Annotated in this window: 94 protein-coding genes, 8 tRNA genes and 1 other RNA gene (1 of these 103 cut by a window edge); 51 read left to right on the plus strand and 52 right to left on the minus strand. The window is 54.1% G+C overall.

The features are described 5' to 3' along the window. From HMPREF0576_RS09460 to HMPREF0576_RS07945, 4 genes are all read left to right on the plus strand, one after another. On the plus strand, positions 1–322 hold a 322-nt coding region (locus tag HMPREF0576_RS09460), incomplete at its 5' end, for a hypothetical protein (protein WP_211204620.1). Positions 323–695: 373 nt separating this feature from the next. Then, entirely contained in the window at positions 696–1,700 is a 1,005-nt protein-coding gene (locus HMPREF0576_RS07935) for a sensor histidine kinase (RefSeq protein ID WP_245527412.1), read from the plus strand. After that, positions 1,700–2,371, plus strand: a complete 672-nt coding sequence (locus HMPREF0576_RS07940; RefSeq protein WP_004007828.1) for a response regulator transcription factor — start codon at positions 1,700–1,702, stop codon at positions 2,369–2,371. Before HMPREF0576_RS07935 ends, HMPREF0576_RS07940 begins: the two co-directional genes overlap by 1 nt. 64 nt (positions 2,372–2,435) lie before the next feature. Beyond that, positions 2,436–3,815, plus strand: coding sequence for an IS3 family transposase (locus tag HMPREF0576_RS07945; protein ID WP_081456834.1), 1,380 nt, complete (start codon positions 2,436–2,438; stop codon positions 3,813–3,815). A 256-nt stretch (positions 3,816–4,071) separates the two neighbouring features. Here HMPREF0576_RS07945 and HMPREF0576_RS07950 read toward each other — a convergent pair. The 3 genes from HMPREF0576_RS07950 to HMPREF0576_RS07960 all read right to left on the minus strand — a co-directional run bounded on the left by HMPREF0576_RS07950 (position 4,072) and on the right by HMPREF0576_RS07960 (position 4,731). Beyond that, positions 4,072–4,147: transfer RNA gene (locus HMPREF0576_RS07950), tRNA-Ala, on the minus strand. 33 nt (positions 4,148–4,180) lie between these two features. After that, positions 4,181–4,257: transfer RNA gene (locus HMPREF0576_RS07955), tRNA-Ile, on the minus strand. A 294-nt stretch (positions 4,258–4,551) separates the two neighbouring features. Then, the gene (locus tag HMPREF0576_RS07960) at positions 4,552–4,731 is read right to left on the minus strand and encodes a DUF3551 domain-containing protein (protein ID WP_245527383.1); all 180 of its coding nucleotides are present in this window, start codon (positions 4,729–4,731) and stop codon (positions 4,552–4,554) included. 726 nt (positions 4,732–5,457) lie between these two features. Between HMPREF0576_RS07960 and HMPREF0576_RS07965 the strand changes: the two genes are divergently transcribed. Continuing rightward, positions 5,458–20,568 carry a VaFE repeat-containing surface-anchored protein gene (locus HMPREF0576_RS07965; RefSeq protein ID WP_036324598.1) on the plus strand — a complete coding sequence of 5,037 codons (15,111 nt, stop codon included), beginning with the start codon at positions 5,458–5,460 and terminating at the stop codon, positions 20,566–20,568. A gap of 190 nt (positions 20,569–20,758) precedes the next feature. Here the strand turns inward: HMPREF0576_RS07965 and HMPREF0576_RS07970 are convergent, their stop codons facing one another. Together HMPREF0576_RS07970 and HMPREF0576_RS07975 are read right to left on the minus strand one after the other, a co-directional pair. Next, positions 20,759–21,700, minus strand: coding sequence for a rhomboid family intramembrane serine protease (locus HMPREF0576_RS07970; RefSeq protein WP_004011423.1), 942 nt, complete (start codon positions 21,698–21,700; stop codon positions 20,759–20,761). Between the two features lie 50 nt (positions 21,701–21,750). After that, positions 21,751–22,272, minus strand: coding sequence for a peptidylprolyl isomerase (locus tag HMPREF0576_RS07975; RefSeq protein ID WP_004011424.1), 522 nt, complete (start codon positions 22,270–22,272; stop codon positions 21,751–21,753). Between the two features lie 188 nt (positions 22,273–22,460). Between HMPREF0576_RS07975 and HMPREF0576_RS07980 the strand changes: the two genes are divergently transcribed. After that, positions 22,461–22,889 carry a hypothetical protein gene (locus HMPREF0576_RS07980; protein ID WP_004007837.1) on the plus strand — a complete coding sequence of 143 codons (429 nt, stop codon included), beginning with the start codon at positions 22,461–22,463 and terminating at the stop codon, positions 22,887–22,889. Positions 22,890–22,943: 54 nt separating this feature from the next. Here the strand turns inward: HMPREF0576_RS07980 and HMPREF0576_RS07985 are convergent, their stop codons facing one another. Beyond that, positions 22,944–23,216, minus strand: coding sequence for a cell division protein CrgA (locus HMPREF0576_RS07985; RefSeq protein WP_004007838.1), 273 nt, complete (start codon positions 23,214–23,216; stop codon positions 22,944–22,946). Positions 23,217–23,328: 112 nt separating this feature from the next. Between HMPREF0576_RS07985 and HMPREF0576_RS07995 the strand changes: the two genes are divergently transcribed. The 10 genes from HMPREF0576_RS07995 to HMPREF0576_RS08035 all read left to right on the plus strand — a co-directional run bounded on the left by HMPREF0576_RS07995 (position 23,329) and on the right by HMPREF0576_RS08035 (position 33,220). Next, positions 23,329–24,801: a class E sortase gene (locus HMPREF0576_RS07995; RefSeq protein WP_245527385.1), complete on the plus strand. Its 1,473-nt coding sequence runs from the start codon at positions 23,329–23,331 to the stop codon at positions 24,799–24,801. A gap of 17 nt (positions 24,802–24,818) precedes the next feature. Further along, on the plus strand, positions 24,819–24,974 hold the full coding sequence (locus HMPREF0576_RS09410; RefSeq protein ID WP_004007840.1) for a hypothetical protein: 156 nt from the start codon (positions 24,819–24,821) through the stop codon (positions 24,972–24,974). Between the two features lie 53 nt (positions 24,975–25,027). Then, complete coding sequence (gene galE / locus HMPREF0576_RS08005) at positions 25,028–26,053, plus strand: UDP-glucose 4-epimerase GalE (RefSeq protein WP_004011429.1); 1,026 nt, start codon at positions 25,028–25,030, stop codon at positions 26,051–26,053. Positions 26,054–26,242: 189 nt separating this feature from the next. After that, positions 26,243–27,055, plus strand: a complete 813-nt coding sequence (locus tag HMPREF0576_RS08010) for a hypothetical protein (RefSeq protein ID WP_004011430.1) — start codon at positions 26,243–26,245, stop codon at positions 27,053–27,055. A gap of 6 nt (positions 27,056–27,061) precedes the next feature. Continuing rightward, positions 27,062–27,155: signal recognition particle sRNA small type (ffs, locus tag HMPREF0576_RS09250), an RNA gene on the plus strand. A 52-nt stretch (positions 27,156–27,207) separates the two neighbouring features. Further along, complete coding sequence (locus HMPREF0576_RS08015) at positions 27,208–29,604, plus strand: DNA polymerase III subunit gamma and tau (RefSeq protein ID WP_004011431.1); 2,397 nt, start codon at positions 27,208–27,210, stop codon at positions 29,602–29,604. Then, complete coding sequence (gene recR / locus HMPREF0576_RS08020) at positions 29,604–30,206, plus strand: recombination mediator RecR (RefSeq protein ID WP_004007845.1); 603 nt, start codon at positions 29,604–29,606, stop codon at positions 30,204–30,206. The genes HMPREF0576_RS08015 and recR overlap by 1 nt, the downstream gene beginning before the upstream one ends. 193 nt (positions 30,207–30,399) lie before the next feature. Then, positions 30,400–31,734 carry an aspartate kinase gene (locus tag HMPREF0576_RS08025; RefSeq protein WP_004007846.1) on the plus strand — a complete coding sequence of 445 codons (1,335 nt, stop codon included), beginning with the start codon at positions 30,400–30,402 and terminating at the stop codon, positions 31,732–31,734. Further along, the gene (locus tag HMPREF0576_RS08030; RefSeq protein WP_004008640.1) at positions 31,731–32,780 is read left to right on the plus strand and encodes an aspartate-semialdehyde dehydrogenase; all 1,050 of its coding nucleotides are present in this window, start codon (positions 31,731–31,733) and stop codon (positions 32,778–32,780) included. Before HMPREF0576_RS08025 ends, HMPREF0576_RS08030 begins: the two co-directional genes overlap by 4 nt. 80 nt (positions 32,781–32,860) lie before the next feature. Further along, positions 32,861–33,220 carry a thioredoxin domain-containing protein gene (locus tag HMPREF0576_RS08035; RefSeq protein ID WP_004011432.1) on the plus strand — a complete coding sequence of 120 codons (360 nt, stop codon included), beginning with the start codon at positions 32,861–32,863 and terminating at the stop codon, positions 33,218–33,220. 95 nt (positions 33,221–33,315) lie between these two features. Here HMPREF0576_RS08035 and HMPREF0576_RS08040 read toward each other — a convergent pair whose 3' ends face one another. Further along, positions 33,316–34,632 (minus strand): variant leucine-rich repeat-containing protein, encoded by a 1,317-nt coding sequence (locus HMPREF0576_RS08040; RefSeq protein WP_004011433.1) that lies wholly within the window; start codon positions 34,630–34,632, stop codon positions 33,316–33,318. A gap of 399 nt (positions 34,633–35,031) precedes the next feature. Between HMPREF0576_RS08040 and HMPREF0576_RS08045 the strand changes: the two genes are divergently transcribed. Further along, positions 35,032–36,045 (plus strand): hypothetical protein, encoded by a 1,014-nt coding sequence (locus tag HMPREF0576_RS08045; protein ID WP_004011434.1) that lies wholly within the window; start codon positions 35,032–35,034, stop codon positions 36,043–36,045. A gap of 34 nt (positions 36,046–36,079) precedes the next feature. Here the strand turns inward: HMPREF0576_RS08045 and pknB are convergent, their stop codons facing one another. From pknB to HMPREF0576_RS08115, 14 genes are all read right to left on the minus strand, one after another. Then, positions 36,080–37,933: a Stk1 family PASTA domain-containing Ser/Thr kinase gene (pknB, locus tag HMPREF0576_RS08050; protein ID WP_004008636.1), complete on the minus strand. Its 1,854-nt coding sequence runs from the start codon at positions 37,931–37,933 to the stop codon at positions 36,080–36,082. Then, positions 37,920–39,431, minus strand: coding sequence for a serine/threonine protein kinase (locus tag HMPREF0576_RS08055; protein ID WP_004011435.1), 1,512 nt, complete (start codon positions 39,429–39,431; stop codon positions 37,920–37,922). Before HMPREF0576_RS08055 ends, pknB begins: the two co-directional genes overlap by 14 nt. Next, entirely contained in the window at positions 39,428–40,888 is a 1,461-nt protein-coding gene (locus tag HMPREF0576_RS08060; RefSeq protein WP_004011436.1) for a peptidoglycan D,D-transpeptidase FtsI family protein, read from the minus strand. Before HMPREF0576_RS08060 ends, HMPREF0576_RS08055 begins: the two co-directional genes overlap by 4 nt. Further along, a complete protein-coding gene (locus HMPREF0576_RS08065) occupies positions 40,885–42,363 on the minus strand; it encodes an FtsW/RodA/SpoVE family cell cycle protein (protein ID WP_004008633.1) in 1,479 nt (492 codons plus the stop codon). Before HMPREF0576_RS08065 ends, HMPREF0576_RS08060 begins: the two co-directional genes overlap by 4 nt. Then, a complete protein-coding gene (locus tag HMPREF0576_RS08070; protein WP_004011437.1) occupies positions 42,363–43,691 on the minus strand; it encodes a PP2C family protein-serine/threonine phosphatase in 1,329 nt (442 codons plus the stop codon). Before HMPREF0576_RS08070 ends, HMPREF0576_RS08065 begins: the two co-directional genes overlap by 1 nt. Then, positions 43,691–44,155, minus strand: coding sequence for an FHA domain-containing protein FhaB/FipA (locus tag HMPREF0576_RS08075; protein ID WP_004008631.1), 465 nt, complete (start codon positions 44,153–44,155; stop codon positions 43,691–43,693). The genes HMPREF0576_RS08070 and HMPREF0576_RS08075 overlap by 1 nt, the downstream gene beginning before the upstream one ends. Before the next feature lie 16 nt (positions 44,156–44,171). Beyond that, complete coding sequence (locus HMPREF0576_RS08080) at positions 44,172–45,023, minus strand: FhaA domain-containing protein (protein WP_036324414.1); 852 nt, start codon at positions 45,021–45,023, stop codon at positions 44,172–44,174. 102 nt (positions 45,024–45,125) lie between these two features. Then, positions 45,126–45,899, minus strand: a complete 774-nt coding sequence (locus HMPREF0576_RS08085; protein WP_004008629.1) for a methionine ABC transporter permease — start codon at positions 45,897–45,899, stop codon at positions 45,126–45,128. Between the two features lies 1 nt (position 45,900). Next, complete coding sequence (locus HMPREF0576_RS08090; protein ID WP_004008628.1) at positions 45,901–46,950, minus strand: methionine ABC transporter ATP-binding protein; 1,050 nt, start codon at positions 46,948–46,950, stop codon at positions 45,901–45,903. A gap of 162 nt (positions 46,951–47,112) precedes the next feature. Then, positions 47,113–47,185: transfer RNA gene (locus HMPREF0576_RS08095), tRNA-Arg, on the minus strand. A gap of 81 nt (positions 47,186–47,266) precedes the next feature. Then, the gene (locus tag HMPREF0576_RS08100) at positions 47,267–47,866 is read right to left on the minus strand and encodes a sugar O-acetyltransferase (RefSeq protein ID WP_004011439.1); all 600 of its coding nucleotides are present in this window, start codon (positions 47,864–47,866) and stop codon (positions 47,267–47,269) included. Between the two features lie 115 nt (positions 47,867–47,981). Further along, positions 47,982–48,728, minus strand: a complete 747-nt coding sequence (locus tag HMPREF0576_RS08105; protein WP_004007861.1) for a sulfite exporter TauE/SafE family protein — start codon at positions 48,726–48,728, stop codon at positions 47,982–47,984. Positions 48,729–48,870: 142 nt separating this feature from the next. Further along, complete coding sequence (locus HMPREF0576_RS08110) at positions 48,871–50,292, minus strand: gluconokinase (RefSeq protein ID WP_004011440.1); 1,422 nt, start codon at positions 50,290–50,292, stop codon at positions 48,871–48,873. A gap of 64 nt (positions 50,293–50,356) precedes the next feature. Next, on the minus strand, positions 50,357–51,331 hold the full coding sequence (locus HMPREF0576_RS08115; RefSeq protein WP_004011441.1) for a phosphoglycerate dehydrogenase: 975 nt from the start codon (positions 51,329–51,331) through the stop codon (positions 50,357–50,359). A 293-nt stretch (positions 51,332–51,624) separates the two neighbouring features. Between HMPREF0576_RS08115 and HMPREF0576_RS08120 the strand changes: the two genes are divergently transcribed. Genes HMPREF0576_RS08120 through gndA form a run of 4 tightly spaced genes read left to right on the plus strand, consistent with a single transcriptional unit; the run spans position 51,625 to position 56,336 of the window. Beyond that, entirely contained in the window at positions 51,625–53,031 is a 1,407-nt protein-coding gene (locus HMPREF0576_RS08120; protein ID WP_004007864.1) for a GntP family permease, read from the plus strand. Between the two features lie 20 nt (positions 53,032–53,051). Next, positions 53,052–53,819: an SDR family oxidoreductase gene (locus tag HMPREF0576_RS08125; protein WP_004007865.1), complete on the plus strand. Its 768-nt coding sequence runs from the start codon at positions 53,052–53,054 to the stop codon at positions 53,817–53,819. A 30-nt stretch (positions 53,820–53,849) separates the two neighbouring features. Then, complete coding sequence (locus tag HMPREF0576_RS08130) at positions 53,850–54,890, plus strand: zinc-binding dehydrogenase (RefSeq protein ID WP_004011443.1); 1,041 nt, start codon at positions 53,850–53,852, stop codon at positions 54,888–54,890. Between the two features lie 6 nt (positions 54,891–54,896). Beyond that, on the plus strand, positions 54,897–56,336 hold the full coding sequence (gndA, locus tag HMPREF0576_RS08135; RefSeq protein ID WP_004011444.1) for an NADP-dependent phosphogluconate dehydrogenase: 1,440 nt from the start codon (positions 54,897–54,899) through the stop codon (positions 56,334–56,336). A 64-nt stretch (positions 56,337–56,400) separates the two neighbouring features. Here gndA and HMPREF0576_RS08140 read toward each other — a convergent pair whose 3' ends face one another. Next, positions 56,401–57,027, minus strand: coding sequence for a bifunctional 4-hydroxy-2-oxoglutarate aldolase/2-dehydro-3-deoxy-phosphogluconate aldolase (locus HMPREF0576_RS08140; RefSeq protein ID WP_004011445.1), 627 nt, complete (start codon positions 57,025–57,027; stop codon positions 56,401–56,403). Between the two features lie 301 nt (positions 57,028–57,328). Beyond that, positions 57,329–57,413: transfer RNA gene (locus HMPREF0576_RS08145), tRNA-Ser, on the minus strand. Positions 57,414–57,507: 94 nt separating this feature from the next. Between HMPREF0576_RS08145 and HMPREF0576_RS08150 the strand changes: the two genes are divergently transcribed. Next, positions 57,508–57,596 (plus strand) — tRNA-Ser (locus tag HMPREF0576_RS08150). 144 nt (positions 57,597–57,740) lie between these two features. Further along, positions 57,741–59,162, plus strand: coding sequence for a pyruvate kinase (gene pyk, locus HMPREF0576_RS08155; protein ID WP_004011446.1), 1,422 nt, complete (start codon positions 57,741–57,743; stop codon positions 59,160–59,162). A gap of 121 nt (positions 59,163–59,283) precedes the next feature. Here pyk and HMPREF0576_RS08160 read toward each other — a convergent pair whose 3' ends face one another. From HMPREF0576_RS08160 to serS, 3 genes are all read right to left on the minus strand, one after another. Then, a complete protein-coding gene (locus tag HMPREF0576_RS08160; RefSeq protein WP_245527386.1) occupies positions 59,284–60,612 on the minus strand; it encodes an AGE family epimerase/isomerase in 1,329 nt (442 codons plus the stop codon). A gap of 177 nt (positions 60,613–60,789) precedes the next feature. Continuing rightward, positions 60,790–61,659, minus strand: a complete 870-nt coding sequence (locus tag HMPREF0576_RS08165) for an HAD hydrolase family protein (protein WP_004011448.1) — start codon at positions 61,657–61,659, stop codon at positions 60,790–60,792. Between the two features lie 46 nt (positions 61,660–61,705). Continuing rightward, positions 61,706–62,995: a serine--tRNA ligase gene (serS, locus tag HMPREF0576_RS08170; protein WP_036324599.1), complete on the minus strand. Its 1,290-nt coding sequence runs from the start codon at positions 62,993–62,995 to the stop codon at positions 61,706–61,708. Between the two features lie 351 nt (positions 62,996–63,346). Between serS and HMPREF0576_RS08175 the strand changes: the two genes are divergently transcribed. Both HMPREF0576_RS08175 and HMPREF0576_RS08180 read left to right on the plus strand, forming a co-directional pair. Then, the gene (locus tag HMPREF0576_RS08175; RefSeq protein ID WP_245527387.1) at positions 63,347–63,955 is read left to right on the plus strand and encodes a hypothetical protein; all 609 of its coding nucleotides are present in this window, start codon (positions 63,347–63,349) and stop codon (positions 63,953–63,955) included. A 68-nt stretch (positions 63,956–64,023) separates the two neighbouring features. After that, on the plus strand, positions 64,024–66,090 hold the full coding sequence (locus HMPREF0576_RS08180; protein WP_245527388.1) for a hypothetical protein: 2,067 nt from the start codon (positions 64,024–64,026) through the stop codon (positions 66,088–66,090). A gap of 16 nt (positions 66,091–66,106) precedes the next feature. Here the strand turns inward: HMPREF0576_RS08180 and HMPREF0576_RS08185 are convergent, their stop codons facing one another. Continuing rightward, complete coding sequence (locus tag HMPREF0576_RS08185) at positions 66,107–66,916, minus strand: glycosyltransferase family 2 protein (protein ID WP_004007876.1); 810 nt, start codon at positions 66,914–66,916, stop codon at positions 66,107–66,109. A 128-nt stretch (positions 66,917–67,044) separates the two neighbouring features. Here HMPREF0576_RS08185 and pgm point away from each other — a divergent pair, with 128 nt between their 5' ends. Next, positions 67,045–68,709 carry a phosphoglucomutase (alpha-D-glucose-1,6-bisphosphate-dependent) gene (gene pgm, locus HMPREF0576_RS08190; protein ID WP_004011453.1) on the plus strand — a complete coding sequence of 555 codons (1,665 nt, stop codon included), beginning with the start codon at positions 67,045–67,047 and terminating at the stop codon, positions 68,707–68,709. A gap of 21 nt (positions 68,710–68,730) precedes the next feature. Here the strand turns inward: pgm and HMPREF0576_RS08195 are convergent, their stop codons facing one another. The 5 genes from HMPREF0576_RS08195 to HMPREF0576_RS08215 form a co-directional block, all read right to left on the minus strand. Continuing rightward, positions 68,731–69,462 carry an HNH endonuclease family protein gene (locus tag HMPREF0576_RS08195; protein WP_231294079.1) on the minus strand — a complete coding sequence of 244 codons (732 nt, stop codon included), beginning with the start codon at positions 69,460–69,462 and terminating at the stop codon, positions 68,731–68,733. Beyond that, on the minus strand, positions 69,459–70,280 hold the full coding sequence (locus HMPREF0576_RS08200; protein WP_004008611.1) for a trimeric intracellular cation channel family protein: 822 nt from the start codon (positions 70,278–70,280) through the stop codon (positions 69,459–69,461). Before HMPREF0576_RS08200 ends, HMPREF0576_RS08195 begins: the two co-directional genes overlap by 4 nt. Before the next feature lie 174 nt (positions 70,281–70,454). Then, a complete protein-coding gene (locus HMPREF0576_RS08205) occupies positions 70,455–71,708 on the minus strand; it encodes a VIT1/CCC1 transporter family protein (protein ID WP_004011454.1) in 1,254 nt (417 codons plus the stop codon). Positions 71,709–71,738: 30 nt separating this feature from the next. Then, positions 71,739–72,122 carry a hypothetical protein gene (locus HMPREF0576_RS08210; RefSeq protein ID WP_004008609.1) on the minus strand — a complete coding sequence of 128 codons (384 nt, stop codon included), beginning with the start codon at positions 72,120–72,122 and terminating at the stop codon, positions 71,739–71,741. Positions 72,123–72,185: 63 nt separating this feature from the next. Further along, positions 72,186–73,151 carry a hypothetical protein gene (locus HMPREF0576_RS08215; RefSeq protein WP_245527389.1) on the minus strand — a complete coding sequence of 322 codons (966 nt, stop codon included), beginning with the start codon at positions 73,149–73,151 and terminating at the stop codon, positions 72,186–72,188. A gap of 101 nt (positions 73,152–73,252) precedes the next feature. On the opposite strand from HMPREF0576_RS08215, the gene hrpA reads away from it, so the two are divergent. Further along, positions 73,253–77,080, plus strand: coding sequence for an ATP-dependent RNA helicase HrpA (hrpA, locus tag HMPREF0576_RS08220; protein WP_004011456.1), 3,828 nt, complete (start codon positions 73,253–73,255; stop codon positions 77,078–77,080). A gap of 83 nt (positions 77,081–77,163) precedes the next feature. On the opposite strand, the gene HMPREF0576_RS08225 is transcribed toward hrpA, so the two are convergent. Then, positions 77,164–78,090: a hemagglutinin gene (locus HMPREF0576_RS08225; RefSeq protein WP_245527390.1), complete on the minus strand. Its 927-nt coding sequence runs from the start codon at positions 78,088–78,090 to the stop codon at positions 77,164–77,166. Positions 78,091–78,189: 99 nt separating this feature from the next. Between HMPREF0576_RS08225 and HMPREF0576_RS08230 the strand changes: the two genes are divergently transcribed. Further along, positions 78,190–78,858: a nucleoside/nucleotide kinase family protein gene (locus HMPREF0576_RS08230; protein WP_004011458.1), complete on the plus strand. Its 669-nt coding sequence runs from the start codon at positions 78,190–78,192 to the stop codon at positions 78,856–78,858. 33 nt (positions 78,859–78,891) lie between these two features. Here the strand turns inward: HMPREF0576_RS08230 and HMPREF0576_RS08235 are convergent, their stop codons facing one another. The 3 genes from HMPREF0576_RS08235 to nrdF all read right to left on the minus strand — a co-directional run bounded on the left by HMPREF0576_RS08235 (position 78,892) and on the right by nrdF (position 82,758). After that, entirely contained in the window at positions 78,892–80,853 is a 1,962-nt protein-coding gene (locus HMPREF0576_RS08235) for a cell wall-binding repeat-containing protein (RefSeq protein ID WP_004011459.1), read from the minus strand. Further along, positions 80,850–81,599, minus strand: coding sequence for a hypothetical protein (locus tag HMPREF0576_RS08240; RefSeq protein ID WP_004008603.1), 750 nt, complete (start codon positions 81,597–81,599; stop codon positions 80,850–80,852). The genes HMPREF0576_RS08235 and HMPREF0576_RS08240 overlap by 4 nt, the downstream gene beginning before the upstream one ends. A 190-nt stretch (positions 81,600–81,789) precedes the next feature. Then, positions 81,790–82,758, minus strand: a complete 969-nt coding sequence (nrdF, locus tag HMPREF0576_RS08245; protein ID WP_004008602.1) for a class 1b ribonucleoside-diphosphate reductase subunit beta — start codon at positions 82,756–82,758, stop codon at positions 81,790–81,792. A gap of 207 nt (positions 82,759–82,965) precedes the next feature. On the opposite strand from nrdF, the gene HMPREF0576_RS08250 reads away from it, so the two are divergent. Beyond that, entirely contained in the window at positions 82,966–83,871 is a 906-nt protein-coding gene (locus tag HMPREF0576_RS08250) for a hypothetical protein (protein WP_004008601.1), read from the plus strand. Between the two features lie 94 nt (positions 83,872–83,965). On the opposite strand, the gene nrdE is transcribed toward HMPREF0576_RS08250, so the two are convergent. From nrdE to nrdH, 3 genes are all read right to left on the minus strand, one after another. Beyond that, positions 83,966–86,110: a class 1b ribonucleoside-diphosphate reductase subunit alpha gene (gene nrdE / locus HMPREF0576_RS08255; protein WP_036324420.1), complete on the minus strand. Its 2,145-nt coding sequence runs from the start codon at positions 86,108–86,110 to the stop codon at positions 83,966–83,968. Beyond that, positions 86,107–86,553 carry a class Ib ribonucleoside-diphosphate reductase assembly flavoprotein NrdI gene (gene nrdI / locus HMPREF0576_RS08260; protein WP_004007891.1) on the minus strand — a complete coding sequence of 149 codons (447 nt, stop codon included), beginning with the start codon at positions 86,551–86,553 and terminating at the stop codon, positions 86,107–86,109. Before nrdI ends, nrdE begins: the two co-directional genes overlap by 4 nt. Before the next feature lie 131 nt (positions 86,554–86,684). Further along, positions 86,685–86,930: a glutaredoxin-like protein NrdH gene (nrdH, locus tag HMPREF0576_RS08265; RefSeq protein WP_004007892.1), complete on the minus strand. Its 246-nt coding sequence runs from the start codon at positions 86,928–86,930 to the stop codon at positions 86,685–86,687. Positions 86,931–87,297: 367 nt separating this feature from the next. Here nrdH and HMPREF0576_RS08270 point away from each other — a divergent pair, with 367 nt between their 5' ends. Then, positions 87,298–87,765: an S-ribosylhomocysteine lyase gene (locus HMPREF0576_RS08270; protein WP_004007893.1), complete on the plus strand. Its 468-nt coding sequence runs from the start codon at positions 87,298–87,300 to the stop codon at positions 87,763–87,765. Between the two features lie 34 nt (positions 87,766–87,799). Here HMPREF0576_RS08270 and mtnN read toward each other — a convergent pair whose 3' ends face one another. Continuing rightward, a complete protein-coding gene (gene mtnN, locus HMPREF0576_RS08275; protein WP_004011461.1) occupies positions 87,800–88,564 on the minus strand; it encodes a 5'-methylthioadenosine/S-adenosylhomocysteine nucleosidase in 765 nt (254 codons plus the stop codon). 302 nt (positions 88,565–88,866) lie between these two features. On the opposite strand from mtnN, the gene HMPREF0576_RS08280 reads away from it, so the two are divergent. Continuing rightward, positions 88,867–88,954: transfer RNA gene (locus HMPREF0576_RS08280), tRNA-Ser, on the plus strand. 85 nt (positions 88,955–89,039) lie between these two features. On the opposite strand, the gene HMPREF0576_RS08285 is transcribed toward HMPREF0576_RS08280, so the two are convergent. Then, positions 89,040–89,582 carry a nucleoside deaminase gene (locus tag HMPREF0576_RS08285; RefSeq protein WP_004011463.1) on the minus strand — a complete coding sequence of 181 codons (543 nt, stop codon included), beginning with the start codon at positions 89,580–89,582 and terminating at the stop codon, positions 89,040–89,042. A 67-nt stretch (positions 89,583–89,649) separates the two neighbouring features. Here HMPREF0576_RS08285 and upp point away from each other — a divergent pair, with 67 nt between their 5' ends. Further along, positions 89,650–90,285 carry a uracil phosphoribosyltransferase gene (upp, locus tag HMPREF0576_RS08290; RefSeq protein ID WP_004007896.1) on the plus strand — a complete coding sequence of 212 codons (636 nt, stop codon included), beginning with the start codon at positions 89,650–89,652 and terminating at the stop codon, positions 90,283–90,285. 73 nt (positions 90,286–90,358) lie between these two features. Here upp and HMPREF0576_RS08295 read toward each other — a convergent pair whose 3' ends face one another. After that, on the minus strand, positions 90,359–91,189 hold the full coding sequence (locus tag HMPREF0576_RS08295; RefSeq protein WP_004011464.1) for a MetQ/NlpA family ABC transporter substrate-binding protein: 831 nt from the start codon (positions 91,187–91,189) through the stop codon (positions 90,359–90,361). Between the two features lie 125 nt (positions 91,190–91,314). Next, a tRNA-Leu gene (locus tag HMPREF0576_RS08300) sits at positions 91,315–91,398 on the minus strand. A gap of 332 nt (positions 91,399–91,730) precedes the next feature. On the opposite strand from HMPREF0576_RS08300, the gene HMPREF0576_RS08305 reads away from it, so the two are divergent. Then, complete coding sequence (locus HMPREF0576_RS08305) at positions 91,731–93,203, plus strand: hypothetical protein (protein WP_245527392.1); 1,473 nt, start codon at positions 91,731–91,733, stop codon at positions 93,201–93,203. Between the two features lie 64 nt (positions 93,204–93,267). On the opposite strand, the gene HMPREF0576_RS08310 is transcribed toward HMPREF0576_RS08305, so the two are convergent. Then, positions 93,268–93,624 carry a hypothetical protein gene (locus HMPREF0576_RS08310; RefSeq protein ID WP_004011466.1) on the minus strand — a complete coding sequence of 119 codons (357 nt, stop codon included), beginning with the start codon at positions 93,622–93,624 and terminating at the stop codon, positions 93,268–93,270. Positions 93,625–93,719: 95 nt separating this feature from the next. Here HMPREF0576_RS08310 and HMPREF0576_RS08315 point away from each other — a divergent pair, with 95 nt between their 5' ends. From HMPREF0576_RS08315 to HMPREF0576_RS08375, 13 genes are all read left to right on the plus strand, one after another. Beyond that, a complete protein-coding gene (locus HMPREF0576_RS08315) occupies positions 93,720–95,144 on the plus strand; it encodes a uracil-xanthine permease family protein (protein ID WP_004007900.1) in 1,425 nt (474 codons plus the stop codon). After that, entirely contained in the window at positions 95,092–95,736 is a 645-nt protein-coding gene (locus HMPREF0576_RS08320; RefSeq protein WP_245527393.1) for a LytR C-terminal domain-containing protein, read from the plus strand. The genes HMPREF0576_RS08315 and HMPREF0576_RS08320 overlap by 53 nt, the downstream gene beginning before the upstream one ends. Before the next feature lie 160 nt (positions 95,737–95,896). Beyond that, on the plus strand, positions 95,897–96,709 hold the full coding sequence (locus HMPREF0576_RS08325; RefSeq protein ID WP_004011469.1) for a hypothetical protein: 813 nt from the start codon (positions 95,897–95,899) through the stop codon (positions 96,707–96,709). A 309-nt stretch (positions 96,710–97,018) separates the two neighbouring features. After that, positions 97,019–97,774 (plus strand): GntR family transcriptional regulator, encoded by a 756-nt coding sequence (locus HMPREF0576_RS08330; RefSeq protein WP_004007903.1) that lies wholly within the window; start codon positions 97,019–97,021, stop codon positions 97,772–97,774. Next, positions 97,761–98,375: a hypothetical protein gene (locus HMPREF0576_RS08335; RefSeq protein ID WP_004007904.1), complete on the plus strand. Its 615-nt coding sequence runs from the start codon at positions 97,761–97,763 to the stop codon at positions 98,373–98,375. Before HMPREF0576_RS08330 ends, HMPREF0576_RS08335 begins: the two co-directional genes overlap by 14 nt. Positions 98,376–98,383: 8 nt before the next feature. Beyond that, entirely contained in the window at positions 98,384–99,190 is an 807-nt protein-coding gene (locus HMPREF0576_RS08340; protein WP_004007905.1) for an energy-coupling factor transporter transmembrane component T family protein, read from the plus strand. A 56-nt stretch (positions 99,191–99,246) separates the two neighbouring features. Continuing rightward, positions 99,247–100,026 carry an energy-coupling factor ABC transporter ATP-binding protein gene (locus HMPREF0576_RS08345; protein WP_244855368.1) on the plus strand — a complete coding sequence of 260 codons (780 nt, stop codon included), beginning with the start codon at positions 99,247–99,249 and terminating at the stop codon, positions 100,024–100,026. Further along, positions 100,023–100,835: an energy-coupling factor ABC transporter ATP-binding protein gene (locus HMPREF0576_RS08350; protein ID WP_236585954.1), complete on the plus strand. Its 813-nt coding sequence runs from the start codon at positions 100,023–100,025 to the stop codon at positions 100,833–100,835. The genes HMPREF0576_RS08345 and HMPREF0576_RS08350 overlap by 4 nt, the downstream gene beginning before the upstream one ends. A 29-nt stretch (positions 100,836–100,864) precedes the next feature. Beyond that, a complete protein-coding gene (locus HMPREF0576_RS08355) occupies positions 100,865–101,623 on the plus strand; it encodes a BtpA/SgcQ family protein (protein WP_004007908.1) in 759 nt (252 codons plus the stop codon). Between the two features lies 1 nt (position 101,624). Continuing rightward, complete coding sequence (locus tag HMPREF0576_RS09630; RefSeq protein ID WP_004007909.1) at positions 101,625–102,128, plus strand: ureidoglycolate lyase; 504 nt, start codon at positions 101,625–101,627, stop codon at positions 102,126–102,128. Then, positions 102,118–103,062 (plus strand): carbohydrate kinase family protein, encoded by a 945-nt coding sequence (locus HMPREF0576_RS08365; RefSeq protein WP_004007910.1) that lies wholly within the window; start codon positions 102,118–102,120, stop codon positions 103,060–103,062. The genes HMPREF0576_RS09630 and HMPREF0576_RS08365 overlap by 11 nt, the downstream gene beginning before the upstream one ends. Before the next feature lie 204 nt (positions 103,063–103,266). After that, positions 103,267–104,679: an MFS transporter gene (locus HMPREF0576_RS08370; RefSeq protein ID WP_004007911.1), complete on the plus strand. Its 1,413-nt coding sequence runs from the start codon at positions 103,267–103,269 to the stop codon at positions 104,677–104,679. 53 nt (positions 104,680–104,732) lie between these two features. Further along, on the plus strand, positions 104,733–105,710 hold the full coding sequence (locus HMPREF0576_RS08375; RefSeq protein WP_004011470.1) for an SPFH domain-containing protein: 978 nt from the start codon (positions 104,733–104,735) through the stop codon (positions 105,708–105,710). Positions 105,711–105,765: 55 nt separating this feature from the next. Here the strand turns inward: HMPREF0576_RS08375 and HMPREF0576_RS08380 are convergent, their stop codons facing one another. From HMPREF0576_RS08380 to HMPREF0576_RS08405, 6 genes are all read right to left on the minus strand, one after another. Further along, on the minus strand, positions 105,766–106,116 hold the full coding sequence (locus HMPREF0576_RS08380; RefSeq protein ID WP_004007913.1) for a cupin domain-containing protein: 351 nt from the start codon (positions 106,114–106,116) through the stop codon (positions 105,766–105,768). Between the two features lie 25 nt (positions 106,117–106,141). Continuing rightward, a complete protein-coding gene (locus HMPREF0576_RS08385; RefSeq protein WP_036324424.1) occupies positions 106,142–106,945 on the minus strand; it encodes a class I SAM-dependent methyltransferase in 804 nt (267 codons plus the stop codon). A gap of 81 nt (positions 106,946–107,026) precedes the next feature. Next, positions 107,027–107,632, minus strand: coding sequence for a response regulator transcription factor (locus HMPREF0576_RS08390; protein WP_004007915.1), 606 nt, complete (start codon positions 107,630–107,632; stop codon positions 107,027–107,029). After that, positions 107,629–108,753, minus strand: a complete 1,125-nt coding sequence (locus HMPREF0576_RS08395; protein WP_245527394.1) for a sensor histidine kinase — start codon at positions 108,751–108,753, stop codon at positions 107,629–107,631. The genes HMPREF0576_RS08390 and HMPREF0576_RS08395 overlap by 4 nt, the downstream gene beginning before the upstream one ends. 86 nt (positions 108,754–108,839) lie before the next feature. After that, a complete protein-coding gene (locus HMPREF0576_RS08400; RefSeq protein WP_004011472.1) occupies positions 108,840–109,604 on the minus strand; it encodes an ABC transporter permease in 765 nt (254 codons plus the stop codon). A 12-nt stretch (positions 109,605–109,616) separates the two neighbouring features. After that, on the minus strand, positions 109,617–110,528 hold the full coding sequence (locus tag HMPREF0576_RS08405; RefSeq protein ID WP_036324427.1) for an ABC transporter ATP-binding protein: 912 nt from the start codon (positions 110,526–110,528) through the stop codon (positions 109,617–109,619). A 112-nt stretch (positions 110,529–110,640) separates the two neighbouring features. Here HMPREF0576_RS08405 and HMPREF0576_RS08410 point away from each other — a divergent pair, with 112 nt between their 5' ends. The 3 genes from HMPREF0576_RS08410 to HMPREF0576_RS08420 are packed head-to-tail and all read left to right on the plus strand — an operon-like array spanning position 110,641 to position 112,746. After that, positions 110,641–111,435 (plus strand): thiamine diphosphokinase, encoded by a 795-nt coding sequence (locus HMPREF0576_RS08410; RefSeq protein WP_004011474.1) that lies wholly within the window; start codon positions 110,641–110,643, stop codon positions 111,433–111,435. A 19-nt stretch (positions 111,436–111,454) separates the two neighbouring features. Beyond that, a complete protein-coding gene (locus tag HMPREF0576_RS08415; protein ID WP_004011475.1) occupies positions 111,455–112,096 on the plus strand; it encodes an endonuclease III domain-containing protein in 642 nt (213 codons plus the stop codon). Beyond that, entirely contained in the window at positions 112,093–112,746 is a 654-nt protein-coding gene (locus HMPREF0576_RS08420; protein WP_004011476.1) for an HAD family hydrolase, read from the plus strand. The genes HMPREF0576_RS08415 and HMPREF0576_RS08420 overlap by 4 nt, the downstream gene beginning before the upstream one ends. Before the next feature lie 26 nt (positions 112,747–112,772). On the opposite strand, the gene HMPREF0576_RS08425 is transcribed toward HMPREF0576_RS08420, so the two are convergent. Continuing rightward, a complete protein-coding gene (locus HMPREF0576_RS08425) occupies positions 112,773–113,420 on the minus strand; it encodes a DUF4126 domain-containing protein (protein WP_004011477.1) in 648 nt (215 codons plus the stop codon). 117 nt (positions 113,421–113,537) lie between these two features. Between HMPREF0576_RS08425 and HMPREF0576_RS08430 the strand changes: the two genes are divergently transcribed. Beyond that, positions 113,538–113,611: transfer RNA gene (locus tag HMPREF0576_RS08430), tRNA-Gly, on the plus strand. Positions 113,612–113,750: 139 nt separating this feature from the next. Continuing rightward, complete coding sequence (locus HMPREF0576_RS08435; protein ID WP_245527395.1) at positions 113,751–115,028, plus strand: YodL domain-containing protein; 1,278 nt, start codon at positions 113,751–113,753, stop codon at positions 115,026–115,028. Between the two features lie 235 nt (positions 115,029–115,263). On the opposite strand, the gene HMPREF0576_RS08440 is transcribed toward HMPREF0576_RS08435, so the two are convergent. After that, positions 115,264–115,343, minus strand: the final stretch of a protein-coding gene (locus HMPREF0576_RS08440; RefSeq protein WP_004011480.1) for an RNA-directed DNA polymerase. Its footprint extends 1,441 nt past the window's final position; the window shows 80 of its 1,521 coding nt (coding positions 1,442–1,521); the start codon falls outside the window, past its right edge — the gene reads right to left on this strand; it ends in the stop codon at positions 115,264–115,266.

Genomic DNA, 115,343 nt, shown 5'->3' on the forward strand with positions numbered 1-115,343 from the left:
TGGGACACTTCAGTTACGACAGCTCACTGAGTGGATTACAACGATCAATGCACAAACAAATGCTACGACGAAACATATACCGCTAAACATTGTCAGCCCCGGAACCCATAATGCTACACCACTAAGCAACGCCACGATCATCACCAGCGAAGTAGCCCGTGAGCTTCCTCGGAACATCCATGAACCAGACCCACGATCGGATCCACCATTGCGCGAGCCGTCAAATGACGAAATTTCCTCTTCCATAATCCACCTCTTCCTCACCGAATGCCCAAGTCATCCGTTGGTGTCAGCAACGATTTTTCGCCGTTATTCTCAGTGAATCACACGCGCAACCGTCGGCGCTATCGTCAGGTGTCGGTATTTTTATACCGACACCTGACGATACCCAGCATCACTTCGCTCCACTAGAATGCAGGCAAAACTCGATTTTTAGGCGGAAGGACTGGGTATCATGAAAATTGCTGCGTGCTTTTTACCCCATCACTAACATGCACAAGAACGTAACCAGAATGAAACGACATCAACTCAAAAGCCTTCTCCGCTGGGTTTTCCCTATTTTTAAACCCCACCCAGCTATTTTGACAGCGATTTTCACCTTTACGGCAGCGTTCTCATTTATGGCCGAAACCATCATGGGGACATTTTCTGACCGTGTCATGGAACCAAGTTCTCCAATTATCCTGCTTGTGTTGATGGTATCACTCGCCCTGTGCGGGATTTTCCCACCGTACTTCGAGTCACTTTTCATTCTTCTGTCTTGTATTTATTTCGGTCTATTCGGGTCACTGACAACACCCACCCTCGGCATATACGTGCTGGTCGGGGTGTGGTTGGTGCGGTCTTGGATAATACCGGGGCTACTGCTGCTCCTCGCGACCGAAGTGAGTCTAATCGCGGTTTCTCCATACCCGAGCCTCCAGGTCATCGGAGCAATATTCGGCTCCGGCGTGACCATAGCCTTAGGGCTCGCTATCCGCTACTTGCGACTAAAAACCGCTAAAGCCAACACGCTAGCAGAGCACAACCGCAAGCAAGCCGAGCAAGCACGCCTAGAGGCAGAGCAGGCAAGGCGGGAAGCACGTCAGGCCAGTAGTCTGATACGTAAACAGTTGGCGGTTCAGCTGCACGACACGATAGCCAAAGACCTCGCCCATATTGCGATTAAGGCACAGGAACTCAGCCAGCAAGCCGCCCCCACCCCAGATGAACTCACGGCACTGGCGAACCAGGCTATCGCCACCTCGAAACGTATCAAACCCACTATTCTGCAACTCGACACCGAATCCGGGAGAACCAACATCACCGAAACCGTATCCCTAGTAACCAAAATGCTCTCCACCAGGAACATCACCCTACAAAACGACGTGAGTGAAAACCTCGATGAGCAAACCACCCGCCAGCAAGCCCTCCTGACCTGCCTAGTCATCCGCGAGGCCGCCACGAATATCCTGAAATACGCCCCCACCGACACTACCGCCAGCCTAGAAGTAGCCCGAGAACCAGACGGAGCCATCACCATCACCACCAGCAACCCCATCAGCGACACCCCCGCCAACACTGGAATCACCGGAGGCTTCGGCCTAGCCAACCTCGAACACCAAATCACTCTGCACGGAGGCGAATTAGAATACAGTCGTAATGCTACCCGCTGGATACTCTGGGCGCTCATCCCCACCGATGGAAGGACACAAACATAATGAGCGAGGGCATCCGCGTACTCATAGCCGACGATGACCTGGTCATCCAAGAAAGCTTCGCTAGGCTACTTGATGGCGAGGACGGTATCGAGGTCGTTGCTACTGCCCCCAACGGCGCCGAAGCCCTGACCAAGATGACCCGGGGTATCGACGTGGCGCTCATAGACGTGGACATGCCCATCTTAGACGGAATCGAAACAGCAAAACTAATCCGCAAAAACTACCCCCAAACCACCATCATCATGCTCACCGCGTTCGAACACGAAGACGCCCTCGCCCAATCCCTCGCGGTTGGTGTCCAAGGATTCCTCACCAAAAACACCACCCCAGCTGAGGTGGCTGTATATATCAAAAAGGCACTATCCGGACAGGCCGTCTATGACTCGCGACCCACGGATATCCTCACCCAGTCTTACACCGAGAAATCACTGACCCAAGCCCAATATCAAGACTTCATCGACGCGGTGGACACCCTACCTGGACGCTTCAAATCGGTATTCGCCCAGTTACTCGACGCCAAAACCAACAAGGAAATCGCCAAGGAGCTCTATATGTCTCCCGCCACTGTCCGTTCCTATGTTTCCGAAATACTTGCCCACACTGGATGCAAAAGCCGGGGGCAACTGGCCATTATCGCGGCGCGCGCCGGCATCAACACCACAACTCCATGAGACACCAGCAGTATGGGGGTTAAAGGACAAATGGGGGTGCGGACGGATTGTTGGAGAGTGTTTTATGAATGTTTCGTATTCTCGGGAGCAGCGTCGTGAGGCGTTGAAGGTGTATAGGCGTACGGGGTCGGTAACTAAAACGATTTTGTTGCTGGGTTATCCTGGGCGTTGGACCTTGCATAAATGGATTCGGGAGGCGGGAAAGCCGGTTTCTAAGCCTAAGCGGGCTCAAAGACTTACTCATTATCCTTTTAAGACAAAGCTTAGCGCGGTTGAGATGTTTAACAAGGGTGCGCGTCCTGGGCAAATCGCTTCGCAGCTGGGTTTGCGTAGCCCGATGAGTGTATACAGTTGGGTGGAGCGATACCGGCAGGAAGGAGAGTGGGGATTAATGAGTAGAAAGGAACGAGGGCAAGCAGCTAAGTTACCTACCGTTAAATCACTAGAGGCGTCTTTGCCTGATGATCCGCAAGAGTTGAAACGCTTAGCAGCCAAGCTAATCGTGGAAAAGGCGGTGATGGATCAGGAACTGGAGTTAATAAAAAAAGACGTCAGCGTCCTGCCCGGAGCTTTGACGAATCGTCACAAAGCGCAGGTAGTGGACGCTCTTAGAGGTACATATCCGTTGGGAATGCTCCTTGATGTTGTGGGGTTGTCGTCCTCGAGTTTTTACTACCAGCTTCACGCAATGGCTCGCCGGGATAAGTATTGTCAGTTACGTAAAGATATTGCCGCTATTGCTGCTGAGTCTTTCTACACCTATGGGTATCGTCGTAACTGGTGTGTATTGCGTGCTCGTGGAATACGAGTCAGCGAGAAAGTGGTGCGCAAGATTATTAGCGAAGATAAAATCCTTGTGCGTTATCCGCGTCGGAAACGGCGTTACTCTAGCTATAACGGTGAGATAGCGCCTGCTCCTGAAAATCTTGTAAAGCGTAACTTTCACGCCAATGCCCCTGGCAAGCTATGGCTTACAGATATAACCGAGTTCATCACGGCGGAATCGAAACTGTATCTATCGGCTATTATCGACTGTTTTGACGGCAAAGTAGTCGGGTGGGCTACCGGGCGCCATCCCAGTAATGAGATAGTAATGGCTTCAATGAACATGGCTCTTGAAGAACCCATTAGCGATAATTTGTTGATAATTCACTCTGATCGCGGATCACACTACCGGGGCGGAGATTTTGCAGCGTTTTTACGATGTCACCACATCACCCAGTCAATGTCTAAAAAAGGATGCTCACCCGATAATGCTGCATGTGAGGGCTTTTTCGGGCGAATGAAAAACGAAATGTACTACGGATACAAATGGAAAAGCACCAACGAGCTTGAAACAGCCATTACACGCTACATTCACTTCTACAACAACCACCGCATCAAACTCACCCTCGGCGGAATAACCATAAAACAATACAGAAACCACTACCAGCCGGTAGTCTAAAACTGTCCAAAAAACAATCCGCACCCCCATTTTTGTCCTTTACCCCAACCTTTTAGCGTCAGCGAGACCTTTTAGTGCCTCAGGCCAAGTGTGCGCCCGACCGCTAGGAATAGCGTTAAGTGCGCCGCGTTAGCGGTTCCTGTATAGGCAAGCAAGTGAGTGAGCGGAATCTAGAAACTTGCACTGGCAAGCGAATACCCCGCGCCCAGTAGTATAAAAATAGGACGCTCACTTTGTATCGAAATGAGCGTCCTAATGGTGGAGCTAGGGGGACTCGAACCCCCGACCCTCTGCTTGCAAAGCAGATGCGCTACCAGCTGCGCTATAGCCCCGTTTTGTATGAAAAAACCCCGAAATTTCGGGGCTGGTGGGCCTAGCTGGGCTCGAACCAGCGACCTCAGTCTTATCAGGACTGCGCTCTAACCAACTGAGCTATAGGCCCTTTGGGCACCAAAAGATACTACCTGAACCGGTTATCGTGCGCAAATTCGCGGGGTCACGAGGGTGGCAAGTATCCACTGGCGTGAGCAACGGCGTGATTGAAAGGACTCTCTATAGCGGCGTTTGCTTTGCGGGTCAACACAATCTGCAAGCTCCCAACTTGGTTACAGACGAGCCGACAGCGCCAAAATGCCGTTTAAACCCATGAAATGCCCTTTAACCCTGAAATACAAAAGCGGAGTAAAAGAATAGACCCACCGCATTGCGGCGGGTCAAGAGGCTTTCGCGTACCGTGTTAGTCGGCGCTGACCTCAACCAGAACCTGTTCGTAGCTACCGTAAGAAATCTCTACGGGCTGCACTTGCGTACTTCCGTTCAGGTTGGCTTCTCGGTCGGCAGCCTGCGCAGGCAACAGGGTGCTCAAAGCCACCAGCATGGCGAGCGCTACCGCGGTCATCACGCCTTTCTTTTGCATCTGCATGGTTCCTCCCAGTTTTTTTAGTTTACGGGTTCTCATCACGGAAAATTCCAGCGTCGACCCGCGTTACACTGGTAACTATACCTCATCTTCAGGAAATCACAAGTTCTTTTTATAAATTCTTTCACCAAGTTTTTTCGCGATTTATCTGAGTTCTGGTTCATATCTCGCGTCTTGTGCGATTTCTAATCTAAAACTGTAACGGTCTGAGACTGAAGAAACCCTGGAAATGTCAGCTTGCGTTTCGCGTACTGCTAGGGCAGGCATTATGTGTGCGATTGCGCAGGTGTTTTGACCAGGGATTAACCACGCGTCGGTAGTTTGACGCGGTATAGAGGGCAAAAGGGTGGGAATCGGCACTCGCTCCCAGGTTCAGGTGCCCTTTTTAAGGTTTCTTTCAGGTTTGCGAAAATTACTGGGCAGATTTGCAGAAAACCGCGGTTTTTACCGTTTATTTGCCGTTTTTCTACCTGCGCTCGAGGTGACAAACTCAGCTTGACATTCTTAAAAGGGGCTGAAAACTGTCGTCAATTTTCGCGAAATTTGCGCTATTAAGCTGAGTTTTCCTAAAGCAAAACGGGGGTTTACCGAACGGCTTTGGAGCAATAGTGAGATTGTCAGCACAATCCTGGAAGTACTCTTGGAGATAGCTGGGAAAGCTGGTAGTCTTAATTACTGTATATAAGCATGTTTAGTGTCCCCAAAAGGGCTCAGACCGAAAAAATGGCTAATTATATGGAGGTATTTAGCATGAGTGCTATAGCCAAGGACCCGCGGCAAAACCAGCCGGGAAAGCCCACCTTAGTGAGCTTTAAGCAAAAAGGTAAAAAGGGTCGGAACTGGACCGCGGGGGTGATAGCCTCGGCTATTGCCGTGGCGTGGGCAGTTGGCGGTTTGGTCATGCCCTCCCTGGCGGCGACACCGACCGCCCAGGCTTCGGTGCATCCGACGGTGAACGTTTCGCCCGATGCGAACTTTGATGTGGGCACGAACGGCGACGTACGCTACCGGTTGGCATATACCGGACAGCTCTTCTCAACTAAAGACCCTGATGATGCCGCGGCACATTATGGTGATACCGCCCAGGTTGGGGATTTCACAGCTCACTACCTGCCCAAAGAATGTATTACAAAGGCTACGAAGGTAGATGGATCAGGGAACCCATATTGGGATGGTTACGACGCCCTAGACCAGGTAGCCCCAGATCGCGGCATTATTGCGAACAAGCGAATTTCTAACAACATCCAAAAAGGTTTTGGTGCGTGGGTTATCTTCCCCGGAAGTTCCTCCGCCACGTTACCGTTTAACCCTTCCGGTTCTGCCAGCCGCGCGGCTACCTCCGACCGTTCCGCTGCTGAGCCTGAGGAAGAAGACGCAGATACTCTCACCTTGAGCTTAGAGCCTATCGAAGGCGAAGCTACGGAAACGGGTGCGACTCAGGCACGTATCTTTGGCAAGACTGCAGACCCCGCCGGTGACTCGGGTACCTCCACCGAGCCCAGCGGTGCTGCCAACGCTCCGCAGCTGCCTGCCAACCCGGAAGAACCCTCCTCAGCTCCGGAGCTGTCTCCCGAATCTCCTGCCCCGGCAGCTGTGGGCGAGGATCGCGCGGCGAACCCTGCCCCCACCAAGACGATTTTGTCTGGCGCGGTCCCATTTGGCTACAAGTTTGAGCCGACGATGAAAGAAATCAAGCTCAAGTTTGATCCCAGCGTCAATAAAGACACCGCGATTGCCAACTTCAACAAGCAGGTTGATGAAGCCCAAGCTGATGTGATGAATCAGCTGGAACAGTTTATGAATGGTAAGCCTTTCGACCAGCGCACCAAGAAAGCTATGGTAGATAACCTCAATCTGCAGTTTGATAACCTGCGTAAGCAAGGGTTGGCATGGTTTGAGGAACAGTACAGCAAACATCCCAGTGCCTCTAAGTTCCCCGGTATTGCGGCTTGTGAAGATAACGGACCTATCGTTCCCGTAGGTTCATTTATCTTGGTTAAGAACTGGACTGCCGACGCAAAAGGTGAACACAATGTCTGGCAATGGGCGCGGAAGCATCGGAATGAAAACACGGCATATCATGCCGCGATTGATTTCCTGGCTTTGTACCCCAGTGACACCGAGAACTCTTTTAAGGTAGATGGACAGGCAAGCTTCTGTGTGGAGCCTTTCTATGGTTACCGAATTGGCAACCACAAGGTTTACACTGACCCATCTAAGTCCACGATTTACTGGGCGAAAGATAATCCGGAAAAGGCGGAAACCGTTAAGGCCCTGGCGTGGCATTACGCCAAGTACAGTAGGGGCGCGAACTGGGGTCATTATCAAAACGCCATCTGGATGGTGATTTTCGGCATTACCGATAATGCGGGTGCCTGGAACTATGCTGACAAGAAATGGGGCGATACGGGAGTCACCGATGTGAAAAACCTCATCCAGGAAGCCCTCACTGCGTACCAACATCGCCAGGATGGAAACGTAGTTAAGGCTCTGGAGACCATGCACCTCGATCAGGTGTCGCTGCAGCCGGCCAATGATGGCGGTACTCTGTTGACTGTCCAGTTGAACGATTACAATCCGAACTCGACCGAAGGCCGGATAATTGGCGACCAGGTGTACCTCACGGTGCAGGGCGCTACCTATGCTGATGGTAAGCCCATTCCCAATAATCACATTAGCTTGCGGGAAGCATTAAACGGTGTAACCCTCAAGATTGCTAACCAAAACGCGTTTAAGATTTCCTTCGCGGGTTCAGTTAAGAACGTTGAGGATCCTTACTTTATTGATAATCCAAATGGACCTACGCAGGCTCAGGTCGTGGTGTTAAGGAAGGACCTCGATTTGTCCGGTTCGCTGGAAGTGAAGTGGACCTACGTTCCGCAGCCGAAGCCCGCTATTTCCACCACCGCAAAGGTGAACGGTGCCGAGTCGGTGCCCGGTGGTGCGGAAACTGCGACGTTCTCTCGTGCTGACGAGGTCATCACCCTGACCGATGATGTGAAGTATGAAAACATTCCTGCTGACACGGCTTCAAATCGTAAGTACCTGATTGGTACCCTCACGAAGGTCAGCGAGGGAATCGCTAAAAAGGTGTTCACCCAGGTTGCTGATGCCAACATTAGCGGTCAGGGCACTGTGACCGGGCTGTTCCCCTATGAGGTGAAAGCCTCCGAGGTTAAGAAGGGCGATAGGTTCTATTATGAGGAAATCCTCGTCACTTCTGACCCGAAGTATGCCGGTGGGGAAACAGCTTTCACAAAGGGTTACGGTAATCTCAACGTCATTGCCAAGCACACTGGCGAAAACCCTGATCAGACCGTGCTCATCGCAAAGAACAAAGCCGAACTGACCCTGTCAAAGGAAGCAATCGGTGCAGCCGATAAGGCTGACGGCAATGTGACCTTCCGCGTCAGCTGTGACGACGGCACTGCAGCGACCCTCTACGCCCCGGCTCGAGGCGGCGTGGCTAACACAAACCCCGCTTGGGCAGGATACCAAGCCAGCTCGATTGAAGTGACCCCCGGCGCTATCTGCACCGTGGAGGAAACCTACTCTCCAGCTCCGGTCGATTTGGCAACTGCCCCACGCTGGGTCGGTGGCAATGCTGAGATGGTCTCTGACCCCACGCCGGTCAACGTGAACGGCAAGACTATTGGTTCGAAAGCCAAGTTTAAGATGGGCGACGCTGGTGACATCAACCTGGCGGTGACCAACACCTATCGGGAACCCACCGGTGGCTTTAAAGTCTTTAAGTACGTCAACAGTGATGGCAAGTTCGACGCCTACACGGCAGCGAACGCTAACGGTGGCAAGTTCAACTTCTATTACCGTTGTGACAAGGGAATTGCCGGAAGTTTCGCGCTTCCCGAGGATCCTTCGACTGACGCGGATGGCGATCCGTGGAGCTATGAAGTAAAGGATTTGCCGATTGGCGCCCGGTGCAGCGTGACCGAAATGAAGCCGACGGCTCCCAGTGGCTATGACGTCACGATTTCCGCTGCGGACGCTTTGGTTAAACCCGTTCAGTCCAACACGGTGTCGCTCCGTCCAATTCGTGCCGACTTTGCCAACCAGGTGTCGTTCATGAACCAGTACCTGCCCGCCGATGCGTCCTTCAGCCTGCGAAAGATTGCCCGGTTTACCGATGGTCAGCTCATCAACGATAACTTTGCGTTGCATTACTCATGCTCGGATAGGTCTGGCAAGACAGTATCCGGTGACGTGACGGTGGCAGGTAACGGAGAAGCAGTCTCGGTCAAGGGTGTTAAAGCCGGTATGACCTGTACCATCACCGAGCCGCGGAAACCCGCTATCGCAAAAGCCAATTTCAAGGATTTGTCCTTTGACCTGAGCGGTACGCAATACAATGTCAGCAACTCTGAACGCCTGGAATTTGATGTTCCGCGCAACCCGAACGCCGTCGTGCTGGTGACAGCGACGAACGTTTACGAACAGGAGGCTGGTTCGTTCACGTTGCAAAAGACCGTCAAGGCGGGCGAGTCGAACCCGCTCAAGGGTACGGCGTTCACCTTCCGCATCAGCTGCGGTGAGGAAGATCCATTTACCGTCAGCCTGAAGGCAGGTCAGACCTGGACATCGAAGTCCTACCCGGTGGGCACCGAATGTTTGATTCACGAGTATGACCCGTCCACCCAGGCGGCTACCAGCACGGTTTCCTACCAAGGCGCCATGTCGATGGGTGCGAGCGACGCCGTGCTGACCGTCAAAGAAGGTAAGGCCGCAGTAAAGGTTGAGGCCGTAAACACGGTAAAGGCAAACTACGGTAAGTTCGCCCTCACCAAGAAGGTCGAAGGCGACGCCAAGGCTGCCGCAACCACCTTCGCTTTTGATTACAAGTGTAACGACGCGGCTCACACCAACGGCACCCTAGAAGTCCGCGGTGGACAGACCAAGACGGTTGGCGACAACATTTTGGTCGGCACCACCTGCTACATCAAGGAAAAGCCGGTGCAGATTGACGGCGTCACCGTCACCCCCTCCTGGGTGACGAACCTGCCCAACGGCACTGGGGCGTACGCTAGCTACAAGCAGTTCACCATCCCGCTGCCCCAGAATGGCAAGGCGCAGGTGCTGCAACTGGAAGCCAAGAACACTTTGGAATACGACAAGGCGAGCTTCACCATTAAAAAGGTCATCCAGGGCGGAGCAGTCTTTACCCCCGATGCCACCTTTAAGTTCACCTACAGCTGTAAAGCCCCGGACGGAAAGACCTACACCCAGGCGACTCCGTTTGGCTCTCAAGCCAAGGCTAAATTCATTGAAGTAGCCGCCGGTCAAGAATCAGCAGCTATCGTGGTGCCCCAGGGCTCCAAGTGTTCTGTGTCAGAGCCTCAGGCGCAACTGTACGTCACCAACCAAAAGCTGGTGAACAACCCGAACGCGAACCCGTTGAAGTACGTGTCCACTTCGTTCGTTCCGGAGGGCAAGGGTCTGACTTCCGGTGAACAGACCGTGACTGACAGCCAGACTTTCCAGTTTGCTGCCACCAACGTCTACACCGAAAAGATGACCGGCTTTAAGTTCTACAAGGCTGCCGTCACGGGTAACAACGCTGGCAACCACGCCGAACAGTTCTATTTCAACTACTCCTGCCAGACTCCGGCAGGAGAGGTTAAGAACGGTGTCGGATACGACCTGGGAGCCGGCAGCGACCCGGTCACGGTAGAGAATCTGCCCGTCGGCACCAAGTGTGTCGTGTGGGAGAAACCTGCGGTTGCACAGGCTAACGAAAAGGTCACGACCAAGTGGACCCTGGGCACTGCTGAACCGGTGGAAGGCAAGGACGTAAAGCCTTTCGACAACAATGCCCGTACCCAGGCTAACGGTGTTGCGTTCACTGTAGATCAGGAAAACCAAGCACTTATGGTCGGCGCCACCAACGACTTCACGGTGCCCGACACCAAGCTGGTGGTCAGCAAGACCATCGTGGCTGGAGAAAACACCACCGTAGGCAATAAGTCGGTCAAGCTCTCGGCTACCTGTAAGTACCCGACTGATAACGCCGAACACGTCATCATGGAAGGCAAGACCTTTAAGAATGGTGATAGCGCCGAGTTCACCACCGATGTGAATGGTGTGAAGATTCCGGTCGGGGCGACCTGTACCATCTCCGAATCTGAACCCAGTGCAAAGGTGGCTGGACACCTCTGGACTGTGCAGATGAAGGAAGGCAAGCGCGTCCTGTCCGACAAGGCGACCGCTACCGTCACTTTGAGCGCAGAAAAGGGTCGGACCGTAGAAGTAATCAACACTTACGAGCGCGAGCTGGGCAAGTTTAAGATTATGAAGTCGGTCAGCGCTGCCAAGAACATCACGGTGAAGGAGTCTTACAGCTTCAGTTACACCTGTGCAGACCCGCAGGACGCCACCCAAAAGGTAGCCGGCAAGGTGACCGGAGTCACCGATAAGGGCTACAAGTTCGTGGATGGTATTCCGCTGGGTTACAAGTGTCACATCACCGAAGATCAGGCTGGTGCCAAGACCGAGGAAGGCTCGACCCTCTCGGCTACCCTGTCCGCGAATGACTTCGTGGTCGAAAAGGATAACGTGGTCGACGTCTCCGTGACCAACACCTACTCCACGGCAAACGGCAAGTTCAGTGTGAAGAAGGTGATCGCTAAGGATTCCACCGCCGCGATTGCTGACGGCACCTACAACTTCGAATACTGGTGTGTCACCCCGGACGGATCCGAGGTCGGGACGGCTGCTGCTCCTAACAAGTTCAGCATCAAAGCAGGTCAGACCTGGACTTCCGGCAATATCGCCACCGGTTCCAAGTGTGCTATCCGCGAGGTCACACCGAGCGGTACCACCACTGGCGTAGCTGCTGAAGTGTCCTGGTCGCTGCAAGAATCTACGACCATGCAGGGCGTAGAACCCACCCCCTACCAGGCGGTTGGTGCTGAAAACAACTTTGTGTTCGGGGCAGAAGGTTCTACCGCCGGCAAGTTCACCATCGGCAAGAACGGTACCACTACCGGTCTGACCGCTACGAACAAGCTGTCCTACGAAGAAGTCAAGCTGAAGCTGCAAAAGATTGCGGAAGCCACCTCGGCACACGGCAGGACCGACTACTCGCAGGCTAACTTCGAGAATATGAAGCAGTACGGCGCGTACTACCGTTACATGAACCGCGACTACGTGAATATGCACGTCACCTGCAAGAATGGTGCAAAGACTGTCGTTGATAAGACTGTCCAGGTGAATGTAAACGGCGATGCCCTCGACTTTGGCATGGTGCCTTACAACTCGAAGTGTACGGTCGCTGAGCTTGACGATGAGAGCTTTAACGACTGGAATGCTATGCAGTACGGCGGCTGGCGTCACAAGGCTGTGATTACAGCTACTGATGCCAGTGGTAAGGCTCTGGCGAGTGAGGTTAACTACGCCTTTGACATGATGTCTTCCGACGGAGAACAGGCTGCCATCACGTTTGACGTAACTTCTGAGGCTGATGTCTCCGTGTTGATGCGTAACCGGTGGGATTGCTTCGCCAGCATTGAATCCGTCCTGGACGCACCTGACCACGAAGCAGTAGCCGACGGCAAGCGCGTTCTGAAGAACGGCATTAAGGTGATTAATGTCGACTCCGAAACCGGTCGGATTAAACTGACCGATACCGTGACTCTCAAGAACGTCACCGCGAACCGGACCTATACCGTTGTGGAACGCTTGTACTCCACCAGCAAGGCAGGGGACAGGAACCGCTTCGATCAGGGTTACCTCTCCTGGGAGAGCGAAAATGGCGAAACCTGGGATTACTACGCTGAGGAAGTCACGGTCCCCGGAGGTGCGAATGACTTCACCACGGATATTTCCTTCACCATTCCGGTTGAATTACTGAAGAAGCATCCTGAAGGTATTGCTGCCGGCATCATGGTGTTCAACGGTGGTAACCCGATGAACAAGAGCCAGGCATGTGCACGTTGTTTGGCGTACGGTTCTGAGCTGAAGCTGCCCGCTGGGCAATCCATTGTTCCGCAGTGGGCACCGACGATGAGCACAGTTGCCTACGACCGGACCACCGACTCGCGAGTCTTGTCTACGAACGAAAAGGAAGTTCCGACACAGAAACTGACTGATAATCTCACCTACACTAAGGTTCCTGCAGGGGATTACTACCTGTACGGTCGCCTGGTGCAGACGGATGACACCAGCAAGTCTGTAGTGGACAATGCCAAGAAGATTACCGTTCCCGCGGGACAGAATTTCTTTGGCAAGAATCGTGTCGACAACGAGTTCAACCTGCAGACTTCACAGCTCACTCCCGGTGCCGAATATGTGATGTTCGAGTACATGCTGCCGGCTAATGTGGATGTGAACAGTCTCGCGGGCAAGACTCCGGCTGAGTTGCAGGATATGTCTAAGGCAGTAAACCTGCCCTTCCACGCGGAGGTAAAGGATATCTGCCAGAAGCTGTACACGCCGAAGTTAAAGACCAACGCGGCAATCGACAAGCCTGTGACACCAGCGGCGACCGGTACCGTGAAGGTCAAGGATAAAGTCGACTACTTCAACCTCGTGGCAGGAAAGCAGTACACCTTGACCGGTACCTTGCACGTCAAGGCTGCTGATGGAAGTGACGCTGGGGTGCTCAACGATCCAGGTGCGACCAAGACCGAGACGTTCACTGTTCCCGGTGAAGCCGGCACCCTGGTAAGTGGCAGCCACACGTTGACCTTCACCGTCAAGGCAGCTTCCCTAAAGACCCAAACAGTTGTGGCTTTTGAGGAAGTCAAGGATCGCGGAGTGGTTGTCGCGACCCACGCCGAGATTACCGATGAGGATCAGACGGTTTACAATCCGTCCATCGGCACGACTGCGAGCGTTAAGGACGGTGTCTCCGATGCTGCCGATACGCGCGCCGCGACTGTGGACATGACGAAGGCGGAGCTGGTAAAGGATTCCAAGACCAAGAAGGAACTCTCCGGCGTCGTAGTGACCGATAAGGTTGCCTACAACTCCATCGCTCCGGGCGAGTACGTCATGTACGGTCAGCTCATGACGGTTGGCGCCAATGGCAAGCTGCTTTCGCAGACCCCGGTCCAGACCGTGTTCCAGACGTTGAGCATCGCCAAGGGTGCATCCGCCAGTGGCACGATGGAACTCACCTTCCCCGGTGTGAAGGTCGTGAGTGGCGAGTCTTATGTAGTGTTCGAGAAACTCTACAAGACCTCCGACTTCGACCAGGCAGCAGGGAAGCCGAGCAACCCCAAGGCTACGGTGGCTGAGCACGCCGATCCGAAGGATAGCGCGCAGACCGTTTACGTCCCCGGTGTCACCACTGACGCCAAGGACGGCGATGGCGACAAGTACGTCGACCCGACTCAACCCATCAAGATTGTTGATACCGTCACCGGTTCTGGCTTGATTCCGGGCAAGGAATACACCATCGACGGTGAGTTGATGATGGCTGGTCAGAACGGCGAGCCGGTACACACCGGTGTGTTCAACAATGGCGGAGACGTCAAGGTTGTTGCCGACGCGAACGGTAAGTTCCAAAAGGACCTTACCTTTGAGATGAGCGTGGAAAAGGCTAAGGAGCTGGGTTTGTGGGTTGACGAAAACGGTCAGCCTACCCCGACTGGCAAGGACCTGGTGGTCTTTGAAAACCTGAAGCAGGGCGGCAAGCCCGTGGCTATCCACCACGACATCACCGATGAGGCGCAGACGGTTCACTCCGGCTCAATGGGTACTTCCGCGAAGGACTCCGACGGGAACCAGACCATGATTCCTGGTCAGGAGAATGCGGTCATCACCGATACCGTGAAGTTCACTGGTAAGTTCGAGCCGAAGCACAACTACACCCTGGTGGGCGAACTGCACTACGTCACCACCAACCCGGACGGCTCCAAGACCGACGCCGGCAAGGTGCCGGGTGTAACCGTGCAGCCGGTACAGGTGACCTCTGACGCGAAGGGCATCATTGGCAAGCAGACTATGAAGTTCACGGTTGCTGCTAAGAGCATCGTCGAAGGCAAGGACCTGGTGGTCTTTGAAACCCTGCACGATGGCACCGCCACCGGCAAGGTTGTGGTCAAGCACGCCAACCCGAACGATCCGGCACAGACCATCAACGTGGTAAAGAACTCCATTACCACCACCGCTTATGACGGCGGTAAGGACGGTAAGGGCGCGGATCCGAAGGATAAGAACCTCGACAATTCGCACGCCAAGGTCGCGATTTACGACTTGGTCGATTACGAAGGTCTGCAGGTCGGTAAGGAATACACCGTGACCGGTACCCTGCACTACCAGGCCGACGCCACTCTGGCAGATGGCACTCAGGTTCACACCGGGGATCCGATTGACGCCAAGTACGTCACGGTTACGCCCGCGAAGTTCACCGCCAAGACTCCGTCCTCAAAGGATCAGGGCGCAGTAAAGGCAATCGTGAAGTTCGAGGTGGATAAGGCTGCTTTGGCTACCGCTCCGGTGGTTGTGTTCGAAGACCTCCAAGATGGCACGGTAACCGTTGCTACCCACCATGACATCAACGATGACTCGCAGGTCGTTTACAACCCGTCTCTCGCCACTGTGGCGACTGTGAACGATGGCAAGCTGGTTCAACTCAAGAAGGACCAAAAGGCCGTTACGGTTGACGACGAGGTGACGATTACGAACGCCGCACCGGGCACCTACACGCTGAAAGGCGAGCTGATGTCCGCCGACGGTAAGACCGTCATCTCCACCAGCGAAGTCAAGAACGTCAAAGTCACGAAGGGCGAAGCTACTGTCCAAAAGGTGACTTTCCAGGTTCCGGCTAACCAGGTAAAGGCGGGCGCGAAGTTCGTTGTCTTTGAGGAACTGGTCGACGCTAAGGGCGTGGTGGTTGCAGACCACAAGGATTTTGCATCTGAAGCGCAGACCGTACGAGTTGGCTCTCTGGAGACTACCGCTACCGATAAGGCAGACGGCGATCACGTCGCAGATAACACCAAGACCGTCACCATCGTTGACAAGGTTGACTACTCTGGTTTGAATCTGGACGCCAAGTACGCCGACGGTACCCCCCAGGCCTACCTGCTCTCCGGTCAGCTGATGGATAAGCAAACCAAGCAGGCCGTGCCGGGGCTGGCTCCGGTCGAACGGGTCATTGGTCCGGCAGGCTCGGTCTACCGTGCTGAAGGTCAGCCCGACCGCCCGGTCGAGAAGGTTATTACCTCCGGTACTGGCTTTGAACTGCTCGAGTTCGAGGTTCCGGCTAACTTGATTCTGGGCAAGCCGGTCGTGGTCTTTGAGACTGTGTACCAAGAGGGCAAGGAATACCTGATTCACCACGACATCAACGATGACTCGCAGACTGTCTGGTCTCCGAAGCTTGCCACCAAGGCTAGCGTCGAGAATGAACGCGGTCTGGTGATTGCCGACGCCAAGTCGACGGTCAAGGACACCGTGACCTTCACCGGTATGAAGGTTGGGGAAACCTACGTAGTCGCTGGTGAACTGTGGAACAAGACTCAAAACAAGTCGACCGGTATCAAGGTAACCTCTAAGCCGTTCAAGGCTGACAAGGCTAGCTGGACCGCGACAGACTTCATGACCTTCGAAGTTCCGGCCGGTACTGTGGCAGAGAATGACGAGCTAGTCGTGTTTGAGACTCTGTACCGCGGTGACAAGGTAACCAATAACCCGGCGTCTACTCACAAAGACCCGAATGACCCGGCACAGACGGTTGGTTCTGGCGTGAAGCCCGCCATTAAGACGGTGCTGAGCACGGACGGTAACCGTGTGGCTGGTGCGGACATCCCGACCATCCCGGTCGACACGACCCAGCTGGTTGATACGGTCAGCTACGTTGGTTTGACTCCGGGTGTCAAGTACACCTTGAACGCGACCCTGATGGAAATCGGTCTGGACGGCAAGGTCAGCGATACCGGTATCACCGGCACCGCCACCTTCACCCCGACTGCTGCCAACGGCACGCAAAAGGTCGGTTACAACTCGTTCGACAAGGGTATCTTGAAGCCTGGATACAAGTACGTGGCTTACGAGATCCTGATTCGCAACGATAAGCCGAACGAACCTCCGTTGAAGCACGAGGATCCGAAGGATTCCGACCAGACGGTAAAGACCGACTATCATCCGAGTGTGGTGACCGACCTGACTCAGGACGGCTCCCAGGTCATCGCGACCGATGCGGCTCTGGATCTGCAGGATAAGGTGCAGATGAAGGGTCTCGTCAAGGGTGAGAAGTACGTGCTGGTTTCCCGCCTGGTGTACAACGCGGGTCAGCCTAACGAAACGGTCGTAACTGACGGACTGGAGAAATTCACCGCTGACAGCGTGAACATGACCAAGGTCATCAAGTTCAACGTGACGACCGACCAGTTGAAGGCTCCGATGGCAGCCGCTAAGGCTGCTGGCAGCGAACTGAAGCTGGTGGCTTACGAATACCTGACCCGAGCCTCCCTTGTGACCGGTGACGATGCCACCATCAAGGCCAGCGTTACCGACGCTAGCAAGTGGGACGCTACGCACGCACAGGCTAACGACACGCGCCAGACCGTAACTGTCGTGGACGTGCCTCGGATTGGCACCAAGCTGCAATACGCTCAAGGTCAAAAGGTCGTTTGGGAAGGCGATAACGTCAAGCTGACGGACTTCGTTGAGTACTACAACCTGCTGCCTGCGACCGAGTACACCCTCAACGGTAAGCTCATGGGTATTGCCGCCGACGGTAAGGTCAGCGACACCGGAGTGGTGGGAACTGCTAAGTTCACCACGCCGAAGGCTACCAATGGTGCTACCCGCGTGAGCGGAACTATTGCGGACAAGACTGCCGCGAAGGTCGAGTTCACCGTACCGTTGAGCGTCCTGAAGGCTAACGACAAGTTGGTTGCTTACGAAGCGTTGCTGCTGAAGGGTCAGCCCGTGGCGGATCACGAGGATCCGAACGATGAAAACCAGACTGTAAAGGTCAAGCATCCTGGCGTGGGCACCATCGCTCATGTTGGTGACGACACGAACCTGGAGGTTTGGGAAGGCGTCAACCAGGAAGGCAAGAAGGCTCCCGATACATACACGGTCCACGACGTAATCCGCATGGTGAACGTCGAGGAGGGCAAGACCTACGCTCTGGGCGGTCAGGTCTATAGCAAGAATGCCTACGATGCGAACGCGCAGACCCCTGCCTTGGCGGCGAACGCCAAGACCGTAAAGGTCACTGCGGATATGGCTAAGCCGGCAACTGACGCCGAAAAGGCTCAGTACGGCGCGGATGTCAAGGTTTACGAAACCAGCATGGACATCCCGGTCAAGGCTGCAGACATTAAGACGCATGGCGACAAGCTGGTCGTATTCGAGCAGCTGTGGGCGGAAGGCACGTACGAGAGCGCTGACGGCGGTAAGGTGACCCCGAAGGGTAACCACAAGCCGGTGGCTGCGCACAACGAGATTACTGCCGATTCCCAGTCCATCAACGTGAACCGTCCTGAGTTCGGGTCCTTGACCCTGACCAAGGCTGTCACCGGTTGGGATGAGAACACCGCGAATGTCGAACGCGCCAAGGCGACCTACGTGTTCACTGTCAAGTGCGCCCAAAAGGGTTCGGTTGACACGATTACCTTGCACGAAGGTGGATCGCACACCATCGACGGTATCCCCGTTGGCGACAAGTGCACCATCACCGAGGATGTCCAACATGCTGAGCTGCAAGCCGGCTTGAAGGACACCGTGAAGTTCACCGAGACCAACGGCGTCACCGTTGAGTCCGTCAAGAACGGCGAGGGTACCGTGATGGTCGGTGGCACCTCTAACGGTACCGACCGTGTGCCGAACGTGACTGTGGTAGCGGACAACAAGTTCACCAACGAAGTCACCATCGGCACCAACACCACCGGTCAATTCGGCAAGAAGTCCAGCAACGGCGATAAGATTACCGACCTGGTGAAGTACCAGAACCTGCAGGCAGGCAAGTACCTGTTGCACACCTACTTCGTTGAATACGACAAGGCGGGTCAGGCTCACAAGATTGACTACGTTCCTTCTGAGGTACGCGAAGTCACCGTTGAAGGCGGCTACGTACCGGGTGGTCACAGCGGTACTTGGAGCGTTGACATGACGGTTCCGACCGAGCTGACGCAGGCACACAAGACGGTTGTCGTCTGGGAAGACCTGTACAAGCTGCCGCAGAATGTGGACACCTTCACGACGGAGCTGTCTAAGCTGCCGACCGGTCGGACTGGTGCGGGCTTGATTGCCTCCCACCATGAAGACAATCTCGGTGCGGGTGCTGGTACCCAGTGGCTCGAGGTATCCACTCACTTCGGTGGATTCCAGGTCAACAAGGTGGTCAAGCCGGCTCCAGATTTGCCTGCGGACGTAATCAGTAAGATTCCGGCAACTTGGAACTTTAGTTACGTGGCTAAACTGCCTGATGGCAAGAAGGCAAAGGAAGGCACCGCCCTGGAGGGTAAATTTAACCTGACGGTGGACCCGAAGGATCCGAGTAAGGCGGTCAGCCAGAAGTTCGACGGCTTCCCGATGGGCACGGAGATAACCATTACGGAAACCGACGCCAAGGCGCAGATTCCGACCCAAGCCAAGTTGAAGGTTTCGTGGAAGTCTGAAGGCTGGACTGATGCTGCTGAAGGTCCCACCAAGACCTTCACCATTACCCCGGCTGCCACCGTGAGCGTCACCGCTCTCAACGAGTTCAGCTTGGTCAAGCCGACCTTGGCGACCGTGGCTCGCACCGCGGACGATGGCAAGATGCTCAAGCCGAGTGAGGATACGGCTGTGGTCGATACCGTCACCTACACCAACCTGGTGCAGGGTCGCGACTACTGGCTCAAGACCGAACTGGTCTACGTCGACGGCACGCCTGACCCGAACGACAACCAACCGGTGCTGGGTGCTGACGGCAACCCGCTGGTGAAGTGGACGAAGGTCACTGCGGAAGGCGATAACAGCGAGTGGGTCGTTGACAAGGACAACCCGATGGTGGTTCCCGCCAACGCTAACCCGAATGCTGACGTGGTATTCTTCGAATCCCTCTACGAGATGACGAAGGATGGCGGACAGCCCAAGGTCGGGGACAAGCCGATTGTGGAACACCGCGACAACGCTGATCCGAAACAGATCATCACGCGTCGTCCGGCTCTGTCCCTCCAGACCACGGCGGAGCTGTCCGGTGCCAAGTCAATCACCGCTGGTGAAGGCGTGACCGTGAACGATAAGGTGACCTACAGTGGCTTGAAGGCTGGTGCTGACTACACCTTGGTCGGTACTTTGGTCAAGAAGTCCGATGGTTCCATCGTTGGTTCGCCGGTGACCGCGGCTGGTTTGAAGGCTGAGGCTGACGGCTCCGGCAGCTGGAAGATGTCGATTCCGTTGACTCCGCAGGATACGGCAGGCTTGACCGATGGCGAGAAGCTGGTGGTCTTTGAAAAGGCTTACGCCGGTAAGCTGCCCGAGGCTGGTACCGCTGCACCTGGCGTTTACACCCCGGTTCTGACTCACGAAGACCTTGAGGATGCTTCGCAGACCGTGAACGTGGTGAAGCCGAGCACTCCGCCGCCGTACACGCCTCCGGTTGAGTCTAAGACAACGACTCCTCCGCCTCCTCCGGTGAAGTCTGAGACGACGAAACCGCCGTCGACTACGCCGAGTACTCCTCCGGATACTCCGCCAAGCATCCCGGTGGCTCCGGCTACCACCGTGCCGCCGATGCATCCGAAGGTGCCGCCGACATTGGCTCGGACCGGTGCGCAGGCAGCAATCTTTGGTGGCTTGTCTATCCTGATGATTGCCGCGGGTGCAGGGCTTGGGTTGCTGGCAGCACGGCGCAAGCGCGAGTCTGAAGCGAAGTAGGCGACATAAGCCCTAGGCTGTAATACTGAAACGGCGAGGTCTCACGACCTCGCCGTTTCAGCTTGGGTGCGTCTTTAAATCAGCGCTATACCTGCTGGAGTTGTAGATAAAGGGTGAATATAGCGCCGTAGCTGCCAATAATGGCAGCTACGGCGCTATATTCACCCTATAAACAGGTTTACCCAGGGGATTATTTTAAGAAACTGTAGATAGCCTCGTAGTTGAAGTGGTAGAAAGTCCAGTTGCTGGCTACCAGCACCGCAAAAACTCCGCCGTAAACCGCGAAGTCACGTAACCGTGTGCGCGTGCTGGTGACTCGGCGCAGGATGGGTGTGGTAGAAGCAGCGGGAGTGTCCGACTCGTCTGGTACCTCGGTATCTGAGTGATTCGATACCTCGGTAGCATCGGTATTTTCAGGCTCATTTGCCGTACCTGGCGTATCTGGAGCGTGGAGAGCATCTGGGGTGTCCGAGACACCGGAATCAGGATGTTTCGAAAACTCTGGCGCATTGGCAATAAAACGGTAGACATCCCCGCCCTCGACCGGAATCGGTACATAGGTCGCGTGACGCAGTACCCAGCCCGTGTAGGCTCCCAGCACCAGACCCACCAGTAAACCCCCTAGATGCGCCACCCACGCCACGTTAGGAACCAAGAAACCGATGACAAAGTTAAGCCCGATTAAAGTCCCCATTTCCGTCCAAGGCAGGCGTAGCACCTTTTGAATGGCCAGGACCATACCAAAGAAGCCAAACACCGCCCCAGATGCGCCCACCGTCGGGGTAATCCAGGCGTGGGGGTCGATAAATACAGTCAAGCACTGTGCCATGAGCGCCCCGAAGGCACTGATAGCAAAGGCTAGCGCCAGTTTCGCGTGACCTATCACGGGCTCTAGTGCCCTGCCGACTACCAGCAAAGCCCAGGTGTTAAACGCCAGGTGGAATGGAGTGGGTACGGAGTGCAGGAACGCAGCGGTGATGAATCGCCACGGTTCAAACAAACCCAGGAGTGGCATAAACGCGAAATGCTGGATGACTCCGGGTATAAACAGTTCGGCGACCCAGACGATGATTAAGGCAATACAAAGCCCCCAAGTCACGTAGGGCTTAGGGGCTCTTGCGGTGTGTTTCATGACTTAACAGTACCTGTAAAACCACCGACGGGGTGAGGGACTGAGAGGCTTTACTCTGTAATGTCGATGGACTCAATCATGATGTCGTCCACGGGACGATCCGCGCGATCCGTTTGGGTGGCGGCAATCTGATCCACGACTGCACGAGACGCATCATCCAGGACGCGACCAAAAATCGTGTGCTTGCCGTTCAGCCAAGTGGTCGGCGCGACCGTAATGAAGAATTGGGAACCGTTGGTGCCCTGACCGCCGCGGGTGCCGGCGTTCGCCATCGCCAACAGGTAAGGTTCGGTGAAGCCCAAAGCCGGGTCGATTTCGTCGTCAAAAACGTAGCCGGGACCGCCGGTGCCGGTGCCGATGGGATCTCCGCCCTGAATCATGAAACCAGAGATGACCCGATGAAACACCGTGCCGTTATAAAGCGGCTCAGTGGAAGCTTCCCCGGTAATCGGGTGGGTCCATTGACGCGCACCGGTAGCCAGGTCGGTGAAGTTCTTAACCGTGACCGGTGCGGATTCGGGATAAAGTTCCAGGCTGATATCGCCTGCAGAAGTGTGAATCGTTGCTTGCATGGTTCCATCTTTTCATGCGTACGGCGCGCGCGCAAAGCAATTTGAGGCAAACCTGGCACTATCAATGCCACCACAAACTGAGGTGAACCGGAAAAAGAACCGGCTTATTTCCTGCAAAAATTCAAAATAAGGGGCAAAATAGAACCAACCGTGTCCAATCGGCTCGGTGTGAGTGAAAGAAGGATCCAATGCTGGATAACTTGTCGAAATGCATCGATATGGAATGCATGAAGCGAGCCGGGGGAGACATGGCACTGAATGCTGCTGAGGTTGCTGGCAAGGCTCGTGGAGCCGTCGGGGACTTCGGTACTAAGGTGAAGACGGACCTCCTGCCGCGAGCGCAAGCCGTAAACGAGGCAGTGTCGAGGGCGGTTGCCGGCGACGGCACTATTGCCGAAAAAGTTTCCAAAGCGAGTGAAGGAGTTAAGTCAGCTATGAACCCTAAAAAGAAGTGCCCGATTCGTCATCCCTGGTTGGCGACCATTCTGTTGACCGGAGCCGCCGCGGTGGTCGGGTTTATTTTGTACAGTCGCACCCGTCCGGTCGAGGACCCTTGGGCGGAGGAATCCTGGGAAGATATTGACGATGACGACCTGGTGGTCGTTACCGATAAGTAAAACCTTGGTTTTTGAAAACCGGTCGGGGAAACACCCGACCGGTTAATTTTTGTCTCACTTCCACCACATCAGCATGATGAAACCGACCATAATCACGCCAAATCCCACCGCGATGTTCCAGTTGCCCAGTCCTAACAGGTTGATCCCCGCGGTTTGCGCCAGGATGTAGTGCAGCACAATCCATAGCAGACCCAGACCCATGATAATCATGGCAGTTGGGGCGTACCAACGGGGGGAGCGTTTCATATCCTCAGTCCACGAGGGACGCAACTCGCTGTCAGACTTAACCACTTTCGAGGCGCGCTTGCGCTTTTTGGATTCGGGCACAACAACTCCTTGTACAAAAGAATGCTTAACAGGTTAATGATAACTGTAAGCTAAATCCTTTGGAAATTGGTAAAATTTTGAAGTTAGTTTAACCGCGTGTCAAGGGGTTGGAATGAGTGAACAGCGTCCCGTACCGCAGCAGTTCCCGTCGCGCCGGCAGCGTCGCGCGCAGCAGGAATCGCCGGTCGCACCCCGGTCGACCCCTGCGGCATCGCGGCAGTCTCGGGGGACGCAGCCAAAACCGCCACAAGGTCCCGTAGCGTCGGCCCCTGTGTCAGGTCCTTGGGCAGCGCATCCCCCGGCGGCGTCCCCGTCTGTGGTACCGCCCCAGGTTGTTTCACAAGTGCCCACAAGTGGGGTTTCACCTGTTGGTAGCCAATCTCACGCCGAGACTTCCGGGACGGCTCGTCCCGCATCGTCTCACCCCACACGTCCGGTACCTCCCGGTGCAGCGGGGCACACCGCCATGAATCCACCGGTTCCCGGTATGGCAAAGCCCGCTGTGCCTGGTGCGGTGAACCTGCCCGTTTCTGGGGCGACAACCCCAGCGGTTCTAAGTGGGGCAAATCCCACGGCTTTTGCCTCCGCCCCCTCCCGACCTCCTGCTGGCTCCACACGACCTGCGACGCCCTCGCTCACCCCTGGTGAGCCCCCGGCGCAGCCCCAAACTTCCCCGCAGCTTCTGACCCGCCCTTCTGAAAGACCGACCGCCCCGATTGAGGACGAGGCGATAGCCCCGACAAAACGCCGGCGCACCCCCGTATCGGTCCTGGTCATGAGCGGGATTGGGCAAACCATGCTGACGGTGGGCGTGGTCCTGGGGCTGTTCGTCGTGTGGCAGCTGTATGTAACGACTTGGCAGGTGCAAGGTGCGACCGCGGTGGCGGTGGAATCTTTCCAAAACTCTACCGCTCACGATGCCACCGCCACGACAGAAGAACAGCGCACCGACCCGCCCCCCGACGTAACCATGCCGGCAGTGGGTCAGACATTTGCTACCCTGCACGTGCCCCGCTGGGACTCGATGGTCATCCCCATCATGCAAGGCACGAACGAAGCGGTGCTGGATACGGGCTATGCCGGGCATTACACCGAAACGCAAGGTCCGGGTGAGCTAGGTAACTTCGCTCTGGCTGCCCACCGGCGCTCGTATGGTAATTCATTCCGTCGTGTCCACGAGCTGCAGACGGGCGACCCGCTGGTGGTCGAGACTTCCCAAGCCTGGCTAGTTTATCAGGTCACGTCAACTGAAATAGTCCTGCCATCTCAGGGAGATGTGATTTACCCAGTACCGCATAAATCGAAAGAAACCGTCCCTCATGAACGGCTCATGACCCTGACCACCTGCCACCCGGAATACGGCAATACACAGCGGTTCATCGTGTATTCCAAGTTTTCCTACTGGGTACCACGCACGCAAGGGCGACCATTGGCCCTCAAAGGTTTGGATGCCATGAAACAGGCAGGTCAGGGCGCTGTCCCGGAGGGTTCACAAGATGGAACCGAGGCTCCGGCGAGCGACCCGAACGCGATTGCCCCATCCGGTGATGCCAGCTCCGCACCCGGTGCTGGCTTGGTCGGGTAGACAGAGAGGAAACCAGGATGTACAAATGGCTGTTTGCCGTGATGCCCGGTCCGAAGTGGCTGCGCTGCATCGAGATGGCGATTCTGCTGCTGGCAGTGGTGGCAGCGTTGTTCCAGTGGGGATTCCCCTGGGCAGTCGAGACTTTTAACCTGAACCCAAACACCGTGAACTAGCGTCGCAGTCCCGGTGAGTAAACCATGACAACTTGTGAGGGAAGGAAACAGAAATGACTGACAAGACAATTTTGGTGGCAGGTGGAGCCGGATACATCGGCACGCACACGCTGATTTGCCTCTATGAGGCGGGATACCGCGCCGTCTGTGTAGACAATCTGTATAACTCCAGCGCGGAAGCGATGACGCGCGTCTCGGAAATCGTGGGCGAGACCATCCCGTTCTATCAGCAAGACGTGCGTGACCTTGACGCTCTACAGCGGGTTTTTGAGGTTCACCAGATTGACGCTGTGATTAATTTTGCGGGGCTTAAAGCCGTGGGGGAATCGGTAGCCAAGCCGGTGGAATACTACGACAATAACCTCAACGCGACCCTCTCTCTGGTGCGCGCCATGCGGGACCACGATTGTCACCTGATGATTTTTTCCTCCTCCGCAACTGTGTACGGAGCCGACGGGGTGTCCCCACTGAAAGAAACCATGCCGACCGGCACTGCCACCAACCCTTATGGCTGGTCCAAGCTGATGAACGAAATCATGCTGCGCGACGTGTGTTCCGCCGACCCCGAGTTTTCTGCCGTGCTGCTGCGCTACTTTAACCCCATTGGGGCGCATCCCTCCGGGCGGATTGGCGAGGATCCCAAGGGCATTCCGAACAATGTTATGCCCTATATCACCCAGGTGGCTGTCGGTAAGCTTGAAAAACTGCACGTGTTCGGTGACGACTACAACACTCCGGACGGAACCGGGGTGCGCGACTACATTCACGTCATGGACCTGGGGCGCGGGCATGTGGCTGCCATCGATTACGGGCTGAAACATCGGGGGGCGAAAGCGATTAATCTGGGGACTTCCCAGGGGTATTCCGTGTTGGAATTGCTGCACGCGATGGAGCGAGCCTGCGGTAAACCTATCCCTTACGTTATTGACGGACGCCGCCCAGGAGACATTGACACGGTTTACGCCGACGCGAGTTTGGCGCGGGAACTGCTGGGCTGGGAAGCCCGCTTGAGCCTGGACGACATGTGCCGGGATTCGTGGAACTGGCAGTCACAAAATCCGAACGGTTATGCCGGTTGAGTCCGGAGTTGACGATAAACGTCTGCTGGAATCGAAGTCAGCGCCCTGCGCCCCGTGCAACAGGCTTACTATAGCTCGTAAATCTGGGGTGTAGTTACCGACTTTGCACCCGCTTGTGGTTTAGACTTGAAATTTAGAGAATCCCGAGGATAAACCGGGGAATCGTGAGCGGCTGATGAGGAGCGAACCATGACTGTGGCGGGCGAAAACCCCTTGGGCAGGTCTAACGGTGAGGACGGCACGACAGTCTTTACCATCGGACCGACCTGGCGGGCGGTGGGCTTTGAAATGACCACTGAACAGCGAGCCGATGAAATTCTGGCTCAGGCGGCTGACCAGTGCACCCCGGTAGCCGGAGATATGGAAAACGGGACTTTCCAGTACGCAGACCGTTCTGGAGCGGTTGCCGTCTTTGACGTGGTCGCGGAAAAAATCGCGGATATTCACCAGGATTTCAATGCTAGCGCCGCGGTTGACGCACGATGGGTCGAGATGGCAGACCGTTTCGCGTTAGTTGACATAGTTGACGCACAAGACGGGGTGGAGCGTTCCGTGGGCAAGGCTTGCGTGGCGATGCGGGACGGGTTGGGGCATGAGCCCGGACGCGCCGGAGCTGGCAAACTGGGGATTTCCGCCCTGGCACAGCGAGTCGAACTGTATGAAAATGTGGTAAGTTACGCGGCTAGCCAGACCGCAAAAATTTTCGGCGCGGCTTTGGACGCTCCACAACGAGCCCCGGAGGATACCCTGCCGACCTTTATCTCGACGGGAGCGGTGTCTGTCCTCCAACAGCAGGGTGCGCACGCTGGAGCGGTACTGTCGGGAAAAATTACCGCCGCCGAGATGCACTCCAACACCTTGACGGGACAAAATTTCTGGGTTTTGGAAGTTACCACAGGTTTCCCTGTGAGCGTGTGCGTGGCGGAAAGTGACATTCCCGGACGTCCTCGCCCCGGAATGATTGTGGCAGGAGAATTCCTAATTCTGGCTGCGGGCAAGTAGAATAGTTTCGTTCCCCGCGTGACGACATAGTCTGAACCTCCCCAGGGTCGGAAGACAGCAAGGATAAGGGCTCCCTGTCGGGTGCGCGGGGAACTTTTAATTCCGGAGGAACTCAAAATTTTTCACCACCGGGGCTCGGGTAGAGTAGAGATATGATGACTGCCCTGTACCGCCGCTACCGTCCCGACACTTTTGAAGACGTAATCGGTCAAGAACACGTAACCAAGGCGCTCCAGGCAGCTTTAGCGAATGGGCGGGTCAACCATGCTTACCTGTTCTCCGGACCGCGGGGCTGCGGCAAAACGACCAGCGCCCGGATTCTAGCCCGCTGCTTAAACTGCGCCCAAGGACCAACCGCTACCCCGTGCGGGACTTGCGATTCCTGTCGGGATTTAGCGACGGGCGGGTCGGGTTCCCTCGATGTCATCGAGATTGACGCCGCTTCGCACGGCGGGGTGGATGACACGCGGGAACTGCGTGATCGGGCGGCTTATGCCCCGGCGCGTGACCGGTTTAAGATTTTCATCATTGATGAGGCACACAATGTGTCCAAGGAAGGCTTCAACGCTCTGTTAAAGCTGGTAGAGGAGCCGCCGGATCACATTAAATTCATTTTTGCCACCACGAATCCCGAAAAAGTCATTTCCACAATCCGGTCTCGCACACATCACTATCCATTCCGGCTGGTTGCTCCGGAGGTGTTGCGGGACTATATGGCGGGTTTGTGCCGTTCCGAGGGGGTCACTGCCGAGGACGGGGTGCTGGGGCTGGTGGTGCGAGCCGGCGGCGGATCCGTACGAGATTCTTTGTCCATCCTCGATCAGCTCATTGCTGGGGAAGCGGAACCGAAGCTGCACTATGACCGGGCGGTGTCCCTGCTGGGCTACACCGATTCCGGGCTGTTGGGTGGAATGGTGGACGCTTTGGTGTCCGGTTCCGGGGCTGATGCCTACACAGTGGTAGACCGAATGATTCAGACTGGGCACGAACCCAGGCGTTTCGTGGAGGACCTGCTGCAATATCTGCGCGACCTGGTGGTGATGAAGTTGGCTGGGGCGGGTGCCGGGGCAGTGTTGGGGGATTTGCCCGAGTCCGAGCTAGCGGCGATGCGTCCCCAAGTTGCGGCGCTTACCCCGCGCACTCTGACGCGCTGCGCCGAACTCGTGGATAACGGGCTTACTGAGATGGTGGGGGCTGCTTCTCCGCGTCTAGCTTTGGAACTGTTGGTGGCAAAACTGCTGTTGGCGACCTCAGATGACGCAGCGTCTACCGCTGCCGAGGGTGCGACATCGACCGTGAGGGTGGCAGCGAAGGCTACCGAGTCGGGCACTCGGGACAGCGAGCCGGTTCTTCCTCCGGCGGCGCCCATGTACGCTCAGACCCCCCCACAGGGGGCTCCCACCAGTGCCGTTGCGGGCTCGGCTGGTCCTGTCGCACGTCCAGACCGTTCTGCACCTCCAGACCGTTCTGTGCCCCAACCAGCGCCAGTTTCTACAACACAGCGCGAGGCGGGATCGGTTTCGCAAGCCGCGCAAACTAAGGCACCCCGTGAGGAAAAGTGGGAGTTTAAGCCGACCCCGTGGGACATTCCCGGTGAAAACTCGAATCGGACGGAAAGCCTAACCTCGAGCGTTCAGTCGGTCCAAAAGTCTGTCCCGCGTGATACCCAGACGGAGCCGCCCACCGCGGCTTCTGCCCCCGCAGGGGTCCCTGCCGCCCCTGCCCAGACTTCTGCACCTGTTCATGTCGCTGCCTCTGCCCAGAGTGAGCGATCTGCCCAGCCCGGCACAGGCAGAGACGGAGACTATGAAAAAATCCGTTCCAACTGGGGCAAAATCATGGCTCGTTTGAAACAAAATCACGCCGCGACCGGGAACCTGTTGGAAACTCACGGTCAGTTGCAGGGAATGCGCGGGTCGACAGTAGAAATCGCTTTCCCGAACCCTGGATTGGTACGGGCGTTTGGGGAACGCCACACTTCTGCCCTGGCTGCGGTCATTCAGGGATTTACTGGACTTCATGTAGAAGTGCGCGGTGTAGTGGCCGGTTTCGGGGCGCCCGCTGCTGCGCCGGTAGCTCCATCAGAGTCGCATGCAGCCCCACCGGAACATTCTGCCCCACCAGAGGATTTTCCCCTGACACCTGATCCGGCAGATTTTGAGCCAGAAATGTCGCCGGACTGGCACGAACCTCCTGCCCAGCCGCAGTCTCGACCTGCTGAACCCACGACTGCGCCCACAGCCTCACCGGAACCGCTCGCTTCTGCCGTGCTCGATGAGCCGGCTCCTGCTGCGCCAGAGACTCCTGCCCCGGTTCTGTCAGAACCGCCTGCCCCGGTTGTTCCCTCAGAGGAACCCACAGAACCCACACCTGTAACTGCGCCGTACGCCCCGGACTCACCCGAATCTAGTGAACCGCGTCAACAGGATGACCCGCAGGATTCCAAGGAAATGAAACCAGGTATCCAGACTGCCCAAGCCATGCTGGGCGGTACCATCATCAATCCGAAGCTGGTGCCGGGTTCCTCGTCTGCAAAGGCAGGCTGGTAATGAACCAAATTTTCACAGAGGCTCTGCAAGACCTCATTGATGCGTTGGGGAAAATGCCCGGTGTGGGACCAAAATCTGCCCAACGCATCGCATTTTGGGTCCTCAGTGCCGATGAAGCCGACATCAAGAGACTGACCGAGGCGCTGACCAGCGTTAAGGAAAAGGTTCACTTTTGCGAGGTTTGCGGCAATATCACCGAACATCCGGTATGCGCGATTTGCCAGGATTCACGCCGGGATCAGTCGCTCATCTGCGTGGTCGAACAAGCCACTGACATTGTTTCCTTGGAGCGTACCCGGATGTATCGCGGTCTGTATCACGTCCTGGGCGGTGCCCTGGATCCCATCAATGGAATCGGACCTGATCAACTGCGAATTGCCGGGTTGATGACGCGTCTGCAGGACTCTGCCATTAAGGAAGTCATCATCGCCACTGACCCCAATACGGAAGGCGAAGCGACCGCGGCTTACTTGGCACGAATGCTCGCTACCATCGGAATCCCCGCTTCGCGCCTGGCTTCTGGGTTACCGGTGGGTGGCGACCTGGAATATGCCGATGAAGTGACGCTGGGACGTGCCCTGGAAGGTCGGCGCCGTTTGTAAAGTGCCCAGCGCATCCGAACTGTTGGCGAAACTTCTTTGTCGGATTGATTTCCCAAACCACGTGTGGGCAGGACTCCGGAATTATGGCTGGTCAGCAATTTCACCAGTTTCAAGCAAATCGCTATAATCTAACAGTTAGCAGTAAAGGTGCCGCGGCCCTCAACTGCCGCGCGTCGGCTTAAGAGAGGTGTTCATGGCCCTGGTTGTGCAGAAGTACGGTGGCTCCTCCGTATCGGATGCGGAGGCCATGCGGCGTGTTGCCAAGCGTATTGTTGCCACCAAACGGGCAGGTCACAAGGTTGTGGTAGTAGTTTCCGCAATGGGAGACACCACCGATGACCTGCTGGATTTGGCTGCATCCATCACTGATAAAGCTCCCCAGCGGGAGATGGATATGCTGCTGTCCGCCGGAGAACGAATTTCCATGTCCCTCTTAGCGATGGCGGTGAATGAACTCGGTGAAACTGCCATCTCCTACACAGGTCAGCAAGCCGGGGTGCAAACCGACAATCACTATGGCAAGGCTCATATCGTCTCGATGGTGCCGGAACGGGTAGCTCGCTCTATTCAAGATGGCTACATTGCGATTGTGGCAGGTTTCCAAGGCGTAAACGAACGTAAAGACGTGACCACTCTGGGTCGTGGCGGTTCAGATACGACAGCGGTGGCGTTAGCCGCGTCCCTTCATGCTGACGTGTGTGAAATCTATACCGATGTGGATGGTATGTTCACGGCGGATCCGCGTCTCGTCCCCAAGGCGAAGCAAATTGCAGCAACAACTTTTGAAGAAACCCTGGAAATGGCTGCCCACGGCGCTAAAATCCTACATCTTCGGGCTGTTGAATTTGCGCGACGTTATCACGTGCCACTCCATGTGCGTTCGTCCTTTTCAGACAAATCAGGCACCTGGATCTCCGATGGACCGGCTCATCCCGAGCTAAAAGGCTTGGTGCCTGACAGTGCTTTGACATTTGATCCAGAAGCCCAGCTCATGAAGGAGACCCCAGTGGAAGAACCGCTCATTTCCGGCCTCGCTCACGATCGCAGCGAGGACAAGATCACTTTGGTGGGAGTGCCCGACGAACCGGGTCGAGCCGCTCACATTTTTGAGATTATTGCGCAAGCTGGCGCCAACATCGACATGATTGTGCAAAACGTGTCGACGGTGCAGCCAGGCGCTACTGACTTAACAATCACATTGCCCCATGCCGATGCTGCGGACACAGTAAAGGCGTTAGAGGGCGCTAAAGAGGAAGGAGGTTTCTTAAAGGTCGTCCACACCGGCAACGTGGGAAAGTTGTCGCTCGTGGGCGCCGGAATGCGAACCAATCCGGGTGTTTCTGCAAAACTTTTTGGAACTCTTTCCAAAGCGGGAATCAACATTGACATGATTTCCACTTCGGAAATCCGCTTGAGCGTCTTGGTTAGTGAAGACCAGCTGGACGAAGCCGTGCGCGCGGTTCACACTGCGTTCGGTCTGGATGCGGAACAAGTTGAAGCCGTAGTCTATGGAGGTACGGGACGATGAGTAAGAATGATCTTTGTGTAGCCGTAGTCGGTGCGACCGGTCAGGTCGGTCGGGTCATGCGGACCTTGCTCAGCGAGAGGAAGTTTCCTGCCACCCGTTTCCGTTTCTTTTCCTCAGCCCGTTCGGCAGGTACCGTGGTTGACTTCGAAGGACAGCGGGTAGTGGTGGAGGACACCGCGACTGCGGATTTCTCCGGGGTGGACCTCGCTATCTTTAGCGCTGGTGCCGCTGCTTCGCGAGAATTCGCCCCGAAATTTGTGCAGGCTGGAGCTGTCGTGGTTGACAATTCTAGCGCCTGGCGCAAAGACCTCGAATGCCCCCTAGTCGTCAGTGAGGTCAATCCTCAAGACTTGAAAAATCGCCCGAAAGGTATCATCGCTAACCCGAATTGCACCACGATGGCAGCTATGCCTCCGCTGAAGGTGCTACACGACATAGCAGGGTTAACCCGGTTGACAATTTCTAGCTATCAGGCAGTGTCGGGATCGGGGCTGAAAGGCGTACGTGAACTGGAACACATGGTCGAAGCCGTAGGGGATGTTTCCAACCTGGATAAACTCGTCCTCAACGGCAGGGCGATAGCCTGGCCCACTCCAGAAACCTACGTGGCTCCCATCGGATTCAACGTGGTGCCTATGGCTGGCAAGTACGCTGATGACGGTAGTCTCGAGACCGATGAGGAGCAAAAGCTGCGCAACGAGTCGCGCCGTATCCTGGGGATACCGGATCTGCGAGTCTCGGGCACCTGCGTGCGTGTCCCCGTTTTGACCTCCCATACCCTCACTATCCATGCTGAATTCGCGCAGCCGATTACGGTTGCACAGGCTAAGCAGGCTTTAGACGGCGCTCCTGGTGTAATGCTGCAAGATGTGCCTACCCCGCTGGACGCGGCTGGTATCGACCCGTCGCTGGTTGGTCGCATCCGTCAAGATCAGGCGGTGCCTGATAATCGCGGTCTGATTATGGTGGTTTGTGGAGATAACCTTCGCAAGGGCGCCGCTCTCAATGCGGTGCAGCTGGCGGAACTGGTCGCTGCCGACCTCTAAACAACCTAATTTACTTGGTTTAATCGGCCTGGAGCCATCCCTCTCTGTGTTAGACTCGTTGCGGAAAGGAGCACTGACTCATGGCAGTAAATATTGTCACTCAGGAAAACATGGCTCAGGCTATGAGTGAGAATGACATTGTGGTGCTCGAATTCTGGGCTCCGTGGTGCAGTCCGTGTCGCCTTTTTACCCCAGTTTTTGAACAGGCTTCTCTGCGTAACCAGGACGTTTACTTCGGTACCGTCAACACTGAGGAACAAAAACCGCTGGTCAGCGCAGCGGGCATTGTTTCCATTCCGACTCTGATGATTTTCCGTCAGTCTATTCTGGTGTTTCGGGAGGCGGGTCTGCTCCAAGGCACTCAGTTGGATGAACTGCTTCACCAAGTCCGGAATCTGGATATGGCACAGGTTGCAGCTGGGCAAGGAGTCGCGCAATAACCTCGGTTTCGCACCCGCACATTTCCCTCGTATTGGCGCGGGCAGCGCAGACTTATGACATAGCGCTAAATCATGCCCGAAATCTCCGTCAGGACTTACTTATCCCACTGTGAAGGGATGTATTTGCCTTTTCCGAAGCGTGCTGCCATATCGCTGCCCACCACGATACCGTCGCCCGCGGAAGTGTTCCAGCACACCACCCGGTTACCGGTCTTGCTGGCTTGGCAGGCAAAAGTGCCGTTGGTCACAGACTCATTGGCGCCTAAAGTTCCTTCCGTAGCGGTATCTATAGGTTCGATACACGAAAACTCGTGTCCACGGCTATGGGAGGCGTAAAGCACATCGCTGTATCCCGTATTCGGGGCTTGCGTCGAACAGTAGTAAGGGTCTGTAGAGTTGGCGAAACACTGCACTTGCGACCCGCCAAAAATACAGCGAACATTGCCGTCAGCGGTGGTAAAACTGTTGAGTTTCTTGGCATTAGCTGGGGCAGCCAGCGGATTGGTGGGAGTGGGCGAAGGCGTGGGGGAGGCACTAGCACTGGTATGGGCGCTGTCATCTGGCACCACCCGCCGGATGGTTTCGCCAGGCTTGGCGCCGGGGACTTCAATAGTCTTGGTCGGACCGGTATACCCTTCCGGCAAGCCGTTCTGTGTCAACTCTTGGGGAGTGGCAGTCACGCTAGGAGTGGGTTCAGCCGCTTGCGCACTACTCATCGGGATGGGCTTGTGAGCATTGTTGGTGAATCCCCAGACCACCAGCACGATGACAACCAGCCAGATTAATAATCCGAGGATCATAAATAGCCAAAAATGGTTGAACCGACCGCTGGTAGTTTTATCAGAGTTCGAGAGCCGATTACAGAGTTTTGTGGTTGTGGAATACTTCGCAGCCGCGGGAGATGACAAATCCGGGATAAAGTTCGCTGTGACAGCCTGGTTCGCCTGATTAACTCGGTTCATGGCAGCCATTTCAGCTGCTGCCGCAGCGGCTGCAGACGATTCATTTCGATGTAACTCGAGTTCGCCTGGAGAAAGCTCAGGTTCTTCAGAAGCGGGGAGATCTGGGGTTCGGAGGGGCTGCGGTTCCTCAGAGGGTGGCAGTGCGGCGGGCTGAGAATCCGGAGTTTCGGGCGAGACTGGTGATTCTGATGCTTCTGCAATTGAGGAAATACACACTGCCGCGTAGTTTTCCAGTTCACCTCGTTGCTCGAGCTCAGCACGTTTCGCTAAAGCATCGTCGACTTGCGTATCCTGCAGTTCTGCCAGCCAATCCAACAGGTCGGGATAGGTCGAGGGATTCAAAGCTAGCAGGGGGCATAACTCGGGAGATTCTTGGGCGATAGTCTGCAAACGAGCGAGCGGAGTATCGGGGTTGATAGCTTCGAGTTGTTCCTGAGTTAAATCTTCCATGGGCACCGATTCTGACTTCGAAAACGCAAATTACCTCACATCATATCTATACGCATAGCATTTTCCAAGGTAACATTAAGGTTTGTCCATGCAAACTGTGTAATTGCTGTACATGAGGTTGGCAAACTGCGGGAAAGCTACATTAATCTACTAGGATGCGATGCCCTCCCGTGCACAATTACAACGAGCATTACGTATATATATGCAGTATTCATCATCTCGCGGAATAATTCATAGACCGTCGGTTCCGACCGCTTCAGACCGTACCAATCTGGGGACCTGCTGACGCAATGAGAGAGGATGAGACCGGCACTACGTCACGATTTCGAGTCTCTAATATCCCTCCCCGCACTTCCGGGTTAGACTAGGGGCAGTTCGTTTTGGCGCGAGAGGTGAGTGATGGTGGGTAATACGCAAAGACCCGTTCCGTGGCAGGGACCTAATCCCAACCAGGCACGTCCCCATCCTCAGAATCCTCCCGCGAGACAAATCGACCACAAAGCTCGTCGTCGCTGGACCATCGCGATTATTGTGGCAGCCGTCATTTTGGTGGCGCTTGTCATCGGTTTGGTCATGATGTGGATGATGGGAGGCGGTTCCCAAGGTGCACGTTCGGCTTGCACGAAGGCGAGTCAAGATTTAACTAAACAGTACACTTCGCTGCAACAGGTAGTGTCCGATGCGGAAAACACCTTGGCTACGGTAGACTCCACGCAGGTCAAAGACCCCAAGATGCTCGACGACATGCAGGCGAAAGTTCAACTGGCCAGTAAAGAAATCAAGCCTCTGAAATGCTCCGGCAAGGACGTCGCCAAAAAAACCTCCACCATGATGGCTCAGACTGACGCGTTGAAAAAGCTGCAAACTGAGCTGGAGGCGGTGCTGCGCAAAGTTCAGGGAACGGAGAATCTCAGCAGCCTGAAAGTGGCGCAAAAAGCCTTGGAAGATAAGATTTCCCAGGCAGAAAAGCTGGCGCAGACCGCTGCGGATATAGAAGCCAATACCGAGCCCAGAGCGTCCCTGGCGGCACAAATTGAGGACGCGAAACGCCTTTTGGACCAGGTTAACTCCCTGTCCACCGTGCCAGATGACAAAGTCAATAGTCTCAACGAATCAATGCGGGCCTCTGCGGATCGGCTGGATGAGGACATCACCGCGGTCACAAAAGCTATAGATGACAAACGCTTGGAACAGGCGCAGAAAGAATCCGAAGAACAAATGCTCCTTCAACGGCAGCAGATGGAACAGGAACGGCGCGCCCAGCAAAGCAGTGCGACCTGCGAGGTCGGACAGACGACCGTTGATGCCGATGGAAACAAATTCTTGTGCCGCAACGTCTTGGACCCCACTACCGGAAGAGGTCAAGCCACCTGGGTCTTAGAACCCACGGAACAACCGCAGCCCGGCAACTAAACCGAGACCGGAAATGTCCGGTCAGCACAACTCATTACGTGGCGGGTGTTTCCGGAGCGCGGGAAGGTTCCGCAGGAGTGCTGGGAGTATCAGTCGGAGCTTCGGGCTTGGGCGTGGGTTCCTTCGGAGCAATCGCTACCACCGCGGTCATGGACGTATCCAACCCGACCAACTGACCGGCCTTGTCCAAAGACAATACGGTACCCGGCTCAACTGTAGAATCTTCCTTTTCGGTAATCGTCAAACGCACCCGGTTCGCGTCCGCAAACTTTTGCAGAGCATCCTTGGTACCCCCCACGAGGTCTTGGGGAATCCGGAAGTTACCGGAGGCCACTTCCAGGTCAACCGAGTCACCTTGCTTAACCGCTTCGCCCTCGGCAGGGTTGGATTTAATGACTTTGTCTTTATCTACCGTGCCGGAATCAACGGTCGTAATGTTGCCAATCTCCAAGCCTTCGGCCTCCAAAGCCTTCCTCGCCTGTTCCTGAGTCAGCCCTGCTAGAGAGGGCACACTTGCATCACCAGGACCGGTAGACAGCGAGACAAACACCTTGGAACCTTTAGCAACTTTCGTCCCCACTGCCGGATCGGATTTAACAAAAATACCTTCTGGAATATCCTCGGAACTGACCCCGCGCCCCAACCGGAACACCAGTCCCGCATCGGTAATCGCAGCAGAGGCTTCTTCCTGATTCATGCCGTCCAACGAGGGAATCTCTACCATTTCGTCGGTGGGCTTGTCTTGGTTGAAAACCAGCCAATATCCGAGACCTAGAGCTGCCAAAATCGCCAGCAGCACGATGACAATAATCAGTGCTTTCTTGCGGGACTTAGCGCGTTTATCCTGGGTCGGGTCGGTGGCGTCCAAAGTTTGGGTGGGCTGGTTTTGTCCCGCAGGAGCCATGGCGCTGGTCCGAGGGGCACCATAGCCCGCATAGCCCTGATTTACGGGCGGCAAGACAGTGGTCGCGCCGGTGGCATCACCTGCCAACGGAGCCGTCCAAGTTGCGGTAGCGGGAGCCGCCACATTTCCGCCGTGCAGAGAAGCCTGCAGGTCAGCACGCATATGAGCCGCGTCGGGATAACGATCTTCACGATTTTTTGCCAACGCTTTCATCACCACGCGGTCCAGAGACTCAGGAATGTCCGGGGCAATCGAGGAGGGCAGCGGCGGCAGCTGGGAAACATGCTGGAACGCAACCGCCACAGCTGAATCACCTTTAAACGGGGGCTGACCAGTCAGCAGCTCAAACAGCAAACACCCCGCGGAATACAGGTCGGAACGGGCATCAACCTGCTCGCCACGAGCCTGTTCGGGAGAAAGATATTGAGCGGTTCCCACCACCGCATCGGTTTGCGTCATGGTGGCTTGGGAGTCGGACAAGGCACGAGCAATCCCAAAGTCCATCACCTTAATCTTTCCGGTCGTGGTAATCATCACGTTGCCGGGCTTAATATCGCGGTGCACCAGGTTTTGATGGTGAGCATATTCCAGCGCGTCCAAGACCCCGGACACGATTTCGACCGCTTCTTCCAACGGAACCGGGTTCCCGTCCGTCAGCAGCTCTCGCACCGTGTGACCTTCCACGTACTCCATGACGATGTAGGGCACTTTAATCTCTACGCCATCTGAAGCGGTGATAGTTTCTTCACCCGTGTCATAGACAGCCACGATAGAGGGATGGTTCAGGTTCGCCGCCGACTGGGCTTCGCGACGGAAACGTGCCTGAAAGACAGGGTCGCGCGCCAAATCTTGACGCAAAATCTTAATCGCTACAATCCGGTTCAGGCGCGTGTCATTGCCGATATGGACCTCCGCCATACCGCCGCGTCCGATGAGCTGGTTAATTACGTAGCGCCCGCCGATAATCCGGTCAGACTGACTCAAGGTTTTCCTCCTCCACTGGCGAGCTGGCTGGGGCTCCGACCGCAGTCACGGTCAAACCCGATTCAAGGTTACCGGTTGAGGCCCCGGTACGCAGGGTAGTTGCCAGCCCAAAAATCAACGCTATCAACACCACCGCGGTGATGACTAATGCAACAATAAGTTTTTGTTTCGATCCCGTCTGCGGTTGGGGCAGTGGTTTGGCTTCCAGGTAACGCATCATTTCCTCGTGACGTTCGGGAGGAATCACCTGAGAACCCACCGGAATGGCTGCCGGTTGTCCCGGTTTTACGAGATGAAAAGCGGGTCGCAAGGGCGGTGCGGACGTCTCCGGGGCAGGCGAGTTGGATGGAGCCTGGCGCGGGGCTGCCGCGGGGGTCGCATGGGGTTTATTTGGGACCGCACGAGGGGACTGCGGTGCCTGGTCTGTTAGCTTCGGATCGACCGGTGCCATAGTTGATTTTGCGGGCGTTATGGCGGCAGGGGACACCACCGGTTTACGCGCGGAGACTGACGCCACAGATTCCGCGGGGTGGACCGATTCGGCGGGTCTGTCCGTGGGCTGAGAGTCTGACGAGGTATCTTCCGGGGTGTTGTCGACCGGCGCCACGGGCATCTGGGCGGTCGGGGGAGCATCTGCCAGGTTGCGTGAAAAACTCATGCGCGGGGTAAACGACAGCGGCACCGTGCCGTGCCAGAGCGCCTGAATCGACTCAGCCAGCTGTTTCGCCGATTGGGGGCGCAGCCGTGGGTCTTTCTCTAACATCTGGTAAATCAACGCTGCCACTTGGGAGTTTACAGAATCCGGAAGGGGAGGAACCGGGTCTTTCACGTGTGACATCGCGATGTCGACCTGAGTGGGACCAGTGAACGGGCGTTTTCCAGCCAAGGCTTCGTAGGCAATGACCCCCAGCGCATAAATATCGCCCGAGGCAGTCGCGGTTTCCCCCATCGCCTGTTCGGGAGGCAGGTACTGGGCGGTACCCATCACCATCCCGGCCGCGGTCAGGGCCTCAGCACGCGGTGCCAACGAAATTCCGAAGTCCGTCAGTTTCGCTACTCCCTTGTCAGAAACCAAGATATTTGAAGGCTTCACATCGCGGTGGATGACGTGTCCCTCGTGAGAAGCCTCTAGACCGTGAGCAATTTGGATGAGGATGGGGGCGAGCTGTTCCCAAGACAGAATTTGACCGCCTGCCAAAATATCTGACAGGGGACGACCCTCCACCAGCTCCATCACAATCCAGCCCTGACCGTCAGTTTCTCCCCAATCAAAAACGGCGGCAAGGTTGGGGTGATGCAATCGGGCAGCATTGGTGGCTTCGGCGCGTAAACGTGCCAGGAAGGTCTCCTGTCCGATGAGTTCCTCCTTTAACACCTTGACCGCAACGACGTTTTGGCTGCGCTTGTCCCAACCGCGCCAAATCACCCCCATTCCGCCGGTTGCCAGGATGGACACCAGGCGATAACGGTCGTTGAGCACCGTATTTGCCCCAATCATTGGCTCACTCCTGCCTGCAAAATACTGCGCGCCAGCGGTGCTGCTACGGTTCCACCGGTACCGCGCACGCCCTGCGGGTCCTCCACCACAACCGCTACGGCGATGCGCGGGTCTTGTGCCGGGGCAAACCCCACAAACCAATGATCCAGACCACGCCCTACTCCCGTTTCGGCAGTTCCGGTCTTACCCGCCACGTCAAGTCCGGGAATGCTGGCAGCTTTGCCGGTTCCGGATTGCACCACGTCAACCATCATCTGGCGGATGCTGGCGGCAATTTCCGGTGACATTGCCCGACTGAATTCCTGTGGAGTGTACTGCTTGAGGACCTGGAAATCGGAGGACATTTCCTGATTAATTAGGTAGGGCGTCATGATTTTTCCGTCATTGGCGACCGCGCTCGCCACCATTGCCATCTGCAGGGGAGTCACCCGCACGGACTGCTGACCAATCGCGGCGTTCGCCAGGAAAGATGGCGCGTCCGGGGGCGGAAATTGGGAAGCTACCCCGGTCAGAGGCACGTTCGGGACGGTGCCGAAACCAAAGGCTTTGGCTTGTGCCTGCAAGGGCTGTCCGCCCAACTGCATTCCCAATGCCGCAAACGGGGTGTTACAGGACATCGCAAAGGCTTTTCGGAAGGGTACTTTCCCATTTCCGCAAGACTCACCGGCATAGTTGGTGAGCTTGACATTGGTACCCGGTAAATCCAGCGTATCGGGAGCGTCCACCACCGTGTCCGCATCTACTGCGCCATGAGACATCAGAGCAGCGGCAGTCACAATCTTGAATGTCGAACCCGGAGGATAAAGTTCGCTAATCGCGCGATTTAACAGGGGTTTTTGGGGGTCGGCGAGCAAGGCGTTATACGTATTTTGCAGCGCGGTGCCGTCAGTACCGCTCAAAGCATTGGGATCAAAAGCGGGGGAAGATGCCATTCCCAGGATTTCTCCCGTTTTTGGGTTCAACGCCACTGCGGCACCGGTCTTTCCGGATAGCGCCGTTACCATCGCGTCTTGGACCGCGGGTTTGAGGGTTAGGGAGACATTTCCAGCCTGTGGCTGAGCACCGGTAAACAGGTCTTGTAAGCGTTGCATCCATTGGGAATCCGCTTTGCCTGACAAAACCGGTTCAGTGACCTTTTCCAAATCCGTCATTTGACCACGAATTGCTGCTGGGAAATATCCGGTAATGTGGGCATATTTTGCACCCTGGGGATAATTTCGGGTGTAGGTCACGTCCGGCGGAGAACCGACGGGCAGCGACTGAGCCAGTACCAGGGCGCCGTCGCCGGTCACGATTTTGCCCCGCTCCTGGTTCCAGTAGGCGTCGGTAACCCGACGGTTCAGGGGGTCTGCGTTCAAGGTCGGAGCGAAGATGAACTGCTGGTACGTTAATGCCCCCATCAAAGCCACAATCATGACAATCAAAGCAACCGCTAAACGGCGAATCTGTGCGTTCATTGGGGCATCACCACCCTTTCAGTGGCGGCGTAATCAAGGGGTTCCCCGGCATCGCCGGCTGATCCCCCGGACGTCAACCTAAAACCATTAGCTCCATTGGAAGGAACTGGTCGACGTGCCGAATCAGAAATGCGCAGCAGCAGAGCCACCGCTAACCAGTTGGCGACACAAGAAACGCCTCCTGCAGCGAGGAACGGGGCGGTCAGACCGGTGGAGGGAATCAGTCGGGTCACGCCTCCTGCCACGATAAACAGCTGTGCTCCAATGCCGAAAGCTAGAGCGGTGGCCAGCAGTTTCCCAAAACCGTCACGTACCCCCATTGCAGCGCGCAATCCGCGCAGCACCAGGATCAGGTACAGCAACATCACTGCCAACATGCCGGTCAGTCCGATTTCTTCGGCGATAGAGGACACAATGAAATCCGAATTCGCCAAGGGGGTTTGACCAGGTCTGCCCAAACCCCAACCGGTCCCGGTCAAACCACCGTAAGCCATGCCGAACAGGGCATTGACCAGCTGCCACGAACCGCCAATCCGGTCCGGGCTGGCGACATTCGGATCCAGGGCGTGTAGCCAGTTTGTCACCCGTTCTTGCACGTGAGTGAAGGACAGGTAAGCCATGACTGCCATCGGTATCATCAACACGCCACCAAAAATGATCCAGGAGGGTCTATCCGTAGCGACATAAAGTACGGCGACAAAGATGGCGAACAGCAGCAGCGCTACCCCCAGGTCCTTTTGCAGCACCAAGAGACCCATTACCGCTGCCCACACCACCAGAATCGGCAACAGGTCACGCCACCGAGGCAGTTGCAGGAACCCGACCTTTTTTCCGGCAATAGCCAGGGAATCCCGACGATATTCCAGATAGCCGGCAAAGAAAATTGCTAGCAAAATCTTGGCAAATTCGTTGGGCTGAAGCGTGAGTCCCAAAATTCGTAGGGAAATATCGGCACCGTTGACGGTTTGACCCAGTCCCGGAATCTTGGTGGAAAGCATCAGTAAAACGGCGACAATCAACGCCGGCCAGGCGAATTTTCGCAGGCTGCGATGATCCCTGAAAGCCAGCAGGGTCAGAATGACCACCACGAGGGAACCAATCATGAAAACGACCTGGCGTTCGTTGTTTACCTGGGTCAGCATAGCGTTGCGGACCGCGTTGGAACCGGTGGTGTCTGCGCGGTGCTGATAGTACAGGTCCAGGCGGGAAATCATTGCCAGACCAATTCCGTTTATCGCTAAAGCTACCGGCATGATGACCGGGTCAGCGTAGGGCGCCAAAAAACGTATCGCCACATGCGCTACGATTCCTCCCCCGGCGATGGCGGCGCAATACCAGTACCACACCTGGGGAGCTTCCGGGTGGGAGACCATGATTGAGAGGTAGCCTCCGACTCCAATCGCGATTGCCAGGATGAGCAAGACCAGCTCAGAGCGACGTCCGGATCTGGCAGGATACTGCACAATGGTAGCCATTACTGGTTACCTCCAGCAGTATTTCCGTCATCGTCTGTTGACGTGGTTGTCTCTGTTGGTGGCGTTGTCGGGTTCGGGTTCACAAGTTTCGGTGTGGGCTTTTTCGTTCTCTTAATCATGCCGGTGTCTCGCCAAGACGCGATTAGCGCACGGGCTTCCTCACGACTACGCAGGGAAATGCTCTTTTCCAGGCGCTGCTGGACGACCGGTGCCAAATCGGAATTGCGTACTCCCAGACCTTCGACAGGGTGATACAAATCCCACGTACCGATGGACTGATTAATCCCCCTAAACAGGGTTACTTCGCCCTGATTTACACCGAGGAAGTATTGTGTCTGAGTCCAGCCATAGGAAAACCAAGCCCCGAACCCCAAACCTGCCAGAATCACCAGCGTCAAAAATATGCCGATGAACCAGCCCCGCCGGGTCATCTTGCGGGGATCCTTCGGGGTGCGAGTAGCAAATTCATCCTGTTCCAAAGGCTTCCCCCGGCGTAGCATCGCGGCTTTCTCGGCGGGAGTGGCTTCACTGATACTGGCTCCGGCAGGGCGAATTGAGGCTGCTCCGACGATTTGTGGGGCGGTGGCAGTCAGTTCCTCATCAGAATCTACCACGTCGGCAATCACGCAGGTCACATTGTCCGGAGCGCCGCTTTTGAGCGCCAAACCGACCAGATCTTCGCAGCAGCTTTCGGGTGTATCTCCTTCCGCGAGAACGGTAGAGATAGTTTCTGCGGAAACGACCCCGCTCAGCCCGTCTGAACACAGCAACCAGCGATCCCCCACCACTGCTGCACGCACGGACTCATCCAGAGTCACGTCACCTTCTGAATCCCCCAACACCCGCAACAAAACGGAACGTTTCGGGTGATGTGCCGCCTCTTCCGGCGTCAGCTCACCCGATTCCACCAGGTACTGTACAAAAGAATGATCTTTCGTCACCTGGGTCAACTCGCCATCCCGCAACAGATAGGCTCGAGAGTCACCCACGTGAACCATTGCCATCTTGTTGCCCGAACGCAAAATTGCCACACAAGTGGTGCCCAGTCCCTGTAATTCTTCGTGACTGCCAGACAGTTCCACCAAATCTCGGTGAGCCTCTCCAATGGCATCACGCAGCAAATTCAACAAGTCATCAGCAGCGTGGGAATCAGCATCCAGCGGTGCCAAATGCGCCACTGCCACCGAGGAGGCAATGTCACCTCCGGCGGGACCGCCCATTCCGTCAGCCAGCACCAACAGATGCGGTCCGGCATAGCCGGAATCCTGGTTGTTTTTCCGAACCAAACCGACGTGTGAACGGGCTGCATACCGCAATTGGATGGACATCAGCGCAGCTCCACTATGGTTTGTCCGAAGCGAACCGGAGTGTGTGCGCTGAGCGGGGTGGGAGATGTAATCCGTACTCCTCCTACAACAGTTCCGTTGGTGGAGCCCAAATCCTCTACAAACCACTGACCGTCTTGCGGATAAATCCGAGCGTGTTGTGCCGAAGCGTAGTCGTCATCCAGCACCAAAGTCGAAGTGGGGGCGCGTCCCACGATGACCGGTCTATCGGTGAGCTGCAAGGAAGACCCGGTCAAAGGACCTTCGGTGACCAAAAGCGTCGAGACAGCGGCATCACGTTTCCTTGGTTTACGACCTTTTGCGGACCTCGAGGATTTGGCCTGGTCGCGACGCGTGACCACTGTACCGTAGATGTCACGACTCAAAACCAGGATAGAACCACCCACCAAGAGCCACAGCAAAGCCAAGTATCCCAGGCGCAGTAAAGAAAAACTCAGTTCATTCAACGGCTCGCCCCTAGTCTCACGATTCTCGCGGTGAGGCGGCTTGGCGCCAGAAAATCATTTTGACCCGACCTGCCGTCACTACGTTGCGATCCAAGAGAGTTGCTTCGTTGACGCGGTTGCCCTCTACAAAAGTTCCGTTCGTGGAGCCCAAATCGCGTAGCACGTAGTTAGTGCCGACCTGAACGATTTCAAAATGTTGATGGGACACTCCAGAATCGTTCAATGTGATGTCCACATTGTGTCCCCGTCCCACCACGGTACGTTCTCCCACCAGCAGGTAGGTTTGTCCCCCTACTACTTCCAACAACGGCTTTTGCTCATGCTTCGCCAGAAGTTCGGATTCCGCAGGATTGGTTGTGCCACCGAGGTGTGCTGGGGCAGCAGCAGCGGATTCCAGTGGTTTCCACGCCAAGTCCTCTCTGGCGGGAGCTTGCGTTGGTGCGGGGCGCGGCTCGAGATTGGCAGAGGAGGGTGGTACTGCTGACTGAGCTGGAGTTCCTGGTTCTATGCCGGAGACTGGACGTGCCCCGGAGACGGAACGAGCCCTGACTTCCAAGCGACGCTGTTCCGGATTCAGCGGGGTAAATTCGACATACACCGAACCGGTTAAAGAGTAATTCTGCTCGGTGGCGTAAGCGTTGGCATCGCGCACAAATTCTTGCAACAAGGCTTCTTTACCCCACTGTTCAAAGGCGGCATCAGTCTCTGGAGTGAGGGAAATCTCAAAATAATTAGGTGCCACTGTGCGTTCGCGAGACATCGGGGTAGCGCCTCGATCCATGGCTTGGCGGATGGCCTGAGTCACGTCTATAGGTTTGTCCGTACCGGAACGTTGCAGTTTGGATTTCATGCGGTCAAAGAACTCCAAAACCCCCTCCTTCCTCAGGGACGCCAACAGTTAAGACAGTCTGGGGTAATTCTAATGGCAGAACCCGTGTAATTCGTTATTGAACCATGGGACCAGGAATTTTTAGCGGTGATCCACGACCCTGGTAAAGAAGTCTCCAATGGCCTGCAAAACAATGACGATAACGCCGATAACGATGAGCGAAACCAGCAGAGTATCGGCTTGGTAACGCGAGTAGCCATAATTAATTGCCAGAGAGCCCAAGCCTCCCCCACCAAAAGCCCCGGTAATCGCGGAATAGCCGATGATGGTGATGACCAGCACGGTCGTGGATTGAATCAAGGCGGGAAGTGCTTCGCGGACCTGTACGCCCCACATGATTTGGCGGCGGCTGGCACCCATCATTTGGGCGGCTTCAATCTTGCCGGCATCCACACCCATGATGTTGGATTCAACCAGGCGAGCAAAGAAAGGCGTGGCACCGACAATTAGCGGGACACAGGCAGGTTGCCAGCCGATGGTGGTTCCTACCACCAGGCGCGTAAACGGGAGAATGAACACTGCCAAAATTAAGAACGGCAGGGAGCGTCCCAGGTTCACGATGAATCCCAAAATCCGATTCACTGTGGCATTGGGGGTCAAACCGGTTTTCGCAGTAGAAACCAGGAACAGCCCCACTGGCAGACCAAATAGCACTGTAAACAGAGACGATACGACTGTCATCGCCAGGGTCTCCAAGGTGGCAGGAAGCATCTCTCGTGTGATTGCGGGGTTGTCAAACCAAGTTGGATCCCCAGGTCCGGCAGGAACGATAGACTGTGCTGACGCCACGACTAAGTTAACCTGGTTTACTAAATCAACGTTGTAGGGCAGCAGGGTGGGCAGGAGTTCCAGCATTTTAGATTTCCTCCTCCGAGTTCAAAGCATCTCCCGGTCTGACGTTCGCATACACACCCTTGGCTCGCATTGCTGCAATCAGACCATTCATATTTTCCGCCGAAACCGCTAAAGCTAACCGTCCGACCTGGGTGTTTCCTACAGTTTCAAACGTTCCAGCGGCAATATCCGCCCCCGCTGCAGCAACCATGGACATCACGGCGGACCCGGTAGGCTTGCCCGGATTGGAGTTGAAGGCAATGTCCACCAGCGTCGCCGGTTTACCGTTCAGCACCGGCTTGCTCTTAACTTGCGGCCGGGGAACCAAGTCAAGCGCTAAACGGCTTTCTGGCTCGGTTAAGATGTCCTCAACTGTGCCGGTTTGGATAATCTTGCCATGTTCCAGCAGGGTGACGGAATCACAAATTTCGCGCACCACCGCCATCTCGTGCGTAATAATCACCACGGTGACCCCCAAACTTTCGGAAAGGTCACGAATCAGATGCAGGACCTGACTGGTGGTTTCTTGATCTAGCGCCGAAGTTGGTTCATCACATAACAGAACCTGAGGACTGGTAGCCAGACCCCGAGCAATGCCGACCCGCTGCTTTTGACCTCCGGAAAGCTGGGAGGGATAGGACGAGGCGCGTTCCTCCAGACCTACCAAGCGCAGCAGCTCCATGACTTTTTCCTTGCGTTTGCCGTGGGGTACACCAGATAGGTAGAGAGGATAGGCGACATTTCCCGCCGCCGTGCGTGAATCCAGCAGGTTCGCAGCCTGGAACACCATCCCAATCTTGCGTCGTGCTTGACGCAATTCCGCCTCGCTCAAGGCGGTCATTTCTTGACCGTCAAGAGTAATGGAACCCGTGGTGGGCTTTTCCAACGCAGTCAAGCAACGAATTAAGGTGGATTTGCCGGCACCGGATTGTCCGACGATGCCGTGAATGGAACCTTTGCCTATGGTCAAGTCAATGTTGTCCAGGGCATGAACGGTTCCGTCCGCAGCGGACTTCACATTATAAATTTTACTAACCCCGCTCAGGGTAATCATCGGCTCGCTTGTTTTCATCGCCTTATACCTTATCGGATTTTGTGGTAGTCCCCGCAATATCGTCCGTCTAGGGCTGATGGATGGCAGGTCAGCCTGTCAGCCCGAGGTCTCCGGCACTAATCGAGGGCGTTAAATGAGTCTTCCCCGGTCCGCTGGATCGCAGCGGATTCCGGGGAACAGCGCGCCCGAAGGGACTCGAACCCCCAACCTTCTGATCCGTAGTCAGATGCTCTATCCATTGAGCTACGAGCGCTTCGGTCATTAAGTTTAGCCCCAACCTGCGCGATTCCCCAAATCGGCATTCTCCGGGCAAAAAATGTAGAGAAATCTGGCTTTATTCAAAGCGATTCCAAGAAGTCAGTTTGTCGGCATCGGTGATTTCCCGCAATACTCGGCAGGGGTTACCGAGGGCTACGCAGTTATCGGGGATATCTTTAACGACGATACTGCCCGAACCGATGACCACGTTGCTGCCAATGCTCACCCCTGGCAGAACCTGTACAGCGGCTCCAATCCACACGTTGTCACCCACGGTAATGCTGTGGCCGTACTCCAAACCTTGGTTACGCCTCTCGTAGTCAATCGGGTGACCAGCTGTGTGAAACCCGCAGTTCGGAGCAATGAACACATTGTCGCCGAAGCAAATTCGGGCACAATCCAACATCACCGTGTTGTGGTTGGCGTAAAAGTTTTCCCCGATTTCTATGTTGTAGCCGTAGTCACACCAAAACGGGGCGGTTATGGTGAAATGTTGCCCGGTTTTGCCCAAGAGTTCCCGCATCAGGCGGTGTTGGGCGTCGTGGTCAGAAGGTCGAATTTGGTTGTATTCCAGGCACAAGTCTTTGGCATAATCCCTTTCACGGCAAAGGGTGGGGTCTCGGTCTGCTTTGTAGAGCATCTGATTCAGCATTTTTTCTTTTTCAGTTAAATTCACCAGAACTCCTTTGTGCTAGGCGGATAGATTGACAGGCTGTCGTGGTGAACGATTCTGTGCCTACAGTGTAGAGCACCCGCAGAACCGAGAACGAGACCACACCGGTCTTGTGACATTAGGGCAGACCGGGAAAGCACACGCTGATGATGACCCGCAGAGCCCCAAATGTTGCCAGCGCCAACGCTAAGTTACGAGCCCACTGGGGTTTGACGAATTTTTTCAGCCACCTCGCAACGACGGTGCCGACCAGGATAGCCCCCAAGATAGCGGCAATCGTGGGCGCGGGCAGGGAAGTGAGCACGGCGTTTTGCCCACCAAACCAGACTTTGCTGGTGACCACAATGACGTTGAAACACAGGAACAGTGGCTGCAAGGTAGCGGCAAATTCTCGCTGTGTCCACCGGGTAGTTTGCGAGTAAGCAGCCATAACCGGTCCAGATTGAGCTACCAGGGCACTCATCATGCCCCCCAGAAAACCAAAAATCAGAGACCCCGAAAATACCGGTATTGCCCGAAAACGAGGCGCAAAAATGGAAAAGAACACCATGGCCAGCATGATGATTCCCACAAAAATTGAGAAAGTCCGATCCGGTACGAACCGCAGTGTGACGACGGTTGCGAACAGCGCCGGCAGAGCGCTGAACATCAACAGGCGAAAACGATACCAGTTAATATCCCGAAAACCGGTCACGAACAGCAGCAACGTAACTAAGCCACCGCAAATATTTCCCCACAAGATTCCATAGTGAGCACCTGCTGCCACCACCAAAACCGGGACGGCAATCATGCCAAAACCCATCCCAGCCAAGCCTTGTACGCAGGTACCCAGTAAAACTACCGCAGTCAGGAGGACCAATTCCATTACTTCACTATATCCCCTGTCACCGGACCTCCATCAGGGCCCTTGATTACAGCTGTGGGAATCCGAGTGGACGGGTACACGATACGATACAAGGTCGGGAACATATCAAAAGTTAGAAATCTGTGCGAACCAGCTGGAGGCGTTACCGATTGGCGTTATCGCGGTAAGCCTCCAGGTAGCGTTGATATTTCTGATCCATGATTTCCGCATATTCTTCCTGTGGGACGATTTCCTCACCCACTGGAGGCTCGTAATCCTCCAAAGAGAGGGTGCTATCCAGCAGGTATGCCCCCCATAAGGCGGCTCCCATCATGGAGTTTTGTTTTACCAGACAGGGAGTCAGGGTGTGTCCAAACACGTTAGCTGCCAACTGGGACCAGATGTTGGTGTGGAGAATTCCCCCCGAGATGAGGATGCGCTCAGGTTCTCCGTTCAGTTTGGTTATGGCGTCGTAACACTGTTTAAGGTTAAACAACACCCCTTCCAACACGGCTTGGTAAGTCTGCTTGAAATCGTGTTTCGAGGTCATACCCACGAAACCGCCCTTGCGTTTATCTCCCCAGCCGGGATTACGTTCTCCAAAAATGAAGGGGAGAAAGATTGGTGTATCGGCAGCGTAATCCATTCCCGCTTCGAGTTCATCGTAAGTGGTAGGGCGCAGCGATAAACCTTTAAACCAATCCACCGTGTTGCAGGCACCCGCCGTTGCGGCCCCGGAAATCCAACTCTTGGGTCCGATGTAGCACCAGGTAGACATATCCGGGTGGAATTGTGGTTGCGGAGACGTGACTCGCAAAGCTCCGGACGTCCCCACTGACAGCGTCATTTGCCCTTCACGCAAGGCGCCCGAACCAAGCTGATTTAGAGACCCATCGGACATAGCGGGAACCACAGGAATTCCTGCCGGCAAACCCAAACTGGCGGCAGCTTGGGCAGAAAGTGGCGCGTGATAGTCGTTATCGACAATTTCCGGAAGCTGCGAAGGCTCGAGATTAATCACCGCTAACAGCTTCGGATCATATTCTCCCGTGGTGATATTAACCAGTCCGGAACCGGACGCCATACAACGAGACACTTTGATGTTCCCGGTCAAGCGGTAGAAGTTATAGGTGGCTTGACCCATGGTGATGTAGGTAGAAATGTTGTATCCCTCTTCCTTAAGGAAAGCAAGCTTAAAAAAGGGATAGATGGCGTTGGGATAGCCCCCGGTGAGATTATAATAATCCCTGGTCAGCTGGGGTTTGCGGCGGAAAGCCTCAGCCTGATCAGAAGCCTTGGTGTTTGACCACTGCATGATGGGGGTCACCGGATCCAAATTGGAGTTGAACAATCCTACGGAATGCCATACCCCAGAAAGCACGATGATGTCGATGTCGGTCCTCCCGCGCAAGAGTTTTTTGGCTACCGCTAGGCTCGCTTCGTAAACCACCATGGGATCATGCTGGGTCAAATCGTTACCCATGGGCGGATAGAAAGAATTTTCGACAGTGAAATCTTTCTTGACCGTGTCATAAATCATCGCTTTGGCTGAACTGGTCGATGATTCAATCACTAAAACATTCATCGCGCACTCCTAAAGGTCACGGCTGATTTCAGTATATCGGCAGTCGTTAGCGCGGTGTTCAGATTCAGGAAACCGCCTCAGCAGCCAGATTAGTTACCGATTCTCCTGCTAAAGCCCGCAAGAGATTGTCTACTGCGCCCCTCGCCATGCGGATTCGACTTTGCACCGTTTGCGCGCCACTGTGCGGAGTCGCGATGACATTCGAAAAGCGGAATAGCTCATGTTCAGGTGAGGGCGGTTCCTGCTCGTAGGCATCCAAAGCAAGACCGGCGAGCTGACCGGCTTCCAGGGCCACGACGGCGGCGGACTCATCGATAATCCCCCCTCGTGAAGTATTAATCAAAAATGTGCCGGGAGACATGAGACGAAACATCGAGTCATCAAATAAATGCTCGGTCGCAGGCGTGAGAGGCAGGTGCAGCGAAATGAAATTGCTCTCACGCACCAGTTCAGCCAGCTCCACGCCTTGCACCGTCGGGTCGGTGTCAGGGTCGAAAAACGGGTCGTAAACCAGCACTTTCATTTCCAGACCCGTGACCAGACGGCGCAGAGCCCGCCCGATGGAGCCGTATCCCACGATTCCCAAAGTAGCTTGAGATAACTCTGTGCCTACCACCCGCAACCATTGTCCCTGCCGTGTTGTTTCGTTCAACTGGGAGACGTGGCGTGCCAGGATAAACATGCTGGACAACGCCATCTCGGCGACCGCGGTGGAATTGGCGCCTGGAGTGTTGGTTACGATGACTCCGTTGTCGCCCGCAGTGCGCAAATCGACCCGATCAACCCCCACGCCATACCGAGAAATCACTCGCAAGTCAGGGAGCTGATTTAAGACCGGCGTTGAAAAATCGTCCAAACCTGCCAAAACTCCCACGCAATCTCGCGCGGCTTCGACCAGCTGATCCGCGTCAAGTGGCTTGCCTGACTGGTTATAGGTGACTTCGTAGCCACTTTCTTCCAAGAGTTTGCGGGCAAACTTCAGTTCGGCAGAGGCAAAAGAGGTGGGGGTTACTAATAATTTTTGCAGGTTGTTTTTCATGGTGTTCTCCGTGTCGAGTCAGTAGCCCCAGTCCGTCGGGCATCTTAAAACATCCTAGTTCCATATTGTTTATTGCGGGTCTGTCCGCAGGATCTCTGTGAGTGCACGCGGTGGAAAGTCGCATTATCTGCACCTGGGCAGTTATTCCGACCCAAAGCATCACGCTTTACAGTAGACTTTTGGTACATATCCGCTGCTAGTCACCTACCAACAGAGCCTTTCGTGAGGATTATGGGGTGGTCCGGCGGTCAATAACAAGTGAGAGTTTGCTCTATGTTCAAAGGAGAGTTTAGATGCAACCATTTGAGATAGAAGGTTGGACCCAAACCATGGGGACATTACCGTTGCTCGGCATAGCGGTAGCTGCAATAGCCCTGATTTTGGTCCTGGTCATTGTATTCAGGCTTCATGCTTTTCTGACCTTGGTATTGGTCAGTTTCCTCACGGCTATCGCTACCGGTCTGCCCCTGGATTCAGTCGTGGGGGCGATGAAAGATGGCTTTGGAGGCACTCTTGCCTCAGTTGCGTTGCTGGTTGGCTTAGGTGCCATGCTCGGCAAGATGGTTGAGCAATCCGGAGGCGCAAAGGTACTGGCAGATGCCATGATAAATATCTTTGGTGAGAAACGTGCCCCTCTAGCTTTGGGCGTGGCGTCCCTGATTCTGGGCTTTCCTATCTTCTTTGATGCGGGCTTGATTGTGATGCTGCCGATTGTGTTCGCAGTTGCGAAACGCCTGAAGGGTTCGATTATTCTCTACGCGATTCCTACGGCTGCCGCTTTCTCAGTGATGCACGTATTCCTGCCGCCGCACCCCGGTCCTGTTGCCGCAGCCGAGTATTTCCATGCCAACATGGGTTTGGTGATGCTGCAAGGTTTCATCATCGTTATTCCGACTTTTATTCTCTCTGGTTATCTGTGGGCTAAATTCATCGCTCCGCGAGTCCAGGTTGAGGCTTCGCATGTGTTCGGGAACGTCTCGGATGATGAGCTTCCCGATAATCCCCCTTCGGTGGGCACAATCATCGCGTTGCTGCTGCTCCCGGTGCTGTTGATTTTCATGAACACCGGGTTCTCGACACTGACTAAAGTGGGGATTGTCAGCGGTGACGCTGACTGGGTGAAGTTCCTCATCACTCTGGGCGATACCCCCATTGCGTTGCTAATCTCGACTCTGGTTTCGATTGCGGTTCTCGGTGGCAAGATCACTAAAGACAAAACCGTCCTCGAAAAGGTGGTTGATTCCGCGCTGGGACCGATTTGTTCGGTGGTGCTCATTACCGGCGCTGGCGGCATGTTCGGCGGGGTTTTGCGGGCTTCGGGAATCGGTGACGCACTGGCTAAATCTATGGATGATTTGGGTATTCCGCTCTTGCTGGCTGCGTACCTAATTGCGGTGGCTCTGCGTCTGGCACAAGGGTCTGCCACGGTAGCGCTGGTGACGGCAGCTTCACTGTTGGCGCCGGCGGTTGAACAGGCAGTATCCGCTGGTCAGCTTTCGCCGTGGGGTGTGGTCTGTATCACTATGGCTGCCTCCGCTGGTTCGGTGTTTGCTTCACACGTCAACGATTCTGGTTTCTGGCTGGTTGGTCGATTAACGGGCATGGATGTAAAGACCACTCTGAAGGTGTGGACCGTGCAACAGCTTCTCGAATCAGTTATCGGTTTCGCTATCGCGGCGTTGCTCTTCATATTTGCCTAGAAAGCAGAGTCAGGAAAATCATGTGTAATTGGTTCGATATTTCTGGTCGAGCCGCCCTGGTCACCGGGTCCAACCGGGGACTAGGGCTGGCTCTGGCCACTGGATTAGCAAAAGCTGGGGCGCGGGTCACTTTGCAGGGTCGGGATGCCACGAAAGTTTCCCAAGCAGCCCAGCAGTTATCTGAGTCACTGGGAGTTCCGGTCGGGCACCTGGTGTTTGATGTCACTGATGCCCAGGAGGCCGAGCAGGTCCTCAATGACTTTATGGACAGTGAGGGCACACCAGACATTCTGGTCAACAACGCTGGCATCCAGCGTCGTCACCCCATCACCGAGTTCCCTACTGAAGAATGGGACGCGGTCATCAGCACGAACCTTTCTTCTGTGTTTTATGTGACCAAACCCGTAGCGCAGCGCATGGTGGAGCGAGGTAGCGGCAAGGTCATCATGGTCGGTTCCGTGCAGTCACGGCTGGCACGACAGACCATTGCCCCATACTGCGCCTCTAAAGGTGGTGTCGCGATGTTTGCCCAAGGGCTTGCTGCGGATTTATCGCGCTACAACATTCAAGTCAATACGCTCTCTCCCGGATACTTCGCTACCGAGATGAACACGGACTTGTGGCAAGACCCGCAGTTCGATGCTTGGCTGAAAGCCCGCACTCCAGCCGGGCGTTGGGGAAAGTTCGACGAGCTAATGGGGACGCTCATATATCTGTCCTCGGAGGCGTCGAATTTTGTTACCGGACAAAATATTTTAGTCGATGGAGGAATGACCAGCGTGGTCTAGACCGGTCGAATGTCACAGGGAGGTAATCGGATGACTGAGATGAAACAAGTGCGTATCAACGCCAAGGAAGAAATGGAATCTTGTGGCGCACCTCGCCCGAAACCCGGTGAGGGTCAGGTCCTCGTGAGGGTAGCATGGGCGGGTATCTGTGGCTCGGATTTGCACTACTTTTTCGATGGACAGGTCGGCGCCTTTAAACTGCGTGAACCGTTGGTGCCGGGTCATGAAATTGTAGGCATCGTCGCCGAGGATCCGTCTGGGACCTATGCGCCAGGAACGCCGGTTACCCCTCATCCGGCCACCTTTGGTCAGCCCCAAGCTGCCTATAGTGATTCACCGCATCTGTGGCCGGGGGGAGCCTATCTCGGTTCGGCATCCACTTGGCCGCACACTCAGGGAGGTATGAGCGAGTACATCTTGTTACGGCTGGACCAAATCCATGCTTTGCCGCCGAATTTGCCGCTCAAGCGCGGGGTGCTTACCGAGCCTTTGTGTGTCGGTTTACATGCCCTGCACCGGCTCCAGGCAGCTACCGGTTGGCAGGATTTGAAGGGTCGAAACGTGGCAGTGATTGGAGCGGGTCCGATTGGGCTGCTGGCTGCTGGTGCGGCAAAGAGCCTCGGGGCGACAGTTAGCTGTATTGACGTGCAGGACGCACCTTTGCGGCGAGCTCAAGCTCTGGGAGTTGACCAAGTATATAACTCGACTGTGACTGAACCCGAGGCGGGAGCTTTCGACGCGGTTCTGGAATGCGCGGGCGTGTTCCCTGCCATTTCCCAAGCCTTCCAGATTTGCCGTCCTCGTGGCACGGTGGTGCAGGTGGGAATGGTTCCCGCTATAGATGGACCGGTGAATTTGGCACCGTTGACCTCCAAAGAAATCACCTATTTGGGAACGTTCCGTTTCCTGGACGAAATCGATCAGGCTTTAGAAATCCTGGCTAATTCTCCGCAATTGGAATCCGTCATTACGCACGAGTTCAACGCCGACGAAGCTGAACGGGCATTCCACACTGCCAAAGACAGTGCTGCGTCCGGCAAGGTGATAGTCAACTTGTGGTTCGAGGAGTGAACACGAATGACAGGGAAAGCAGATGTGGCAGTAATCGGAACTGGCGTGATGGGTCGTTCGTTGGCGCGTAACTTCGCGCGTCACGGACACACCGTCGCCCTGTTTGACGTTGCTCCCGGACGGGCTGCTCAGGTAGCGCAAGAGCACAGTGCGGAAGGAAACTTTATCCCCGCCCAAGACCCGGCGGAGTTGGCCCAGTCGATGTCAACCCCACGGGTAGCAATTTTGCTGGTGCCAGCGGGAGAACCAACTGACCAGGCTATCGACATGCTCTGCGAAGTTTTTTCCGCTGGAGACATTATCGTGGACATGGGCAACTCTTTCTATGTTGACACCGAACGTCGGGAAAAGTTGGTTACGCAGCGAGACTTGCATTTTGTCGGCTGCGGAATTTCCGGTGGGGAATCCGGGGCTCTCAACGGTCCTGCCATCATGCCTGGCGGTGCCCAAAAGGCTTACGAGAGGCTCGGACCCCTGTTGGAATCTATTTCGGCTCAGTTTCAGGGCGAGCCCTGCTGCACCTGGGTAGGTCCCGGCGGGGCGGGACACTATGTGAAAATGGTCCATAACGGGATTGAATATGCCGATATGGAGCTGCTCAGTGAGGCTTACCAGCTATTGCGCTACCGAAACGGAATGAGCCCTAAGGAAATCAGCGAGGTGTTTTCTCGATGGAATGAGGGTCCGCTGCATTCCTATCTGTTGGAAATATCTGCCGATATTTTGCAGCATACTGATGCAAAAACTAACCAGCCTTTCATCGACATTATTTGTGATGAGGCAGGTCAAAAGGGAACTGGCTCGTGGACAGTGCAAAACGCGTTGACGCTTGGGGCTGGCTCGACCATTATTGCGGCAGCTACTTTTGCTCGGGCAGTATCCTCGCAAAGGGTTCATCGTGACTTGGCGCGTGGGGTCTTAGGAGAGTGGGTTCCTGACACGGCACCTGGTGGGTCAGACTTACTGGATAATCTGGAAAAAGCCGTCTATGGAGCGAAAATCGTGGCGTATTCCCAAGGGCTATCTCAAATCAGGACCGCCTGTAAGGAATACGGTTGGACGGTCGACCTGGCTAAATTGGCGAGTATTTGGCGCGCCGGCTGCATTATACAGGCGCAGCTCCTGCAAGACATTATGGAAACGTATCAGGATGGTGATTTTGACACCCCGCTGTTGCTGAAGCCAGCCATCAGCGCCGTGATTAAGGATGCTCTGCCTGCGTGGCGCGCCGTAGTCAGCGACTCCATCAAGGCAGGGATAGCCTTGCCTGCTCTCAGCGCCGGCTTGGCATACTTAGATTCCTTGCGTTGCCCATCTCTGCCGACGGCTCTGGTACAGGCTCAAAGGGACTTTTTCGGGGCCCATACCTATCGTCGGCGAGATTGCGAGGGAAGTTTCCATACCAGATGGGAGAACCCGCAACGTCCGGAGATAGCGCTTTCCTAATAGTAACAAGAAGTTAACGTGGTTCACCTATTTGGGGAATATAATATGCAGTTCGGGGTGGTTTTCAGCGAGTTGCCGCAATCTCTAGGGTCGCAGCAGCCCGAGCGGTAATCTCGCTGAAATCACCCTGAGCAATGAGCTGTCTAGTGGCAATCCAAGAACCTCCGCAGGCTGCCACCTGTGGGTGAGCCAGATACTGTGCCAGATTTTCTATTGAGATACCACCGGTCGGGACAAACTGCATCTGCGGGAAAGGACCTGAAAGGGCAGAAATTACCGGCAGTCCACCGGAGGCTTCTGCGGGAAAAAACTTAACGTATCGCAAACCTGAATTGAGGGCTTTCATCAGCCAAGAAGCATCGGTAGCGCCCGGCAAAACAGGCACATTGTTAGCCTGGCAGTAATCCACAATGTCCTGATCGTAACCAGGCATGACCAAGTATTTGGCACCGGAGTCTACGGCGGTTCGAGCTTGATCCAGATTTGTGACGGTGCCCGCGCCCACCAAAATATCGCTGTGCTGGGACATTTGCGCGATAGCTGAAGCTGCTGCAGTGGTACGGAAAGTTACTTCAGCCGTGGTGATACCTCCCGCCAGCAAAGCATCCGCCAAGGCGCCAGCGTCTTTTGCGTCATCCAGGACAACCACCGGAATGACCGGATTTCTCTTGATAACCGCATCTATATCCATCGTGATTCCTCCTGAGTCTCTTGAGCAGTTGCCAGCTGATTAATTGTCCTGACGAACGTAAATGTCAATAAGTGTTGGAACACTGCCCGCGTAAAAACCATCACTACGCATTTTAAGATTTTCTGACCTGAAAATGACCCTAATCATGCCAGAATACACAGGGCAAGGGGGGTGTTTGTGGTGTTTCGCCTGAAACGACCAATCGTGGTCGTTTCTTAACGGCTCCACCGTTTTCGCGGCGGCTCATGCAAGCGTTGCTTGCTGCCGCCCGCGCTGGTGAACCGGGGGTTCGAATCCCTCGCGGAGGGCGAGGGATTCGAACCCCCGGTGAGTTTCCCCACAACGGTTTTCAAGACCGTCACATTCGGCCGCTCTGTCAGCCCTCCATGTGCGTTAAACGTGGTATTGATTCTATCAGGTGTGAGCTAAAGCGCCGACTTTTGGAAAATTCGATGAAATTTCGCTAGAGTTAAAACCCTTGGAGACGTGGCTGAGCGGCCGAAAGCGGCACCCTGCTAAGGTGTTAGGGGCTTTGCCCCTCGCAGGTTCAAATCCTGTCGTCTCCGCCAATCCCGCGTCACCTGGGGTGACGCGGGTCTTTTCACTCTACTTGACTGTCTCAGCTCTTCCTCTAGGGACGTCTGCCTCCTCAGTTCAATTGCAGATCGATAATTCCTTTCAGTTTTGCCGGAGATTCGAGATAGTCTTGGACTATGCGTCGTACCAAAATAGTCTGCACCCTCGGTCCAGCCACCAATTCGGAGGATCAGATTCGTTCCTTGATGCGAGCCGGGATGAATGTGGTGCGTATCAATCGTTCCCACGGCACTCAAGCTGAGGCGGCTGCGCAAATTAACTTAGTGCGCCGAGTTGAGAAAGAATTTGAATATCCTGTGGCTGTCCTGGTTGACTTACAGGGACCCAAAATTCGCCTGGGAACGTTCGTGAATGGTGTAGAAAATCTCCTTCCGGGTCAGGATTTCACCATTACCACCCGTGATGTCCCAGGGAATGCCAACATCGTCTCCACGACTTTCCAGGGGCTGCCCGGTGACTGCCATCCCGGTGACGTGCTCTTGATTGACGACGGTAACGTGCAAGTTAGGGTCACTCGCGTTGAAGGCGAGGACGTAGTGACAAAAGTTGAGGTACCGGGAAAAGTATCGGATCATAAAGGGTTGAACCTGCCAGGTGTGGCCGTCTCCGTACCGGCTCTTTCCGAAAAAGACGAAGACGACTTACGCTGGGCGCTGACCCAGGACGTTGACTATATTGCTTTGTCATTTGTGCGTAGGGCAGATGACCTGGATGACGTACACCGAATTATGGATGAAGTCGGGCAGCGTATTCCGGTTATCGCCAAAATTGAAAAACCCCAGGCTGTAGATAATCTACCGGGGATTATTCATGCCTTTGATGCCATTATGGTGGCTCGTGGCGACCTCGGGGTGGAAATGCCACTGGAGGAACTTCCCACCGTTCAAAAGAGAGCGATTGAATTGTGCCGTGCGGAGGCTAAACCGGTAATAGTGGCGACTCAAGTGCTGGAATCTATGATTCATAATGCCCGTCCCACCAGGGCAGAAGCCTCAGACTGTGCCAATGCGGTGTGGGATGGGGCTAGCGCGGTCATGCTCTCAGGCGAGACAGCGGTGGGCTGCCATCCCATTCAAGCCGTGGAAACGATGGCAAAAATTATCGAATCCGCCGAAGAGCTAGGTATGCGCCACTTCGCGAAACTTAAGGACGGCGACCTCGATTGGGAATCCATCATCGCGCGACATTCAGTATTGATTGCGAAGTCAACAAATTCTAAGTTCGTGGCGGCTTTCACAAATTCCGGAGCTACAGCTCACCGGCTAGCTCGGTTACGCTCCACGATACCTTTGTACGTGTTCTGCTACCACGAACGAGTCCGTCGTCGCTTAGCACTGGAATGGGGAATTCAAACCTATCCAATTAAGATGGCGCAGCGACTCTATCCGATGATTCATGATGCAGAAGATATTTTGCTCGAACGCGGTATAGCCGAACGAGATCAGGTTGCCGTGTTTGTCGGAGGTCTCCCCCCGGGGCAAGAAGGGAATACCAATTCTATCCGCTTGCACCGGGTCGGTTCCTACAAAGATGTTTGATTCCATTAATTGACGTGGTTGATGTAACTAACCCGCCGAAACGCAGCGAGATGCACAGCTTTTGCTGACCGGAACTGGTTAAAGCAACCGTGTGGCAGCTGGAGCGTAACGGTTAGAATGGCTATTCCCACAGAGCCTTGTGGTGTTCGGCGCTAAGCGGATGATCTAAATTACCTTGGGCAATGGCGGCAGCCGCGGAAGGGGCATTCGGCAAACGCGGGGTCAACAGCACACTCACTGAATGATAGATATCGGGGGCTCCGGGCCATACGGTGTCATCTGGGAGGTTATTGGCATTGAGCTCCCCGACCCAGTAGCCGTCAGCATGAATGACGTATCCCTCCAAATAGTCCCACCAACGGTAGTAAAGCTCAAAGTAAGGCTCCAGTTCTTCCGCAGTGGCGCCCTGTTCACGTAACGCAAAAGCTAGGGATACTACAGCCTGGAGAGCTTCCGTAAGTACCCAAGTAAAGCGTTGACGCATCAAAGCTTTACCGTGATAGTCCACGGTAAAGGAAATTCCACTGTGACCGTCCTTGCACCATGAATCGGCAGCTGTCCGGTCAAAAATCTCTCGTGCTACTTGCAAATAATCTTGCGGTGGTTCGAGACCGTTCTTTTGTAAAGCGGCAGCTACCTGGACAATTCTTCGTGACCAGCCAAAATTGTGCCCGACATTGATTCCATAGGGTCGGCGCGGGTCGGCAGGGGTGCCGACATTGTAGTTTCGATCCAGATTCCAATCTCCATCGAAGTGCTCTGGAACGCGCCAATTATTGTTTCGCGCTTGCTCCATGGCAAAAGAAACAATCCGTGCAGCTCGTTCAATCCACATTTTGTCTTGGGTGGCATCAGCTACGGAGAGGAATGCTGACACGGCGTGCAAGTTTGAGCTCATGCCGTGATAGTTCTCCATCTCAGAAAAGTCCCGATTAAAGGTTTCGTTTACGCGACCGACTTCTTCGTTCCAAAAGTACTTCTCTTCGACTGTGATAGCTTGCTTCAACAGCTCTTTAGCACTGCTGACATGGGTTAACGAGGCGGCAGCGGCAGCTTCTAAAAGGTAGGACATAGTTCGCGAGCTTTTCCGATTCCCTTCTGTACCCGCAGGAATACCGGGCGCATTTGTTAACTTTTGGTGTTCTTGAATCGGTTCAATCAACGAAAACCAGCCGTCATAATCAGGGTCTTTGAATGCGTTGCTGATGGATTGAATTCCGTGTTCGCATCGACGCAGAGAACCGGGGATTCCCAATAGCGACGCGATGGCGTAAATGTAGGTGGATCGAGCTGTTAAATCCAGCTCCACAGGTTTCGTATCATCCACGCTGCCGTCGCTACGAATGTACCCAAAACCGCCGTGAATGTAAGCATGTTGACCGTATTCCAGCACTGTTTGCATGTGATTTCCAAGCCAACGAACATGTTCCGTGGAATCGAATCTTGGCATTGCTAACCCTCCTCACGAGCCTTAGGTACAAAATTTTACCCGTTGCTTTGCAAGTTTTTCGGATTTTGGTTGAATCTGCAACAGTTTCAATGAAGTGTGAGGCGATAGCTCATCCCCGGCTCGAGCGACTCACAATCAATGCGTGTTTGATGGGCTACCGGAGGGACAGTAAGGGTTTTATAGTCCCATTACTTGCGCGAGAGCTTCCAGAACTGCGCCCGCACCTTCTTTAGTGTCCGGCAGGGTAGTGGCGGCAGCGGCGGATTTCACTTCGGATCGGGCATTTCCCATGGCTACTCCGTAACCAGCAGTCTGCAGCAGGGGAATGTCGTTACCTCCATCTCCGATGGCAATAGTGTGACCCAAGTCAACCCCTAAATTCTCACATACAGTGGTGAGGCCACGCCCTTTTGAGGTTCCCGGAGGATTGATGTCCAGCCAGGAACGCCACCCAATCGCGTGTTCCACCCCGGTAAAATCAATTCGCTTCACGGTCTGATGAAATTCCTCGTTGTGTAACCGGGGCTCACGAATCACCACTCGGGAGACTGGAGTCGCCAAAAGTGTATCGAGGTCTTGCACTTCCAGGGTTTCGCGCAGTTCTCCGGGCGGGAAACGCTTGGATACGCGAAAACCGAGAGGACTATCTTCCACGCCAATGCAGGCGTCGGGAAGAATCTGCAGCACCCGAGATACGATTGAGCGAGGGTCAAAAGTGTATTGGTTGGTCAGAGTGTAACCGTCAGCCCGCGTATAGTGACCGACCAAGGAGCCATTAGCGCTGGCAATCCAAGCGCTTTCCAGTTCCAGCCCCTCCACCACTGGCAGGGTGGCGGGAACGGAACGTCCCGTGGTGATGCAGATATGAACTCCACCAAGTCGGAGCCGATCGGCGTATTCCTTCACTTTTGGATAGATTTGCTGTTCAGGGGTGACAATTGTGCCGTCAATATCCAGAGAGACTAACACCTCGCGGGGGTTATCGGGCAAGCCCATCAACCCCATCGCGATGGCGTGACGTGTAACCTGCTCGGCATACTCGCCCAAAAAAACCTCCGAAATTGGGTTAATTCCTGATAAAAAGCTAAATCACCTATTTACCTGGTTTACTGATAGGCTCCAATACTTCCAATCCCCCGAGGTAGGGGCGCAATCCAGCCGGAACCCGCACGGAACCATCGGCTTGTTGATGGTTTTCTAAGATAGCCACAATCCAGCGTGTGGTTCCTAACGTCCCGTTCAAAGTGGCGCAGACCTGCGGTTTGCCTTCCGCGTCACGGTAACGAATCTGGAGGCGGCGAGCTTGGAAAGTCGTGCAGTTAGAGGTGGAAGTAACTTCCATAAATCGATTCTGGGTGGGCAGCCAAGCTTCGCAGTCAAACTTTTGCGCCGCACTGGAACCGAGATCCCCAGCCGCGGTATTGATAATCCGATAGGGCAGCTCCACCTTAGCGAGCATTTCGCGCTCCATGTTGAGCAGCTTTTGATGTTCCTCAACAGCGTCCTCCAGTTTGCAATACGAGAACATCTCGACCTTGTGGAACTGGTGGACGCGAATAATCCCGCGAGTATCTTTACCGTAGGAACCAGCTTCGCGCCTGAAACAAGCTGACCAGCCGGTGTAGCGTTTGGGACCGGCGGAAAGGTCGATAATCTCATTGGTGTGATAACCCGCTAGGGCGACCTCAGAAGTGCCGGTCAAATAAAGGTTATCGGCGGGAAGATAGTAAATTTCGTCCGAGTGTTCGCCCAGGAATCCCGTCCCACTCATCGTTTCTGGGGACACCATGCACGGTGTAATCATCGGGGTGAACCCGTGTGCAATCGCAGTGTCCAAGGCGGCGTTGAGAATAGCCAGCTCCAGGCGGGCACCCACGCCCTTCAAGTAATAAAAACGTGCTCCCGAGACTTTTGCACCCCGGTCAGTGTCGATGGCATCCAAGCCGATGCCCAAATCCAAGTGATCTTGTGGAGTGAAACCCTCCGCGGTGAAATCGCGAATGGGTGCGCCTTCTTGGCTCAGCACTTCATAATCGTCTTCGCCGCCGGAAGGCACCCCGTCCAAAATCAGGTTTTCCAATACCATCGCGGCTTTCTTGGCTTCTTCTGCGGCTTGATTAGAGGCTTCTTCCAGAGCTTTGACGTTTTCGCTCAGCTTTTTTGCTTGTTCCAGCAGAGCGGGGCGTTCCTCTTTCGAAGCACTGCCAATCTGCTTGGAGAAAGCTTTTTGCTCGGCGCGCGCGGTTTCAAAAGCGGTTAGCGCCGCCCGACGTCGTTCATCAGCGGCTAGGGCCTGGTCTACAGTCGCGGGGTCGTTGCCTCGAGCTAACTGAGAGGCTCGCATCGGTTCCGGATTGTCTTTCATGGCACGCAAATCAATCATGTTTAAAGCATAACCGTTTTGCGCCGCATCTTTAGGTAACATCGCTTCTCTGGTGAACTCACACAGCGTGACGGGAGATAACCTCTTTCATTTGGGCTGCCGTAGCGAAATCCAGAATTCACCTTAGCGGCGAAGATTTAAAGAGACTTCGTGAGGAAAGATTTCCGTGTTGCTTGCGCGCTGAATGCCCCGAACTGTCTTCGGTCGTGACTCGTAAAGGACGTCGCGCTTTTGTCCTGGGTAGTGATGTTTCGGGAAAAATTAGGGAAATTGAGTTGATAGATGTGGTGCTGACGGGCTGTTGTCTGCAAATAATCATCGTGAAACAGGGCAATTTCGACAAAAATCGGTATGATTTTAACCATGCAGACAAAAGCCAAGCCCCCTAGTGCGCCTTCGCGCCCGATGCCGGGTCGTACAGGTAACGGTGCGCGTAAACCGATTAAGCGTTCGTATAAACCGCTTCCCACTACGCGTTACCTAGTCGCTGGCTTAACCGCGATTATTGTCAGCATGGGCTTGATTGCCGGGGCGATGAGCTCGACCAACACTTTTGACACCAGACCTTGGGATCCATCTCAAGAAATGCACTGGGATCCGTTCGAGCATCACATGATTGCTGGTTTGGATGTGGGCTCGCTCAGTGAGGCGGGGCGTCGTACTTCGGAGGCGATTAAACCAAAGAAGGGCGCAACTCCTACAGAAAAGGATGCAACTTCTACAGAAACAAAGACACAGACGGAGCCGGAGAAAACTCCTGAGGCGGGTGCGTCAGAGTCGCCGGCGCAACCAGAGAATCCTTCTTCCACTGTGGTACAGACTTTTGCGGTTCCGGGAGCACCTCAGGAACCGACCGCGTCTGAAGCCCCTGCAGGACCCCCGCCACCCGTGGCAATGGGTCCCACTTCTAAGGACTTTCCAGTTGACCGGGTTCACGAGGTTGCGGTCCCAAAAGCATAACTACCGGTGCGTCTTCATCTGTCCCCAGTCTGGGGGGTGGCTTCGGTCCGGTTGGCATGGCTCCCCAAGTGAGTCGCGCACCTCTGTTAGTGTTGTTGGGCGCACAATGGCGATGGGATGACAATTCCCTGGCAGACTCCGAGTTACGTCAGCTCCTGGAAAGCTCTACGCGTGCGAATTCAGTGGTGCGTACCAAAGCAAATACCACTAATCCGACTGCCGGATTTCGTGCCTTGGCTACGGGAAACCGCATGGGTACGAGTGCAGACGGATGGAGCTTGGGCGAGGCAGTGCTAGACTCCGGCGCGAACTTGCGTCTATTTGGCGACGGAGCTGCGGCTGGAATGGGGTTTATTCATCCCGGTTCGTCTGGAACTAAGCTTCCCGATTCTCTGATATTTTCGCCTGCCGCAAGTTATCGCGGTGCAAGCCCGGAAGTATTTGCTGATTTACTCAGTCAGGTCATGTCTCCCAGCACGGTAGTTGTGGTCGACATGAGGGTGTTTCCCCGTCATCTCCAGGCTCAAGTACTCCGTGCCGCCTGGCAGCGCGGTGACGATTTGGGCTGGAACACTATCATCGCCTCAATAGCAGATGATAAACCGGCAACAAATAAAGAATCTGATGTTTACCTAATTGACAAATCTGCGCCCCAAAAAACTATTGTCCCGCGAGGAAATCCCAGACTGCAGGTGTTCGCGGCTCGCGGTCCGCAGTTCGGGGACGGGGGTGCGATTTCTGCTTCTACCCACCGGTCGGGATGGGTGCAAACTGCTGACTTAACTGCCACTATCTTGGATTATGTTGGTGCCGAAAAACCCATGTGGGTGCAAGGCTCCACCATCAGTACTGGGAATGCGGTCACCGTGAAGTTTCTCGCATCAGCAGCGCGACGAGCCGCAATGATTCGCAGCATCCAGATTTGGTTCCTTCCAAGTTTGGGAGTGGCAGTGGCGTTGCTGCTTATCGCCGCGGTTTGGACGTTGAATCGTCGCACTCATCCCCGGCTGGGCGAGAATTGGGCACAGCCCCGGATGTTACTGGGATTTTGGCGAATGACCGCAACCTTTGCCGCGCTTATCCCGGCAATGGCGTATTTGATGAATTTGGTGCCGTGGTGGGAACTCGGACCGGATGACACAGACGTAGCTGCCACCAGCTACCTGTGGCTAGGATGTCTGCTCCCGGTATTCCTGAGTGCCTTAGTAGTAATCGTCTGGAGTGCGCTGGGCTTAAATTCACTCCTCGGACCTCTCTTTATAATAAGCGTATCATCGCTGATAGTAGGGATACTTGACCCCTTAATTGGTTCCCCTATGGTGCTGGATTCTATTATGGGGCTGCAATCGACGGTCGGGGGGCGCTTCTTTGGCATTGATAATGTCATGTTCGCGGTCCTCGCCACCGGTGCGCTCACCTTGGCTACGGTCGTCTATGGGCTGGGAGAGGAACGCAAACAAACTAATATCTCGCAAAAGTCCTTAATATTAGTGTTGTCGCTCATGGCGAGTGCAATTGTTTTCTTAGATGCAGCACCGGGTTTAGGGGCAGATTTTGGGGGCACGCTGGCTCTGATTCCCGGTTTCGCCATCCTGTTCTTAAAATTCGACCGGAAACCTATCACAGTCCTGTCATCTGCGCTGATAGCCTTATCAACAATTTGTGTGGCAGCTATATTTGCTTATTTCGATTGGTTGCGTCCCGTTGCGGAACGGACCCATTTAGGTAACTTTATTGATACGCTCACTCAAGGTCGGGTGCTGCCGGTACTCCTCAACAAATCCACCATGGTGTGGAATGCGGGCTGGCCGGTATGGCTTATTATCTGCGTCATCCTGGCTATTTTGCTGGCTATGGGGATTATTTTGGCTCCGCTGTTCGCCAATATGCGCAATCCTTACCGCCGTGATTATGGCTGGTTATGGGGAAGTGTTGGTGCTAAACTCCATCCCGAAGGAATCACTTGGAATCACGCCGAAAGAGCCTTATTCATCGCATGGCTTACCACTATGGTGGTGGGAATGTTGCTTAATGATTCCGGAATTCTGCTGGGGCTGGCGGGAGCCGCCGTCATGTTCCCGGCGATTTTGGCTCAGGGATGTCACAAGTTTCTGATTGATCAACCTCAGCAATAACCGCCCAGTCCGGAGCTTATTTCAGGCAGTAAACCTCACCCGGCTGCTGTTTATTCGCTGCGGACAGGCGGAGCCGTAAGGGAGCTCGAACGTGGCGCACGAAGCGTGCCGCGGAGGCGAGAAACACGTCGCGGAATTGACTTAAACGGTGACGGTATCCTGCCATATCGTTGCCGGTTGCGCGATGTGTTAGGTCGCAGGGAACTTCTTGCACCGAGTAGCCCTTAACCAAAAGGTCGATGGTCATGCCAGTTTCCACCCCCCACTTATGAGCTAAGGGTAGGCAATCGAAAAAGGCTTCTGCGTTTAGGCAACGTTGTCCGGACAGTGGTTGGAGTGGCTCCCATCCCGTCGCCCAGCGAATAGCTCGACGCGATAAACCAGTCACAAAACCGTGACCGCCGGCACCGGCTTGGCGGGGCAGGGCAGCTATGGCGCAATCCGTACGCCCCTGCATCACGGCTTCGACCAGAGGAAAAGTCTGGGCGGCAGAATCTCCCAAGTCCGCGTCCAGGAACAGAATGAGTCGTCTCGGTCCATCCTCAGGGTCACGCATAGCCACGACCTTTGCGCCGGTTTCCATAGCGCTAGCCTTACCGCGGTTGACAGAATGGCGTACCACGACAGCACCGGCGCTGCGAGCAGCTTCACCCGTGTTGTCGGTAGACCCGTCATCAATTACGACAAATAAATCCGCTCGTGGTAGTGCCTTGGAGGCGCGAATTGTAGCGCCAATCGAATCGCCTTCGTCCTTGGCGGGGATAACCACCGCGACTTTCTGGTCCGGATGGGGAACGGCTGCGGCGGAGTTCTCGCTGTTTTCCATGTCAGTTTCAGGCACGTGTGCAATTTTAAGTCCTAATTTAGCCAAATGCGAGCTTTTAACACCCGAAGTTTATGGATTTTGCCAGCTAAATTCCCCTCTCAGTACGAAAATAATGAAACAATAAGGCTATGCATGCACGAGCTGGAAAACTTGCCAAACCGGAAGATCTCATCAATGTTGATGAAGTTATTGGTGCTTACTATGACCTGGAACCCGATGTAAACGAGCCTGCGCAGGCGGTCTCATTCGGAACTTCGGGTCATCGCGGATCATCTCTGGACCGGGCTTTTAACGAGGCTCATATCGTCGCTACCACGGCTGCGATTGTTGAATACCGTCAATCGCAAGGTTATGACGGTCCTCTGTTTATCGGTCGCGATACGCACGCACTGTCCGAGCCGGCATGGCGTACCGCTCTGGAAGTGCTCGCGGGTATGGAAGTGCGCACGCTCACGGATGCGCGCGATTCATTCACTCCTACGCCCTCCGTGTCTCACGCTATTCTCAAGGCTAATGGGGCGGGTACTCCGGGAGGAGTGCGGCTTACGGGTGCTGGTTTGGCTGACGGCATCGTCGTTACCCCTTCGCACAATCCACCTCGTGATGGTGGCTTTAAATACAATCCGCCCAGCGGGGGACCTGCCGATTCAGACGCGACTTCCTGGATTGCTAATCGTGCCAACGAGATTTTGCGTCAGGGGTGGCGTTCCGTACCGAGGAACCCGCATCCTGAACAATCGGATTTCATCGGAAAAACAGATTTTCTGCCGTCGTACGTTGACTCATTAATTGACGTGGTTGATGTGGAGGCAATTCGATCCGCAGGTATCCGTATCGGGGCTGATCCCCTGGGTGGCGCTTCGGTAGACTACTGGGCTGCCATTGCTGAACGCTACGGATTGAACCTGACGGTAGTGAACGAAAAGGTCGATCCGCGCTGGTCATTCATGACTTTGGACTGGGACGGCAAGATTCGGATGGATTGCTCTTCGCCTTATGCGATGGCTTCACTGCGCCGGGTGATGGAGGGCGGCTCGGCTCCTTACGATATTGCGACTGGAAATGACGCCGATTCTGACCGTCATGGCATCGTCACTGCCGACGGTCTGATGAATCCGAATCACTATTTAGCGGTGGCAATTGAGTATCTGTTTACGCACCGTCCCCACTGGGCGCAAAGCTGTGCCGTGGGTAAAACCCTGGTGTCCTCGGCATTGATTGACCGAGTAGTTGCCGATATGGGACGCAAACTTGTTGAGGTTCCCGTCGGTTTCAAGCATTTTGTGCCGGGATTATTGAAAGGAACCATTGGTTTCGGCGGTGAAGAGTCCGCTGGAGCATCTTTCCTACGCAAAGACGGTACGGTGTGGACCACTGACAAGGACGGTCTGATTGCCGCCCTGCTAGCATCCGAAATTCTCGCAGTCACCGGTAAGACTCCTAGCGTTCTGCACCAAGAACAGGTTGCTCGGTTTGGTGCCTCTGCCTATGAGCGGATTGACGCCCCCGCCACCAAGGCGGAAAAAGCTAAACTCGCGGCGTTGGTTCCGGAAGACGTTGCGGCTTCGACCTTGGGCGGGGAACCGATTGTAGACCGTTTGGTAAAGGCTCCGGGCAACCACGCACCTATCGGCGGGCTGAAAGTCACCACCGAGAACGCCTGGTTTGCCGCGCGACCCTCCGGTACCGAGGATATTTATAAAATCTATGCCGAATCATTTAAGGGTTCCGAGCATCTGCAGACTATTCAGGAAGAAGCAAAACAGGTAGTCGCCCAAGCTCTGGCGAAGTAAGCCGTGTTTCGGCGCAACCACCTAACATTTCGCGAGAGCAGCGAGTAACGCGGTTTTTTCCGGGGCGGTAACCGTCAGGTTCCATCGGTACTTGATGTCGATTTGCTGGCGGGCATAGGCGCAGCAAAAGTTACGGTTTGATGGCATCCAGGCATCAGCCGAGGCGTCGGATTTCTGTTGGTTCGCTGGTCCGTCTGCAGCTAGAAGTACGCTCGGATCGTTCGCGTAAGCCTCCCGCTGTGCTTTCGTCCAAGCCCAAGCCCCGGACTTCCACGCATTGCCTAACGCTACCACGTGGTCAATCTGAACTTTACGTCCCGGTGGCGTCTCAAATTGCATAGTTTTGCCGGTGTAGGGATCGTGGAAGGTTCCTCCGGTGAGTCGGCAAGGCTTGGCGCTATCGCTAAATCGTGGGGATTGAAAATCTCGAGCCAAAATGTCCGCTCTGGTATCACAACCGTTGCCGTCGGGATCCATCCATCCAGCTCCGAACAAATCTCGCTGATACCCATCGGGGCCTGCGTCTTTACGAACCTTCAGGGCACACAGTTCATGCAGAGAACCGCCGATAGTAGTGCCGTTGGTGGAACTGGAGGGGCAGCGTAATCCGGGGGTGGGAAAATTTGCCAGATTCGGACCTGCTCCAGGCCAGAGTGCCCACCAAACCAGTGCTGCGCAGCCAATCAAGACAACGTCGCCTACACTAGCCCGGCGTATCGGCTTTGATGACTCGAAATTAGAGAAAGCGCTCACTTCTCAAGTGTGGTGCCGGAGTCACCGTTATCGCTATCCTTTTCGGTTTCACCTGTGGAAAACTTGTTTTTCCACAACTTCTTTGTCTTAGCATCTGGATATTCTCCACGGGCGAGCTGGCGGGCTCGTTGCGCTGCTTTCCACTGCTGGTGTGTCATGGAAATTGTCCACTCGTGAGTTTCAGGAAGTACCCAGCGCCGCCAGGAAGCCAAAATGGTGAGGATGGAACCAACCAAAATCGCTGCCACCAAGCCGGTCATGGGGTAGCCGAGTTTATAGAAAGCAGCATCTGCGCTCGCGGCGAGGATTGCCGGAATGGCATAAAGGCTGCTTCCTCCAAAAACCATCGGCACATTGCCTGCGGCGATGTCACGTATCATCCCTCCGCCGATGGCGGTGATGACGCCCATCAGAATGGATGGAATCACATCGAAGCCCAAGCTCAATGCTTTTTGAGTGCCGGTGCCAGCCCAAATCCCCAGCACCAAGGCATCAAATAAAAGGAGGGTCCGACGTGACCACTTGCCATCAAATTTCCACAACCCTGCCACTAACGCTCCAGCCAAAGCCATAGTCAGATAAAATTTGTCAGTCAGGGCGACCGGAGGGGCATTATTCAGCATGAGGTCGCGGACGATGCCACCACCCAGCGCGGAAACAACCGCCAATACTCCGAATCCAACCAGGTCGAAATGCTTTTGACGAGCCAGTCTGCCTCCGAGGATGCCATTGAGTAAAACGCCGGTAATGTCTAGAGCTCGAAACATATCGGGCAAGAGACTGCTGAAGGAAATTTGCGCTAATACAGTATTGGTCATGGGAAATAAAACGACGCTGCAGGGAAATACGGCACTTAGCATCCCAGCATTTTACCCGAGACGCGACGAAAGTTTTTCTAATAACCGCCAACATTACGAATCTAAGCTGCTGGGTCGAAAAAATCTTATTTTCTTAATCTGATACCGGTTTGATAAACCGGGACTCGACCAAACCTACAAAGACAATGCGCCGCCTGCGGCGAGACCTAAGAGGTAAGTGACGACGGCGGCACCTATACCGATAGCAGCTTGTCGCAAGGCTCGCAAAAACGGCGGTTTTCCGGACAGAATACCGATGGTCCCGCCAATCATCAACAGAATGAGTCCAACCAGGACGACCGCGGCGCAAATAGCGGGAATTCCGCTGAATCCCAGGAGAAAAGGAATCAGGGGTACGAACGCTCCGAGAGTGAAAGCCAGGAAAGAGGACACGGCCGCCTGAGATCCAGAGCCAATGGCTTCCAGCTCGCTAGTGGGAGCATTATCAAAGGCTAATGCGAAAGTATTGTCTGCTATTTCTGTGGGGCTATCGGTTGACGTTCTTGACGCACAAGGGGTGGTGGTGTCGTTTCCTGCCGGAGTTTTTTGGTACGGATATTCGTCTCCTTGACCAAGGTCCTCGGGGCAGTTGGGAGAAACCGCTTTAGAGTGCGTGCGTGACTGCAGCTGTGCATCAATGGTTTCCAACGCTAAAACCGCGTGCATGGCAGCGTCTTTGGGATTTTCACCACGAGCCATGAACAGAAGTTTTAGCTCGTTAGCGGCACGATCCAACATGGGCAGACGTTGTTTCACATCTGGGTTGGGCAGTGAAGATTCCAATAACTCGCGTTGAGATGTGATGGAAATGAATTCACCCGCACCCATTGACAGAGCACCTGCCACCAATCCCGTCAGTCCCGTGACCAAGACTATTGATACCGGCACTCCCGTACCCGCAATACCCGCCACGAGAGCGAGATTGGAAACTAACCCATCATTGATTCCGAAAACCATAGCGCGAGCTCGCCCGGAAAAACGGGCTCGGGAGCGGGCTGCTAAAGCGCGCACCACCTCGGAATGTAGATGCTCGTCCGCTGCCATTTGCGGGGTGGCGTCGGCATCGACATCGTAAGTGCCACGTTCTTCGGAACGCTGCATCATCGCCAAGACGAAAATCGATCCGATTTTGATTGCCAGCCCTTGCAACAGCCTAATGTACCAGGGACTGTGTGGGGCAGGCTCAGCGTAGGGACCGAGATGTGCCAGCCAGTAATTCTCATGACGCTTTTCGGCATCTGCCAGCTCTAACAGAATCTCGCGATTCATACCGTGGCGTTTTTTAGCGATGGCACGGTAGATTTTAGCTTCGTCACGTTCCTCGGCGAGATAGCGTCGCCAGCGCTTAATTTGTTCCGGCGTGGGGTCGGGGAGGCTGTGTGCGTTCATGTACTGTGTTAGTCTCTCCACCGGCTCGGACTAGGCAACGATTTTTCCATCAATAATGACGTGACCATCTTTATCTCGGGTAACACCGTCTTTATCGGTTGATGTAGTTGACGAGTGAGGAGAACCACTCGCGGTTCCTTCAGTATTGGCAAACCCTGCCCAAGAGACGTTGCCTCCCGCATTTAACTGGCTTTTAAGGTTTTCAGCCAACTTGTCGACGAGTTTAGCTCCCTGCGTGCGCAAGATGTCGTTTAATTTTTCTGCGGCTATCTTGCGAGCGTCCGTGACACTTTCGGAATTAGCAATTTTGGCTGCAAAGCCTTTCACGTTGCTGAATTGCTTTTCATTCATCCGCAATGCCAATGCAGCTCCAGCCCCCAAACCAGCGAGAAACAGCCACTTGCCCTCAGACATTGCACACACCTCCGAAAAACTTCGCGCAACAATTCTACTGTTTGCCAACCTTTCGCGCCAAAGCTAGACCGGAAGAGAAGTGGCTTTTCCGGCACGAGACAGTACATCAGCTACGAAAGCAGAAGCCACTGTGGTCTTGCCCTGGGTCAGAGCGCTAGCCAAATCAAGAGCTTCCAAAATCTTAGCCTGAGCTCCTGCCAAGCGAGTTTTGGCGACAAAATCTAGGTCCTCGCGCAGTGGCAGCGTGAGGGATTCCAAACCGAAATCCCCTGCGATTCCCACGACCACTTCTGATTGACTGGGCAATTTAGCCCGCATCAACACCAGGGTTTCCAAGGCGGCTTCCAAATTGGTTCGCTCGCTGCTTTTGGCGTCAATAATTTTGCCGACTACGCGCTGAGCCGCCAGATATTTCAGCTGTTCACGCCGTGGCTGGGTGCCGTTGAGAAGGTCTAGCGAGACGGTTTCGAAAGCGCTGATAATCCCGTGATTTTGGGAATGCAGGGTTCCGGGCAAAACACTTAATCCCGGATGCAGACCAGCGTCAGCGGCGTGTTGGGCAATCTGGATTAGTTGCGGATTCAGGTTTTCTCCTCGCACCTCAATTTCGATGCCGTACCAGCCATTATCCGCCAAGCGTGACAGCAGTGTGGCGCAAGTTTGGGGATTCTCCAGAACTTCCGGGGCGCTCACTTCGGCGCGCAAAGCCCTGCTCAGCTGGAGAGACGCATCGTCCAAACAAAAAAACTCAGACCATGAATCTGGGGCAGTAACGGGAATCCTCACCCCGATTTCGCCGCGTTGAGCAGGCACTCCGAGCTGCAGTTCCAGGCGTATGGCAGTGGCAAAAGCGGAGCTAACATACACGGTGTCGCCCAAGGTTTGACTTAAAAGTTTGGCGTTTTGCCACGGCAGAATAGGCACCTGAACCGGGAGGAATTGGGAAAAATCCGAGGTGGGAACGAGTGGTGCGCGTAAGCTGGCGGCATCGGACGGTTCCGGGGTGTGGTTCGGCGTCGGGTTACTCACGTCCCTATTCTCTCGCATTTCAGGGCTGTTGCGGAGTAACCTGGAAAGGTTGCCCGCTGTTAGGTGAAGTTTGTGTCGTCCTTGCCTAAAATGAGTGAGTTATGTCCCTAGAGTTGTCCTATCCTTCCGATTTGCCCCTTAGCGAGGCTCGACCGCGGATTCTGGCTGCACTGCGCCAGCACCAAGTAGTCGTTATCAGCGGGGCCACCGGGAGCGGTAAGACCACACAATTGCCGAAAATGTGCCTGGAAGTCGGCAGGGGCACGCGGGGCATGATTGGGCACACCCAGCCCCGCCGTCTGGCAGCCCGGACCGTCGCTTCGCGAATTGCCTCTGAATTGGGTCAATCACTAGGCTCCACGGTTGGCTACCAGGTGCGGTTTCGCCAAACCTTGGGTCCCGAGACGCAAATTAAACTGATGACTGACGGGATTTTACTGGCAGAAATCAGCCACGATCCGCTGCTGAAACAATACGACGCACTGATTATTGACGAAGCTCACGAAAGGTCTTTGAACATTGACTTTATCCTGGGCTATTTGCAGCGCCTAGTAGTGAAACGTCCTGACCTGTTGGTGATTATTACTTCTGCCACCATTGATTCCGAACGCTTCGCCACGGCTTTTGGTCCGGATACCCCCATTATTGAAGTTGCGGGTCGAACGTATCCAGTAGAGGTCAGGTACCGTCCATTGGTTGACATAGATGACGGTGAATCGGGTGCGGGTGACGACTCTGAGGAGACTTCCGCGATAACGGAACCCGGGGAGATCGACCAAGTTACCGGCATCTTGCGCGCTGTGGATGAACTTTGCTGGGAAGGTCCGGGCGATATTTTGGTGTTTTTAGCGGGAGAGCGTGATATTCGCGACACTGCCCAAGCCCTGCAGGGACATTTGGGGCGCCGTTACGTGGCTCCCGGTCAGCGGACCTCAGTTCCGGGAGCAGTGGAAGTGTTACCGCTCTATTCTCGGCTCAGCGAGACGGAGCAAAAGCGCGTTTTTGCCCCGCATCCATACCGGCGGGTCGTTCTCGCCACGAACGTGGCTGAAACTTCCTTAACCGTTCCGGGCATAATTTACGTGGTTGACCCTGGTGTGGCGCGAATTTCCCGATACTCAAACAAGACTCGCGTGCAGCGTCTGCCTATTGAACCCATTTCGCAAGCCTCTGCCAATCAACGGAAAGGGCGCTGCGGACGAGTAGCTCCGGGGATATGCATACGCCTGTATTCCGAGGCGGATTTCTTGTCTCGTCCCGCTTACACCGAGCCTGAAATTCAGCGAACTTCTCTGTCCTCGGTGATTCTGCAAATGGCAGCCTTAGGATTGGGTGAAGTCGCGGATTTTCCTTTCCTGGATCCGCCCTCGCCCCGCTCCGTTACCGATGGGGTGACGGAACTCAGCCAGCTGGGAGCGTTGGATACCCGCCAGAAGCCCGCTCGACTGACCCGTCTGGGGCGCAAACTTTCCCGGTTCCCTCTCGACCCGCGCTTGGCTCGCATCCTTGTCGAAGCGGATCATCTCGGAGTCATCGACCTCGCGGTCGTGGTCGTGGCGGCGTTGGCGATGCAAGACGTGCGGGAACGACCCACCGAGCGCAGAACTGAGGCTGACCTCGCTCACGCTCGTTTTGAAGACGAGCGTTCGGATTTCTTAGGTTATCTGAAACTCTGGAGTTTCCTGCAAGACCGCATCGAGATGCTGTCTGCCAGCGCATTCCGCCGGTTGTGCAGCCGGGAGTTCTTTCATTTTCTCCGGGTACGCGAGTGGATTGACCTGGTGGCGGAACTTCGTGGAATGTGCCGTGAAGTTGGGATAAAAACTAAAGAAATCACAGAAATAAACCTTGACCAGGTTGACGTTGAGAGACTCCATCAAGCCATTTTGAGCGGAATGCTCACCCAAATTGGATTCTGGTCAGAGACGAAACGGGAATATCGTGGGGCACACGGAACCAGATTCGTGGTCTGGCCGGGTTCGGGACTGAGTCACAAGCACTACGACTGGGTTATGGCTGCTGAGTTGGTGGAAACATCGCGACTGTTTGCCCGGACAGTGGCAAAAGTTGAACCCGAGTGGATTGAACGGGCGGGACGCTACCTGTTGACACGGACATATTTTGATCCGTACTGGTCCACACGTTTTGGATGCGCCATGATTCACGAGCGCGTCAGCCTGTTTGGGATGGTTCTCAGCGCGGATCGTTCCCTTCCGTTAACGTCTTTGCGCGATACTGTGGTGGAAGGGACGCCGGCCCGAACTCTGGCGCGGGAATTGTTTATTCGTCATGGAATTGTGCGCGGGGAATGGCGTTCTGTCTATCCATTTAGACAGGAAAATCAGCGCCGATTAGAGATGGCTGCCGAAGCGCGACGGCGACGCCAAATTCCCGGCGAAGTTGATCCTTATTCCTTGGAGAAATGGCTGGAGACACGCATTGACCCCGCCGTTACCTCCGGAGCCGCTTTCGAGGCGTGGTGGAAAGATCAGCGCCTTAAACATCCCGATTGGTTGGAATATCCCTGGGATTTATTGGTCCCAGATAACGGCGAAAATGCCGATCAATTTCCCGATTTTTGGCAAGCTGGTGAGCACTTGTTGCCACTGGCATACACGTTTTCGGGCAAACGCGGACCGACCCCGGAAGCGGCTAATCGCCGCAACGCGTCCGGTTCAAAAGGGAAAAAATCGCAGAAAAATACCGAACGCGAGATTGACACGGTTGACCTTCCAGAGGGAGTCACCATCATCATTGACGAGGCAATCTTAGAGTCTGTAAATTCCCAAGGCTTCGACTGGCCGATTCCCGGAGCCCTGCGTGATTACCTTTTGACCTGCGTCAAAGCCCTGCCTAAAGCTGTGCGGAAGTACGTCGTGCCCGCGGCAAACTTTGTGGACGAAATCTTGCCTCGCTTTGAGCAGTTTGTAAACGAGCCGCCTCAGGAACGACCGAACTTTGACGAGATCTTTGCCCAGGGCGTGACCGCGGTTCGCCACGTCGACCTAACCGAAACGGACTTGGTCGCCATGCATGCAGCTATGGAAGAAAGCCAGCGAAACCATTTCGCAATCGTGGGTCGCGGTGGAAAAGTTCTGGCGTTGGGGGATGACTTTCAAGCTCTACGTGACCGTTTAATTGTGAAAACTACGCAAGAACAAGGCAAAGTCTGGGCGCAACAGGAAGCCGAAAAAGCCAAAGTCGAGCGACCCAGAGATTTTGCCCAGCAGCTCAGTCAAGCACTGTGCCTCACGGAGACGCGAGTGTCGACTCGGTGGCGAGGGGCAGAAGCGGCGGCTCTAGCAGCGTCTCCCTACCCCTCCACTTCTGCCTTGATTGCTGCGGCGCAAAACGCGGCGGGCCGAGCTCTGGTGGAAGAATACCTGGCGGAAGGGCATCCTCTCACAGATGATAGCGACCTAGCCAAGCTGCAAGAATGGGCTATTGACCGCTACGAGGACCAGGTTTATCGAATTCTGCAAGCAGTTGTGTCCGCGATGCAATCACAAGGTGAACTTGAACAGCAGTTAAGAAATGCTACGGGTTCCTCACTAACTGCCACAAAAGCAGATATTGTAAACCATGTAAACCAATTGGTTGGCGGTGACTTCCTGGCGAGGACTCCTGCCAAATGGCTGCCCCAGCTGGCGCGTTATCTACGCGCGGATACTTTGCGATTAGACAAAGCTCGACGTAACTCTGCAGGTGACACCCAGTTAGCAGCGCGTTTTGCAGAAGTTTCCACGGCCTTTGACGCGGTGGCGGTGGCAGTGAAGGCGCGACCCTTTAACGCTGAGACGCATCGCCGTTTACAGGAACTGCGTTGGCTGCTGGAGGAGTACCGGGTCCAGACTTTTGCGCAGCAGCTGGGCACCATTGAAAAAGTCTCCGCTAAACGTATAAATAAGCAAATCTTGGCTCTTAAATAAGCAAATCATCCCGCTCTGCCCCAAATTAAAAACAGTGCATCATTAATTCCATAAATGCTTACTACCTGCACAAAGAGTCTTATCTAACGACGTGAATCCCCGAACCATCTTTTGAATAGGCTGTAAAAATTAGCGTTTCCGTAACTGGAACATTCCCCAGGGTTTCCACTCAGCAAATCAGCATCTGGCTGATACGGCGTGTAGTTGTACAACGCCGCGGTGGCCTGATTAGCCAAAACCACCGGAGCTGAGCCGCAGCTCGCTTGCGGGGAGTAAGGAATATCATTGGTTATCCCGGTGTGGAAAGGAAATTGCGCGGGGTTTTGCCGATACCGCTGAAACTGAGCCGCAGCGTAATAAACCTGAGTTCCAAAACCGAAATATTGCGGGTCGCAATCCGCGCCATCGGGGCAAGCAAAGCCTGTTGCTACCTCGTAGCTGCGCGGGGACAATCTTTCGCCAGACGCGGTCAGCAGCCCCTGTTCCTTTTGCAACAACACCAGCAGCACTTGGGGATTGATTTTGCACGATTGGGCGGTTTTATAAATGATTGCACCCGCTGATTCCCCTGGTGCCCCTTGATAGCCTTCGCAGCGTGAGGAAGCGGGAATGTCCATAGTGTCCTCGGTATAGTCCGCTAGGCAGGGCGCGGAAAGACTCACACACCCGGCATTCTGGTTGCGGATAAAGTTCTCTATGTCCGCTTGGGTCATGGATTGATAATCATAGAAAACCGTGTCGGAGATGATGTTTCCAGGGTCAAAGCCAGACAGGTCCAGCGCAGGAGCTACCGGTCCAGTCGCCGTTGGGGTAGTCGGTTGCGCCGTATTGGCAAAGAGATGAATTCCTGCTGCCGTCAGAGCACCACCCAAACCGAGCGCAATCAAGGCTATTCCCAAGATTGCTAACAGAGTGCGAAAGGCTCCACCTTTGCGTGGTTTTACCTGTATATAAGCGTTCGTGGGCGGGTAACTCCTCGAGGAGTGACGCGAGGGCATTCTTGCGGACACCTCATCATCGTAACCTACCTGCCGGGATGGAGCGCGGGGAGGGGCTGTTAGACTGAGGGTTAGCGAATTCATTTCAATTGAAGCGAACCGAGGATACACATGGTCCAGACTTTCTCCGGCACCCTAGATGAATTGCTCAGCGATTTGGCTACGGAACTAAAAGATTTGTCTGATAACGGACGTGTCTTGCGGATGGTGGGCTTCACCGGCGCTCCCGGAGTCGGAAAGTCTGAAGCCGTCACCAGACTCACGCAGCTGCTGGACGGATACGTCAGGGGTACGCAACCGCTGCTAGCAGGCATTATTCCGATGGATGGATTCCACAAGTCAAACGAAGTCTTGCAAGCAGAGGGGCTTAGTGAATATAAGGGGCGTCCGGATACCTTCGATGTGGTGGGCTACCTGATGGCTTTGGATCGGGCTCACGATGCCAAAACAGTCGTGTACGCGCCCGGATATGACCGTCAACTCGGTCAGGCTGTCGCGGCGCGTTACAAGGTAGAGCGAGAAGGTGTGGTGCTTACGGAAGGTAACTACTTGGCGCTGCAAGACGGAGCATGGTCCTTGGTTCGTGAGGCGATTGACCTGCTGATTTATTTGGATGTGCCGCCGGAAGTGACACAGACCCGGTTGGTTGCTCGGCATACACAGCACGGCAGAACGCCGGAACAGGCGCTCGCGTGGGTACAGCGAGTTGACGAACCAAACCGGCTGTTGGTTCAGAGCTCGAAAGCGCGGGCAGACCGTGTCTGGAACCTGTCCGAATGAGTGAACCAGGTTAACTAATTACTGCATGATTGGCTAGTGTAAACCTGACTTAGTAGCAGCTACCACAGCGTCAACCGTATCGGGGTGCACCGCTTCCAAACCGCCCAGAGCGATAATCGTGTTGGGATGCAAGCTGCCCAGATAGTTCGCTACCGGAGCGGGAGCTTGGTTAGTACGGGAGGGCACCAGCAAAACTGGACCATCTCGCAAAGCTCCAGCCACCAGAGCATCGGCGAAGTTATCGCCGCGAGCAATGTAAGCCACGTAATCACTCGAAATCGGTGAACCGGTCTTGTCCTGCCGTGCTATCGCGGGATAGGCGTAAGCCGCGATAGTCGCAGCGGTGCCGTAGCGATCCGCCCCAGCCAGACGAGAGACGCTAGCTCCCGATTCTGCTGCGATGGTAGTCAAAGCTTCCTGGGGGAGGGCGCCGGGTCCACCCAAGCCAACCACTTCGGAAATATGCAGGTCAGATACTTCAGAAGCGACGTACTTCCACGTTTCGGGGTCGCTTGGGTTGACCATCAACACCGGTCCATCGCTCAGAGTACCGCCCACGACTGCATCGGGAGAACCGGTACCGTCACTGCCCACACCATCGGCAATATAAATCCGCTTGGCACCTTGTGGGAATGCTTGGTGAGAGATTGCGATAGCCGTGGCGTAGCGGTCTGGACCGTAAATCCGCGAAGTCTCACGTCCCTGTGCCGCAGCTGCCAGCACTTCGTCGGGAATCGCTCCGGGCCCGCCTAAAGCCACTACCGTTTTGGCTTGCAGACGGTTGATTTCTGCGGTGAGGGTAGCCGGGAGCGGACGGTCAACCGGAACCAGCAATACTGGTCCATCAGTCAAAATCCCGCCTGCTAGGGCATCAATAGGCTTATCGGAACGAGCCAGATAAACCCGATCAGAACCACCGGCAAAAGCCCGCGCAGAGATTCCCACGGCGGTCTCAGCGCGGTCAGCTCCCGAAATCCGCAGCGACGGAATCGCGCTGGCAGAACCAGTGGAACCGAACCAAGAGGTAAAGAAGCGGTAGAAATTGCGGTTTCCGTAGCTGGAACACTTGTCGCCCAGACCACCCCCAGCCGCTAGAGCCGCTGCATTCGGCGTGTACGGAGTGTAGTTGTACAGCCCTGCCGTAGCCTGGTTTTCAATGAAAACTGGAGTAGTTCCGCACTTGTAAGAGCCATCTGAGTTCCGTGACGGGTGATACAGCAGATTATTGACTCGCCCAGCACGATGACGGAACTTTTCCGGGTGATGCTGGTAGTAGTGAAAACGGTGTGCCGCTCGATAAAGCTGGTTAAAGAACCCGTAGTACTGGGTGTTGCACGGAGCAGTGTCCGGACAACCGTACCCCATGGCCTTCTGATAGTTAGACAGTTTCAAAGACTTTCCGGAACGAGTCAACAAGCCCTGTTCTTTTTGCAAGGTGACGAGAAGAACCTGCGGATTGACTTGGCAAGCCTGGGAAACCTTCCAGATAATCTGGGCGGCGCTTTCCCCTACGGCTCCTTGATAAGCTGCCGGGCAATAGGCGTCTGCGGGACGATCCGGGGTACTTTCCACATAGTCTTTCAAACAAACAACGGTGACAGGTTGAGGTTCACCATTAGGACCAGGAACGGTATCAACACCTGGCACGCAGGCACGTCCTTGTGTGTTCAAGAACTGCTGAATCGCGTTGGGGTCCATGGTGTTGGGGTTGTAAAAAACTTCATCGGAAATAATCATTCCGGGGTTAAACCCTACGACCGCGGAGGTGGGCTCGGATTCCACCGTGGGGGTGGTGTCCGAATCCTGTCCGTATGCCGGGCTCAAACCGGAACCGGCGAAAACCAGACCTGCCAGCGCGGAAACTGCTAAGCAGGTACCACCCAAAAGACGAAACAGGTGTCGTTCGCCGTGAAGTTTTTTCACTTTTGCCTCCCAGTGGAATCGAAAAAACAGACTCGCGACAACTAGGATACCTTTTCGCGCGGAAAACCTCACGAAAAGGTCTTGGATTTGACCATTCGGTCCGCTAGCTCCATGACATGATTCCAGGTGCCACGCAATTGACGCTGCGCCGCGGCGGAAGGCCAGATTCGTCCAGCGCGACGTTCTCGCGCTACCCATTGACAGTAATAAGCCACGGTAGCGCCCTTACCAGTGTCATGGCAGTGCGTTAAAAATTCGGCACCAGCACGCAGGTAAGTCTCATCGGTGAACTTTAGTGAGCCCCGCGAACGACCTCGTTTGGAGGTCATCAGTCCCATGTTGCGCAGTGCATCGTTCCACGAGCCGCCACACCGCTTGGTGATGGTTTGGCAGGTCGGGGGCCAGCGCACCATGCCCTGCGAAGAATACACCCCCCGGCTGGTGATGTCCTGGGTACGCAGACGTTCATAGACCGCAGCGGGGATGGTGGTTTCCTGGTGATCGCGGGCACGCTTCTTTGCCAGCACGATACGCGGCCAGACCTCGTCAAGAGAGGGAAAAATATAGCTTTCCTTTTCCGCGCCGAGTTCTTTGTCTGTCGCCTGCTGGGTCTTAACGACTTCGCATTCGTCAGCCAACACCTGAGCCAGCTCAGTCTTCATTTGAGAATCAATCTTTAACTTGGCTGCCCAGTATTCAATCATATCGGCTGGGAACCGTTTCAGCTCACGGTCGATTTCGTCCTGATAACGCAGAGAAAGCACATACCACAGACCGGCTTCCACGGCCGCTTGGGACAAGATAATTTGGCGAGACAAGAATTACACCTCAATTGTATTGGAATTAGCCACTGTATTCTAGCAAATTTGAACGCTAGTCACAGGATAACATTCACAAAGTAAATGCACACCACTTCCGCAACGGTACGGTAATGGCTAATTACTAACAAGAATACTCTCAACCGTGATATTTCGTGGAGTTACTGTTAGATTCATTCTCGAAGAAAACTTAGAATTCCCAGTCCTCGTCCTCGGTTTCCTCAGCGGTACCAATCGCGTAGGACGATCCGGAACCGGAGAAGAAGTCGTGGTTTTCGTCGGCCGCGGGCGACAAAGCTGCCAAAATCGCGGGATTGACGTTGACTTGGTCCGCGGTGAACAGGGCTTCGTAACCCAAGTTCATTAAAGCCTTATTGGCGTTGTACTTGAGGAACTTCTTGACGTCCTCCGTCAGACCTAGCGGGTCGTAGAGGGTCTCGGTGTACAGTTCTTCGTTGTCATACAGGTCCATCAGCAGGGAGAAGGTGTAGTCCTTCATCTCTTGGCGACGGGACTCGGACGACTCACGCATCGCGAGCTGATACTTGTAACCGATGTAGTAGCCGTGAACAGCCTCGTCGCGGATGATGAGGCGGATGAGGTCAGCGGTGTTGGTCAGTTTCGCGTGCGCCGACCAGTACATGGGGGCATAAAAACCACTGTAGAACAGGAAAGATTCCAGCATGGTCGAGGCAACTTTGCGTTTTTCCGGATCATTGCCGTGGTAATAATCCAGCACGATATGGGCCTTCTTTTGGAGGTACTCGTTCTCCTCGGACCAACGGAAAGACTCGTTGATTTCTTCGGTGGACAGCAAGGTTGAGAAAACTGAAGAGTAGGACTTGGCGTGCACCGATTCCATGAACGCAATGTTGGTGTAAACCGCTTCTTCGTGGGGAGTTCGAGAATCCGGAATTAGCGACACCGCGCCGACTGTGCCTTGGATGGTGTCCAGCAGAGTCAGACCGGTGAACACGCGGTTCGTCATGTTCTTTTCGTCTTCGTTCAAGGTCTTCCACGAGGGAATATCGTTAGATAGCGGAATCTTTTCTGGGAGCCAGAAATTGCCGGTCAGGCGATCCCACACCTCCAAATCTTTATCATCTTCGATGTCATTCCAGTTGATGGCTTGCACGGTTTTGGGGATCCCAATGACCACGAGTTTCTCCTTGAATTAGGTAGTATTTTTAGGTTTGCGCAAAGCGTGAAATATCGCGCGAAACTGACTTTCCCAGTCTATCGTGTGGAACCGAGGTTTCAATTTCAGATACAAAAAACCGTGGGGCGACTAGGGTAGAAACAGCAGTAGACTAACTCAACGTTGAGGATGCACAGACAGACTAAAAATGTTTGAAGGCAAGAAATAGTGGAAGACTCAGATTTGATTCGCTTGGCTACTCAGCTGCCGGTGTCGCAGCTGGGAGATCAGTTGCTGCATCTGCAGCCCGGATCCAGGCTGGGTTTATATCTGCTGGAGCTTTCTAACCAGTCGATTACCCCCGCGATGGTGGCGACCGCGGAACAAGCGTTAAACCGACCGCTAGCCTGGATTCTGTCCCAGTTGCGGCAAAGCTGCGCGGGTTTGGATATGCAAGATTTTGTGGAATTGGTGCAGCATCCCGGTCCGGATTTATTGGACTTTGTGCTACCCAGAGATTCCTCCCGCTCGGACTGTTCCGATGGTGCTGATTTGGCAGCAGGTGAGTATATTTCTTCCGCGGTTTCTCCGCAACCAGTCCGTCGCGAACAGGACAATCTGGTACAAATTAAAGCCGCCCGACCTCATCCCTCGCTGGATGCGAACCATCTACCCGATGAATTTGTGGATGCCCTGTCGAGTTCTTTGCAAGCCTATTTCCTCATGGCGGTGAAGTCGAAACTCATCAACTTAGTTGGTTCTCAAGTCATGCTTTCGCTGATGGGTATCCGTCAGCTGCGGTCACCACAGCCTATCTTGCCGATGGTGGCTTTCGCTTTGAGCGACAGTGACGAAGATGAATTTTTCCTCCGTCTCATAATTGGGGCTCTAGCTCAGGCTTTCGCCAGTTGCGACTGGGCAGAGTCGACTGACTCGCGAATGGTGGCAGTCGACCTGTTGCACGAGATGGGACAATCCGCAACTCCGGAGGCGGTAGGTGAAGCCGTGGAGGTATTCAATAATTTCCTGTTTTCAGCAGGCTGTTTGAACTCCCGTGGTGAGGTCGACCTGCGGGCGCATACCCCGATGGTGCTGTTGCAATACCTGGTTTCAGAGGCTCTTCAACCTAAGTAAGATACTCATCTTACCCATTGTTTGAAAGGACTCCCCGGTTGACGCGGTTTACGCTTCAACCGGGGAGTCCCCGTATATAAGCAGTCAGAAAGATTTAGAGCATACAGCTGACGCAGCCTTGCACTTCGGTGCCTTCCAAGGCAGCTTGGCGCAGGCGGATGTAGTACAGCGACTTGATACCTTTGCGCCAGGCGTAAATTTGGGCTTTGTTTACGTCACGAGTCGTAATCGTGTCCGGGAAGAACAGGGTCAAGCTCAGTCCCTGATCCACGTGTTTCGTGGCTTCCGCATAGGTATCAATAATCTTTTCGTACCCGATTTCGTAGGCATCCTGATAGTAGTCAAGGTTGCCGTTGGTCATGTAGGGAGCAGGATAGTACACTCGACCAATCTTGCCCTCTTTACGAATCTCAATCTTGGAGGCGATGGGGTGAATCGATGACGTCGAGTTGTTGATATAAGAAATCGATCCGGTGGGCGGAATCGCCTGCAGATTTTGGTTATACAGACCGTCACGTTTGATGTCTGCGGCTAAAGCCCGCCAATCTTCCGGGGTCGGCAGGTGGATTGAGGACTTCTCGAACAGCTCGCGAACTTTGGCGGTCCGTGGTGTCCAGTCCCCCTGAAGGTACTTTTCAAAGTATTCGCCACTGGCATATTGGGAACGTTCGAAACCTTCAAAAGTGACGCCACGCTCTATTGCCAAGGCATGAGACGCCTTGAGGGCATAAAACGCCGTAGCGTAAAAGTACATGTTTGTGAAGTCCAGACCTTCATCTGAACCATAGAAAATCTGGTTCTTTGCCAGACAACCGTGCAGGTTCATTGCCCCTAAACCGATTGCGTGTGACATCGAGTTACCGCGCTGAATAGTCGGCACGCATCCCACGTTCGTCAAGTCCGACACCGCGGTCAAAGCGCGAATCGCGACGTTGATAGATTTTGCAAAATCCGGGGATTCCAAGGTCTTGGCGATGTTCATGGAACCCAAGTTGCAAGAAATATCCTTGCCGACCTTTGCGTAAGACAGGTCCTCATTTAGCACGGAAGGCTCGGACACTTGGAGAATTTCGGAGCACAGGTTCGACATGATGATGCGCCCGTCAATCGGGTTTGCCCGGTTTACGGTGTCTTCGAACACGATGTAGGGGTATCCGGACTCGAACTGGATTTCTGCCAGAGTTTGGAAAAACTTGCGGGCGTCAATCTTTTTCTTGCGGATGTTGGGGTTATCAACCATCTCTCGGTACTTTTCCGTGACGGAAATATCACTGAAAGGCACCCCGTAAACCCGCTCTACATCGTAGGGACTAAACAGGTACATCGGTTCCTTGTTGCGCGCTAGCTCAAAGGTGATGTCAGGAACCATCACACCCAGGGACAGAGTCTTGATGCGGATTTTTTCGTCCGCATTCTCGCGCTTGGTGTCCAGGAAAGACATGATGTCAGGGTGGAAAGCGCTGATGTAGACCGCTCCGGCGCCCTGACGTGCCCCCAGTTGGTTTGCGTAAGAAAATGAATCTTCCAGCAGCTTCATCACCGGGACCACGCCGGAGGACTGGTTTTGAATCTTTTTGATTGGCGCGCCCGCCTCGCGCAGATTCGTTAGCAGCAAAGCGACGCCACCTCCGCGCTTGGATAGCTGCAGAGCAGAGTTTATTCCCCTAGCGATGGACTCCATATTGTCTTCTAGGCGCACCAGGAAGCACGAAACCATTTCTCCGCGGGCTTTCTTTCCCGCATTGAGAAAAGTGGGGGTGGCGGGCTGGTAGCGTCCCGCAATGATTTCCTCCATGATGTCTACTGCCAGCTGTTCGTCCCCGCGTGCCAGGTACAACGCCACCATGCACACGCGATCCTCGAAGCGCTCCAAGTAACGTTTGCCATCGAAAGTCTTTAGCGTGTATGAGGTGTAGTACTTGAACGCTCCCAGGAAAGTCGGGAACCGGAACTTGTGACTGTAGGCCTTTTCGTACAGGGACTTGATGAATTCGAAGTTGTACTGTTCGAGAGTTTCCGCCTCGTAGTATCCCTCCTCGACCAGGTAGTCGAGCTTTTCTCGCAAGTCATGGAAGAACACCGTGTTCTTGTTTACGTGCTGCAAGAAGTACTGACGAGCCGCTTCTCGGTCTGCGTCGAACTGGATTTTCCCGTCCTCGCCATAAAGGTTCAGCTTGGCATTTAGCGAGTGGTAATCGTGTTCGGCGTCGAGGAATTCGTCTTCCTGAGTGTCGGTCATGACTCCGGTGACGCCGGGGAGTCCAAATCCGCTTGCTGAGAGTGTAGGTTCGCCCAAAATTCTTCCAATCCTTTTCTGACTGCAGTTACATCTTCCGGGGTTCCCAACAGTTCAAACTTGTACAGGAAGGGAACCTTGAGTTTATTAGAAAGCACTTTGCCGGCGATGCAGTAAGCTTCGCCGAAATTGGTATTTCCGCTGGAAATTACACCGCGACACAAGTTGCGGTTGTGTTCAATGTTTAAAAACTTGATGACCTGCTTGGGGACCGCTTTGCTGATGTCTCCGCCGCCATAAGAAGGCACCATGAGCACGTATTCCTCGTCAACCAGTAAAGGTTCAGTTCCGGGGCGTATCGGGATACGCAACGCCGGTACGCCGACACGTTCTACGAATCGTTTGGTGTTTTCAGTTGCAGAGGAAAAATAAACCAATAACCCCACGGTCTTGCCTTACTTCGATGCGTTTCTTTTAGTGGATTCACAAGGTGCGCCGGTCGCGCTGTGGGGGTGACGGAGTGGCACGTCCCCACTCCACGCTGAGGGAGCGCAACGAGCGAACCGAGATGCCGTGATTAGATAGCAGCGGCGAGGGCGGTAACGGCGAGAGCTTTGATTTTATCGGGACGGAACCCTGACCAAGCATCATCTCCGGCAAAAACAACGGGAGCCTGCTGGAATCCCAAGCTCTTGATGTGATCGAGAGCATTGACATCCTCGGTCAGGTCTACGGTTTCGTAGTCCAGACCCTGCTTGTCCAAAGCGCGCTTCGTTGCGTTGCACTGAACACAGTTAGGCTTCGTGTAAAGAGTGATACTCATCTTAAGGCTTCCTCCGCATATCTCCCAGTGTGTAATCCTCCCAGCGGTATCTTCGTGGACCGCAAAAGGGAAAACTACAACGTTGTTATTCTATCAGCACCGAAAAGTCCTGTCGAGTTCAAAACACTACACCTTGGGGGCGGGCGTGTCTACTACCACTACATGTAGTGGTAGGTTATTCTTTAGTGCATCCTGTGGACAAGTCTGATTTCAGCTGTGGACGAGATTGTGTATAGCTGTGTTAGCCCACGTAGTAAGGCTAAGTTACACGGCTGTAGTTATCCACAATCTGTGCAAAAGCGATCTTTTGAAAAATGATAGTCACGGCGTGTCGCCATACTTTCGGGGAAGCTATAGAATTTTGGCTATGGAAATCGAGAAAACCAATGTGGAATCTTTTCAGCTTGATCACACTAAGGTAAAGGCTCCGTTTGTGCGGGTAGCGCACCAGGAGACTTTGCCCGGTGGGGATGAGTTCATCAAGTACGATGTGCGGTTTTGCCAACCCAACGTGGAGCATCTAGACATGCCGGTGGTGCATTCTTTGGAGCACAGCATGGCAGAACATATGCGCGACCATACGGACAAACTGCTGGATTTCTCTCCGATGGGCTGCCAAACAGGCTTTTATGCGATGACCCTAGGTATTCAGCCGGAAGAATTTATGTCGATATTACAGGCAACCCTGGTTGACATAGTTAACATGAATGAGGTTCCGGCAGCAAATGAAGTGCAATGTGGCTGGGGGAAAAGCCACAGCCTGGCAGGAGCACAAGCCGCAGCGCAAAAGATGCTAGACCACAGAGAAGAATGGGGTCGCATCTATTCGCACTAAATTTGAAATTCGGTAACGTCTCAAGAACGATGCGTTACATAACTTCCTCCGGTTCGCGCAGCCCTAACAGGCACAGCGATACCAGGAAACTTAGGCGGGCGACATCTCCCGCTCGGGAGTAGTTCTCTGCCGCCGCTTCAGGTCCGCACAAATCACTGATGCCACGGATCGCGAGGAAGGGGACCTCAACTCCGTAAGCGACCTGCGCCAGAGCTGCTGACTCCATATCGACTGTAATCGCCTCGGGATAACTTTCTCGCAGCTGTAAAGCAGTCTCGGTGCCCACAAACTGATCGGCAGAAAGAAATTCCCCGCTGCGGGTGCGCGACCCTGCCAGTCGTGTGGGCAGAGCATGAAAACGACCTAACAGGTCTCCGTCAGCTAAATAACGTTCGGGCATTCCCGGAATCTGACCCAAGGCGTAACCAAACTCGCGCGCGTCGGCGGTAGAAAACAGACAAGATGAGGCTGCGACTACGTCCCGGACTTGTGAATTCGCATCCAAACCGCCAGCTGAACCGCAGCTAAAAATGTAGCGCGGGGAAACATATGCTAGGGCAGCCGCCAGTGAACTGGCAGCGTTGACCAGACCAATTCCGGTGGTCAACAAGGCAACCGTGGCATCCTCAATCTGGAGCAGTTGCAAGCTACCTTTCGCTCCCAGACGCACCAGATTTCCCCCGCCTTTAGCCAAATCCCACAGTGGAGCTGCTTCGTCCTCCATCGCGGCGGTGATGATAGCCAAAACCGGAATGCGAGCGGGGGGCAGGGGCAGATTTAGGTCGCGGTCGACTGACATATCGAGCCTTTCGTGTGGCTGGTGGAAAAATCAGGAAATTCCAAGAATCCCGAATCAAAATTGTAGAGCATATTTGGGGCACCCTGCAGATTTCGCGTTTCCCCAACCCGCTCCGATGGTTTACCGAGGGTGTTGGGGAGCGGTGAAGAACTCCAAAAATTGCAGTGTTTGCAACTCTATCGGCAGGTTAAACCTGTCAGTCTGCACGTTGGCAGCGCCCCGGATGAGCGTCCGGGAAACGCGGGAAGATTTCGCCCGCAACTTCATGATAAAATCATGGCTCGTGCTGAAAAGCGCGACTTGGTAGAGTGTCCGAGCGGCCGAAGGTGCAGCACTCGAAATGCTGTGTGGGGCAACCCACCGTGGGTTCAAATCCCACCTCTACCGCCATTTTGCTGGGGTAACATTTCGCGGTGCCCGGTCACAAATTAAGTCTCTGTGGAGACAAAGTTTCGTTCTGGCGTTGCATCCAGGTTTACCTGCGCTCTCCAAAAAACGCTTTCAATAGCGCCTTTACCCGAGGCTCGTCCACTCCGCCTTTAACTTCAACCTGGTGGTTGAGTCGGCTATCGCGCACTACATCGCGGATAGACCCGCAGGCGCCAGCTTTCGGGTCCCAAGCTCCGAAAATAAGCCGTGAGATGCGGGCGTTCACGATGGCTCCGGCACACATCGTGCAAGGCTCCAGCGTCGCGACCAAGGTGCAACCCTTGAGATTCCAACGCTCCAGCCGACCCGCAGCTTCTCGTAAAGCCACGATTTCCGCGTGAGCGCTGGGATCGTACGGTGGATTTTCGCGCTGGTTCAGCCCCAATCCCGCTACTATCCCCTCCGGGGTTAACACCACGGCGCCGACCGGAATGTCCCCAGCCCGACCTGCCTTCTGGGCTAATCTATATGCAGTGTCCAAGGCACGCACCTCTGCGGAGGACAAACCATAAGCCGCGCCCCCGCCTTGTGAATTCACCAAAAAATCATCGGAACGGTTGGGAACAGGGGAAATATTGGAGAAAACCATAAAGTAACTCTAACCGACCCGAGTGAACTTGACGCGAGACGGGGTCCTTTCGCGGTAAGTTAACACCATGCACTTATATGTTGCGGATCATCCGCTGATTAACCATAAATTGACCCTGTTACGCGACAAGAACACCCCGTCGCCGATGTTTCGTCAGCTCGTGGATGAGCTGACGACTTTGCTGGCCTACGAATCAACCCACAATGTTCGGGTGGAAACGATAGATGTAGAAACCCCTCTGACCAAAACGCAAGGTCAGATTTTGGCAGACCCGCGTCCTATCGTGATTCCGATTTTGCGTGCCGGCTTGGGGATGCTGGAAGGCATGACTCGTTTGCTGCCAACTGCGGAAGTCGGATTTTTAGGAATGAAACGCGATGAGGAAACCCTCGCAATTGAAACCTACGCCAACCGGTTGCCCAGTGATTTATCTGGGCGGCAGTGCTTTATCGTCGATCCGATGTTGGCGACGGGCGGAACCTTGGTGGCAGCTATCAACTACGTGTTGGAACGTGGTGCTCGCGATGTCACCTGCACGTGTATCCTTGCTGCTCCCGAGGGAATTAAGGTCGTGACCGACGCGGTGGGGGACCGGGCGGACGTGTCAGTTGTTGTGGCTGGGGTAGATGACCATCTGAACGATGATGCCTATATCGTGCCGGGTCTGGGCGATGCCGGAGATCGTCTCTACGGGCTGGTTTGAACCAAATTTATTAATAAAAAATTGCTGGCGACCAAGGAAATACTTGGTCGCCAGCAATTTTAGCTAGCTATTCTCAGAACGCCGGGATGACCGAGCGATCCTTCCAGGTGTCCTCAATGTACTTTTTCGTCACATCTGAATGCAGCAGCTCGTCAAGCTTCTTAATGGCCTCGAGCTTCTTCTTTTCGTCAGCGCGCCACACTAGGACGTTTACTGCCGGGTTGTCTTTCGGATCCTCCAAGACCAATGCGTCAGCAGGGTTCAAGCCCCCACCTTGCGCGAAGTTGCCGTTGATGACGGCAATATCCACGTCAGGCAGCAGGGACGGTTCAGAAGCACCATCAACTTCGGTGAACTGGAAACCGTGAGGGTTAGCGTCCGGCTTAGCCTTGACATTCACGACCGAGAGGTCCTTGATGCCCTTTAACTGCAGCAGATTGTTGTCCTCTAGCAGTTTGAGCTGACGTGCCTGGTTCGACTGGTCATTGATGATGGCAATCTTGGCGCCATCTTTGAGTTCGTCGAGACTCTTAATCTTGCTGGAAAAAATGCCCATCGGCTCCAAGTGGATGCCCTTGCCGGCAGTGAACTTATAGCCACGAGATGCCGATTGCTCCTCGAGGTAGGGTACCGTCTGGTAGTAGTTGGCATCGATGTCGCCAGATTTCAAAGCCTCGTTGGGCTGGATGTAATCAGAAAATTCCTGAACTTTAATGGTGATTCCAGCCTTCTTCGCAGCGCCGGAGTCCTGCAGATACTGCAGAATTTTAGCGTGCGGAGTGGGAGAAGCGCCTACGGTCAAAACGTTTGCGTCAGAGGTGCCGCCTCCGCCACAAGCAGTTAACGAAATAGCTAGAGCACTCGCGCCTAAAACTGCGACGGCACGAGCCATAAATTTGTTCATGATGTCCCCTTCCTCGAGCTCAAGTTAATAATGAAAGGATAGTAAAGATTTGGGAATTAAGAAAAAGCCCGGCGAAACCGATTGTAAAACCGGATGCCGGGCAAGACCGGGAAACCCCGTAAACGTGCGCGAAAGGGGAGTTGAACCCCTACCCCATCACTGGGACACGGACCTGAACCGTGCGCGTCTACCAATTCCGCCACTCGCGCGTGTGCGGTCGTTTACAAAAACAACGCCATAAAAAGATACCTAAACTATGTCAGTTCGGCAAATTTTAGGATTTATCTGCAGGAGTTGGCGTGATGGAGACTGGTATCGTCTGAAAATTTCTTGAGGGGAAGGTGTTGAAAATCCTCCATGAATCGAGAGTTATCTGGTTAAGTTGAGTTGCTTGGAGGGCAAACTCGACCCTGTAATCTGGCAGTTGATTGAGAAATGCGGGGAAAGTTTAATTCTTCTTTACAGAATCATGCGTCCGTATCTGTTTCAACCTTGTACAATGGTTCCTAGTTATTTGTATTTCTAGGAGGATTGCGGGTTTATGACTGGCGTAAACGTGCCCGGCAGCGGTCAGGGAGGCAGACCTGCGCCTAAACCTGCAAATGCCAACCCAAACTTGGTTTCTTTGGGAGACACTCCCTCCGGAGCGGTTCCGCTTGATTCCGTAGCGGTACCCCTGGACTCGCAAGCAATCCCTCCCCAGGGCTACGCCGGCGCTCCCAATAACGGCAATTTAGTTTCCTTAGGTGAAGGAATGGGCGGTGCGGTACCCCTGAATGGTGCCGGCGACTTCTACAGCGATCAGACGGTGCCGCTCAACGGAGAACCTAGCGGTATGGACGGCGTGATGGGAATGCCGCCAGCCACACCGATGGGTATGCCAGCGTACGATCCGAACAGTCAGTCTCTGGATCCGAACGCTTACGCTGGTTATGGTTACGGGAATTCCAACATGGTTCAGCCGCCTTATTCTGGCGGTCAGATGCCCGTCTCTGACGGCTCTGGGTATCCGGATTATTCAGGATACCCAGTACAAAACCCACCGAATGCTCCGGGTCAGTTCGGAGCTTTTCCCATGCAACCAACGGGATACCCCCCGATGGGAGCGCCCGCTCCTCAATATGAACCCGAACCTATGGATCCGCGCTTGGTGGTGCAGCGCGCTGAGGAACAGCATCCTGATTTGCAGGATATTCGTACCCGTGTGCCCTTTAACATGCCGACTTTAGGATCCGACCAATCCGCGGTGGTCGGACGGGCTTCCCGGCGTAAAAAGCGCGATTCCGGTCAAAAGGAAAACAAGTCCGAAGGCGTGCTGGGGAATCTGACTCTGCCTGGCGATCCAAATGCGGGTCTGTCCCTAAAGGAACTGTTGGGTCAACCGGTGTCAAATATGGCGGCGGCGACGATTCTGAGCCCGAAGGAAATCGAAGATTCTGACGGTCTGCAAATGCGAGCCGTAGGTCTGGCCGTGGGCGCGGTACCCGAAGTGGATGCCCGCTATGAGATTCCTTACATAGCGCGTGAACACCCGTCGTATTACACCGGGTATGAAATCAGCTTGATTATGGAGTCTATCCGCGACCCTGAACATGCCCGCCAAGTGCTGGCTCGTATCGTCGCGATTCCGAGATGGATTCGCTGGGTAATTTCCCTGTTTGGTGGCGTCTGCGGGGCAGCCGTATCCGCTTTGAACGCTTTCCTTTCCTTGCTTGCCTTTACCGTCTTGATGTCGATTGTGCTGCTTTTCACCTATTCTTTTGCCAGTCGTATCGGTTCCGGACGTTTCTATGATCCGACCGGATACAAGGTGATTTGGCTAGGGTCATTTATGCCTATCGGTTTGCTGTCCGCCATTATCGTGGCGCGCTCGATGGTGGGACAGCCCTGGCTGGCTTTTATTGCCTTTGTTATCACAACGATTTGCGGTATCGTCTGGACGACTTGGATTCAAAGCTTCCAGGTGCGCCGTCTGCTATCCTCTGAAATTCCAGACGAGCCAGCTGACGAGTAATTTAGTCGATTCGTCGACTAGCGACCACCCTGAACCGAGGTTGGGACGCCGCGGTTAATCGAGACTAAAACGGGACCACAGTCACCGTAACTTTAGTGATTACCCAAGCTAGGAACCACACTGTACCCCAGCCTATAGACAGGAAAGACAGACCGAATGCGGCACGCAGCAGTCCGTCTCCAGGTTGGTGCTCCGACGAGAGCGTACGCACTCGCAGCAATCCACCAGCTAGGACCGCCACGATGAGGGCAGCAATTGAAAGAAACACCGGCACCAGGAAACTGATAAGGGAAACGACGAACAATGTAATGACGACACCAGGGATTTTTTGGGCGGAGTCAGTGTAACCAGGTCGGGAAAAAACCTCTTGCGGGTTGACCTTTTCCAGGCCGGGGAAATCCGAAACATAGGCGTCGCTCACCCGTTTAGCCTAGCGCAACAGGCGTTTTTTTGCGCGACGGGGGGCGTATTAGGATGGGAGGGACAAATTCGGGAGTCTGCAAGGAAGGACGAAACATGTCAGAAACGAAAACCAGTAATTTCAAGTGGAAATTGCATGGGGACGGTAAGCGTATCTCTACCGGTGAGGTAGTTCAGCCCAACGAGCGTCTGACATGGCCACGCACGATAGGTATCGGAGCCCAGCACATTGTCGCAATGTTCGGGGCGACTTTCCTGGTGCCGCTGCTGACCGGTTTCTCTCCCGCAACCACACTGTTCTTTACGGGTTTGGGAACCATCCTGTTTATTCTCATCACGTCCGGACGCTTACCTTCGTATTTGGGTTCGTCCTTTGCATTGATTGCTCCGATTGGTGCGGTGACCGGTTACGTTTCGGGTGGTGGCGCTCCCATTGACTCGGACAAGATGGCTCTGGCTCAAGGTGGAGTGATTTCTGCCGGTGCGCTGCTGCTGCTGGTTGGGGTGCTGGTTCATTTTGCTGGTGCAGCCTGGATTGACCGCATCATGCCACCGATTGTGACCGGGGCAATTGTGTCTTTGATTGGTTTCAACCTGGCACCTTCGGCGTGGAACAACGTCAAGCAGGCTCCCGTGACTGCTACCGTGACCATCTTGTCCGTCCTGTTGATTACCGTGCTGTTCAAGGGCATTATCGGACGTTTGTCGATTCTGATCGGGGTGCTTATCGGCTATGCGACCGCGGTGATTCGCCACGAAGTAAACTTTGAAGCCATCAGCAAAGCTGACTGGGTAGGTTTCCCGTCATTCCACGCCCCGACTTTTAGCCCCGCCCTGCTGGGTTTATTCCTTCCAGTAGTGTTGGTTCTCATTGCTGAAAACGTGGGGCATGTAAAGTCCGTGTCCGCTATGACCGGTCAGAATCTCGACGATTTGACCGGTCGGGCTTTGATTGCGGACGGTCTGTCCACCATGATTGCCGGTAGCGGTGGCGGTTCTGGTACCACCACCTACGCGGAAAACATTGGGGTTATGGCAGCGACTCGGGTCTATTCCACCGTGGCATATATCGTTGCCGCTATCGGGGCTTTGGCTTTGTCGATGCTGCCCAAGTTTGGTGAAATTATCGCCACCATTCCGCCAGGGGTTCTGGGTGGAGCCGCCACGATTCTGTACGGCATGATTGGGATGCTGGGAGTGCGTATCTGGGTCCAGAATCAGGTAGATTTCGCTGACCCGGTAAATCTGAATACCGCCGCGGTGGCGATGGTGATGGCTATCGCGAACTACACTCTGGTAGTCGGTGACGTGAAGTTCGAAGGTATCGCGATGGGTTCTTTCGGAGCCATCGTCATGTACCACGTCATGCGGGCGATTTCTAACCTGCGTGGCACGAAGCTTGAGCAAGCCTCCCCGGCTTCTGCACCAGCTGGTACAGAACTGCATTCAGAGGCTTATTCTAAGCGCCATGCGGATCAAGAAATCCGGGCTGCCCAAGGAAGAAGCGATGCCCAGGATTGAAGCAAAGGACCTGATAGGTCAGGGTGATTCCAAGGAGATACGCGTCAAGCGGCGGCGCCGCACCCTGGCTCGCCAAACCGTGATTTTTGGCTGGATTGTTCTGGCCATGGCAGCGGTTCTAGTGGTTTCTTTGCCTTTTGCGATGGGTCTGGTTTCTCTGCCTTTTGGTAATTCCTTCGTTTTGTCCGAGGAAGCCAAGGCGAAAGCCCCGCCATGCACCCCGAAAGGAAAGCCGGTTTCACTCAAAGGCGTGACAGTAAACATATTCAACGGATCTTCCCAAAACGGTCTGGCTACGCAAACAGCGCAGCGGCTGAAAGAATTCGGGGTTAAGGTCAACGTAGTTGGTAACTCGCCAGATTCCTATGCTGGGGCGGCTCGGATTAACACCAGCAAGAAAAATATTGCGAAAGCATTCTCTTTGGCGCGGGCTCTGCCAGAAGCTGATGTCAGGATTGATTTGAATCGTGGCGCAGAGATTAACATCCTGCTGGGAGAACAGTTCCAAGGGGCGCTCGCTATGGATAACCTTAGCGACGGCGACTTGGGACCCTATCCGCATGCACCGAAAAATTGTCAGGAACTTGACTAAAATTCCCGTGGATAACGCAGTACGCCTTGCAGAATCTGGGAAATCCACGCGATAGATAATCAATTAAGATTGGAGTGGCATGTTTTTAGCTATGCTTGAGACTAGATTTGTCACCAATCGATACGAAGAATACAGGTAAGACCAGTGAAAGGGGAACGGCGTGGGGTTGTTTTCTAAGAGCAGACCCGATACCAGCGGTCCGGTTCGTCCCTATCTTAAAAGTTTTGCTGGCTGGGAAGCGCCCTCGACATTCGCCACCGTTGAGGATTCCCTCGAACTGCAAGACGATTTTGCGGCGCTGTTTGCCGAATATAACGTGGACGATATTCACGGCGCGGAGTTTGACGACTGGGCTTATCTGGTGCGAGACAGAAACAACTCCGATGATTACGCGGCGGTTTGCGTGTGGGTGAAAGGTCACTTTGTGGGCTATTTGGATCACGCTACCGCCGGTAAATACGTGGTGGAGCTAAATGGTTTGGACTCCCAGGAACTCAATCTGGTGGTGCCTTGCCACCTGTGGGCGCAGCGCACTAAATCACGGTTAGCAAATCGTGTCACCTTGAGCTTGCCGCCCGTAGGCGGTGTGGGGCCGGTAAATCAGTTCCCGAAAAAAGCCTTCACCATCTTGCCTCCGGGGGAAGAAATTCCTTTGGAAGACTACGATGACCACATCGCTCCGCTGCACCCGTATATTTCCACGGGCAAGACGGTACCCGTAGCCCTGTGGATGCAAGAGGATAAAACCGGTCTGGGAGCCTATCTCGACAAGAAAACATATATCGGGCGAGTTCCAGACCGTGCTGCCGAGCTAATCGCGCCCCTAGTACGGATTGCGGTGGCGCATAAACTTATCCCGATTGCTCGCGGGATGCTGACTGGCTCAAACATTCGTAACGACCTAACTATTGTCACGGGGGATACCCGTACGGTGGGTTCTCACTGGAATCCGACCCATGACGGTGGCAAATAAGCCATGAACATTTCGCTGAGAGTCTAACCCTATATTTTCGAAATACTGGGGTTGACCGGATGCTGTGTTTCTATCTTAAGTACAACCATATTAGACCCGAAACAAACCGGTATTGGAGATACCTTAGAACTATCAGCGGGGATTTGAGAGCAGAGTTGTTCACAAAGTTTGACACTGTGAATTGTGTGTAAAAACGTCGTTAAAAAGGCAATAAGTGTCATGTACAGAAAAGCTGTACAGCAAAACCGTTGACTTGTATATTCGGTACAAGTAACTTATTTTCATCGCAGTTTTTGTAAAGGGGCAAAAATGGTCAACACGTCACCTCCAGTATATGAACAAATTGCTGAGGTCATACGTCGGCAGATTCATGACGGTGATTACCTCGTGGGAGACAAGTTGCCCTCTGAGAATGAACTCTGTGAAATTCATAAAGTGGCACGTGGAACAATCAGAAGAGCGATAAATGGATTAATCGCGGAAGGTTTGCTGGAATCTGAGAAGGGCAAAGGAACATTTGTCACATCGCCCGAAAGTAAAACTTTATTGTGGAATTTTGGTTCACTAACAGACCGCCTCAATGATACTTCCGAGCGTGCCCTAGCTAAAGTTCTGGAGCAGACCGTCGTGATTCGTGGAAATAGGAAAATGTTGAGATTGAAACGCTTGCGCTCTATTGAGACGGAAAATACGGTAATACCAATCAGCCTTGACATTTCGTTTCTTCCCGTAGACCTGCTTCCAGGTATCGAAAAGTACGATTTTGAAGATGAGTCTATCTATCGCATCTTGAGGGAAAAATACAATCGGAATCCGACCCAATCTCTTGTTTCACTAAAAGCCAGGATAGCAGATCAGGGCACAAAGCGGATTTTGAAAGAATTGCCCAGCACTCGCTGTTTATTACATGCTACTGGCGCTACCTACGATAATGTTCATGTTTGCATTGAGGAAAGCGAGATTACCTATTCTTCTCGAGTGCAGGCAGTTATGCACATCGATCATCACAATGGATATACTAAACCACTACAAATGACAAAGGAGTTACACCATGTCCATGAATAAAATGAATAAAATGACAATCTATCTAATACCAGTTGCGATAGCGCTTAATATTGTTGTTTCGCAAATTGTATTTGCGCTGAAGCTTCCCATTTGGTTGGACTCTATCGGGGTCGTTCTTACGGCAGTGATTTGTGGATTCTGGCCTGCCACTATCGTCGGTGTGCTGACCGGAGCAGCCTCCCTGATAACAAACCCCTCCAACATATTTTACATTCCTTTATTTGTCGTCACCGCCGGGGTAGCCGCTTTACTGGCTCGTAAGCACGGATATTCGTCCTTCCTTCGTTCTCTCCTGTCAGGTATTTTAAATGGGCTAGCAACTGGTATTACGGGGTCTCTTATTACGATTATGGTCTATGGTGGTCTCTCTTCAACCGGAACTGGAATCATTGCTGGACTGTTGCGCCAGGTTGGCGCCCCAAACTGGACTGCTGCTATGGCAGCCGGGGTATCGGGTGATATTACCGATAAAGTTTTGACTGCTTTGATTGTGTTCTACATACTGATTGCGCTGCCCCAGCGCACACTTGCCAAATTCCCTCGTGGAGAAGCCTATTTGCTCACCCGCGAGAAAAAACAATCAGATAAAGACTCTGAATAGGTGTTGATATGGCACAGGTTGAGGAGATTTCCAATGATATTAGGCGCTTCGTTTTTCACCCGAGAAAAACCCATCGCTACCAGCACATTAATCCCGTAGTAAGGTTTCTAATACCTCTGGTTCTCATGGCGGGTGTGCTGGCAAGCGGGGACCCCTTAACCTTCTATATCTTCACTGGGTTAAATATCGCCGCTGCAGCAGCTTTGCAAGTGTTGATACTGTTTTGGTCTCGATTCTGGAAGATTGCTCTCACAGTGTCGATATTTACTTTAGGAGTCCGGGCGTTTTTTGAATACGGCGATCACGTCGTATTCAATGTTGGACCCCTAGCTGTTACGCAAGAAGGGTTGGCATCGGCTAATTGGTATGTAGCAATGCTTCTTGCTGTATGCGCTCCCCTGGTACTGCTCACATCGATTCTGTCTTTGCAAGATTTGTCTCATGCCTTGGAGCTACTTGGGGCGCGGCGCCAAGTCTGTTATGTAGTAATCAATTCCGCGAGATTGATTCCAGAGCTTGCCACTCGAGGGAAAGCCGTGCGTGATGCGCAGCGTTCCCGTGGGATACAGGTTGAGGGTAGTCGTCTGGTTAAGCTAAAAGCTGTTCTGCCCACGATTGCCCCCCTGGTCCTCTCCGCGCTGTCAAGTGTGGAAGAACGAGCCGTTGCCATGGAGGTGAGAGGAGCTAGCATCACCGAAATTAAAGGGACCCGTTTGATTCCTCAAGATAAGATTTCCGGATTCGGGTACTTGGGTATTTTCGTTGCAGCTTTACTCTCGGTGTTTATTGGAATAGGAGGACGTCTGCTTTGGTAGTGGCAATAAAAACTACGCAGGTAGCGGTTAAGCATCCCTTAGCGAAAACCTGGGCATTGGAAGATATCAATTTGAATTTGGAGTCTGGAAAAGTTTACGGATTGATGGGAGCTAATGGTTCTGGAAAAACAACATTATGTAACACGCTAAAGGGACTCATTCCAGGTGTCCTTGGCGGCGAAGTAAAAGGTAAAATAGAGATTTTCGGTAAAGACCTGAACGGACTGTCGCAACGAGAGTTGGTTGAAACTATCGCTTTGGTCTTTGAAAATCCATACACCCAGTTGACAGGTACGTGCCAGACGGTTGTCGAAGAGATTGCCTTTGGGCTTGAGAACCTGGGTTGGGAACGCGAGCGCATAATTGAGCAAACCGCACGCGTGATATGCGATATGGATTTGCAAGACCTTGCGTTTAGAGACCCCCTGGAGTTGTCCGGTGGGCAGAGACAAAGAGTCTCTGTTGCCGCGGTGATGGCTATGGATACCCCGGTTATTGTTATTGATGAACCCACTTCTCAGTTGGATCCTGCAACCACAGAAATGATTTTCGCTGCTATTACGAAAATGAAGGACGCCGGAAAAACCGTGCTTCTCTGTGAAAATAAAATTGACCAATTGGTAGAAATTGCGGACGAAATAATCATTTTAGATAACGGAAGGGTTTACACTGCAGGGCAACCCGGTGAAGTACTATCACGAGCCAAATCCGATGGGCTTCACTGCGGTTTCCCGGAACTATTTACGTTATCTTCGGGTTTAAATGTCTCACCTAGATGGATTACATTCGCGCAGGCTAAAGCATCTGTCAATACGTATGTTGAGGAATGGCAATGATTAATTGTGACCACGTTGAATACTGTTATCCGGGTGGGACTCGGGCTCTCACAAGCGTATCCCTCAAAATAGAATGCGGAGAGTGCGTTGCACTCATAGGGCAAAACGGAGCTGGTAAAAGCACCCTGTCGAAGCTACTGAACGGACTAATCCGACCTACCTCCGGAACTATTTACTTAGAAGGGCAAGATACCTCAAATTATCGAACCGATGAAATAGCACAGCGCGTAGGATACGTGTTTCAGAATCCCGATGATCAAATTTTTTCTAAAACAGTACACGAAGAATGTGAGTATGCGCTCAAGCGTCTAGGTGTAGAACAAACTGAAAGGGAAGAGAGAATCACCCAGGCTCTGAGCGTATGTAACTTACTGGAAGAAGCAGAGACTAATCCACTAGATTTGCCCCTTGCGCAGCGTAAGTTTGTCGCAATAGCTGCGGTGCTTGCTATGGACCCTAATTATGTGATTCTGGATGAGCCAACCGCCGGACTGGATGAGTTAGGTCGACGGGATTTAGTCGCCATTATGCAATGGGCCAGTAATGCTGGTAAGTCCGTAATCGCAGTTTCGCACGACATGCGCTTCGTTATTGAAAATTTTCCGAGGGTTGTGGTGATGAGCCAGGGTGGCATAATCAGTGATAATTCTGTAGCAGATGCGTTCTCCAATGATCAAGTCTTGGCAGAGGCGAAGTTAACCGTCCCCCCTGCGGTCCAAATATCTCGGCACGCCGGCGCGCCTAAAGAGTTATTACAAATGGATCAAATTTTCAATTGGTGCAAAGACTTCTTATATCGAAAATCATAAATTTATCCATTTAGAAAGGCATTAACAACATGATGCAAACTAAACAGAATCTACTCGGTAACTGGCCCGGAAACGGTGAAAAACTCTTGCTAGGGATGATTCATTTAAAAGGTAATGAAATAGACGATATCTATTCCCGTGCCGTACGCGAGTGCGACATATATGCTCGTGGCGGATTTGATGGCGTAATAGTTGAGAATTATTTTGGCACTATAGACGACGTTCGCTATTGTCTGCCGCGGCTACAAGACAAGTTCCCTCAGCTTTATGTCGGTGTTGATGTGATTTGGGATAACGATAAGAGCTTCGATTTAGCTGTCGAGCACCAGTTGCCCTTTATCGAGCTTGATTCTCTGGCAGGACAACTCCCTCCTCAAGAGGAGCCGCAATTTGAGGAACGTATCCGTTGGTGTCAGGAAAACTCACCTGCCGTAATTCTCGGAGGAGTCAGACTTAAGAATCAACCCGTTCTCAGTGGAAATCCGCTCGAGGTAGATTTAATGCTTGCCAAAAAACGTGGCGATGGAGTCATTGTTACGGGAGTGGATACGGGAGTTGAAACCGAGCTTTCCAAGATAATTCAATTTCGAGAAATCATAGGTGACTTTCCACTGTTGGTCGGCGCTGGCGTAAATGAGAAAAATTGCACGGAGCAGTTGACAATCGCCGATGGTGCCATCATCGGGTCCTCACTCAAACAAGGAGGAAACGCTAAAGGTGATTTGGAAATGGATAGAGTCGAACGATTAGTTACGGCAGTTAGAGCATTGCGGGGAAAGGTAAAGTAACATGAGCAAGCGGTTAGTAGTCGGAAAAGATGACGTGTCGAAATGGGGGATAGCACTACTTTTTTCACCAGGAAGCGATTCTGTCGTGGTCACTAACGGTGATGGATGGCATGACTTTAAGAGCGCTGCGAAGATTTCAGACGGTGCAGTCAATCTTGCTATGACGCAAGTTAGTGTCCTGCCGAAACGGATTGAAAGAATGGAGAGACATGACCATACAAAGGAAACTCTTTGTCCTACCAATCATTCGATAGTGCTAGGGGTATGCGCGAAAGAATTTGATGTCCCCGAGACTGACCAATGTGTGTTGTTGGAAATTCCCTGTGGAACTGCCCTTGTTATGGATAAAGGAACCTGGCATTCGCCATGCTTCGGGGTTAGCGAGCCAACCCAGTACTACTGGATTGCTACCTCGGACCCTCGTTTTCCGTCAGAGTGGATACCGTTAGCAGGCGGTAGCTTGGAGACATACATGGAGACGGAAAGTGATTCTGATGTCCTCTGACGAGCTAGGAGATTCACTTGAAACACAGTTCGAGAACGGGGGTGCTATCTGTTTCATCGGTGAACCCGTTCTTGACATATATATAAATCTTGACCATTGGCCGAAGCTGGGGGATAAGGCATGTCTGCTGAGTCAAGAGACCTTGCCTGGAGGAACAGTAGCTAATATGGCAGTCAATGCCTCTTGGTTAGGGCTAAAGACCCGCATGATCGGCTGTCTAAAATCCGGAGAAATCAGCGACCAGCTGATAAAAGACTTAAATGAGCATGGGGTTAACACCGACTTCATTTCCTTGACTACCGACGCGCCTGACCCTGTCTGTTACGTCTTTTTAACTGAAGGAAGTAATGTGGCAGCGTACCCGGATCGTTCAAGGGAAAAGCTGTTTTTAGATCAGGAGAGCCTAGAAACGATTTCAAAATCAAGAGTGGTGTGCTCGACACCTGAAAAACTGAGAAGAATATGTAATCATGATGATTTTCTGCAATCGATTCGTAAGGTGAAGCGTTCAGGGGGGCATCTGGTGCTTGATATAGATACCGGCGCAGAATTCGATGCTAAACACCCTCTAGAAACAGAGGCTTCCATAGTAATTATGAATGAGTTTGGGGCTGAGCGTCTATTTGGCATGAACTGGGAACAGCTATCTTCACGACTACCAGACCAATCTCCCGACATTAAATCCGTATTTACATGCCCGGATATTACTCTGTTCGTAACCGGGTCAGAAAAGGGCGTGTGGACTTACAGAGATGGATGGCGCCTGTGGGAGGTAACTCCCGCTCCGGTAGTAGATCCGACCGGGGCAGGAGATGCTTTCGTTGCCGGAATCGTTACTGGTATAGCACAAGGTTATTCCTTTGAACGTTGCGTTTTGCAGGCGTTAGACTGTGGTAAGCAGGCGGTGGGAATAAAGGGTGCCCGATTACGCTGATTAGCTGGACTATTCGCAAATAAACTGATTATGCAGCGGTTATCCTAAGTTGCATAATGGTGGTCTCTGCCACCAACCCTTGTTACGGGCTTTTGACCTGTAACCCGAGCAACGAAAATATATTTTGGTAACTCCCTGTCAGAGCCTTAACCTAGTGTTCCGACAGGGAGATTGTTTCGATTGAAATGAAGGAGTGAAAAATCCGTGGACAGCGTGGAAGCAACGGGACGCAACGAGAAGTCATCTGAGAACCAGGGGAATAACTATCTCAGCGGTTACCTAGCAGCCTGGTTTAAAATCATCGCAACCGGCATGATTACCCTGGTTGCTTTTGAAGCTATTGCGGTAAACACGGCTATGCCCTTCATTGTGGACCGCTTGGACGGCAAAAACCTGTTTGCTCTGGCTGCCGGGATTTCCATGTCCACGCAGTTAATTACTACCGCCCTCGCCGGGACTTGGGTCGATACCAGGGGTCCAAAACCGGTAATTTACGTGGGTATTGCTGCTTTCACTGGTGGATTGCTGGTGGCGAGTTTCGCCCCGAACATTTGGTTCGTCGTAGTGGGGCGCGCGGTTCAGGGCTTGGGTGGCGGTTTGCTCATTGTGCCTCTCTACGTGATGGTCGGTTCCTACGTCTTACCGCACAAGCAGCCAGCTTTTTTTGCGGTTTTTGCTATTGCCTGGGTGGTCCCTTCCCTGGTCGGACCGCTGGTGGCGGGGTTCCTGGTGGACTATGTGCATTGGCGTTTTGTTTTCGGGATTTGCCCCATCCTGTTCCTGGTGTTTTTCCCGTTGCTGTGGCCAAAATTCCGCCAATTTCCCCAGCTACACGACCCGGTTCCGTTTCGCCCCTCGCCTCGACTGCTGTGGGGTTCTATCTTTAGCGGCATTCTGATTGGTACTCTGCAGGTCATCTCCGGGGTGGAACGAGAGACTGTCTCCCCGATATTCATTGTTGCGGCTTTAACCTTGACCTTGGCGCTGTTCTTTGCGGCTCGTCCCATCCTTCCTTCCGGGACTTTCCGAGCAGTTCGCGGAGTTCCCGCCACGGTGGCGATGCGGGGACTATTGAACGGTACTTTCGTCACCGTAGATCTCTACCTGCCCTTGCTGCTGAAAGAAATTCACGGTTGGGGTCCCACCATGGCTGGTCTGTCGATGACAGTTTCGTCTATTACTTGGGCATTTAGTTCGTGGATTCAAGGGCGGATTGTGGATCCGGCGCATCGTCGCTGGCTGATTTTCATCGGTCCGATTATCGAAATTTTTGGCACGTTGGTGGTGCTCCTGGCGGTTGTGCCAGGTTTTAGTCCCTGGTTTGTGTTGGTGGGTTGGGCCATAGCTGGTTCGGGGCAAGGTTTGATTTTCCCGCTGGCCACGGTTCATGCCCTCTCTCTGACTCCGGCTCAACGTCACGGTGAGGTTTCCGCAGCCTTGAACGTAGCCGACACGCTGGCGGCTGCCGCGCTGGTGGCGTACGGCGGAATAACCTACGCTACGACTCTCTTTTTAGGACCTTGGGCGTTCGCTGCCACGATTGGTTTGATGGTGGTGATGATGTTCGTCCAATTCTGGGTCGGTACCAGGATTTTTGAGTCTTCTTCGCACAAGTGAGGTGCTATAGTTTGTTGTGAGGCTAGGTTTTTGTTGATTGGAAGGATTGGAAGATGGGTGCTTTCCTCGCTTTGTTCGAAAATGTGCTGACTTTGGCGGTTATTGTTGTCATCGTCCTGGCGTTGCTCATCATAGGTGGAATGTTCTTTGTGGTGAAGCAACAGACTAACTATGTGATTGAACGTTTCGGTAAATATCACAAGGTTGCACTGCCCGGTCTGCGGATGAAGATTCCGTTCGTGGATCGGATTGCGAAAAAGGTTCCGCTGCGTATCATGCAGCTGGATTCCGTGGTGGAAACTAAAACGAAAGACAACGTGTTTGTCACGATTCCGGTTTCGGTGCAGTATCAAGTACAAAACGTGGTTGATTCATTTTATCGTTTAGCCAATCCGGAACGTCAGATTCAGTCTTACGTCTACGACCGGGTGCGTACCTCCCTGGCGAAACTAGACCTGGATGAGGCGTTTTCTTCGAAAGATCAAATCGCCCAAGATGTCGAAACGACTTTGGCTGCTGCCATGAACGCTTATGGTTTCGCCATCATCAATACTCTGGTGACAGACATCAATCCGGATCCGACGGTGCGCGCGTCCATGAACTCGATTAATGCTGCTCAGCGGGAGCGCGAGGCAGCGGTTTCCCTGGCGGAAGCCGAGAAAATTAAGACTGTGAAACAGGCTGAAGCCGATGCAGAATACAAGCGCTTGCAAGGTGAAGGTATCGCGGCTCAGCGTAAAGCTATCGTCGATGGTTTGGTCAGCCAGTATGAAGCGTTGCGCGACGCCGGAATTGGAGCCGAAGCGCAAGAAATGCTGCTGTTGACCCAGTATTTCGATACGTTGCAGGAAGTCGCGAAAGTCTCTAACACTCAGACGCTGATGCTGCCGTCCAACCCTGGTGGTGTCAGTAACGCGATGGAGGAACTGCGCAACTCGCTGTTCGCCGCCACTCGTGCCGCGGATCAAAAGCCGAAGACCGCGGTACCGCCGCGTTCGCGTACCGTACCCACAACCTCAGCGCAACAGTAACGCGGTAGTTCCGTGATTTCGTGTCTAGTTAGTGTCGTTGGGAACCTAAAGGGTGCTATTTACCCTGCTCGCTAAGCATATAGAGAACCATTTTTGCGGGAGTCAAGGCTTTAACAGCGTGTGGTAAGCGGGTAGAAAAATGCACCATTCCGCCGGGAAGCAGTTTCACAGTTTTGCCGTCGGCGGTGATTTCAATTTCCCCTTCCAGGGTTTGCACGATCACCGGCATAGCAGCGGTGTGCTCTGATAGTTCTTCGCCGCTGTCGAAGGAAAATAGCACAACATTGACCCCTTCTGCACGCATCAGGGTTTTAGAAACGGTAGAGTTCGGGGAGTACTCAATTTGTTCCGCAAGATTATCTATATACCCTAGACCAGTAGTAACTGATTCTTCTTTTGAATCCATGTTGAATCTTCTCTGACATTTATCTCTATTTACTGGGTTTACGCGCTGTTATAGCTATTCCGGTCAGATTCTTACGGTAGTGCTTAAACGTGGCGCGCATTTCTAAAATCCTCGCCCGTAACTCTCGATCGCGTAGAACATTACCGAGTATCCGCAACACTCCCTTGAGACCTTCATCAGCTAGGTTACGCCGTGGTGACAGCGAAGCCATGGGTTCAAAACCGACCCATTCAATAATAAAACCAGCATTTTCCAGTACCTTGCGCCATTCATTTTCGGTGAGGGGACGAGCGTTCGCGCGAATAACTTGGGCGAGACGCTTGCGCAACTCATCAGCTAGCTGCATGTCTATATCGTTAGGAGTTAACCCGAGTTCGTGAATCGCGTAGCATCCACCTGGTTCTAGTATCCGGTATGCTTCTGAAACAATTTTTTCTTTGTTTTTCTCGCTTTGCATGGTGAGCATTGCCTCACCCACCACTACCTGAGCTGATTGTGACTCTAAACCGGTGTCCTGGGCGTCTGCTTGCACCACTCTGCCGCCGCTGTCCGCAACGATGTTCTGCACCCGCTGGGCTGCGTCCGGGTCTTTATCTACCCCTGTATAGGACTCGACGGGCGCGTCAATAATAATTTTGGCAGTTTTGCCTAATCCGGGTGCAAACTCTACAACTCTCTTTCCTGGTATATCAGCTGCTTGGAGCATCCGGTTGGTAAGTTTGAGTCCTCCGGGACGCAGCACCCGTTTTCCAGCACGCGCTAGTACCCAATATCCGGGTGCGACTTTAGTTGCGCGGGTACTTTGCGGAAGATTACAGTCATCATTCATGTTCCCAGTCTATCAGAATAGGCTTAGGCAAGCCTTACCTATTCTAAGTAGTTTGGGTGCTTGGACGCACAAGCGGTGTGTTTAGAGCCATCCGAGTTCACGGGCTTTTCGGGCTGCGCCTGCCGAGGTGTCCGCGTGGGTTTTGCTGATCGCACTAGAGAGGTAGTTGCGTACCGTGCCGGGTGAGAGATACACCTGGGTTGCGATTTCTTGGACTTTCAAGCCTTTTTCGGCGATTTTCAGGACTTCAATCTCGCGTTCTGTCAGCGGGTTATCGCCCTCGAAAAGGGATTCGGTGGCCAATTTTTGGTCCACAGCGGTACCGCCGGCGGCGATAGTTCGTACCGCGGCGGCGAGTTCTTCGGCAGGAGTTTCCTTGACCATAAAGCCTTTGGCGCCGGCGTTCAAGGCGCGTTTCAAGTAGCCGGGACGCCCAAAAGTCGTCAAAATCAGCGTTTTAGTGTCGGCAGCAGTCTCGGTGATGGCTTGGGTGGCAGCGATTCCGTCAAGGTCGGGCATTTCGATGTCCACCACAGCAACCTGGGGGTGGTGAGTTTGGACGGCATCGAGGAGCTCGCGACCATTGCTGGCCTGGGCGACTACCTCAATGTCGCCTTCGAGTTCCAGCAGTGCCGCAATTGCTCCGCGCACCAGCGCTTGATCATCAGCCAATACCACGCTAATCACAACTTTACCTCCACTACGGTGCCGGTCTCCGGGATGTTTTGCCGCTCGCTCTCGGAACTTGCGGCACTCGTGACCTCACGTTTCCCAACTATACTGAGAGTCCCGCCGACCTGTTCCACACGAGCCTTGAGCCCCTCCAGACCATGTCCGGTAGCATCGGGGGAGATGCCCACCCCATTATCGGTGATAGTCAGACTGCTCCGGTTCATCTCGATAGTGACTTGACGAGCCGCCGCGTGACGAATGATATTAGTAGTCGCCTCCCTAATCACCCAGGCAAAAATCGCTTGGTTCACAGCGGGGATGGAATCGAGATTTGACCAGGCGGTGCCCTCCCGCTGCAAGTCAATACCGGCACTCTCCAATGCCTGAGACGCGGCGGCGATTTCTTCGAACAAACTCTGTACTTTGAGCCCCGCCACAGTCTGCCTAACCTCTTCGATTGATTCCCGCGCCAGGTTTGTAATCTCGTGCAGTTCCGCCTGGGCACGCCCGGAATCACGTTCCAGCAGTTTTCCGGCCAGTTCCGACTTGAGGGCAATGACCGTAAGGGTGTGACCCAGGACATCGTGTACATCCCTGGCAACGCGTTCGCGTTCTTCCAAAATCGCTTGTGTTCTGGCTTGGCGCTGGCTCTCGATACCGGAACCGATAAAGAAAGCTATTCCCGCCACGAACATAAACACCGCTGAGGTGGAGATGGAGAGACCAAAATATTCTTGACCATTCGGTACAAAACGAGGGATGAGGAAGGAGGCTAAAACCGTCAAGGCTCCGGCAATGTAGCCAGCCGCCTGGGGCAGGGCGAAAGGTGCGGCAGCAGCGATAAACGGCAGGAAAGTTAAGGATTTCAGCGGTCCTAACACTGCCACCTGTAGCAATGTAATCAGCACAAGTACCACAAAGACTATGGCGTCGCTCTTGCGTAGGCGGTGCCGACCGTCGAAGTAGCGGAAGTTACGCTCTCCCATGATTGGTTTGCGCCACGAGAGTGAAAAAGCAGCCACGTAAGCCAGCGCGAATATGGCGGTTAATACCAGGGAAATTATCTTCGGTCCCAGGGGTAAGGTCAGGGCTCGACTAATCGGAAAGTACAGGAACCCCAGCCATACGAGACTCATGAAGGTGCTCGTGAAAATGTAGGAGTTCGAAGGCGAACTGGTGAGACTGCGATCTTCTGTGGCGAGGGCAGGGGAAGATTCCGGGTTCATGCGTGCCTCCGTGAACGTTGATAGCCCCACAGTGCCAGAAGAGCAAAAATCAAGATCCACACTACAAAGTTCACGATGCCAATTCCTAGGTTTTCGGTGTACGGCTTTCCGTCCATAGTAATCTGATTTCCGTTAGTGCCGGCATATCTGGCGAGAATTCCGTAACCGTAGCCCGGCATGAATTTCGCGAAATCCAGCAGCCATCCGCCCAGGGGCATGAAAAAATTCGCTATGAAAGCAAACAGGGTGGTCAGTCCCGAGGCGATAGAGACGGCTGTATCGGAATGCAGCAACAGTCCGAAAGCCAGACCGTAGAGGGTGAAAGTGAGTGATCCGCCCAGAATCACCAAGACAGAGATAATCCAGGCAGAGGGATCCGCTTTGGCTTGAGTCAGACCACCCAGCAGGAAGATGACCGCCACGGGCAAAGCCGCCAGCAGCGCTCCCAGGGCGATTTTGGTACCCAGGTACCTCCCGTTACTCAGGGGAGTCAGTGCGATTTGGCGTCCCCAACCTTGAATCTTTTCCACGGAGGTGCCAGCGGCAAAGCTGGCGGTGGAGAGAATGGCTCCGTAGGCGGCGATATTGACCATAATGACCCAGGCCCAATTGACAGTCGTGTCGGCGACCATTTCCTTGGCGTAGGTCGCGGCAACCCCAAAAATCAGGTAAATCACCACCGGAAGGCCAATGACAAACATGGGTACTTCGGGTGAGCGCAGAATTCGCTTTAAATCCAGAGCAAATATTTTCGTGTTCATGATGAGATTTCCTTAGTTGCTTGTCAGGGTAAAGAAAGTGTCCTCCATGGAGGGAGGTACGATTTCCAAATGGCTCACGCCTGGTTGAGAGAGGATGAAACGCGCGAATTCATCCGATTTCTGTACCGAGAGGTACATTCTGTGGTCTTTGATTTCGACAGATTCTTGGGGCCAATGTTGTTGTATCTGAGCGGTGAGCGCGTCGAGGTGCGAGGAATCAACCTGGAAGGACACGTTGCGCGTTCGCTGGGCAGTAATTTCTGCCGGGCTGGCATCCGCAATAATTTTTCCGTGATTCATCACCACGATGCGATCAGCATAATCCGCGGCCTCCTGCAGGTAGTGGGTGGCAAAGATGATGGTCTTGCCGTTTTGTGCCTGACCGTGCATCACTTCCCAAAAGTCGTGGCGCGCGTTGGCGTCCATCCCCGCAGTCGGTTCGTCGAGTATCAATAAATCCGGGTTTGGCAACAGAGCTAGCGCGAATTTAATCCGCTGCTGTTCCCCGCCGGAGCATTTCCCAATCTTACGTTTGCGGATTGGTTCCAGGTTTGCCGCGCTTATCACTCGCTCCCGATTTTCCGGGGTGTCAACATCGTGACCGTAAGCTGCGGCAATCCAGCGGACGACTTCGGAGACATACATGTCTTTGAGCAGGCCCCCCGTTTGCAGGACGGAGGCAATTTGACCGCGGGAAATCGCAGTTTTCGGGCTTTCGCCCAGAACCTGCACTTCCCCGGAGGTCGGTGCACTGAGCCCCAGAACCATATCCAGAGTGGTGGTTTTTCCCGCCCCGTTCGGTCCCAGCAGAGCCATAACTGTACCAGTCGGTACATTAAGTTCGATGCCGTCCACCGCGTGGACTTTCCCGAAGTGCTTATGCAGATGAGTGAGCTGCAGAGCAGCTGTAGTGGTTGTGTTCATGTATTTAAGTCTCGCGCCCCGGCGTTTGAGCCGGTAGTGTGCGCAATCACAAAAATTAGATGACATCTGTCATGTTTTCCGGGCTTTGTGGGAGCCAGATTAGAATGACTCCATGACCAAGATGAGCGAGTATCTGGACGATTCGGCAAAAAATGGCGCTGTGTCGGTTGGTTCACGCTGCCTGGTGGTGGTCGGAGGGGTCCAAGGTCTGCGTGCGCTGTGCGCTGATAGCTGGGATTTTTCGACCTATGAGATGGTAATTTGTGGCGATTCGGGTCAGGATGTGGCGCGAACTTTGGGGATTAATCCCGATGTCTATATCGGCGACTTCGATTCTTCGCCGCGTCCGGCAGGTCAGACTGAGTTCGCGGACGGACGCACCCGCTCTCCCGAAACCTTGGCGGCAGTGCCCGTCACCACCCCTAGTGATGCGGTTCCCGGCGATGGCGTAGAAGTGATAGTACTCCCCGTAGCCAAAGAAGTTACGGATTCTGAAGCGGCAGTCGATTTGGCGTATTCTCGAGGTTACCAGCACATTGATGTCATTGGCGGCTTGGGGGGGCGCTTGGATCATACTTTGGGGAACCTTGGTATCTTGGCGAAATACGCTCACACTCCCGCCCGACTACGCTGGATAGATGGCTACAACATGGTGTCCTTGGTGGGTCCGGGAACCCATACGGTACCCCGCAACGACTACCATTATTTCGGTTTAATTCCTTTCGATGGTGATGTGCAGGGGCTCACCTTGGCAGGGACACGCTACCTGGTCGAGGACTTTACCCTGGTTCGCGGCTCAACACGCGGGGTTTCCAACGAAATCACCGCACAGTGCGCCACCGTTTCTTTCACCAGCGGCAGACTGCTGATGGTCTCGTCACGAGATTTGCAGATTTCGGGTCAATAGTCTGTCCGGGCGGCTCTTCATGACAAGCGCGGTAAGGCAGGTTTCGGGTTTTCGCGAGCTGTTCGAGATTTTGCAGCGCAATGTGAGAGATGCGGGAAAGTGGTGGCCGGCAGAAACGAAGTTTGAAATCCTGGTAGGCGGCGTGCTCACCCAAAACACGACCTGGACCAACGTGGAAAAGTCCCTAGAGAACCTGCGGAAGCAGGGACTGCTTGACCCGATGCGGCTGGTGGGGGCGAAATCGAGTGAACTGGAGACACTCATTCGACCCAGCGGATTCATGCGCGCGAAAGCACAATACCTGAAAAACTTGACCGAATGGTACATAAAAACTGATGCCCGGGCTAGTGAGATTGACACCCCAACGCTGCGCAACTCCCTTTTGCGAGTTCCGGGAGTGGGTGAGGAAACTGCCGATGACATCCTGCTTTATGCCTATGATCGCCCGGTTTTTATTTTCGATACCTATGCGCGCCGGTTGCTAGTGGCAGCTGGTTTGGGAGAGTTTCGGACCTATCGTCAAGCGAAGCAGGTCTGCGATGCGGCATGGCGAGTGGAGGGATTTACGGTGGCGGAACTGGCGATATTCCACGGTTTAGTGGTACAGGCCGGAAAGGACGCGCGCCGAGAGGGAAGTTGGGAAGGTATCCTGAGGGTATGATTAAAGGCGCGATTTTCGATTGTGACGGGACGCTGCTCGACACGATGCCGCTGTGGCGAGAGGCAGCTGGAAAATACTTGACGACCTTAGGGGTAGAGGTCGAAAAAGGTTTGGGGGCGCAATTTTTCGAGATGACTTTGCCCGAGTCGGCTCGCCTGGTGCGCCAACGCTTTGGGCTGGACTTAACGGTCAACGAAATCGTGAATGGTATCAAAGATGCGGTCTATACCGGCTATCTCGAGGACGTGCAGCTCAAGCCCGGTGCCAGAGGTTTCTTGGAGGTGCTGGCTGAAGCGGGGGTGCCGATGACGGTGGTCAGTTCCGGATCAGAGGCTTTGATTCGTCCGGCTTTTCGTCGTCTGGGGATTGAGGAGATGTTTACCCAGTATTTTGCCTCCTCGGAGACTGGGATGCATAAGCGCGAGCCGACTATGTTTTTGCAGGCGGCGGAGGCGATGGGCAGCATGCCGGAGGACGCTTGGGTGTTTGAAGATGCGGTTTATGCGGTCCGGGTGGCCAGAGCGGCGGGTTTCCATACGGTGGGAATTGCTGACGATGCTAGCCGGGGCGAGTCGGATGTTCTGGCGCGCGAGGCGGAGGCGTACTGGGAGGAATATCCGGGGGAGATTCCCGATTTTATGCGTTCCTAGGATGGCGTCAGATATTGGAACGATTGTTACAATTGCTGGGGAATTTCCGGCAATGTTCCGGTGGGCTGATTTGTGATGTTACCCTTCCTCTTGCGGCGTTTGGCGAGGAATTTTCGGGTCCGATGGGTGATAAATATGAGTCCGATGGCGATGATTATCAAGAAAAAAATCACCAGGATGGGGATGAAGATAGCCGTCAGGGACATTGCCAGGGAAAATCCTTCTTCCGCGCCAGAAGCTACGGGGGCGGCAAGACCGCCGGTAGCGGTGTTCAGGACGGGACGGCTGATTGTTTTGCCACCGTGAACCGTCAGTGCTACGACTACTCCCAGGACTATGCCTATCCAGGGATTATGCGCCATCAGGGAGGAGTGTTCTTCAAAGTCCTTAGCGGCAGTTGCGGCGGTGAATATCAATCCGCCGGTGGCGGGGCGAATCACGGTGCTAATAGCATCATTGATGCTGTCCAGTGCGGGTACTTTGTCGATGAAAAAATCCGCGAAACACAGGATGGCTGCGATGGCGATAGCCCAGGGGGAGGCAATCCACGCGAGTTCGGCGGGTAGGGTGACGAAGCCGGTGAAACGTGCGACTAGGGCAACGATGAGGAAAGGGATGTAGGCGTTAAATCCTGCGGCTGCTGAGAGTCCCAGCCCTGTGAGCGTAGCAAGCATAAGTAGATTTTAGCTTTCTTCCTTGTGCGATGCTGATTTTTTCCTCTCTGGAATAACGGGGAAACAGAGCATCTGGCTGTTGGTGCTAGAATGTGGCATACTGTTGTAGTTTGAACCGCGGGCGTAGTTCATCGGTAGAACGACAGCTTCCCAAGCTGTAAAGGCGGGTTCGATTCCCGTCGCCCGCTCCATTGACTAAAAGCCGGGCTTTAGCCCGGCTTTTAGTCAATCTGGGGGCTACGACGGGAATCGAACAGGTTCGCTCAGTGGCAGCGACGCAGTCGCGTGAGCCGCTGAGTAAAACGGTGGAGGCGTTAAAAAACGGCACTGGTGTGCCGTTTTAGCCGGAACGCCTTAAAAATCCTCCGTCGCCCGCTCTGGGCCATGGATATTGCCTTTGACAAGGACGAGTTTTTCCGGCAGCGTGATTCGCAGTATGCGGCAGAACATCCGGAGAAACAGGCAGCCAAGGGGGAAATCCACGAAAATCTGATGGCAGGGTGCATTTCCGCTCTGGACGAAAAGCTGGCGGCGCCAGGGCAAACGCAGGAGGACTATCTTCCTTCGGAGATTGAAAAATTCAAGGATGCCACGGGCTATGAGGAATTTTTGGACTTTGATCCCGCCGAAATCAAGGCAGCGTTAGAGAACCCGGACAAGTCCCGCATTGACGAGATGCTGGTCTCTGAGGAAGAGGCAGAACGCGAGTATATGGCGGAGGCGACCGCCTATGTGCAGACGCCCGCCGACATTGCGGAGCGGGTACAGGTGGTACAGGAGCAGCCGCAGGGCGATACCTTTTCCATCTACCAACTGAAACCGGGGGACGCCACACGGGATTACCGCTTTGAACCGCTGGAGACTATCCGAAACAACGGCCTTTCCGTGAAGCCGGAGAACTATGAACTGGTCTACACCGCTCCGCTGACGGAAAAGGATGATCTGGAAAGCATCTATACCCGCTTTAACATCGACCACCCGGCTGACTTCAAGGGGCACTCTCTGTCTGTGTCCGATATTGCGGTGCTGCATCAGGACGGGAAGGACACCGCCCATTACTGTGACCGCTTTGGCTTTTCTCAGATGCCGGAGTTTTTGCAGCCGGAACGGGCGGCAGAGGTCACGATTCCCACGCCGGATCAGATGGCGACGCAGGAGCGAATCAGCACACCCAGAGGCAGCTTTTGTGTGACCAATATGACGCGGGAACAGATGCAGGCGGCGGGATATGAGATTCACCATCAGCCTGACGATGGGAAATACCTCATCATGGGCAACGGCACACGAGCCTTTGCTGTGTGCGCACAGCGGCCGGAGCAGAACAATCCCCTCCGCACATCGGAAATGACGTTGGAGGATGACTACGGCATGATTGACGGCATCATCAACAACGGCAGACGCGGCGAGGAATTGGAGAAAAAGCAGGAGCAAACGGAGCGGATGAAGCCGGAGAGGCTTTCCATCCGAGAGCGGTTGGAGGATGCCAAACGGGAGTGCGCGGGCATAAGGTCTCGGAGAGCAAGAAGCTCGGGCGTGATGTACCGGAGCAGGTTTGTCTATGAGCCGGAGCAAGAAATGGAGGCTGGAATGGGCGTTCTTCCTTGGTGACAACGGAAGGCGGCAGTAAAACCATACCTGCCGCAAATGCACACACGGCTGCAAGCAGAGCTTCCGACCTGTCCACATTACAGCTCAAAGCGCTCTAATTCTGTGCAGATAAGGGTGCGAAAACCGCAGAATAAGCCCTTGTATCCGCAGTTTCAAAGGGTGCCATTATGATTTCTAATGTGCCAGACTGGTTACTGGCACACGGAGAAAAAGAATCGATTTCAAACACTTGTTGTTATGTTTCGTCTTTGCTGGCAGGCATTTTGATAAATGAAACGCCAGCCTGTTTCATGGGCTTCCATTCACCTTTCAAAG

The sequence above is a fragment of the Mobiluncus holmesii ATCC 35242 genome, from assembly GCF_000185445.1.
GTDB classification, from domain to species: domain Bacteria; phylum Actinomycetota; class Actinomycetes; order Actinomycetales; family Actinomycetaceae; genus Mobiluncus; species Mobiluncus curtisii.

Excerpts from the sequence above, each read along its gene's own strand:
- nrdH (WP_004007892.1), bottom strand. The coding sequence starts at position 86,930 with ATGAGTATCACTCTTTACACGAAGCCTAACTGTGTTCAGTGCAACGCA.
- HMPREF0576_RS08200 (WP_004008611.1), bottom strand. The coding sequence starts at position 70,280 with ATGACCAATACTGTATTAGCGCAAATTTCCTTCAGCAGTCTCTTGCCC.
- HMPREF0576_RS08185 (WP_004007876.1), bottom strand. The coding sequence starts at position 66,916 with ATGGAAAACAGCGAGAACTCCGCCGCAGCCGTTCCCCATCCGGACCAG.
- HMPREF0576_RS08015 (WP_004011431.1), top strand. The coding sequence starts at position 27,208 with ATGATGACTGCCCTGTACCGCCGCTACCGTCCCGACACTTTTGAAGAC.
- nrdE (WP_036324420.1), bottom strand. The coding sequence starts at position 86,110 with ATGACCGACACTCAGGAAGACGAATTCCTCGACGCCGAACACGATTAC.
- HMPREF0576_RS08035 (WP_004011432.1), top strand. The coding sequence starts at position 32,861 with ATGGCAGTAAATATTGTCACTCAGGAAAACATGGCTCAGGCTATGAGT.
- HMPREF0576_RS08230 (WP_004011458.1), top strand. The coding sequence starts at position 78,190 with ATGGTCCAGACTTTCTCCGGCACCCTAGATGAATTGCTCAGCGATTTG.
- HMPREF0576_RS08105 (WP_004007861.1), bottom strand. The coding sequence starts at position 48,728 with ATGGAATTGGTCCTCCTGACTGCGGTAGTTTTACTGGGTACCTGCGTA.
- HMPREF0576_RS08375 (WP_004011470.1), top strand. The coding sequence starts at position 104,733 with ATGGGTGCTTTCCTCGCTTTGTTCGAAAATGTGCTGACTTTGGCGGTT.
- HMPREF0576_RS07935 (WP_245527412.1), top strand. The coding sequence starts at position 696 with ATGGTATCACTCGCCCTGTGCGGGATTTTCCCACCGTACTTCGAGTCA.
- HMPREF0576_RS08295 (WP_004011464.1), bottom strand. The coding sequence starts at position 91,189 with ATGAACAAATTTATGGCTCGTGCCGTCGCAGTTTTAGGCGCGAGTGCT.
- HMPREF0576_RS08385 (WP_036324424.1), bottom strand. The coding sequence starts at position 106,945 with ATGAATGATGACTGTAATCTTCCGCAAAGTACCCGCGCAACTAAAGTC.
- pyk (WP_004011446.1), top strand. The coding sequence starts at position 57,741 with ATGCGTCGTACCAAAATAGTCTGCACCCTCGGTCCAGCCACCAATTCG.
- HMPREF0576_RS08425 (WP_004011477.1), bottom strand. The coding sequence starts at position 113,420 with ATGCTTGCTACGCTCACAGGGCTGGGACTCTCAGCAGCCGCAGGATTT.
- HMPREF0576_RS08110 (WP_004011440.1), bottom strand. The coding sequence starts at position 50,292 with ATGAATGTTTTAGTGATTGAATCATCGACCAGTTCAGCCAAAGCGATG.
- HMPREF0576_RS08350 (WP_236585954.1), top strand. The coding sequence starts at position 100,023 with ATGATTAATTGTGACCACGTTGAATACTGTTATCCGGGTGGGACTCGG.
- HMPREF0576_RS08130 (WP_004011443.1), top strand. The coding sequence starts at position 53,850 with ATGACTGAGATGAAACAAGTGCGTATCAACGCCAAGGAAGAAATGGAA.
- HMPREF0576_RS08395 (WP_245527394.1), bottom strand. The coding sequence starts at position 108,753 with ATGAGTCTCGTATGGCTGGGGTTCCTGTACTTTCCGATTAGTCGAGCC.
- HMPREF0576_RS08270 (WP_004007893.1), top strand. The coding sequence starts at position 87,298 with ATGGAAATCGAGAAAACCAATGTGGAATCTTTTCAGCTTGATCACACT.
- HMPREF0576_RS08140 (WP_004011445.1), bottom strand. The coding sequence starts at position 57,027 with ATGGATATAGATGCGGTTATCAAGAGAAATCCGGTCATTCCGGTGGTT.
- HMPREF0576_RS07960 (WP_245527383.1), bottom strand. The coding sequence starts at position 4,731 with ATGCAAAAGAAAGGCGTGATGACCGCGGTAGCGCTCGCCATGCTGGTG.
- HMPREF0576_RS09630 (WP_004007909.1), top strand. The coding sequence starts at position 101,625 with ATGAGCAAGCGGTTAGTAGTCGGAAAAGATGACGTGTCGAAATGGGGG.
- pgm (WP_004011453.1), top strand. The coding sequence starts at position 67,045 with ATGCATGCACGAGCTGGAAAACTTGCCAAACCGGAAGATCTCATCAAT.
- recR (WP_004007845.1), top strand. The coding sequence starts at position 29,604 with ATGAACCAAATTTTCACAGAGGCTCTGCAAGACCTCATTGATGCGTTG.
- HMPREF0576_RS08405 (WP_036324427.1), bottom strand. The coding sequence starts at position 110,528 with ATGAACACAACCACTACAGCTGCTCTGCAGCTCACTCATCTGCATAAG.
- HMPREF0576_RS08040 (WP_004011433.1), bottom strand. The coding sequence starts at position 34,632 with ATGGAAGATTTAACTCAGGAACAACTCGAAGCTATCAACCCCGATACT.
- HMPREF0576_RS08115 (WP_004011441.1), bottom strand. The coding sequence starts at position 51,331 with ATGAAAAACAACCTGCAAAAATTATTAGTAACCCCCACCTCTTTTGCC.
- HMPREF0576_RS08160 (WP_245527386.1), bottom strand. The coding sequence starts at position 60,612 with ATGCCAAGATTCGATTCCACGGAACATGTTCGTTGGCTTGGAAATCAC.
- HMPREF0576_RS08045 (WP_004011434.1), top strand. The coding sequence starts at position 35,032 with ATGGTGGGTAATACGCAAAGACCCGTTCCGTGGCAGGGACCTAATCCC.
- HMPREF0576_RS08060 (WP_004011436.1), bottom strand. The coding sequence starts at position 40,888 with ATGAACGCACAGATTCGCCGTTTAGCGGTTGCTTTGATTGTCATGATT.
- HMPREF0576_RS07945 (WP_081456834.1), top strand. The coding sequence starts at position 2,436 with ATGAATGTTTCGTATTCTCGGGAGCAGCGTCGTGAGGCGTTGAAGGTG.
- HMPREF0576_RS08315 (WP_004007900.1), top strand. The coding sequence starts at position 93,720 with ATGTCAGAAACGAAAACCAGTAATTTCAAGTGGAAATTGCATGGGGAC.
- hrpA (WP_004011456.1), top strand. The coding sequence starts at position 73,253 with ATGTCCCTAGAGTTGTCCTATCCTTCCGATTTGCCCCTTAGCGAGGCT.
- upp (WP_004007896.1), top strand. The coding sequence starts at position 89,650 with ATGCACTTATATGTTGCGGATCATCCGCTGATTAACCATAAATTGACC.
- HMPREF0576_RS07970 (WP_004011423.1), bottom strand. The coding sequence starts at position 21,700 with ATGAAACACACCGCAAGAGCCCCTAAGCCCTACGTGACTTGGGGGCTT.
- HMPREF0576_RS08070 (WP_004011437.1), bottom strand. The coding sequence starts at position 43,691 with ATGTCCATCCAATTGCGGTATGCAGCCCGTTCACACGTCGGTTTGGTT.
- gndA (WP_004011444.1), top strand. The coding sequence starts at position 54,897 with ATGACAGGGAAAGCAGATGTGGCAGTAATCGGAACTGGCGTGATGGGT.
- HMPREF0576_RS08365 (WP_004007910.1), top strand. The coding sequence starts at position 102,118 with ATGTCCTCTGACGAGCTAGGAGATTCACTTGAAACACAGTTCGAGAAC.
- HMPREF0576_RS08415 (WP_004011475.1), top strand. The coding sequence starts at position 111,455 with ATGACAAGCGCGGTAAGGCAGGTTTCGGGTTTTCGCGAGCTGTTCGAG.
- HMPREF0576_RS07965 (WP_036324598.1), top strand. The coding sequence starts at position 5,458 with ATGGCTAATTATATGGAGGTATTTAGCATGAGTGCTATAGCCAAGGAC.
- HMPREF0576_RS07995 (WP_245527385.1), top strand. The coding sequence starts at position 23,329 with ATGAGTGAACAGCGTCCCGTACCGCAGCAGTTCCCGTCGCGCCGGCAG.
- galE (WP_004011429.1), top strand. The coding sequence starts at position 25,028 with ATGACTGACAAGACAATTTTGGTGGCAGGTGGAGCCGGATACATCGGC.
- mtnN (WP_004011461.1), bottom strand. The coding sequence starts at position 88,564 with ATGTCAGTCGACCGCGACCTAAATCTGCCCCTGCCCCCCGCTCGCATT.
- HMPREF0576_RS08210 (WP_004008609.1), bottom strand. The coding sequence starts at position 72,122 with ATGTCTGAGGGCAAGTGGCTGTTTCTCGCTGGTTTGGGGGCTGGAGCT.
- HMPREF0576_RS08055 (WP_004011435.1), bottom strand. The coding sequence starts at position 39,431 with ATGATTGGGGCAAATACGGTGCTCAACGACCGTTATCGCCTGGTGTCC.
- HMPREF0576_RS07975 (WP_004011424.1), bottom strand. The coding sequence starts at position 22,272 with ATGCAAGCAACGATTCACACTTCTGCAGGCGATATCAGCCTGGAACTT.
- serS (WP_036324599.1), bottom strand. The coding sequence starts at position 62,995 with ATGATTGATTTGCGTGCCATGAAAGACAATCCGGAACCGATGCGAGCC.
- HMPREF0576_RS08340 (WP_004007905.1), top strand. The coding sequence starts at position 98,384 with ATGGCACAGGTTGAGGAGATTTCCAATGATATTAGGCGCTTCGTTTTT.
- HMPREF0576_RS08205 (WP_004011454.1), bottom strand. The coding sequence starts at position 71,708 with ATGAACGCACACAGCCTCCCCGACCCCACGCCGGAACAAATTAAGCGC.
- HMPREF0576_RS08010 (WP_004011430.1), top strand. The coding sequence starts at position 26,243 with ATGACTGTGGCGGGCGAAAACCCCTTGGGCAGGTCTAACGGTGAGGAC.
- HMPREF0576_RS08175 (WP_245527387.1), top strand. The coding sequence starts at position 63,347 with ATGATTTTAACCATGCAGACAAAAGCCAAGCCCCCTAGTGCGCCTTCG.
- HMPREF0576_RS08030 (WP_004008640.1), top strand. The coding sequence starts at position 31,731 with ATGAGTAAGAATGATCTTTGTGTAGCCGTAGTCGGTGCGACCGGTCAG.
- HMPREF0576_RS08025 (WP_004007846.1), top strand. The coding sequence starts at position 30,400 with ATGGCCCTGGTTGTGCAGAAGTACGGTGGCTCCTCCGTATCGGATGCG.
- HMPREF0576_RS08065 (WP_004008633.1), bottom strand. The coding sequence starts at position 42,363 with ATGGCTACCATTGTGCAGTATCCTGCCAGATCCGGACGTCGCTCTGAG.
- HMPREF0576_RS07980 (WP_004007837.1), top strand. The coding sequence starts at position 22,461 with ATGCTGGATAACTTGTCGAAATGCATCGATATGGAATGCATGAAGCGA.
- HMPREF0576_RS09410 (WP_004007840.1), top strand. The coding sequence starts at position 24,819 with ATGTACAAATGGCTGTTTGCCGTGATGCCCGGTCCGAAGTGGCTGCGC.
- HMPREF0576_RS08400 (WP_004011472.1), bottom strand. The coding sequence starts at position 109,604 with ATGAACACGAAAATATTTGCTCTGGATTTAAAGCGAATTCTGCGCTCA.
- HMPREF0576_RS08320 (WP_245527393.1), top strand. The coding sequence starts at position 95,092 with ATGCGGATCAAGAAATCCGGGCTGCCCAAGGAAGAAGCGATGCCCAGG.
- HMPREF0576_RS08335 (WP_004007904.1), top strand. The coding sequence starts at position 97,761 with ATGTCCATGAATAAAATGAATAAAATGACAATCTATCTAATACCAGTT.
- HMPREF0576_RS08355 (WP_004007908.1), top strand. The coding sequence starts at position 100,865 with ATGATGCAAACTAAACAGAATCTACTCGGTAACTGGCCCGGAAACGGT.
- HMPREF0576_RS08090 (WP_004008628.1), bottom strand. The coding sequence starts at position 46,950 with ATGAAAACAAGCGAGCCGATGATTACCCTGAGCGGGGTTAGTAAAATT.
- HMPREF0576_RS08330 (WP_004007903.1), top strand. The coding sequence starts at position 97,019 with ATGGTCAACACGTCACCTCCAGTATATGAACAAATTGCTGAGGTCATA.
- HMPREF0576_RS08380 (WP_004007913.1), bottom strand. The coding sequence starts at position 106,116 with ATGGATTCAAAAGAAGAATCAGTTACTACTGGTCTAGGGTATATAGAT.
- HMPREF0576_RS07940 (WP_004007828.1), top strand. The coding sequence starts at position 1,700 with ATGAGCGAGGGCATCCGCGTACTCATAGCCGACGATGACCTGGTCATC.
- HMPREF0576_RS08305 (WP_245527392.1), top strand. The coding sequence starts at position 91,731 with ATGACTGGCGTAAACGTGCCCGGCAGCGGTCAGGGAGGCAGACCTGCG.
- HMPREF0576_RS08420 (WP_004011476.1), top strand. The coding sequence starts at position 112,093 with ATGATTAAAGGCGCGATTTTCGATTGTGACGGGACGCTGCTCGACACG.
- HMPREF0576_RS08125 (WP_004007865.1), top strand. The coding sequence starts at position 53,052 with ATGTGTAATTGGTTCGATATTTCTGGTCGAGCCGCCCTGGTCACCGGG.
- HMPREF0576_RS08410 (WP_004011474.1), top strand. The coding sequence starts at position 110,641 with ATGACCAAGATGAGCGAGTATCTGGACGATTCGGCAAAAAATGGCGCT.
- HMPREF0576_RS08085 (WP_004008629.1), bottom strand. The coding sequence starts at position 45,899 with ATGCTGGAACTCCTGCCCACCCTGCTGCCCTACAACGTTGATTTAGTA.
- HMPREF0576_RS08285 (WP_004011463.1), bottom strand. The coding sequence starts at position 89,582 with ATGGTTTTCTCCAATATTTCCCCTGTTCCCAACCGTTCCGATGATTTT.
- HMPREF0576_RS08120 (WP_004007864.1), top strand. The coding sequence starts at position 51,625 with ATGCAACCATTTGAGATAGAAGGTTGGACCCAAACCATGGGGACATTA.